A 115,022-nucleotide genomic window follows, 5' to 3' on the forward strand; every position below is an offset into this window, starting at 1 on the left:
TGTTGTACGCGCCGCGCACCTTGAACGAGAACACCGGCTGGTTGTCCTCGCGCTTCAGATAGACCGGATTGCGCAAACGCGCCGACAGTTGCGGCGCGCGTTCGAGTTCGGTCTCGCGGGCCACGTCGTAGACGCGCGCGGTGAGGGTTTTCTTCAGGTAGTCGTGACGAAGCGCGGCACTGTCAGCAGCTTCGGCGACCTGTTCGGATTCGTGTGAGGGCAAGGCAAGCTCCTGTGCGGCAAGGACTATCATCGAAAGTCGACCAGGAGGCGGGAGCCAAGCGGACATAAAAAACCCGCCTCGTGGGGCGGGTTATGTGTGACTGCTATCAGACGCGCGCTAACCCACCATTCGATGAATGATGCTAATAATCAGCGCAATACGGATGTCGAGGCAGTTCATGTGGCCAATCATCGTTGACTCATCTTGATTTGTCAATGCCGGCTCCGAGCCGGCGTATTTCATGGCCGCTGCGGTTTCGGCTGCGCACTGGGCAAGCCAGGACCCGGCGCGGCCGTTTCGGCCCGCGTGCTCAGTATGCGTTCGCGCCGGAACCGCTCGAACTGCGCCATCACCGAGTCGCGCGCCGAACCCCCGCGTTTTTAGGCGATTTTAGCTACGCACAGACCGCACGCGGCGCATCACGCACCGCATTCGATCACTCACGTACGCCGCTCTGGTTTTTGAACGCGCTCAGAATGCGTCTTTCGAGCGCGTTGTAATCGCCGCCGAAATGATGATCGCCCGTGGTCCGGATGACCGCGATGCCCGTCTTCGTCAGTGCCGGGCACAGCGTGTCTTTCTCGTCTGCGCCGTAAATACACTGCACGATCGCAGACGGCACGCGCGCGAGTTCAGGCCGCACCTTCAACGCCTTGTCGCTTGCGGGCATGCCCAGCCAACCGCCCACGCGGATCTGGAAATCGGCATCAGGCGCGAAGCCGAGCAGCGAAATCAGCGACACTTTCTCACGCAACGCCTCGGGCAAGCGGTTATACGCGAAGGGCATCACGTCTGCGCCGAACGAATAGCCGATGAGCGCTATATGTTGCGCATGCCAGCGCGTGCCGTAGGTTTGCATCACGCGCGCGAGGTCGCGGCTCGTTTGCGCAGGTGGCTTCTCGCTCCAGAAATAACGCAGGCTGTCCCAGCCGATCACGGAAACGCCGTCTTTCTGCAACGCCTGAGCGATGGTCTTGTCGAGATCGCGCCAGCCGCCGTCGCCGGAAATGACGATTGCCATCAAACCGTTCGGATGCGCGGCCGGCAACTCGATGAGCGGCAAATCGGAGAGGTCCTCGTCGTTGGACGACACAGTTTGCAGATGCGGCGTAATCAATGCGACGAGGCGCGCGCGGTCGGCGTTACCCGTCGACGCCTTTTCAACGAAGCCAGGAATCTTGTCGCGAATGATCGTCGCGTCAGGCGGGCACGGCTGAAAACGCGGATCGAGGGCGCGCTCCGCATCCACGGAAACAGCACCGGCAATCGTGTTCGACGGCGCCTGTTCGAGCACGTGCATCGCGAGCGTCGCGCCCTGTCCGATGCCGGCAACGATCGGCGCGAAATAATGGCTCGACTGCGATTGCCGTTCGAGCTGATGACTCAACGCTTCGGCATCGCCCACGAGTTGGTGGCAGGCTTCTTTCTTCGCGGCGAGACTCGCCGCATAGCGCGCGGTATCCACGCCGACGGTCAACCCGCCTGCCTTGGCGAGCGCGTCCGCGCTCTGCTGGTCGGCCGCACTCCAGCCGCTCGCCTGCGAGTAAAGCACGACGAATCCACGCATGGGACCGACGGGCTGCGTGACCGTGACGTTGCCGTAACGCCCGCCGGAAATCGTGGTCGTCGCCGCATTGGCGAGCGCGCCGCATGTCACTAGGCTCGCCACGACGGCGAGCCTGAAAAACGAATGCAAGGTCATGAACGCCGGCCTCCTGCCAGCAATGACAGGTCCGCGAGCGTGAAGACCACGCCCACCGAACCCGACGCCGCGAGATAGCGCGGCTCCCAATGCGGCTGGAACTTGCTCTTGAAAGCGCGCAGTCCGCGGAAGTTGTAAAAGCGGCCGCCGAAGCGCCACACGATGCCGGCAATCCGATGCCAGCGCGACGCGAGCGGCGTCGGCTGCATGCCCGAGAGCGGCGCGATGCCGAGACTCAGCGAGCGGAAACCGGCCTGTTTCAGATGCAGCGCCAGTTGCGTGAACAGATATTCCATCGCGTACGGCGACGCGCTTTCCACGTGACGCATCACGCCGACGGTCGCCTCGGTGTTCAGGTCGGTCGTCATGAACGTCACGAACGCGACCGGTTCGCCGTTCTGGCGCACCAGCATGACCGATTGCGCGGCGAGATATTCGTCGGTAAACGCGGCCACCGAGAAGCTCTTTTCGCGCGCGTCGCGGCTGTTGAGCCAGCCGTCGGAAATGCCACGCAGCGTTTCGAGCGACGCCAGTACATTCGCCTGGTCGATCACTTCGACCGTGAAGCCATCGCGCTCGCCGCGCTTCATCGCATACCGGAGGTGCGCGCGGTGCGAGCCCTTCAGATCGAAATCGTCAAGCACGACATGCGCTTCCTCGCCGAGCTTCATCAGCGAGAGGCCGGCGTCGAGATACAGCGGCAACGCGTTCGCGCGCACCTGATAGAACGCCGCGCGTCCGCCGTGCGCATGCGCGAGCGCGACGAACTTGCTGATGAGACCGGCCCACTCTTCGCGCGGGCCGACCGGATCGTGCAGCGCGGCCCACGTGCGGCCGTACTTCGCGTACATCAGAAAAGCCTCGCGCGACTCGGAGAAGAGAAAGCTCTTGTCGCCCATCAGCGCGAGACCGGCGTCGCTGCGCTCCTGCGCGCGCACGATGCGCGCCGCGTCGTGCAGATCTTCCGGCGCCGGCTTCACGAAGTGGCCGGGCGCGGGGCGCAGCAACTGCCAGAACGAGAACGTCGCGGCGAACAGACTCGCGGCCAGCGTTGCGCGCAGCGCACGCGGCGCGCGTTCGTCGAATGCGAATTGCCACCACAGGTCGCCGGTGTACGGCACGTCGCGGAAGGCAAAGAGCATCACCCACGTGGCGAGCATCAGCACCATCGCGACGGACACGAGCCAGCCGGCCGTGAAGCGCTCGGCAAACAGCGACGAATGACGGTTGAAACGCCGGCGCGTGGCAAGCAGCAGCACGATCAGCATGCACAGCACACCCGCCTCGACGAATGCCAGACCTTTGGTCAGCGACAGCGCGAGACTCAGCACGGCCAGCGCCAAGGTCATCCACCATGCGGCATCGAGACGCCGCAGCAGCCCGCGCGCGACGAACAATAACTGCACGCCGAGCACGCTGCACAGCATCTGCGAGCTTTCGAGCACCCACAGCGGCAGCACGTCACGCAAAACATGGAGACGGTGCCAGAACGCGGGCGTCGCGCTCGAAATCACCAGCATGCCGCCCACCACGAAGGTGACGAGGCTCAGAAAAAGCGGCGCGAGTTTGGACGCGGCCGCTGCGTGCCGCAACGGCAGGCGGCCTTTCAGTGCGCGCCCTTCGAAACCGGCGAGCAACGCAGCCGAGACGACCAGCGGCACGCCGAAGTAGATCGCGCGGTATGCGAGCAGCGCCGCGACCATCTGGTGCGTTTGCACGCTGCCGTTCAGCGTGAACACCATCGCCGCTTCGAACACGCCGACGCCGCCGGGCGTATGACCGATCATGCCGAGCAGCATGGCCGCGGCGTAGACGGTGATGAAAGTGACGAAGCTCACGTCTGCATGCGGCAGCAGCGCCCACAATGCGAGGCCGGCCGCGACCACGTCGAGAACCGCGAGGCCGACTTGTTCAGCCAGATCGCGGCGTGCGGGAATATCGAATGACAACCACTGCCAGCGCGTGCGAATGGGGCGCGTTTCGGCGCCGCATGCGGCGGTCAGGAGCCCCAGCGCCGCGAGCAGCAATGCGCCGACCCAACGGACGGTGGTGGGCGTGAGATGCAGCATCGGGGCCAGAGGACCGGCCACGCACACCATGCCGAGCGCCGTCATGAGGACCAGAGCGAGCGCCAGCGAGACACTGGTGAACACGGTCATGCGGCCGATCTGCGCGGGCGCGATGCTCGCCACACCGTACACACGAGCGCGCACCGCACCGCCCGTCAAGGCGCCGAAGCCGGTGGCGTTGCCGAGCGCGGAACCCGCGGTGGCGCCGATCCACAGCGCCGCGCGAGGCACGGCCGCGCCGAGGTAGCGCAGGCCGACTGCATCGCGGCCGACGAGCGCCACGTAGCTGAGCGCGGTGGCGGCGAGTGCGGCGGCCCACTCTCGCGCCGTCAGCCGACGCAATTCGTGCATCACCGAGCGGTAGTCGACGGCTTGCGACAGATGCTGGAGCACGACGAGCAGCAACCCGCAAATCACGAGCGCGAGCACGGGCGAGAGCAATCCCCTGGTGCCAGGCGTCCGCGATGCACGGACGAACATCGCGCCTAACCGGTCGAAATTATTCTTATATCGATGGAACATGGTCAATGCGGGCCTTGCGAGGAACTGTCGCGACGACGGGCCGTCTGCCGCGGGTCGCCAGTTCGGCGATTTACAAATGGATAACGGCAAACGGCTTAAAAGGTTGACAGTGGGGGCCCTTGCGCCGGGGTTTAACCTGGGCTGAGCGGCGGTGTGGGATGTGTTCGCGGCACGCCCGAACACTGCCGGGTGGTGTTGAACTGTAAGGGGGCTAAAGTTTAAACGTTAATCGTGCGCTGTGAAGGAGATTCGGCGTCTGCCTGATCGCAAAGTTCCGCGAAAGCCGCATTACGCCTGCATCAACGCGCGTCGGCGCGACTGCTGCGTGCGCCTGCGCCGTCGAACATGATTAAGCTTTCCCGGATATATGCCGTAATCGCAAGCAAGAGCCTGTGAGACGCGGCGTATTGGCCGCGGAAACCAGGCATTTGACCGGAGAAACGATGATGGCGGAACAGGATTGGATGATGGCGGGGTTATATCTGGTCGGACTGGTGTCGACCGCGCTCGTGATGAGCGCTCTGTCCGCGCGGGCGACGAAAATGCGACGAATGGTGTCGGGAGCGTCGGATCGCCAAGGCGAGTAAAGCTGAAAACGACGCGGCGGAGCCATCAAGCACAAGCGGCGCAAAATGCGCCGCTTGTTATTTTCACCTCGTTGCGCCGGGCGTTGCGTCTTGCTCGCGGCATCGGCATAAACCGGTGGCACTGCGTAATGCGCGTGCCGCGCCGAATGTCCGATGACTGCTGCGTCCGATTACTGCGGACGGCGATGCGCTTCAGCGATGACAGCGCAGTTTTGCAGATGCAGGTTCAGCGCGTGGAGCGCGAGGGCGCGCAGCTTGACGAGCCAGTTGCCGTGCGCTGCGACGGTGTTACGGGCGGAAGCGGTGTTAGAGGTGGTGTTCATGGTCGGACTCCTATATAGGGTTTATACCTAGGGAATAACCCGATTATAGTCTTCTCATTGCGCAGCGCAACAAGAAACAAACATGTTGCGCGAGAGTGACGTCCGACCGGTGGTGCTCGTGAGCGGTGGGCAGTCAAAAAAGGGCGGCATCTGCCGGCGAGCTATTAACAAACCGCACCGTACAGGTGCAATAATGGCCCCTTTACCTGCGACAGCCCGCCGCAGCCTCCATTCGATGACCGTCGTCCAGAAAGCCCTGATTGCGCCTCTGATCGTCGCGTGCGCGATGTTCATGGAGAGCGTCGACGCCAACGTGATCGTTACGGCTCTGCCGGCCATGGCGCGCGACTTCGGGCGCGATCCAGTGACGCTGAAAATCGCGGTGACGAGCTATGTACTCGGTCTCGGCGTATTCATTCCCGTGTGCGGGTGGTTCGCCGACCGCTTCGGCGCGCGCACCGTGTTTCGCACCGCAATCGGCATCTTCGTGGCCGGCTCGCTGCTGTGCGCGGCGTCGAATTCACTCGCCACGTTCACGCTTGCGCGCTTCGTGCAAGGCGTCGGCGGCGCGATGATGGTGCCGGTCGGGCGGATCATCATCTTTCGCGTGGTGCATAAAACCGACTTCATCCGCGCGATGAATTATCTGAGCGTGCCCGCGATGCTCGGCCCCGCGGCCGGCCCGCTGCTCGGCGGCTTCATCACGACCTATCTGCACTGGCGTCTGATTTTTTTCATCAATGTGCCGATCGGCATCCTCGGCATCTATCTGACGAACAAGCACATTGCGAACACACGGGAGCCGCATCCGGGGCCGCTCGACTGGATCGGCTTTTTCCTGTCGGCGGCGGGCGCGGTGCTGCTTCTGCTTGGGTTGTCGCTGATCGGCGGCGAACTGGTTTCCAATGGCTACGCCTTCGGCATGTGCGCGATCGGCGCCGTCCTGCTAGCTCTGTATGTCGCGTATGCGCAACGCGCGGGGCTGCCGCTGCTCGATCTGCGGTTTTTCAAAGTGCCGACGTTTCAGGCGAGCGTGCTCGGCGGATCGCTGTTTCGCATCGGCCTCGGCGCGCTGCCGTTCCTCTTGCCGCTGATGCTGCAGGAAGGACACGGCATGAGCGCATTTGAATCCGGCCTCATTACCTGCGCGTCCGCATTCGGCGGCATGTTCATGCGCACGGTGGCTTCGCGCGTGCTGCATCGCTATGGCTTCCGTTCGGTACTTGCGGTCAACGCCGCGCTGTCGGGCATTGCGATCACCGCGTGCGGACTGTTTTTTCCGGGCACGCCGACGTGGGTCATCTGGGTGGTCGTATTGCTTGGCGGCTTCTTCCCGGCGCTGCAATTCACGAGTCTTAACTCATTGACCTACGCGGAAATCGCGAGCCGTGACGTCGGGCGCGCAACGAGCCTCGGCAGTGTCGTACAGCAGATGTCGCTCGGCCTCGGCGTCACGGTGGGTGGGATAGTGCTGCAGATTTCGCGCTTGCTGCACGGTCATGCCAGCATCATGTGGTCGGATTTCTGGCCCGCCTTCCTGGTGGTGGGACTGTGCTCGTTCGCGTCGATTCCGGTCACGCTGCGCCTGCCGCATCGCGCCGGCGAGGAAATCTCGCGCGGCGGCCGCGGCTAGCGCCCTCGCCTTTTCACTGTTCCTTGCGGATCACGCTCACTTCGCCGTTGCGTTCGAGAATCGCCGCTGCCACGTTATCCAGCGAACGGGAGCCCATTGTTTGCCGCACGCTTTCGCGTACATCGGCCGGAGTCATCAGCGCGGCATTCATTTCGCGCTCGTTGAATGCGCCGTTGCTGTACACCTCGCGCTCGACGCCGCCCACCAACCTCTCGAGTGCATGCGAGCGCATGCAGGCCCACGCAAGGAGGCGGTGGCAAACGACAATCATCAGCGAGGCCAGCACCGTCGGGACAAACGGCGATGCACCGACAATCGCCCGACCCAAGGTCGCGCCCAAGAGAATCACCACGACTGAATCGAACGGCGAGCGTTTGCCGAACGAACGCCGGCCCGAAATTCGGATCAGCAGGAGCGTGATCACAAACACCACAACGGCGCGCGCACTCATCTGCAGCGGGTCGAGCTCTCTTCCTTGCCCGAACAGCAGATAGATCGCGTCCATCATTTTTTATCCTCCTTGCGGAAACCGGACGGCTTTTTTAGCGACGCCGCGATAGATGCCAGCGAGCAGCAAGCCCCGTGCCGCCGTCGGCATCGGCATTGCCGTGCTCCGTTGATGTCAGGCAAAGCGCAAGCGCTGACGGTGCCATTTATGCAACTTCTGCCTCAAGCTCGACATCTCGCGGGAGGTCACCGGCGCGGCCGCGCTGCTATGTCTGGCGGATAAACGTCAGCACGCGCGCCATTTCGCTATCGCTCAGCTTGTCCGCGAAAGGCTGCATCTTGCGCGGCTCGGGCCCGGCTTATGTATGCGGACTTTCGCCACCCTCCAACAGCAACCGCACGAGCGACGTACTGGATGGCGCAAGCACCGCGGGATTGCCCGCGACGCGCGGATACTTGTGCGGCTCGCCCGCGCCATCCATCTGATGACAACGCGCGCAATACGCCGCATAAATTCCCGCCACCGCGACGCGCGACTCCTCCGGTTGTGAGTGCGCGCACCGTCTGCTGCCCAGCGCGCGAGCTAGCGTTGAAATGGAGGCTCGGCGCGCGCGGCGCCAAGCTTTAAAGATACGCGGCGATCGCCACGAGGTCGGGGCACCGCTGATGTCTTGCCTGCCGTCTGCTTGCGCCGGTTTCCTTTTGAATCAGGGCTGGCGCAGCAAGACGCTCAGACCTCGCGTGGAACGATCGACACTCGCCGCGTCAAGGGGCGATCCGCAAAAAACGAAACTTTCGGACAGCTGAATATGAGCCACACATCTCGCGATTGCAGTTGGCCGAAAATCACACAGCTTCATATAAAAAAGACCCCCGGAGCGATCGCTTCCAGGTCTATCCGAACCATCGTCCACACCGTTACGCTGCCGCGCTGACCTTCTCCGCCAGTTTCGCGTCGTAACTGGAATGAATGTGCACGCGCTTCCTGTCGGGATAGGCGTATGAATACGCCTTGCGCAGCGCGAGCGATGCCTCGTGAAAACCGGACAGGATCAACTTCTGCTTGTTCGGATAGTTGGCGATATCCCCCACCGCGAAGATGCCGGGCCGCGAGCTCTCGTAGTTGGACGTATCCACATCGACGCGTCCGCCGTGAATGCTCAAGCCCCACTGTGCGATCGGGCCGAGATCGGCGACCAGTCCATACAACACGACGAGTTGTTCGGCTTGCAGTTGGGTTTCACCCTCGATATGTCGCAACGAGATGGATCTGAGCGCATCGCCCTCGGCATTGCCGTCCGCATTGCTTTCGACGACGAGCCCGGAAATCGCGCCGATAACGAAGTCCATCTCGCCAGCCTGGACCGCGCGCCGCATCAACTCGACGCTCGAATCCGCCGCGCTGAATCCGTTGCGCCGATGCACGAGCGTCACGCGCCGTGCGACCTTGCGCAACGCGAGCGCCCAGTCGAGCGCGGAATCGCCGCCGCCCGCGACCACCACGGTCTTGTCGGCGAAATCGGCAAGACGCGGCACGCTGTAGTGCACATGACGCGATTCGAGCGGCACGGCTTCGGCAAGCGGCAGCTTTTGCGGCACGAATGCGCCGTTGCCGGCGGCAAGCAGAATCGCGGCGACGTCGAATAGGAGGCCGCGATCGGTCCGCACGGTCCACCGCCCGTCGCCGCCCTGCTCCACCGATTCGACACGTTGCTCAAGATGAATGGGCACGTCGAACGGCTTGCATTGCGCGAGCAGACGATCGACCAGTTCACGCGCCGTACACGATGGAATCGCGGGAATGTCGTAGATCGGCTTGTCCGGATAGAGTTCGGTGCATTGGCCGCCGATCTTGCCGAGCGCATCGACGATCTGACACGACAGCCCGATCACGCCCGCCTCGAACGCAGCGAAGAGGCCAACGGGGCCCGCGCCGACGATCAGCACGTCGGAACGGATGGGTTGTGAAGCCGAATCGGCGGTGGCAGTCATCCGGTATCTCTGCGAATAGGTCGATAACCCACCATACCGAATCGTCAGCGGCGCGGCAACGATGCCATTACAGCGAACAAGGGCGCTCCGGCCTAGGCCCGCACGTCTACCGTTGCGTAAAATTGGTTACCCAAAAATCGCTATAAATGGACATTTTGCAACGCCAATGTGGCGACTAGTATTCACTCATCGCATCACCAGATGCGTTCAGCCAAAGCCAAGGAGTGAATCATGCAAGAACGTCTCGACTTCTACAAAGCCAGTCCCGCTGCGATCAAGGCCATGCTCGGCGTTGAAGAACGCATCGGCAAATCGGCTATCGAAAAATCGCTCGCCCATCTCGTCCGTCTGCGCGCGTCGCAGATCAACGGCTGTGCATTTTGCGTCGACATGCATACCACCGACGCCCGTAAAGGCGGCGAAACCGACCGGCGTCTCGCCACCGTGGTCACGTGGCGCGAAACGCCGTTCTTCACGGATCGCGAACGCGCCGCGCTCGAATGGACCGAAGCCGTGACCCTCGTGTCGCACGGCCACGTGCCGGACGCGGTATGGGAAATCGTGCGCCCTCATTTCAGCGACGAAGAACTGGTCGATCTCACACTGCTCATTTCAGCGATCAACGCCTGGAACCGCTTTGCGATTTCGTTCCGCAAGATGCCTGCGTAAGCACGGCGGTACAGCACAGCGCCGCACGGCACGGCGCAATCATGGAGCCGCAGCATCAAGCGGCTCACATGAAGTGGACTCGGCGATCAGGTAGCCGCATTGTTTCGCAGCCGCAGCCGCAGCCGCTGAGCACAGAGCGCTGAGCGAGGGCTGCGCACCTCCCCGCCACCACCGCGAAGCCGCACCCTTCCTTGCCCGCGAGCGCCGCTTCCCTACGCGTCAAAAACAAAATTCGCAGCAACGGCATCGGCGCGACACCGCCGTTTCTCGCGTGAATCCGCATGGCCTGAGCAACGGGCAGGCTTCCCCAGCGCGCGGGATGCCCATATCATGAAGCGTTTGCTGACAACACTTCATCCACCCAGGCGGCCGCGCGCCGACCGCTTGCCCTCCCATGACCCAGGATTCGTCGCAGACCGCGCTGCTCTGGATCGTCGCCGCCGGTTTCTTCATGCAGTCGCTCGACACCACGATCGTCAATACGGCGTTGCCGTCGATTGCGAACAGCCTGCAGGTCGCGCCGCTTGCCATGCAGCCCATCGTGGTCGCCTACACGTTGACGATGGCGATGCTCACACCCGCGTCCGGCTGGCTCGCGGACCGCTTCGGGACGCGGCGCGTCTATTTCGCGGCGATCCTCGTCTTCGTGCTCGGCTCCATCTGCTGCGCTAGCGCGCATACGCTCGGCCAACTCGTGACAGCGCGCGTGCTGCAAGGCGTGGGCGGCTCCATGCTGTTGCCGATCGGACGGCTTGCCGTGCTGCGCAGCGTCTCGGGCGAACAGTACGTGTCGGCGCTCGCATTCATTTCGGTCGCCGGTCAACTGGGCCCTATCGCCGGGCCGACGCTCGGCGGCTGGTTCGTTCAGGCGATCACGTGGCACTGGATCTTTCTGATCAATGTGCCGATTGGCGCGGCGGGTCTTTACGCGGTGCACCGTTTTCTGCCGCCGCATGGGGAGACGCAAGCGCCGCCGTTCGATTTCACCGGCTGCGGCTTGCTGTCGTTGTGCATGATCGCGTTTTCGCTAGCCGTCGACGCACCGGTGCCGACGCATCAGGCGGCATGGTCGGCGGCGTTGTTCGCGCTCGCGGCGGTCAGCGCGCTCGCTTATGTTCCGCACGCGAAGCGACGGCGTAACCCGCTCTTCAAGCTGTCGCTCTTCAGCGAGCCGAATTTCAGCGTGGGACTGATCGGCAATCTGGTGTGCCGCATTGGGTCGAGCGCCGTGCCGTTTCTGGTGCCGCTGCTACTGCAACTGGAACTTGGCTATACGCCGCTGCATTCGGGCTTGATGATGCTGCCCGCGGCGCTCGCGGGCACGGTTGCGAAACGCTGGATCGCGCCGCTCGTGCGACGCCACGGCTACGACCTGTTTTTGCTGGTCAATACGTTGATCGTCGGTTCGTCGATCGTCGCGTTTGCGTCCGTCTCGCGCGGCACGCCGCTTATCGTCGAAATCGCGATCCTCGCGGTATTCGGCGCAGCCAATTCGATGCAGTTCGCGGCGATGAACAGCGTCACGCTCAAGGGCCTGTCGCATGAAGACGCCGGCAGCGGCAACAGTCTCTTTTCGATGGTGCAAATGCTGGCGATCGGTCTTGGCGTCTCTATCGGCGGCGGGCTCGTGAAGCTGTTTGCCGCGCAATGGGGTTCGGCTATGCTCGGTTTCCGGCTGAGCTTCGTGTGCGTCGGCGCGATCACGCTGATGTCGGCGTGGGTGTTCCGTCATCTCGACACGACGCCCGGCGTGCGGGCGCCGGCGAGCCAGGGCGCGGGTCGTTGAAAGGAGCCACGCTATTCGCTAGCCCTGTCGCTCTGTCACCCTGTCACCTGGTGGCTCAGTCATGCGGCGCGCATGACCGGATCGCGCTCTGTTCTCGGTCGGGGTTCCGTCCGGCGTTTCGCGCTAGCATGTACGGCGTTCACGAATAACAAAGGACTCTCAGATGCCATTTGACGAGCGCATGCTGAACGGCATGGGCGTGTTGACAGCGATCGTCGATTGCGGAAGTTTCGCGGCGGCGGGCGAAGCGCTCGACATGTCGCAATCGGGCGTTAGCCGTTCGGTCGCGCGGCTCGAAGCGCGCCTCGGCATCCGGCTATTCGACCGTACCACGCGCTCGGTCGCGCTAACCGACGAAGGCCGGCGCTTCTACGAACAGATCGTACCGCTGTTGAGCGGCCTGGAAGAAGCGGCGTCTTCCGCCGCGCAGGGCGCGACGGCCGTTCGCGGGCGGCTGCGCGTGAACATGGACCCGTTCTTTTCGCGCCTCGTGCTTGGGCCGAGGCTCGGCGGTTTCATCGACAGACATCCTGAGCTGCAACTTGAGCTGATTACGCGCGACCAGTTGGGCGATATGGTCGGCGACGGTTTCGACGTCGCGATTCGCTTCGGCGAGCCGCCCGTGTCGTCGCTGATCGCGCGCAAGCTGCTCGACACGCGCATTCTGACCGTCGCCGCGCCGTCGTATCTGAAGAAGCATGGGCAGCCCGCGACTCCGGCCGAACTCGAGGACGGCAAGCATGCGTGCATCAAGTTTCGCGATCCGCTCACGGGTTATCCGTTCAGCTGGGAGTTTCATCGCGGCCGCAAGAAAATGGTCATCGCGCCGCAAGGCCGCTTGACCGTGAACGACGTCGGCACCTTGCACAGCGTGTGCGCGGCGGGCCAGGGCGTCGCGCAGATTCTCTCGCTCGGCGCCGAATCGTTGCTCGCGAGCGGCAAGCTCGTCGAGCTCTTTCCTGGCTGGGCCGACGAGGTATATCCGCTGTATGCGCTGTATCCGTCGCGGCATCATCCGCCGGCCAAAGTGCGCGCGTTTTTCGATTTCATCGTTTCGCTGACGGGCGCCCGTGAGCTCGAATGAAAGCGTGCAGGCCCAAGCTTTGCTCTACAAGCTAGGTGTTCACACCAGGAGAAAGCCATGGCCGACCCCAAGCAGCAGACCGACAAAAAGCCGGACGACATTGAACATCCGCAGCCGGCAGTGCATAGCGATAATGAAAAAAGCAAGCTGCCCAAGCGCGACGATGAAGGGCGCGACCAGTCTCCGGCCGACCGACCTGGCCAGAAACCAGGTGAAGGTGAGCCGTCAGTCGGTTGAAAATTAAACGCGAGTCTGGAAGCGGCTTTGCTGCATCTGAGCGGCAAAGCCGCATAAATTTTTCCCTTCCGCCGCCTTTCATACAGCAGACATTTTTTCCGTTTTTTTACCGAATATTTTTTCGGTGTGATGGACTATTTTTCTGCTTGCAGCGATGTATGCGACAAGCAAACCGGCTGCCGCCCCTCAACAGATAACAAAGGCGACGCCCATGTCCATCCCCGTACCCTTCCCTCAGTCCGCCAAAGTGTCGATCTGTCTGCCGACCTGCGACCGGCCTGAGTTGATCGTGGAGTGCATCGACTCGTGTCTGGCGCAGACATACGGCAATCTGGAAATCGTGGTCGGCGACGATTCGAGCGATACGCGCACCGAGCAATTGATCGCGTCGCGCTATCGAAACGAGCGACGCATCCGTTATGCGAGGAATCAGCCGCCGCTCGGCCAGGCGCGCAATGTCGCGAGCCTGTTCCAGCGCGCGCGCGGCGACAAGATTCTGCTGATTCACGACGACGACCTGCTCGCCACCGACGGCGTCGAAAAACTCGTTTCACTATGGAAGCTACATCCGCGTCTCGATGCGGCATTCGGCGCGCAGTACGAAGCAGACCATAGCGGCGCGATCGACGTCGACGCCAGCGCGCGGCTGAACACGGCGTTCCGCCGCACGAAGGATGCGGAAGGCTTGCAGGCGCTGCCAGGCAGGACCGGCCTCATCCAGATGTTTCCGAACAATGGCTGGATGGCCGACGCGCGGCTCGTCAAGCGCATCGGCTATAAGGAGCACTACGGCGTGTGCTGCGATTTCATATTCGGCGCTGAACTGTGCCTCGCCTCGCGCGAGGTGTTCTATCTGCACGAGTACGTCTCGGTGTATCGCAAGACTGCGACGTCGATATCGCACAGCACGCGCGGCACGGCGGCAGCGGCCACGCTCAGCGCGTATGCGTTCGTGAAGATGCTGAAGCTGCCGCCGCAGCTCGAGCCGTCACGCAAGCTCGCGTTGCGGCGGCTGGCGCCGATCGTCGTCTCGGTGCATGCGAAGAATCGTCAGGCGCGGCTGGGTCTCAAGATCGCGCTGGCTCATCTGTTCGCCTACCACTACGGGCTCAGCGCGCGGCTTTACTACCATCTGCTGATGCTTTCGCGTGCGGCCGTGAGCGCGCGGAAACAGACCGTGGCGCTTGCCGCCGCGGCTGCGGCGCCGGCTACATCGGCTGCATCGGCCGCGTCCGCTGCTTTGAGCGGCGAGCCGGGCGTGGTCGAGAAGGAGCTCGTCGCGGAAATGGCCGCCGACACGACCGAGCCAGGCTGATCGCCAACGCAGGGACAGCGTGCGCCCTCAGTGGGTTTTCTGCTAAGCATCCTCTGCTTAGCAAACGCGTATTTGTTGCTTTGCCGCGCGCACGCCGCTGATTACGATGCACCGGACACGTCATCAGCCCCGAGGTGATTCGCCATGTCCGACAGTGCCTGTTTCAAGCCGCGCGTGATCGAGCCGGTCGCCGTCAACCAGCCCGAAGGATTGGGGCTTGCGGTCGAGTTGTGGCTCGCCCACCCCGTCGACGGGATTACGGGGCGAGCCGTGCAGATTCACTTGCGCAGCGACGCGAAGATGGCGCAGGCCGAGGCGCTGCGAGATCTGCTGCATGTACTCGGCACGGAGATCGTCGTGGCCTGAGCCAGCGTGCGGCGCGCGCTAGAAACCGCGCGCAGGCTCGGCATGCTCAGGGTTCGTGGCGCAAATAGCCTTCTTTCGACGGATCGCGCATGCGCAGCGCGACAAGCCCGGCAATAGCGCAAAGCAAGGTCACGTACCAGTAGAACATCGACTCGTTGCCGACCGACTTGAGCCACAGCGCCACGTATTCCGCCGAGCCGCCGAAGATCGCATTGGCCACCGCGTACGAGAGACCCACGCCGAGCGCGCGCACTTCGGGCGGGAACATTTCCGCCTTGATCAGGCCGCTGATCGACGTGTAGAAGCTCACGATCGCGAGCGCCAGCACGACGAGGCCGAAGGCCGCATACGGGCTCGTTACGTCTTTCAGCGCATGCAGCAGCGGCACGGTGCCGATGGTCGCGAACAGGCCGAAGCACAGCATCGAGCGACGGCGGCCGATGCGGTCCGACAACGCGCCGAACACCGGCTGGATCACCATATAGACGAACAGCGCCGCGGTCATCACATTGCTCGCGGTCTTGGCGCTCATGCCGGCGGTGTTTACCAGGTACTTCTGCATATACGTGGTGAACGTATAGAAAATCAGCGAGCCGCCTGCGGTGAAGCCCAGCACCGTCAGGAACGCGACGCGGTGCTGCCACAAGCCGCGCAGTGTGCCCGCTTCCTGGCGCTGACGCGTCGCGGCGGTGGTGGTTTCGTCGAGCGATTTACGCAGATAGAGCGCGACCAACGCGGCCAGCGCGCCGATCACGAACGGCACGCGCCAGCCCCAGGCTTTGAGTTCCGCGGTGGAGAGCGTCTGTTGCAGCACGACCAGCACGAGCAGCGCGCACAACTGGCCGCCGATCAGCGTGACGTACTGGAACGACGCGAAGAAACCGCGCCGGCCCTTTAGTGCCACTTCACTCATATAGGTCGCACTGGTGCCGTACTCGCCGCCCACCGACAGGCCCTGGAACAGGCGTGCGACGAGCAGCAGCGCTGGCGCTAACGCGCCGATCTGTGCGTAGGTGGGCAACAGGGCGATCACCAGCGAGCCGCCGCACATCATGAACACCGACACCATCATCGCGGTGCGGCGGCCGTGCTTGTCGGCGAGACGGCCGAAGAACCAGCCGCCGATTGGCCGCATCAGAAAGCCCGCCGCGAACACGCCGGCCGTGTTGAGCAATTGCGTCGTGGTATTGCCGCTCGGAAAGAAGGCGGGCGCGAAGTACAGCGCGCAGAACGAATAGACATAGAAGTCGAACCACTCGACGAGATTGCCCGATGAGGCGCCGACGATTGCGAAGATGCGGCGCCGCGTGTCGTGGGCCGATGCCACGCTTTGATCAGTGAGGTCGGTCATGCTGTATCTTCCTTGTCTCTTGAACGGAGGCAGCGGTCGTGGCGCCGCCTTCAGAACGCGATTTTGCGCGTGCGCGGATTTTACAGAATCGCAAGGCAAAGATGGGGGTTTGTGGGCAATTGTTGGGATCGCCTTTGGATGAGCCGTGCTGCGTGCTTCGAGGCCCGTTATCCCTTAAATCCAAATATTAAGGTATAAGTTTGACGCCGAGATTCCTATACCTTAATATCGGATCACAGGGTATAAGGACCGTCTAGCCATGGCCAACTTCCACAACGACGCGCTGCAAACGCTGTATTCCTCCATCACCGAGCGCGCGAGCGCGCAGTCTCACATCCCGCTGCATTCTCCGGGCTCCGCTGCCCAGAAAACCGTTGACGGGAAAACGTACACCTACTGGCGGGTGTATCTGGCTTCGGGAAAGCACAAGGAGACCTCACTAGGTCGAGCGGGAGAACCCGCTACCGACGCTGCGCTCGAGGCGAGACTAGTCGAGAGCGCGGAGATGCGGGTGCTTGCCGCCGACGTCCAGGTTCTGCGTAAGGCGGGCTTTGCTGCTGCCGACAATTCTTCGGCGCTAACTCTCGCAACGCTCTTTAACGCTGGCATCTTCAGCCACGGCGGAGTGCTCGTCGGCTCCCACGCATTCGGTGCGCTCCTGAACAGCCTCGGCGTTCGCCTGCCTGCGAACTACAGGACCGAGGATATCGACATCGGCAGCACGGGGACGATTTCGGTGGCTATCCCGGAAGACCGCAGCTTTCTCGACATCCTGCGCGACAGCGGTATTCCCTTTCTCGAGGTGCCGGAACTGGATGCGCGAAAGCCGTCAACCTCGTTCAAGGCTCGAGGACAACCTCTCAAGGTGGACTTACTCGTGCCAGGTACCGAGGCGTATGAGACGAAGGCGTTGCCCCAGTTGCGCGCCCACGCAACCGGGCTTCCATACTTCAGGTATTTGGTATCCAACCCCACGCCGGGCTTTATTCTTGGCAAGGAGCACGTGGTGCCGGTGATGCTGCCCGACCCCGCGAGATTTGCTCTTCATAAGCTTATCGTCAGCACGCTTCGCGACCCGTCGCGCGCACTCAAGGCAGACAAGGACCGACGCCAGGCCGCGGTGTTGATTGACGCGCTCACAGAGAAGTTTCCCGACTGGTTGGCGACAGCCGCCAACGACCTGGAGAAGAACGCGCGTACCCGGCTTGCCACAGCGGCGGCCCACGCCTTGAACCTTGCCCCCGGCTTGTCGGAACGCGCCCGGGATTTTCTGGCTGATTTAGGCGCCCACGCGTAGCTTGGGTTTGTGCGGCCCTCTGCCGCGTCACCGTTATCTGAAAATCTTGCGGCAAAAAAAATCCCGCCGACGTAGATACGTGGCGGGATTCAGTCAGTCCGTCCCTTACCTCGCCGCAACCTCACGCCCTCACAGCGGGCGGCACATAGCGGCACTCATAGCGCTTCCTGACCGTGCCGTTTTCATCGACGCTTTCCAGATACACGTCGAACTGCCACAAGCGCGCCATATGCTTGAGGACTTCGTCGCTATCCGACGACAGATGCCGGTTGTCGCTCATGAAGTGCCGCAGCGTCAAGCTCCGGTCGCCGCGCGTATTCACCGACCACACCTGAATGTTCGGCTCGCGATGATGCATGTCGTACTGCCGCGACAATGCCTGACGCACATACTGATAGCCGCTATCGTCGTGAATCGCCGAGACTTCGAGTGCATCGCGCATGTCGTCGTCGAGCACCGAGAACAGACGCATTTCGCGGATCAGATGCGGCGACAGATACTGCGCGACGAAACTCTCGTCCTTGAAATTGCGCATCGCGTAGTGCATGGCGGGAAGCCACGGACTGCCGGCCAGTTCCGGGAACCACTTGCGGTCTTCGTCGGTAGGGTTTTCGCAGATGCGGCGAATGTCGCTCATCATCGAAAAGCCGAGCGCATACGGATTGATGCCGCTGTAGTACGGCTTCGTGACAGGCGGCTGGTAGACCACATTGCTGTGCGAATGGAGAAACTCCATCATGAAGCCGTCTTCCAGCTTGCCCTGGTTGTACATTGTGTTGAGCAACGTGTAGTGCCAGAACGTCGCCCAGCCCTCGTTCATGACCTGGGTCTGCCGCTGCGGGTAGAAATACTGCCCCACCTTTCGCACGATGCGGATCACCTCGCGCTCCCACGGTTCGAGCAGAGGCGCATTTTTCTCCGCGAAATACAGCAGATTTTCCTGCGGCTCGGGCGGATAGCGTTCCTCGATTTCCTCCGGCAACGGCGTATGGCGCGTGGGCAGCGTGCGCCACAATTCGTTGACCTGCGATTGCAGATACGCCTCGCGTTCACGGCGCGCCGCAAATTCCCTTTCGAGCGACAGTTTCTGCGGACGCTTATAGCGGTCCACGCCGTAGTTCATCAGCGCATGGCACGAATCGAGCAATTCTTCGACGCGGTCGAGCCCGAAGCGCTCTTCGCACTCCGCGATGTAATTCTTCGCGTAAACGAGGTAATCGATGATGGCATGCGCGTCCGTCCACAGCCTGAACAGATAGTTGCCCTTAAAGAACGAGTTGTGCCCGTACGCCGCATGAGCGATGACGAGCGCCTGCATCGTCATCGTGTTCTCTTCCATCAGATACGCGATGCAGGGGTTGGAATTGATGACGATCTCGTACGCGAGCCCCATCTGCCCGCGACGGTAGCTTTTTTCGGTAGAGAGAAAGTGCTTGCCGAACGACCAGTGGCGGTAATTCACCGGCATGCCGACGGACGCGTACGCGTCCATCATCTGTTCAGCGCTGATGAGTTCGAGCTGGATCGGATACACGTCGAGTTCATACTGCTCTGCAACACGGGCAATATGCGAGTCGTACTCCTCGATCAACTCGAAGGTCCAGTCGGACGGGCACGGCAGAGGCCGTCTATCGGCTACGTTCATACGGACTTCCCTTTGCCCCTCAGTGGGCGTTCCGGTGTGTCCCCGTGCTTCAGCGTTGTCGACTGCTCCGGCTGCGGCGGGTCGAACTTCGTCCGCCGCTGCCTCGGCATGCCCCGACTGACGCTGCGGCACGCCTTTCCCACGCTCCGGCTGATAGCCGCGCGCTTCGTTGTGCAAGTGCCTGGTCGTCATGACGACGCCACCTGCTTTTCAAACAACTCGCGAAACACCGGATAGATGTCAGCCGCGGTTTCGACCTTTTTCATCGCCATATGCGGCTGGCTCAAGGCCAGCTGCGCGTATTCGAGCCACAGGTTCTGCTCTTCGGGCGTCACCTGAATATACGCAAAATAGCGCACCTTCTCCAGGATGTCATCCGAGAGTATCTTGCGGCACTTCGGCGAGTCGTCGGTCCAGTTGTCGCCATCGGACGCCTGCGCGCCGTAAATGTTCCATTCAGTCGGCGAATAACGCTCGTCCATGACCTTCTGCATCAGCTCGAGCGCGCTCGATACTACTGTGCCGCCGCTTTCGGTCGAATGGAAAAACGTGTCTTCGTCGACCTCTTCGGCGCGCGTGTGATGGCGGATGAAGACCACCTCGATCTTTTCGTAATTGCGCTTGAGGAACAGATACAGCAGGATGAAAAAGCGCTTCGCAAGATCCTTGCGCTGCTCGTCCATCGAACCCGACACATCCATCAGACAGAACATGACGGCCTGGCTGGAAGGCGTGGGCTGCTTCACGCGGTTCACGTAGCGCAGATCGAACGGATCGATAAACGGAATGCGCCAGATGCGCCCGCGCAAATGGTGGATTTCCTCTTCGAGCAGCTTGATCTCTTCGCGACGGTCGTCGGGGTCGGCTTTCATGACCTCGAGTTGCCGCTCCATCTCATGCAACTGATTGACGAGCGGTGCGCCGAGCGCGATGCGGCGGCCAAGCGCGCTGCGCAACGAACGGACCACGTCGATATTATTCGGCGTGCCTTCGGCAGCCCAACCTGCGCGGATGCTTTTCCACGTGGGCACAGCCATCAGGTGAGTTTTGACGAGCCGCGGCAGTTCCAGGTCGTCGAAGAAATACTGCATGAACTCTTCGCGGCTCAGCTCGAACACAAAGTCGTCCTGACCCTCGCCTTCGTTGCTGGCCTGGCTGCCGCCGCCTCCGCCGCCACCGCCTTGGGGGCGCTGGATCTTGTCGCCGCGAATGTAATCCGAGTTGCCCGGATGCACCATTTCGCGCCGGCCGCCCGGCCCGTGCCGGAACGACGGCTCCGCGATGTCCTTACGCGGAATGGTGATGCTCTGCGTGTTCTGAATGTCTTTGATGCTGCGGTCGCGCACCGCTTCCGAAACGGCGCGACGAATATAGTTCTTAACGCGACGCAAAAAACGTTCGCGATTTGCAATGCTTTTGTTCTTGCCTGCTAACCTGCGGTCGATGATTTGATGAAGCACGCCTCGTCTCCCTTGTCGACTCGTCGCGAGACGTACGCTGCCTGGTCCGATGCTATGTCCATGCAGCTTGCGCCTCGCAAGGTGCCCGCGCGGTCGGACCGCGCGGGCGGTACGCAATGCGGATCATGACGACTTGCGCACGCGCAGATACCAGTCACACAGCAAGCGCACCTGCTTCGGCGTATAGCCCTTCGCCACCATCCGGTTGACGAAGTCTTCGTGCTTGCGTTGCTCTTCCGCCGAGCCTTTGGCGTTGAACGAAATGACCGGCAGCAATTCCTCCGTATTCGAGAACATTTTCTTTTCGATCACGACGCGCAGCTTTTCGTAGCTGATCCACGCAGGATTCTTCCCTGCATTGGCAGCACGCGCACGCAACACGAAGTTCACGATCTCGTTGCGGAAGTCCTTGGGGTTGCTGATGCCCGCCGGCTTCTCGATCTTCTCCAGTTCCGCGTTCAATGCCGCGCGGTCGAAGCTCTCGCCGGTGTCGTGATCGCGGAACTCCTGATCCTGAATCCAGAAGTCCGCATACGTCACATAGCGATCGAAAATGTTCTGCCCATATTCGGAGTACGACTCCAGATAAGCCGTCTGAATCTCCTTGCCGATGAATTCCGCGTAGCGCGAGGCGAGCACGTCTTTAATGAACGACAGATACTTCTGCTCGGTTTCCGGCGGGAACTGCTCGCGCTCAATCTGCTGTTCGAGCACATACATCAGGTGCACCGGGTTGGCCGCGACCTCGGTCGAATCGAAGTTGAACACGCGCGACAGGATCTTGAACGCGAAGCGGGTCGACACGCCGGTCATCCCTTCATCCACGCCCGCGAAGTCGCGGTACTCCTGATACGACTTCGCCTTCGGATCGGTGTCCTTCAGATTCTCGCCGTCGTAGACCTGCATCTTCGAAAACAGGCTCGAATTTTCGGGTTCCTGCAAGCGCGTGAGCACCGACATCTGAGCCATCATTTTCAGCGTGCCGGGCGCGCATACCGCACTTGCCAGCGATGAATTGCGCAACAGCTTCTCGTAGATCTTGATCTCTTCCGAATAGCGCAGGCAATACGGCACCTTCACCACGAAGATCCGGTCGAGCAATGCTTCGTTGTTGCGGTTGTTGCGGAATGCCTTCCACTCCGACTCGTTCGAGTGCGCGAGAATCACGCCGTCGAAAGGAATCGCGCCGAAGCCTTCCGTGCCCTTGAAGTTGCCTTCCTGGGTCGCGGTCAGCAGCGGGTGCAGCACCTTGATTGGCGCCTTGAACATTTCGACGAATTCGAGCAGGCCCTGATTCGCAAGACACAAACCACCAGAATAGCTGTAGGCGTCCGCATCGTCTTGCGCGTACTGTTCGAGCTTGCGAATGTCGACCTTACCGACGAGCGAGGAGATGTCCTGATTGTTCTCGTCGCCAGGCTCGGTCTTGGCGATGCCGATCTGCCGCAAGATGGACGGATAGCGCCGCACCACGCGGAATTTACGGATGTCGCCGTTGTACTCGTGCAGGCGTTTGACCGCCCACGGGCTCAGAATACTTTTGAGGTAGCGGCGTGGTATCCCGTATTGCTCTTCGAGGATCGGACCGTCCTCGTCATAGTCGAACAAACCGAGCGGCGATTCGTTCACAGGCGAACCCTTGATCGCATAGAACGGCACACGCTCCATGAGCTGCTTCAGACGTTCCGCGATCGACGATTTACCGCCGCCGACCGGGCCCAACAGATACAGAATCTGCTTCTTCTCTTCGAGCCCCTGGGCCGAGTGCCGGAAGTAGGCAACCACTTGTTCGATCACCTCTTCCATTCCGTAGAACTCACGGAATGCGGGGTATACCTTGATGACCTTGTTCGCGAAGATGCGCGACAGACGCGGATCGTTGCGGGTGTCGATCTGTTCCGGTTCTCCGATTGCCGTCAACATGCGTTCGCCAGCCGTGGCGTACGCGGCGGGATTGTCTTTGCAGAGCGCGAGGTACTCCTCGAGCGAGAGTTCATCCTCTCGAGTTTTCTCGAAGCGGGTCGCGAAACTGCTGTAGATATCCATGCTACCTCCTCGCCGAAGTCTAGACCGATGTCGTGCGCGGCGCGCTATTCGGAAACGACATCGCTCGAATTCATCCTAAACCCTTTTAAATTTTTTTTCACGAACTACGTTGCGAAAATCGCGCCGTGTAGGCCTCCCGACATTCATCACTTGGAAAGCCCCTTTCGACGACCTACAATCTTGCGCGTCGAGCGATCTCGCGGCTTACACTCACTGCTTACATCCACGCGTTGCCTGCACATGCACACTGCGTACCTTCAAGCCAGGACGTCACACAGATTCGCACTGCGTCCGCGCTTTTTCTTCGCTTTCCCTTCTTTGTTTTCCCTTCTTCGCTTTCCCTTCTTCACTTTCCCTCTTAACGCTTCGACCTGCGTTTGGTCTACATGCCGCGATGTCTGTTACATGTCGATCGATCACACACGCACGCATGGTCCTCCGACATACCCTCATGCGGTTCGTCCGTGCACATGGGGTTTTGTTCCGCATCGCTTTGCACCGATTCATCTATCGCCCGACGCATGGTTGCCTCAGCTCTCGCAGCTATCGTAGGTATCGCACCCCTAACTGGATAACGGCGCGGCGCTCCGTCTGTTCAATAGGGTATACGGCTAAGCAGCCATCACAGAGACGTCAAATGTAAAACGGCCGCCCTCAGGCAGCCGTCGACTATTTCGTTTGTAATGCGCCGTTACAAGCACAGCAGAAGTGAAATCAAACCCGGTGTCACATGACATAGTGTCACGTGTTCAGGTCAGTTCGATCTCCACTTCTCCCAGTCCGTCGATGTGGCCACGCACGATGCCCGCTTTACCCACATTGTGCGCACCGACGTAAGAGCCGGTGGTCAGTGTCCATTCGGGTTCGATGGTGATGCCCATGGCGGCGCAATGGTTGACGAACCACACCAGCAACTCGCGCGGGTCGCCCGCCGGATTGCCGGTGGCGGCAGGCACGAGCGACTCGCCGTCGAAACTCAATTCCAGCTCCGGGGACACGAAGTCGAAGCCGCGCGCGAGCCCGGCATACGCCACCGGATGACCCGTCACCAACGCGCCGTTGTTCTGCGCATCGGCGAGTTGCGCAAGCGGCGCGACATTGGGCCATTCGGCGAATCGGCTATCCACGATTTCAATGGCGGGCAGCACAACGCCGACCAGGGCGAGCACCTCGTCGCGTGCATAGGCGTGGCCGCGCGGCTCGATGGCCTCGGTGAAACGGAACGCGATTTCCAGTTCGACGAGCACGCGAAAGAAGCCTGCATGCTCGACGCGCGCCGGCGAAGGCCGCACCAGCGCGGCGGGAATGGGCGCGCCCGAGGCTGCGCCGCCAGGCGCCTTGGCGCCGATCTTCCAGGCGCCTGTCGAGTCGCCGAGCCCCGCGATGACCGCCTGCTGGATCGCGTATGCAGTGGCGGCATCGGGCGGCATATGTTCGGGCGCGAGCCCGTCGATCGGCCGATGCTGCAGGCGTGCTTCGACGAGGCGATGCGCGAGGTCGTGTGGCGTCATGTCGGTCCTTTGTGGCTGGCGCATTGAACGGTGAATTGCAGCGCGATGGTTAGCGGCGGCCCGGCGTAGCAGCGGTCAAACGCGGCGCAGTGCCCTTGGGAGCCGGCGGTATGTCCGCGATGCGGTCACGAATTACCGTGGCCGCCCGTCAATGTACCGGATCGCGAGGCTCGCCAGGGCGCCGGCGACTTGGCAAACGCGACTTAATGCGCACGCCATAAAAAAGACCGCGGCTGCGTATGCAAGCGCGGTCTTCCCAGGCGAGCGGGTCAGCCGCCAAAGCATTCGTTCACAAGCCGGGCCATCGGGAACGGTTGTTGCAGCGACGATTCTGCCGCTTACACGGCCAATGTCCGGTCAGAACGTTTCCCAGTCCTGATCGCTGCCGGCGCTGGCGACCACCGTAGCTTTGGCCGACGCTTTCGGCGCCATCGCTGCTTTGGGCGTGACGGGCGCTGCCGGCACCGCCGCGGCAGCCGGCGCCCTGGCAGCCGTCACGCGCGATGCTGGGGCCGCAACACCACGCGGTGCGGCGCGAGACGCGGCCCGCGCGGGAACCTGGCGGGCCGGCGTCGGCACATGCTTGCGCAGCGTGCCGTCAGCGGCCTTGAAGCCTTCGTCGAGCTGGAACACGGCGACCGCGCTACGCAGCTTGCCGGCCTGGTCTTCGAGCGAAGACGCCGCCGCCGCCGCTTCCTCGACCAGCGCGGCGTTCTGCTGCGTGACTTCGTCCATCTGATTGACGGCGCGCGCCACCTGGTCGATACCGCTACTCTGCTCTTCCGAAGCCGCCGCGATCTCGCCCATGATGTCGGTCACGCGCTGCACGGCGCCGATGATTTCGTTCATCGTGCGGCCCGCTTCGTCCACGAGCGCGGAGCCCGACTGCACGCGGTCCACGGACGTGTCGATCAGCTCCTTGATCTCCTTGGCCGCCGCCGACGAGCGTTGCGCGAGGCTGCGCACTTCGCCCGCGACGACCGCGAAACCGCGCCCGTCTTCGCCGGCCCGCGCCGCTTCCACGGCCGCGTTCAGGGCCAGGATGTTGGTCTGGAACGCAATTCCTTCGATGATCGAAATGATGTCGGCGATCTTGGCCGAGCTCTGGTTAATCTCGCCCATCGTGCCGACGACCTGGCCCACCACCGCGCTGCCCTTGTTGGCGATTTCCGACGCATTCGCCGCGAGCGCGCTCGCCTGACGGGCGTTGTCCGCGTTCTGTTTCACCGTGCCGGTCAACTCATCCATGCTCGACGCCGTTTCCTGCAACGCAGACGCCTGCTCCTCGGTTCTCGACGACAGGTCGATGTTGCCGGCCGCGATCTGGCGCGTGGCCGTCGCAATGGACTCGCTGCCGTTGCGCACTGTATGCACCGTTTCGGTGAGGCTGCGCTGCATCTTCGCGATGCCTTCCAGCACCTGCCCCATTTCATCGCGCGAGGTGACGACGACCTGACGGCGCAGATCGCCCGCGGCAATCGCATCGAAATGACCGAGCGCCTCCGCGATCGGCCGTGCGATCGCCCGGCTCAGCGTGAGGTAAGACAACGCCGCCGCGAGAACACCAACGAACAATGCGCCCGCGGTCACCATGCGGACCGTCTGGAAGGAGGATTGGGCGGACTCGTAGCCCTGTCTGGCCGACTCGAACTGCAGATGGCGCAGCGTGTCGTCCGCGCTGGCGAGTTCGTTGTAGGCGGCCTGCAGCCGCTTCGCGACGTCGATCACCTTGCTCTGGTCGTTCGCGGCGATCACGGCCGCAAATGCGTCCGCCTGCTGACGCAGCGCATCGCGCTTGCTGACGACGTCGCCTGCGAGTCGGTCTTCCTCGGCGTCGCGCGGCAGGTCCATGTACTTCTTCCACCACATGTCGGAGGTCGCGCGCATAGTGCGCGCGCGTTCCAGTGTCGGTGCGGACTCCGGAGTGCCCATCATGAAGGCCGCGCGGTCGAGCGCGAGACGCTCACGCGCCGCGTACAACTCGGCGTTGCCAATGTTGACGGCGCTTGGCATCGAGTCGGTGTACGTCTGCTGGTAGGCGTCGTTCGAACGGCCCATGCCGAACAAACCGAATGCGCCGATGGCGACGAGCAGCGCGGCGAGAAACGCCATCGTGAGGCCAATCCGCGCCTTGATGGAAATGCCTTTGTTCAACATGCCTGTTCCTGTGCTTGACGGATGAGAGCTTCGCTTTTGAAGCGGTGCCCCGTTAGCTTCGTTTACGGCATGCAAAGGGCATACTTGAAATATTTATAAGTATGGAGAAAGCTGTTGGCGGGCAGATAGCAATAATTACAAAAATTACGGCGCATGACTGAGCGATCTGTCGCGATCGGGGACGCCGTAAGCGCAAAGGGCTGGAATGGAATGGAATGGAATGCGCGCATTGGGATGCGCCGACGCGCTGGGAAGCGGCGTCGCGTGCGACGCCGTCTGTGCGCCGAACTCAGGCTTCCAGTTCGGCGCGCGTTGGAATCGAGGGCTGCGCGCCGGCGCGCGTGACCGACAACGCGGCGGCGCTCTGCGCAAAGCGGATCGCCGCATCGACGCTCGCGCCCTGCGCGAGTTGCGCTGCGAAACCGCCGATGAACGTATCGCCGGCCGCGGTCGTATCGACGGCCTTGACCTGCGGCGCGTCATACAGCGCGGGCGCCGCACCTTCGAGCGTGGCCTGCACGCCGCGCGGACCGAGCGTCACCAGCACGTTGCGCGCACCAGCTGCTTGCAGCACAGCGGCGGCCGTGGCCGCTTCCTCGGGCGAGCCGACCGGCAAGCCGGTCAACGTCGCGGCTTCGAGTTCGTTCGGAATCAGATAGTCGATGAGCGGCAGCCACTCGGCGGGCAGCGGGCCGGTGGCGGGCGCCGGATTCAGAATCACCGTTTTGCCGAGGCGCCGCGCGGCGCCAAGCGCCGCATGCACCGTGTCCGGCGGCGTTTCGAGCTGGCAGATCACGATGTCGGCGGCGGCGAGAACTGCTTCATGACGCGCAATGGTCTCGGGCGTGACTTCACCGTTGCTGCCTGCCACGATCACAATCGCGTTCTGGCTCGCATCATCCACGATGATCAACGCGACGCCCGTGGCCTGCACGCCGGTTTCCACGGACGCGCAGTCGATGCCTTCGGCCTCGAGCCCGGCGCGCAACTGCGCGCCGTTCGCGTCCGCGCCGACGCAGCCGAGCATCGACACCTGCGCGCCGAGCCGGGCCGCGGCCACCGCCTGATTGCCGCCTTTGCCTCCGGCGACCTGCGCGAACGTGCGGCCGGCCAGCGTTTCGCCGGGATGCGGCAGACGCGGCGCGCGCGCCACCAGATCCATGTTCAGACTGCCGACCACCGCCACGCGTGAGCGCGTTTCCTTGCTTGCCACTCGTTTCTCCCGTAGTGCTACATGTCACACTTGTTGGTACACCGTTCAGTCGAGTTCGAGCGCAGCGCCCCCGCTCACGCCGCCAGATTGCGTTTTCCCGCGCCGGCCCAGGTCGCGGTGGATTCGCGCACGATCAGCCGGGGCGAGATCACCCGCCGGCGGCCGGGGGGCCGCGCGCTCGCCGACGACTTGCCGGCGATGCGCTCGATCAGCGTCTGCGCGGCCATGTCGCCGAGCGCGCGAACCGACTGCCCGACCGTCGACAGCGCCGGATAGGTGAAGCGTCCCAGTTCGATGTCGTCGAAACCGATGATCGAGCAGTCGCGCGGCACGCTGATATTGCGCTCCGCGGCGGCGCGCAACGCGCCGATGCCCATCATGTCGTTGCAGGCAAAAATCGCCGACGGCTTGACCGTGTCGAACAGTTGCCCGGCGGCGCGATGCCCGCCCGTCCCGGAAAAATCGCTTTCGACGATCGCATCCGGCGGAATCTCGATGCCGCGCTCGGACATTGCGCGAATAAAGCCGTGCACCCGCATTGCGCTGACCGCCGTCTCGACGGGCCCGCTGATGCAGCCGATCCGCACATGCCCCAGTTCGAGCAGATGACGCGTGGCGAGATACGCGCCCTTCTCGTGATCGATCTGCACCAGATCCGCGTTCACGCCTTCGATATTGCGATCGACAATCACAAGCGGCTCGCGCGCATCGGCGAGCGTCTGCGCGAGCACGGCGTCGTCGCCGGCGGACGCGACGATCAGTCCGTCGATCCGCTTTTCCTGCAGCACGCGCAGATAGTTGCGCTGCTTTGCGGGGTCGTCGTCGGAATTGCAAAAGAACACGCAGTAGCCGTTGCGCGCGCAACCGTCCTCGATGCCGCGTGCGAGTTCCGCGAAGTACGGGTTGGTGCTGTTCGGCACCACGAGTCCGATGGTCGCGGTGGCACGTGCCTTCAGCGAACGGGCCACCGCCGAGGGCACATAGTGAAGCTGGCGAATGGCGTGCTCGACCTTCGCGCGCACATCAGCCGACACCGGCCGCGAGTTGTTCACCACGTGCGAAACCGTGGTGAAGGACACGCCTGCCACGGCCGCTACATCCTTGATCGTCGCCATAACCTGTTGCTCTCCCGCCTGTTTTTCCGCCGGTCATGCTGTGTGCCGACCGTGGACATCCTCATCGAAGACAGACCGCACCCATGAATCCTTACGCTTTACCGCAAACCACGCTTTAACCGCCTTACACGCGCTAATCTGACGGCGTCTCAGGCACGCTTGCGGCGGCTGCGATACGTATCCAGCACCACGGCCACCACGATCACCGCGCCGGTGATCATGCGCTTGGTCGGCTCGTTCGCGCCGATCTGCGCGAGCCCGGCCGCCAGCACCGAAATGATCAACACCCCGAAAAAAGTACTGATGACCGAACCGCGCCCGCCCATCAGACTCGTGCCGCCGATCACCACCGCCGCAATCACCTGCAGCTCGACGCCGACGCCTGCGTTCGGGTCGGCCGCCTCCAGACGCGAAATCTGGAATAGCGACGCGAGGCCCGCGAGCGCGCCCATCAGCGCGAAGACGATCACCTTGTATGGCCGCGGATTGACGCCCGCGAGCCGCACGGCTTCCTCGTTGGTGCCGATGCCGACCAGATAGCGGCCGAACACCGTGCGCGTCAACACGAGTTGCGCGATCACCATCACCGCCACGGCGATCAGGAAAGCCGGCGAAATGCCGACCGCGATGGGGTTCGACAGAAAATCGAATGCGTCGCCGATATAAGCGGTGCGCGAATTCGTCATCTGATACGCAAGGCCGCGCGCCGCTTCCAACACGCCTAGCGACACGATGAACGACGGAATCCGCCAGCCGACCGTGACCGAGCCGGTGATCGTGCCGGTTAGCGCCGCCGCCGCGACGCCGAGCAGGGCCGACGGCAACGGGCCCCAACCCCACTTGAGCGCCGCCACGCTGACCACCGACGCCCCGAGCGCGAGCACCGAGCCGACCGACAGATCGATCCCGGCGATGATCAGCACAAACGTCATACCGACCGACATCACCACCAGGTCGGGAATCTGATTGGCGATTGTGCTGAACGTGTCGTACGTCAGAAAATGTGAACTCAGCAGCGAGAACAGCACGATCATGCCCAGCAGCGCGCCGGCGAGTCCCAAGTAGTTCGAAAATCCAAGCCGTGTGCCGGCCGGTTTGCCGCTCGCGAGCGGCGCCGACGGATCGGGCGGCGGCGTCATCGCCGCTCCGCCCTGCTTCGCGCCCGAGCCTTCGCGCAACGATTGATCGGTCATGACAGACTCCCTGATTCATTCGTGTCGAGGGTGTGCAACAGCGCGTCGCGGCTGCGGTAGCCGGCGAAAGCGGCGGCCAGCAACGCGTCCTGCGACCACGTGTTCCGTTCGAACAAACCCGTCAGGCTTCCCGCGGACATCACGCCGATCCGGTCGCAGATCAGCATCAGTTCACGCAGGTCGCTCGACACCACGACGAGCGCGCGCCCTTCACGAGCCAGCGCACCCATCAAGCCATAAATATCGAACTTCGCGCCAACGTCGATGCCGCGCGTAGGTTCGTCGAATAACAACACGCGGCAATCGCGCGCAAGCCAGCGGCCGATCACGACCTTCTGCTGGTTGCCGCCCGACAGCTCGCCGACAATCTGCGCGGGCCCGGAGCTGCGAATCCGCATCGCGTCGATCTGCTTCTTCGCCAGTGCGTTCTCGCGCCTCGCATCGACGATGCCGTGCCGCGCCACACTGCCGATATCGCCGAGCGACACGTTGGCCGCGATCGGCTGCGGCAGCAGCAGGCCTTCGCCTTTACGGTCTTCGGTGATCAGCGCGATGCCCGCGCGCACCGCATCCGATGGCGAATCGATCCGCACCGGCGTAGGCGGCGCGCCGGGCGTGGCAGCCAGCGCCACCGTGCCGCCGTCTTTCGTGTCGGCGCCGTAAATCAGCCGCATCAACTCAGTGCGGCCCGCACCTATCAGGCCGCTGATGCCGAAAATCTCGCCCGCGCGCACTTCGAACGACACGTCGCGCACGACCTTGCCGCGCGCAAGCCGCTCCACTTTCAGCAGCGGCGCGCCGATATTGCGCACGCCGAGATCGATCTGCTCGCCGAGTTCACGGCCCACCATCCACGTGACGATCTGGTCGCTCGTGAGGTTGGCCATTGCGTCGGCGTGCACGAGGCGGCCGTCGCGCAGCACCGCAATCTGCTCGGCCACTCGCGCCAGTTCTTCCAGCCGATGCGAGATGTAGACGAGCGCGACGCCGCGCGCCTTCAGGCGGTCGATCTGCTCGAACAGTAGATCGACTTCGCGCGCGGTCAGCATCGCGGTCGGCTCGTCGAGGATCAGCACGCGGCAATCGTCGATCAGATTGCGCGCGATCTCCACCATCTGCTGATGGCCGATGCCGAGTTCGCCCACGAGCGTATCGGGATCGATCGCGTCGAGCCCGACTTGCGCCATCGCGTGTCGCGCGTCCTCGCGCAGCTTGCGCCGGTCGATCCAGCCGAAGCTGAGCGCGCCCACGCGCGGCAAGCGGTTAAGAAACAGGTTTTCGGCCACCGACAACGTGGGCAGCAGGTTCAGTTCCTGCATCACCATGCGCACGCCGAACGCCTCGGCTTCGGTGCGGCTCGCCGGCGCATAAGGCTGGCCGGCGAGCCGCATGGTGCCGGCGGTCGGCTCGACGAGCCCGCCGATAATCTTGGACAGCGTGCTCTTGCCGGCGCCGTTTTCGCCGGTGAGCGCCAATACTTCGCCCGCGCGCAGCGACAATGACACGTCGGCGAGCACGGGTTCGGCGTAGGTCTTGCCGATGCCGCTAACGGACAGAACGGCAGGCAAGGCGTCGTGGTCGGTTGAATCCATCGCGATCCTGTTTCGCGGCACCAGCGCGGCCTCGCTTGAGCGAATCGTACGAGCCCTTGCCGGTCGCCGCGTGGTCAATGCCGGCCCAATGCGCGGAGTGCGCAGGCCACGGCCGCGCAGCCCCCGCCGCGCAGCCACCGTCATGACGCTTACCTGGAATTAACGGCGGCCCGGCAGGTTTCTTGAGCGATTATTGAGCGTTCATTGAATAGTAGGCGCCGGTTCGCGCTTTTTGCGCCGGCGCTGCATTTGCGTTGGCATTTGCGCTTGCGGCGACGCCGGCGCGAACCCGCGCGCCGGACCAGCCGGCGACGGTCCGAGCGACGCTTACTTCGTCACCAGGTCGCACGGCGTTTCCACCACGCCCGACAACTGCGACTGCTTCTTGTGCTCGCTCAGGGCTTTCAACGCAGTGTCGATGCCGAACACGGCCTGCTTGGCGGCGTACTGGTCGGCAGTGGCGAGCACGCGGCCGTCCTTCAACATCGGCTTGATCGCGTTGATGTTGTCGTAACCGACCACCATCACCTTGCCCTGCTTGCCGGCCGCGCGCACCGCCGAAACCGCACCGATCGCCATGTTGTCATTGCCCGCGAGCAACGCCTTCAGGTTCGGGTACTCGTTGAGCATGGCCGAGGCCACCGCGTTGCCCTTGTCGATTTCCCATTCGCCCGACTGCACCGAGACGACCTTCGCGCCGACGGCCTGCATGGCGTCCTTGAAGCCCGCGGTGCGTTGCTGCGCGTTCGTCGTGGTCGATACGCCCTCGAGAATCCCGACCTCGTCGCCCGCCTTCAGCTTCTTCGCGAGGTAATCGCCGACCTTCTGCGCGCCCTTGCGGTTATCCGGCCCGACGAACGGCACGTTCAGGTCCTTCGACTTGAGCACGTCCGGGTCGAGCCGGTTGTCGATATTCACGACGATGATGCCCGCGTCCACCGCCTTCTTGACGACCGGCACGAGCGCCTTCGAATCAGCCGGAGCCAGCACGATGGCGTCGACCTTCGAGACGATCATCTGTTCGACGATGCGAATCTGGTTCGCCGTATCGGTCTCGTCCTTGATGCCGTTCGTGATCAGATCGAACTGCGACGGGTTGTGCTTCTGATAGTCCTTCGCGCCGGTTTCCATCGTGAGGAAAAACTCGTTGGCGAGCGACTTCATCACCAGCGCGACCTTTGGCTTATGGGCGGGCGCGGTTTGAGCGTAGGCGGCGGAAAACGGCAAGGCGGCGCTAGCGGTGGCGAGGATTGCGGCCGTCACGATGTGGCGGCGAATGCGATTGCTCATGCATATCTCCAAAGTTTGTCGGGCTCAGGTCGAGCCGTATTTTTAGTTACGCGCAAACGTTTGCGGGACTCATTCTCGGCGTAGTTCAACCAATTTGTCAACGATCCGCGGTGTTGCAGTGCACCGGCGCGCACAAAGTGCGGCCGTGCCGCGCGCTGAATGCGGCCGGTCGGCAGATCGCCCCGAAAACAACACCGGGCGGTCGCGTCGGTTGCAACGTATGGCAACGGGTCCTCGCTGGGTCTATGCGTAGCGGATTCGCCGCTGGCCGCAATCTCAGTGGCCAGCGGGCCGCCTATGCTGAGCTTTTATCGCACCGCGCGCAACCGTGACCAGGCGGGGAATGTGGACCGGCGATCAGAGCCAGCCGGCCTTGCGGAAGCGCCAGTAGAGTACGAGATCGACGCTCAGCATGATGGCGAGGCACAGCGGATAGCCGTAGCGGAAATGCAGTTCCGGAATGTTCTGAAAATTCATCCCATAGATGCCGGCGATCATCGTCGGCACCGCGAACAGTGCCGCGAACGAGCCCAGGCGTTTTGTCACTTCGTTTTCAGCCAGCGAGATCATGCCGAGGTTCACCTGCACTGCGGTGACGACCATTTCGCGTCGGCCGTCGATGATGCGTACGATCCGCTCCAGGTGATCGTAAACATCCCGAAAGTAAGCTTGCATGCCTTCGCAGACACTCGGAATACGGCCGCCCGTAAGCTTGCTGATCGCCTCCTGCAACGGTGCTATGTGGTGCTGAAGAATCACAAGGCGCCGCTTTAACGAGTACAAATCCTGGATGATCGCGCGCGACGCGGCGGAATTGTTGCGCTCGAAAATGCGGTCTTCGATGGCTTCGATTTCCGTGTTCATCGCTTCGATGATCGGGAAATAGCGATCGACGATGTCGTCCGCGAGCGCGTACAGCACGAACGCCGCGCCAGCCTTCAGCAACTGCGGCTCGCGCTCGCAGCGCGCCCGCACGTTCTGAAAACCGGCGCGCGTGCCGCGCCGCACCGACAGTACATAGTTCGCTCCGACGAATACGTCCACTTCGCCGATCATCAACTCGCAGTCCTCGTCCATTTCGACCGTGTGCATCACGGCGAAGAGCGACTCGCCGTATTCCTCGATCTTCGGACGCTGATGGCCGTTCTGTGCGTCTTCGATCGCAAGGTCGTGGAGGCCGAACTCGTGCTTCATCACCGCGAGTTCGCCGGGCCCCGGGTCTTTCAGCGCGACCCACACGAAGCACTCGGGGCGCGCCACGTAGTCGCTGATGCTATCGATGTCGATATCTGCCAGCTTCCGGCCGTCCTGATAGGCGGCGCAATTGATCAGCATGTTGATTACCCTGAAAGCGGAATAGAACGGGCCGCATCGCGATGCGTATGCGACGCCTGGTCTGCATGAATGGATATGCGATAGCCGCCATGTTAAGGGCTGGCGGCGGGTCTCATGTATCCATTTGTTAAACGCCCGCGTATGCCGGCGTATCGGCGTGCGGGTTCTCCCTTTGGCCGGATGCTTTTCATGATGCCCGGCGATGGTTTGTCATCCTCATTGCGAGGCTTTCATGCCGCCCTTGCGTGCCACCGCGTTCTTCTTCATCATCGTCGCAAGGAGCGACACCAAGGAGACTGTCATGCGGTATTTCAGCTGGATTCCCCGCATTGGCGCGGCGTTGGGCTTTGGCATCGTCAACGCGATGTGGCTCGACCCCAACGGCAAGTTCGCGCGCGACCCGCAACGCGCGGCGGCCCAAGTTGAGGATGCGTCTTCGTGAACCGTCTGGTTTTTATTTGCGGTCACGCGGGCACCGGCAAGACGACGCTCGCAAAGAAACTGATCGGCCCGCTGATGAAAGCGGCGGCCGCGCCCTTCTGCCTGCTCGACAAGGACACGCTCTACGGCGGCTACAGCGCCGCTGCAATGGGCATGCTGACAGGCGATCCAAACGACCGCGACAGCCCGCTCTTTTTGCAACATCTGCGCGAGCCGGAGTATCGCGGCCTGCTCGACACCGCGCGCGACAACCTCCAACTCGGCGTCAGCGCGCTGGTGGTCGGGCCGCTCTCGCGTGAAGTCCGCGAGCGACGATTGTTCGATCGCACGTGGCTCGGTATCGGCGAGGACGTTACCCTGCGGGTGGTGTGGGTTCATGTGTCGGAAGAGACCGCGCATCAGCGGATCGTGGCGCGCGCCAATCCGAACGACGCCTACAAACTTGCCCATTGGGACGAGTACCGGCAACGACGCTTCCTGCCGAGTGGCGACCTGTGCGACGATTTGCTGATGTTCGACAACACGGCGCCGACTGCGGCGGATCATGACGCACTGCTAGCGCGCATTGTCGGCGAGCCGCGGGCGGCCTCCGCGATGTTGGCACCGCTGCCTGTCTAGCGGCGACGCCTCAAGGACCAACCAGGCAAACTGAACCAACGAAGAAACGCCCCGCATGCGGGGCGTTTTCGCTTCCATCAACCAGGCTTGTCAGACCGTCGCCACGTTCTGCAGCGACTCCAGCGTCTGCCCTTCATACAACTGGCCGAAGCGGTTGCCGAGGAAATCGCGCAGCGACACCTGCTCCTGACGCACGAAGCCGCGTTGCGGCAGCTTCTGCTCGCGGAACAGATCCAGCACCGCGCACATCGCGCCCGCCGTCGTGATCTGGATCGCGCTCATCGGCACGCCGCAGACTGTCTTCGCGAAGATCTTGCGGGTGAACACTTCCTGCACCAGTTGACCGTCGCGCATGCCGCTCACGGTGATGAACACGAGCACCACATCCTGCGCGGTCGAAGGGACCGAACGGCGCATGATGCTCTTCAGCGTGTCGCGGTCGCTCGAAAGACGCAGGTCTTCGAGCAGGAACTGCATCAGATTGCGGTGCCCCGGATAGCGCACCGACTTGTAATCGAGCGATTCGACGCGGCCCGACAACGTTTCGCATAGCGTGCCCAAGCCGCCGGATGTGTTGAAGGCTTCGTATTCGATACCGTCGAGCGAAAAATGTTCGAGGCCTTCGAGCGGCTGCACCCACTGCGTGCGGCTGTCGCGGATCGCTTCGCAAGGCTGGCAGTATTCGTTGATGAGGCCCTCGACGCTCCACGTCAGGTTGTACTTCAGCGCATTGGTCGGGAACTCGGGCAGCGCGCCCACGCGCATTTTGACGTCGCGGATTTCGGTGAAGCGGTTCGCCAGCTCGTGCGCGGCAATGCCGATGAAACCGGGTGCAAGACCGCACTGCGGCATGAACGCGTGATCGGCGTCGTCGGCGATTGCGCGGATCGCATGAGTGGCGCGCACGTCCTCGGTCAGGTCGAAGTAATGCACGCCCGCACCCTTGGCGGCGGCCGCCACGTTCACCGCCAGGTAATACGGCAGCGCGTTGACGAGCGCGTCAAAGCCTTGCACCGCGGCGCGCAGCGCGGCGGCATCGGCGGAATCCACACGGCGGGTCGAGATGCCCTGCGCCGCGAGCTTGTCGAGCGCGTGCTGATCGCGGTCAAACGCAACGACGTCGTAGTCGCCGGTTTCGCGCAGCATATGAGCGATGGTGTGACCGATCAAACCTGCACCAACGATGGCTACTTTCATGTTCTTCTCCTCGACCAGAGTCGGCGCTTGAGCTGTCGACTGGAGTTCGCGCTTTAGCGAGCTACTCCAGTCCCATGCAAAGCACTTGCTCCGGTCTTATTCTGTCTGCTGTCTCAAGTTGAATTGCGCCGCGATGAAGCGCGGCGCCCGGCGGGCTGAACCCTTGAGTCACAGTGTAGAGAGAAGCCAAAACAGTTCATACGCGCAAAATGCTGCGCAATGACGACGGGTTTCGACATATCGACGAACGCTATGAACAAAACGTCGAAAACGCGTTCATAACGGCGTCAACGCCGGCCGCCTTTCACACCATGCCGCGGTCGATCTTGCGCGCGAGAATGATCGAGGTCGTGGTCCGCTCCACGCCTTCCATTCCGCCGATCTGATCGAGCAGATCGTTCAGACGATCCGGCGAATCCGCGCGCAGCCACGCCACGTAATCGAACTCGCCGCTCACCGCGCACAGCAGTTGAACCTCGGGCATCTTGCCGAGGCGCTTCTGCACGGCCGGCCCATGCTTCGGCGCGATGATGATGCCGACATACGCATAGATGCTGGAATCGAGCACGTCCTGGCCGAGCCGCACGCTGTAGCCCGCTATCACGTTGCTGCGCTCCAGCCGCGCGATTCTCGCGATCACGGTGGTGCGCGCCACGTCGAGCTGGCGCGCGAGATTAGCGACACTTTCGCGGGCGTTCGCCTGAAGCAGCGCCACGAGGTTGCGGTCGAGGTCGTCGAGTTGGTCGAGGCGCGGAGGTCTCATCGAAGGAGAAAAAGTGGTCGCAATGGAGCGGATTATCGCGCGTCTTCAGTGTCCGGCGGCGGCGCTCATGTGCCCAAGCGCTCTATCACGAAGTCAATGAAGCTGGTGAGCTTGGGCGTGGCGCGCCGGTCGCGCGGATAGACGAGATGAACCGGCGCGCCTTCAGGCAGATGCTCTTCCAGCACCGACACCAGTTCTCCATTCGCAATCTCGCGGGCGAGCAGCGCTTCCGGTTGCAGCACCAAACCGAAACCATGCAATGCGGCCACCTTTAACGCCTGACCGTTGTTCGCGCGAAAACGCCCCGCGCGCAACGGGTTGTCAGCGGCGCTTTCGCCGCCCAGACGCCAAGTGCCCTCGCGGCCCCAATGTAGAAAGCCGAGGCATTCGTGATGCGCGAGATCCGCGGGCGTGCGCGGAATGCCCGCCCGCGCGAGGTATGCCGGCGACGCGCAAGCACGCATGCGGTAGGGCTTCAACGGCCGCGCGACGAAACTCGAATCCGGCAGATGGCCGATGCGAACCGCGGCATCAAAGCCCTCTTCCACGAGATCGGTCACGCGGTTCGAGAGATCGAGTTCGAGCGTGACGTCGGGCCATGCGGTGAGATAGTCGGTCATCGCCGGCGAGAACACTTCCACGCCGTAGGTCAGCGGCACCGTCACCTTCAGCACGCCGCGCGGCGCGGCGGCCATTGCCTCGGCGAGCGACTCGGCGTCCTTCACGTCGGCGAGAATGCGCCTGCACTGCTCGTAATATTGTCGGCCGATCTCGGTCAGGCTTTGACGGCGCGTGGTGCGAGTGAGGAGCCGTGTGCCGAGCCGCGTTTCCAGCGAACGGATGTGCTTGCCGACCATTGCCGACGAAATCTCGAAGCGTTCGGCCGCCGCCGTCAGGCTGCCCGCCTCCACTACGGCCACGAAAATCTCCATGCTGACGAATTTATCCACCCGCTATTTCCTGTTCGTTTCGGTTGTAAGCGTTTGTCGCACAAGAGCCGCATTGTAGAGATATCGTGATACTAATAGCGCCAATGCCGAGGCTGGGCGGCATGCAGCGGGGCGCTACCGCACGTTCCTGCGCTGCGCAAGCGGGCCGCTCGCCGCACGCCTTGTCCAACTCTCCCAATTCGAACAGACATCAGGAGTTTCGATGAAAAAAGCACTGGTTATGCTGGCCTCCGCAGTGGCGATGAGCGGCGCATTTGCACAAGCTTCCGCACCGGCTGCGGCGCCTTCGAGCGCAGCGGCTTCCGCACCCGTTGCCAAGGAAGGCCATGAGCGCAATGTCGAAGACCGCATCGCCTATCTGCATTCGCAACTCAAGATCACCTCGGCGCAGGAGCCGCAGTGGAAAGCCTTCGCCGACGTGATGCGCGGCAACGGTCAGACGATGGGCGAGTTGTTCCAGCAACGCCGCGCCGCCGCGAACGTATCCGCACTCGAGGACATGAAGCAGTACGCCACCATCGCACAGGCGCATGCGGACGGCATGAAGAAGCTGGTCGACGCGTTCGATCCGCTCTATAACAGCTTCTCACCCGAGCAGAAAAAGCTCGCCGATACGACGTTCCATCAGCCGGGCGGCGTCGATGGCCGGCATCGTCATCATGGCAAGGGCAAGAGCGGCAAGCCGGCGCCCGCAAGCGACGCGACGGTCAAGCCGTAAGGTGTCGACTGCGAGGTCGACTGCGGGCTCAACCGTGAGCTCGACTTCAAGGTTGACTGCAAGATCGACCGCGCGCGGTGCGGTTTTCCGCGCCGCGCATCACAAAAGAAGCGCGCCGTAAGATGCGTCTGGCATGATGCAGGTCCGCGATCGAAGACGCCAAGTCCCGACGACGCCGTGAACCACCCACCTGCCCGCTTCATGAACGACCTCAAAAACCTCGACCTGAGCCAGGACGCCGCCGCCCGCCGCGTCATCAAAGACGAAACGGTCCACGTCGAATTCGCCGCCATGCAAGGCGAACTGATGAGCCTGGAAGGCCCGAACCGCTATCTGCCAGGCGACGCGCTGATCACTGGATCGACAGGCGACCGCTGGGTCGTTTCGCGCGAACGCTTCGACGCCAAATACATTCCCGCCGACGCCGCCCTCACGCATGGCGAGGCCGGCGCTTATCGCAATCGCCCCGCTGTCGTCCTCGCGAAACAGATGAACGAAGCGTTCTCACTGGCTCGTTCGGCGAACGGCGGCGACCTGCTGCGCGGCGCCGCCGGCGACTGGATCATGCAGTACGCGCCCGGCGATTATGGAGTCGTGCAGGCCGCGCGCTTTGCGAAGGTCTACCGTCTCGCGGACTGAACGCCGTCACGCAAACTCGTCGCCGAGGTCCACCGTGACCTCACGCGGCACCGCTTCGCCGTTCGCGTACTGTTCCTCGAGCGAGCCGATGCTCGCTTCCACATACGCGCGCAGCACCGCGAAGCTGCGGCCACGCGACCGCGCGGGCAACGCCCGATAGCGAGCGAGCGCCGTGGGCGCAATCTCCACCGTCATCAAGATGCGCCGTGCGGCCGCGCCGAAGCGCATCGCTACCCAGTGAATCGTCAGCGTCGGCGTGCCGTCTTCGGCCGCTCGCTGGATGAACTGCGTCTGCTCGGGAAAGAGATCGCTGATAACGCGCGCGAATTCCTCGAACTCGGGATTCGCGCAGTCGTATTGGTAAGCTTCCATGGATACGCCGAAAGATAGGCCAAAGGGTTTGCAACAGCGGTGGCAGACCGCCGAGTCATCAACAACAGCGAATGCGCTAGCGACGCAACCGCGTCATGCGGTCGGCGCCGGAACGGACGGACGCCTGAACGCTTTGAACAGCAGCCCGATGACGACAACCGCTCCCAGCGCATAGACAGCGTCGACGGCCGCGAGCGGCACGAGCTGCGCCTGGAACAACGCGGCGGGCACGTCCACCAGCGCATGCAACCCGATGGCGAGCGGCAGGATGCCGCGCCAGCCGGCCCGCAAACCGCGCCACATCAGCACCGACAAACCGATCTGGAACACGAGCGCCGCCACGCGTTCGAGCGCGAAAATGCCGGCCGTCTGCGGCGTCAGATTGGCGAGTATCAGATGGATGCGCATCACCGATTCGCTCGGCAGATTGCTCAGATAGCCGTCGAGCTGACCGCGGTTTTCGAACACCGCGAACAGAATCCACTGGACCTGCACGAGCACGCCGACGAGCCACGCTTCAGCGCCGCCATGGCCGAGGCCGTAAGTGAGCGCAGTGCCGTCATCGGTACGCGGCGCGTGTGACGTTGAAGCCGCCGTCGTCGCCGTCGCGGCCTTTGCTGCGTTTGCCGCCGCGCGTTTGATCAGCAGACGCATGCCGATGAAGCGCCCCACTTCCTCGCAGATGCCCGCCGCCATCGCACCATACACGACGAAGGCGAGCGGATTGGAGAGGAAGGTGGCCGTCGCCTCGTTCCGATGCAGCACGTAGTCGTTCAGCGCGCGCTCGATCACCATTGCGAACAGCGCGAACACGGCGATGCCGACGATCGCGTCGCGCGGCTTCAGCGCAAGCGGCCGGCGCAGGCGGCGGTAGATGAGAAACGGCAAAGCGGCGACCAGCAGCGTCGCGAGGGCGAGGCTAGACAGGGTAAGCGGTGCAACAACCATGAGTTTCCTTGCGATGACCGGCGCGCACCCGCTGCGCGCCGCAGCCCGAATGATCGCAGATCGGCGCTAGGTCGGCTCGAAAGCAGCGTGCAGTCGCTCTGCAAATCAGCGGGAGGTCGACGCGCGGACGATCAATTCGCCCGGCAGCAGACAGTCGCGCGCGGTGGTCTGAACGCCTTCGATGCGCTCATACAGGAACTCGACCGCGCGGTAGCCGATCTCGTAGGTGGGCTGGCGGATCGTCGTGATGCCGGTCAGTTCGGCCCACTCGGGATCGTCGAAGGAAAGCAGCGCGACGCGTGCCTGCCAGTCGGCGCCGTAACGTGCTTTGAGATGTAACGCGAGACGCAGCGCGACAGGCGCGTTCGCCGCGAACACGGCGACGCGCGCGGCGTTGCCAACGGTACCTGCATGGCTGTTGGCGGCATCGATCGCGCGGTCAAGCTCAGCGAGGCTGCGCTCTGTCTGCAACGGATCGGCGAGATTCAGCACGAGGGTATGGCCTTGTGCATCCTTTACACCCGCAGCAGGCTGCGTACTCATCACCTCGCGGAACGCCGCCTCGCGCAACCGCCGCGAACTGACCTGCTCGAACGGCTGCACGACGAACCAGATCTCGCGAAAGCCGCCATCGAGCAGATGCCGCGTGCCGAGCTCGGCCGCCGCCCGGTTGTCGAGCCCGACGATATCGGCGACGAGCCCCTCGACCGAACGGTCGACCAGCACCGCGGGAATCCCGCCGCTGCCCACCGGCCGCAGCGTTTCCTCGCGCACACCGAGCGCGTTCACAATCACGCCTTCCACGCGATACGTGGTGAGCAGTTGCAGATAGCGCCGCTCCATTTCGACTTCGTTGGCCGCGTGGCAGATCAGCGGCATCAGACCCAGCGCGTGGCACGCGGCTTCGACACCTTGCAGCACTTCCACGCTATAGGGATTGGTGAGGTCGGCGAGCAGCATGCCGATCAGCCGGTTGCGGCCACGCTTCAGACCGCGCGCCATCTGGTTGGGCTGATAGTCGAGCCGTTGGATAGCGGCCTCGATCCGCGCGCGCAACTCCGGCGACAACGCGCTCGTCTCGCCATTCAGATAGCGCGAAATACTAGTCTTGCCGGTGCCGGCTTCGCGCGCGACGTCGGTGATCGTCGCGCGGCGCGGCGTGGTTTGGGATGTCGAAGTCGTACTCATCGGTTTTGCATTGCACGCTTCATCACAACGCTCCTCACCGTACCAGCACTTCACGATTGACGACGTTGGTCGCAAGCGTGCCCTCGAGCGCGGCGATCAGGTTTTCCGCGGCGTTGCGCGCCATCGCATGACGCGTCTCGTGCGTCGCCGAACCGATGTGCGGCAACGCGACGACGTTCGCCATCTTCAGAAATGGCGAGTCCGCGGGCAGTGGTTCCGTTTCGAACACGTCGAGAGCCGCGCCGTGGATCGTGCCGTTTTGCAGCGCTTCGATGAGCGCCTGTTCGTCGACGGTCGCGCCGCGCGATGCATTGATCAGGATCGCGCTTTTCTTCATCGACCTGAGTTCCGCCGCGCCGATCATGTGTTTCGTCTCCGACGTGAGCGGCACTTGCAGACAAACGAAGTCGGCATTGGCGAGCAGTTCCGGCAACTCGACGCGGCGCGCGCCGTAAGCCTCTTCGGCCTCGCGGTTCGCGCTGCGGTTCGTATAGAGCACCTTCATGTTGAAGCCGAGCGCCGCACGCCGCGCGACCGCGCCGCCAATGCGCCCCAAGCCGACGATGCCGAGCGTCTTGCCCTGCACGTCCACGCCGAATTGCGCAGTCCCGATGCTGTGTTGCCACTGCCCCGCCTTCACCCAATCGGCGAGTTCGACGACCCGGCGCGCGGACGCGAGGATCAGCGCGAACACGGTGTCGGCGGTGGATTCCGTCAACACGTCGGGCGTGTGCGCGAGCACGATGCCGCGCCGCGTGAGATCGGCGACGTCGAACTGGTCGAAGCCGACGGAGATGGTCGAGAGCGCCTTGAGCCGCGTCGCGCCTTCGAGCATGGACGGCGTGATCCTGACGCTAGAACCGATGCCGCCATCCGCGTCGCGCAATGCGGCGACGAACGTATCGTGCTGCGTGGGATCCACTTGCACAACTTGCACGTGCTGTTGCAGATACGACAGCACATCTGCAGGCAGCGGCTTCCAGGCGACGATTTTCTTCATCGGCTTATTTTCCTTGCAACGGTGTAGCGAGTTTGTGCCGTGGCTGTGCCGCCTGCTGTTGCGGTTTGACGATCAGCGTCAAGATCACGGCGGCGATCAGCGCCACGCTCATGAACGCATACGATGCCGCGGGCGTTCCAGTCGCGCCGTTCAGATAGCCAACCACATACGAGCCGACGAACGAACCGAGCGCGCCCATGCTGTTGATCAACGCCATCGCTCCGCCGGCGACGTTCTTCGGCAGCAGTTCCGGCACGATCGCGAAGAACGGGCCATACGGCGCGTACATCGCGGCGCCTGCAATCACGAGCAGCGCATACGAGAGCCAGAAATGCGTGGAGCCGAGCGCATACGACGCCGCGAACGCAAGCGCTCCGATCAGCAGGAACGGCCAGACGAACACTTTGCGGCGGTTGAGTTTATCCGATGCCCATGACGCCGCAAGCATCGCGATGGTCGCGGCGAGGTACGGCAGCGCCGACAGCCAGCCGGTTTCGACCATGCCGAACGTCGAACCGTTCTTCAGGATCGACGGCAGCCACAGCACGAAACCATAGACGCCGATGCTCCAGCAGAAATACTGCGCGCACAGCCTGATCACAGCCGACGAGCGGAACGCCTCGCTGTAATTGCGCACCGGCTTGATCGCGGCCTGTTCGACGCGCAGCGTTTCGGCAAGATCGTCCTTCTGCTGCTGGGTGAGCCATGAAACCTGCTGCGGCTTGTCCCGCACGATGAACCACCAGCACACGGCCCACAGAATCGCGGGAACGCCTTCGGCGATGAACATGTTGCGCCAGCCGAACGAATGCACGAGATAGCCGGACACGACCGACATCCACAGCACCGTGACCGGATTGCCGAGAATGAGAAACGTGTTGGCACGCGAACGCTCGCTCTTCGTGAACCAGTTGCTGATGAAGATCAGCATGGCGGGCATCACCGCCGCTTCGACCACGCCGAGCACGAAGCGGATCACCATGAGCGACGGAATATTGCTGACCAGGCCGGTCAGCGCTGCGCAACCGCCCCACAGAACCAGGCTCCAGAAGACGAGCTTCTTGACGCTGCGGCGTTCGGCGTAGATGGCGCCCGGAATCTGGAAGAAGAAATAGCCGAGGAAGAACAGCGCGCCGATCAGCGACGAGAGTCCTTTGCTGATGCCGAGATCCTGGTTGATGCCGGCCGCCGCCGCGAAACCGTAGTTGGCGCGGTCGAGATAAGCGAGGCTGTAGGTGATGAATACGATCGGCATGATCGTCCACCAACGGCGAATCGCAAGCGATGAAGTCATGGGGTGTCTCCTTTACGGCTTCCCGAAACAATGATGAACGGAGGTTTGCGGCGCGTTTCAGGCGCTCTTGCTGTTATCGATGCGACCTGGCTTCCCGGCTCTGATGCGAGCAGTCGTGGTTGGCCAGGCCGCGTGAGCGGATATGTGCGCACCCACACGGGCACGCACAGGCACGCACAGGCACGCACAGGCACACACGGATACGCGCGGATTCACGCAGGTCCGCGTCCGGTACGCGCGACTCAGGCCGCGTGTGCGATGCGGGGTAAGTCGCCGCGTTCGAGCGCGTCGAGTTCGGCGCGGCTCGGCAGCCCTTCCGAATCGCCGATCACCTGAATCGCCAGCGCGCCGATGCGGTTGCCGCGCGCCACCGCTTGCGGCAGCGTCTTTCCTTCGAGCAACGCGCTGACCACGCCGACGGCGAATCCATCGCCCGCGCCCACTGTGTCGACGACCTTCGCGACCGGCTGGCCGGCGATCACGGCGGCCTCGCCGGCGGTGCGGAAGTACGCGCCTTGTGCGCCGAGCTTGACGATCACGCCACGCGCGCCCCGCTCCAGATAGAACTTCGCGATGTCGTCGGGCTGCGTGTAGCCGGTCAGAATCTCACCCTCGCCGATGCCGGGCAGCACCCAGTCGGCGAGCGCGGCCAATGCGTTCAGACCTTCGACCATCGCGGCGCGCGACGGCCACAGCGTCGGGCGCAGGTTCGGATCGAACGAGATGGTTCTTCCGGCTGCGCGCATCTCACGTGCCAGATGGAAGGCGAGCTCACGCGAGCTTGCCGAGATAGCAGGGGCCACGCCCGTCAGATGCAGATGACGCGCCGGCAGCACATAATCCGCCAAGTAATCGGCAACCGACAGATGACTCGCCGCTGAGCCTCGGCGGAAATACTCGACTGCCGGATCGCTGCCGTCGTCGTTCTTCGACTTCAACTGGAAACCGGTCGGATAGCGCTCGTCGGTGCTCACGCAGCGCTGGTCGATGCCCTCTTTCGTCAGCGTGTCGCGCACGTACTGGCCGAACGAATCGTTACCGACGCGGCTCATCCAGCCAACTTTGAAGCCGAGCCGGGCAAGGCCGATCGCCACATTCAGGTCGGCGCCCGCAATGCGTTTCGTGAACTGGCCGACGCTGGCGAGCGCGCCGGTTTCAGCGGCCACGAACATGGCCATCGCTTCGCCGTAGGTGATGACGTCGAGTGCTGCGTCTAAGTTAGTCATGCTTTGCTCCTGCGTGTGCGTCGTGGCTTGCCGGTGTTTTGTCTTGCGGTTTGGTGGTTTGGGCATGGGCGGTTTTGGCTTGCCAGCTAGCATGTGCGGGTTTGCGCTTGCGTGGTTTGCGCTCCGCAGTCGCCAGCGCCGGTTCGTATTTGCCGCATTTGCAGCTTTCTGGCTTCCGCCCGATTCGCTCGCGCCCGCGCACTATGTTTGCAACTTCTCTCTCGGGTCCCGCGCGTCGCTACGCGGCGGCCAGCCATGCGACGCGGTGCGCCGCGTCCTCGTCGATACGCGCCGTATCGAGCGGAAATTCGATGCCGCGCGGCACATGGCGCGGCAGTTTGTCCAGCACGGCGGCGAAGCGCGGATCGTCGGTGGCCGGCGCGGCCGCGAAGCGCCGCGCGCCCTCGCCGACCGCGACCTTGCAATGCACATACTCGACATGCGCCGCCAACGCCGCGGCGGCGTCGAGCGGCGCCACGCCGCACCATGCCCAGTTGCCGATATCGAAGGTCATGCCGAGCACGTTCGCGCAGCCTTCGCGCTTTAACGCATCGAACAGGCCGACGAATTGCGCCAGTGAACCCCCGCGCGCCAGTTGCCCGTTTTCGACGACGAGCCGTACGCTCGCGCCCCGCATGTGCGTGGCAATCGCCTCGCCGTACGCATGATGAGCAAACGCGCCGAGCTGCAGCTTTACGAAGCGCGCGCCGAGCGCCGTCGCCTGGTCGAGCGCGAGGCTCAGCGCTGCGGCGTCGAGTTGGCCGTCTGCCGCGTACAGTGACGCCGGCGTCGAATACACGGACCACAAACCCAGTTCCGCGATCTGCTTGCCCAGTGCCCGAAGGCGCTGCAAGGCGGCGTCAGCTTCATAGCCGAATAACTCGCGACGCACCTCGAAACCGGCCGCCCCGGCCCGCCGGCTGGCTTCCGCCCACTTCCGATGGCCCGCCGTGCGCACCGGGTCGGCGCCAAAAGCGCTCGCGACAATCGCTACTTCCACTGTGTTCGTCATATCGTCACCAGCCGATTTTTCGAGCGCCTAGGCGCTTGGAACCGGTTCCAAACGTACATTTCAAAAAAGCGCCGAAGCGCTTGCGATGCCCGAATAGTGCGCCGAGGCCCGCGCCGCGCACCATAGTGGAAATCCCCAGGCGAGCGCGGCGACGGGACTAGGGCCGCTCGGTTCGCTGTTTCCCGCTGCGGTTTACGAGGCCAAGGCTCACGCGCCGTCCGCGAGACAAAGCGCAAGAAATTGCTGAACCACGCGGGACGGCGCGCTGGCGTGCGGCACGACAATCGACAGCCGCCGCGTGAGCGGCTCAGGACTCAGCGAAAACACGCATAGCGCGCCGGTCTCGTGGCGCATGGACATAGCGGAGACGAAGCCGATGCCCATGCCCGCCCGCACCGCTTCCTTCACGCCTTCGACGCCCGCGATTTCCAGTGCGACGCGCATCGGCACGCCCGCCCGTGCGAACGCACGCTCGACGACCTGCCGCACGCCCGAACCGGCTTCGCGCACGATCAGCGGCTGCGCGCCGAGCGCTGCAAGGTCCATCGCCGTGCCCTCAGCCGACTGCGCCAACGGATGCAAACGCGGCATGATCGCCACGATCTCGTCCTCGCGCCACGCGTGCACAGCCGTATCCGGCGGCAGATCCGCACCCACCGGACCTTCGATCAACGCGATGTCGACCGAGCCCAGCGCGCCGATGATATCGGTCGTGTTGCCGTCGGCGGTATGGAGCGTCACCTCCGGATACCGCCGGTGAAAGTCCGCGATCAGGTATGGCAGCAGGTAGCTGGCGGGCGTCGTGGTCGCACCGATCCGCAAGGTGCCGTGTTCCAGGCCGCGCAACGCGTCGCGATACGCATGCGCCTGCCGCCAGGTGTCGCGCAGCCGCGTGGCATAGCTCGCGAGCTGTTCGCCGGCTGGCGTTAGACGCACGCCGCGGCCGTCTCGTTGATAGAGCGGCTCGCCGAATTCGTCCTGCAATTGACGCAACTGGCCGGACACCGCCGGTTGCGACAGATGCAAGGCCAGTGCCGCGCGGCTAATGTTCCGATGCTCCGCAACGGCGGCAAAAGTTATAAGCTGATCGGGGGTCATCGCAGTTAAATATCAGAATCGCTGATACTTTTCATTCTAAATCACGATTTTTCATATCGATATATCTAATTTAGGATTAGCCCATCGAATCCCGTCAGTCACAAAGGCTGAACCATGACCACCGCTCGCCTCACCGCTGTCACGTCCGAAGCATCATTCACTCGCGGCCAACTCAACGGCATTCTTTTCGTCGGCCTCTTTGCCGCTGCCGTGACGCGTATCGCCGAAATCCCGGCCATTGCGGGGCTAGGTCTGAGTCCGCTGATCGTGGGCATCGTGGCCGGCGCGATCTACGGCAACGCGTTGCGCGACGGCATGCCGGCTAGCTGGGCCGCCGGCGTGAATTTTTCGGCGCGCAAACTGCTGCGCATCGCGGTCGCGTTCTTCGGGCTGCGCGTAAGCCTTCAGGAAATCGCCCAGGTCGGCTTGCCCGGGCTCGCGGAATCGGTGTTGATCGTCGTGAGCACGCTGCTGATCGGCACGTGGGCCGGCATCAAAATCATGAAGCTCGACCGCGACACCGCGCTCCTGACGGCCGCGGGCAGCGCGATCTGCGGCGCGGCCGCCGTGCTCGCCTTCGAGTCCACGCTGCAATCGAAGCCGCATAAGAGCGCAATGGCCGTGGGCAGCGTGGTGCTGTTCGGCACGCTCTCCATGTTCCTTTATCCGGTTCTGTTCAAGGCCGGCTGGCTGCATCTCGACACGGTCGGCGCGGGGCTGTTCTTCGGCGGCACGATTCACGAAGTGGCGCAGGTGGTCGGCGCGGCCAGCAACGTGAGCCCGGAAGCAACGCACATCGCCACCATCGTCAAAATGACTCGCGTGATGCTGCTGGTGCCGGTGCTGCTCGCGGTGGGCGTGTGGGTGAATCGCGCCAACCGGGCGAAGAGCCGCGACGCAAGGACGGCAGATTCGCAGCAAGGCGCTTCCATTCATCAGGACCATCAGGGCAAGCTCGCAATTCCCTGGTTCGCGCTCGGCTTCCTCGCCTTCGTCGTGATCAACTCGCTGCATGTGCTGCCGCATGCCGCGACCACCACGCTGAACACGCTCGACACTTTCGCGCTGACCATGGCCATGACCGCTCTCGGCATCGAAACGCGCATTTCGCAGATTCGTCAGGCGGGCCCTCGGGCGCTGACTACCGGCCTGATTCTGTATGTGTGGCTCATTGCCGGCGGACTGGGTATCACATGGACCGTCCAGCGCCTGTTCAGCTGAACCGCCCTCGCCTTGAATCCACCCCGCCGCGCGCGGGGTTTTGCGCATTCGGGGAAACTATCCGGCGCGCTCGCGCGGCATACTGGCTGCTCGCACGACGCGTGCGACGCAGCGTTCATGCAACCGGAATGAGGACCAATCGATGAGCCTGGAACTTTACTACTGGGACGGCCTGCAAGGCCGTGGCGAATTTGTGCGGCTGGCGCTGGAAGAAGCCGGCGCGGACTATGTGGAAGTGGCGCGCGGCGAGCCGTCGGAGGGCCTCGGCACCGGCGCGATGATGGCGGTGATGAAGAGCAAGGACGAACCGTATCCGCCGTTCGCGCCGCCGTTTCTGAAAGACGGCGATCTGGTGATCGCGCAGACCGCCAACATCCTGTTCTATCTCGGGCCGCGCCTGAACCTCGCGCCGTCCGTGGAAAGCCTGCGCTACGTCGCCAACGGCCTGCAACTGACCATCGCCGACGTGGTGACCGAGGCGCACGACACGCATCATCCGCTCGCCAGCAATCTGTATTACGAAGACCAGAAAGACGCCGCGAAGGCGCGCGCGCATGATTTCATCGACAACCGGATTCCAAAGTTCATGAAGTACTTCGAGCGTGTGCTGAAGCAGAATCCCGCCGGCGACACATTTATGGTGGGCGACGCGCTCACCTACGTCGACCTCTCCATGTTCCAGTTGATCGACGGACTGCTGTACGCTTTCCCGCGCGCGCTCAAACGCTTCGGCGAGCACTATCCGCGACTCGCCGCTTTGCACGAGGCGGTGATGGAGCGGCCGAAGATCGCCGCCTATCTGCAGTCGGAACGCCGCATCGAACATAACGAGGCGTGTATCTTCCGGCACTATCCGGAACTCGACAAGGCGGCGGCTTGATCCGCGCTGCCATTCCCCGTTCACGACCCGCCACGCGCCCGCTTGATCCAGCGGGCGCGCTGCTGTTATCGTGCGCGCTTTTCAACCCATCTTCACGCCCCGTACCGCCGACGTGCTTTCCTTCCTGCTGAAGCTGCGCACCCGCGCCCAAGACCTTTTCCGTCTCTCCGACGCTCATACGATGCTGGTCTGGTCGGTGGTGGTGGGCGTCGCGGGCGCCTTCGCGACCATCGCCTTTCGCCACGGTATCGAGGCGTTGCAACTGGCGGTGGTCGGCAAGTCCGGCAGCTTCGTTGAAATGGCGCGCAGCTTGCCGTGGACGGTGCGCATCTGGCTGCCCGCGGCCGGCGGCCTGATAGCGGGCTTCTTTCTGCTGATCGCCCAGCGTCACGCCGACAAATGCAATCACATCGACTACATGGAAGCGGTCGCCATCGGCGATGGCGTCGTGCCCGTGAAGCTGAGCCTGTGGCGCAGCGTGTCGTCGCTGTTCACAATTTCCAGCGGCGGTTCCATCGGCCGTGAAGGTCCGATGGTGCAGCTTGCTGCGCTGGCCGCCTCGCTGATCGGACGCTGGGTGCACTTCGATCCGCCGCGGCTGCGCCTGCTCGTCGCATGCGGCGCGGCGGCGGGTATCACGTCGGCGTACAACGCGCCGATCGCGGGCGCGTTTTTCGTCACCGAGATCGTGCTCGGCTCCATCGCGATGGAAAGCTTTGGGCCAGTGGTAGTTGCGGCCGTCGTAGCTAACATCACGATGCGCGAATTCGCAGGCTACAAGCCGCCGTACGAAATGCCGGTGTTCCCGCCGGTAGCAGGCGTCGAGGTGCTGTTGTTCGTCGCACTCGGCCTGCTGTGCGGCGCGGCGGCGCCCCAGTTTCTGCGGCTGCTCGACGGCTCGAAGGCGCTGTTTCGCAAGCTGCCTGTGCCGCTGCCCGCGCGGCTCGCGCTCGGGGGGCTCGTGGTCGGCATTCTGTCGGTGTGGACGCCCGAGGTGTGGGGCAACGGCTACAGCGTCGTCAATTCCGTGCTGCATTCGCCGTGGACGTGGGGCGCGCTCGTCGTCGTGCTGGTGTTCAAGCTGATCGCCACGGCGGCCACCGCCGGCTCCGGTGCGGTGGGCGGCGTATTCACGCCGACGCTTTTTGTCGGCGCGGTGGTCGGCTCGCTGTTCGGCCAGGGCATGCATGCGCTGTGGCCGCACGGCACCTCGGCGCCGTTCGCGTATGCGATGGTCGGCATGGGCGCGTTTCTCGCGGGCGCCACCCAGGCGCCGTTGATGGCGATTCTGATGATCTTCGAAATGACGCTCAGCTACCAGGTCGTGCTGCCGCTGATGCTCTCGTGCGTCGTCGCGTACTTCGTGTCGCGCGCGATCGCCAAGACATCCATGTATGAAATCACACTGCGCCGCAATCAGGAAGAACTGGAGCGCACGCGCCTGCGCGCAACGCAGATGCGCGAGCTGATCCGTCCAGCTCAAACGGTGGTGCCGCCCAACGCGACCGTGCATGACATGACGCGCGTGTTCCTCGAATATCCGGTGAAGTATCTGTACGTGGCCAACGAATCCGGCGCGTTTCTCGGCGTTGTGGCACTCAAGGACATCACATCGGACCTGCTCGACAAACGGGATACCTCGACGCGAACCGCGGCAGACTATCTGCAGCCTCATTTCGACGTGCTGACGCCAGACATGCCGCTTGGCGTCGCTCTGCAGCACTTCATGGCGTTCCAGGGCGAACGCCTGCCGGTTGTCGACAGCGCCGCGCATCCGCGGCTCGCGGGCGTGGTCTATAAAACGTCGTTGCTCGACGCTTATTTCCGCATGAATCCGACGCGCTGAGCGCAGCGCGGCGGGAGTCTCGACGCGGGTGTCGCGCCCGTGCAAAGGTCGGCAAACTCTCTACAATGGAAAAACGCTGGGGCTGCATTGCCGACAGCGCGGGTTACGCCAGGACGGGCGCGCCGAGATGCCCGCCATTCGATCGGAGCGAAGATGAGCGAACCGTCCCTCGACGCCGTGCGACGCGACCAGGCGGGCTGGATTTTTCTGCATATCGAAGGCGAGCCGTACGACCGCGGCGAACAGCACGGCCAGTTGCTCGCCACAGAAATCCAGAATGCAATCCACACCGCCCGCTATCTCGCGAAGTGGGACACCGGCGAAGATTTCGACACGTTCGTCGACGCCGCGGTCGCCCAGTTCGCCAACAAACTCGACACCGAATTCGCCGACGAAATCCAGGGCATCGCCGACGGCGCGAAGCTGCCGTTCGCCGAAGTGCTGGCATGGAACGGCTACATGGATCTGCTGCAAAGCTGGTGGCCCACGCACGCGGCACAACAGAAGCCGAGCCTCGGACTCAAGCCGTGGCGAGGCCGGCGCGGCCACCATTGCAGTGCGTTCATCGCGACCGGCAATGCGACCCGCGACGGCCGCATCGTGATGGCGCACAACTCGTGGGACCGCTACGCCGCCGGCGACGCGTTCAACGTCGTGTTCGACATCGTGCCGGACCAGGGTAACCGCATTTTGATGCAAGGCCTGCCGGGCTGCATTTCCAGCCTCACCGATTTCTGGGTCACGGCCGCCGGGCTGATGGTGACCGAAACCACCATTTCGAACTTCGTCGGCTACAACGCCGCGGGCGCGCCCGAGTTCTACCGCTCACGACGCGCGTCGCAGTACGCGAACAGCATCGGCGAATGGTGCGAGATGTTCGCCATCGCGAACAACGGGGGCTACGCGAACAGTTGGCTACTGGGCGACACGAAAACCGGCGAGATCGCGCGCTACGAACTGGGGCTGCACTATTCCGGCTTCGAAAGCACGAAGAACGGTTTTTATAGCGGCTACAACACGGCGACCGATCTGAAGATCCGTAATCAGGAATGCATCGGCGAAGGCGAAGACTATACGGACGTGCGCAAGAACGGCGCGCGGCGCCTGCGCTTCATGCAACTCGAGGAGATGCATCGCGGCAAGATCGACGTGGAGCTTGCGAAGGCGATGATCGCCGATCATCACGACGTCTATCTCGATCGCAACGACAACCCGTGTTCGCGCACGATCTGCGGGCATCTGGAACTGGACGACGCGCGCTTCGGCGGCTCCGATCACGGGCCGTTCAATCCGTGGGGCGCGAACGACGGCAAGGTGGTCGACAGCGCAATGGCGCGCGAGATGGCGTTCACCGCGCGCTGGGGTCATCCGTGCGGACGGCCGTTCGACGCTCAGGCGTTCATGAAACGGCATCCGCAATGGAACTGGCTGAACGGCTATATGCGCGACCGGCCGTCATGGCCGTGGACGCGCTTTGAGGCGCTCCGCTAGCGATCGCTGGGCAAAAGTCCGTCCTTGAAACCCGCGGCCGCGTGCAGGGGAACGCGTGGCGCGGATGCGATCAGACTGCCATTCCCGCGCCATCATCGGCGATCTACAATGAGGGATCGCCGATGCACGTGCGTTGCCGCAATCGCTGCGTCCCCGCATCGCGAAAGCACGCGGCTTTGCACCCACGCCGCGCGCAGCTTGCGCTTTCCTTTCGACGCGGGGACGGCACAGCACTTGCTCATTTGTCAGCGCCGCATGAGCTTAGGAGGTCGGGCATGAAAACCTCGACACTGTTGACCATGGTGACGCTGTCCGCTTCGTGCTTTGCCGCGCCGGTCCACACCGCGCAGGACGGCACGCCCGCCAGCGACCTTGCCGAACGCGCCAACGCGGCGCCAGTCGCCCCCGCGGCGCCTGACGTGGCGGTCACGGACGATAATCGTCCGCAGCAATGGCAGCACATCGTCTTGCCCAAGTCGCGACATTTGGGACGGGGTTTCGCGCCGCGCAACGAGCGCCTGCAGACTTGAATGCGGGGCTTGTTGCGGGGTTTTTTCGAATGACCATGAGTGGCCGTGGACGACCGCGTGTCGCCTTCGGGGCGGCGGTCCCGGCGGTATGTTAACGGCCTTTGCACTGGCCTTGAGCAGCGGCAACGATCCATCCAACGTACAACAGGAGCGCTTGCATGACCGCATCGTCAATTCCCGGGGAATCCATCGATCTACAGATTTCCGACGTGCTCAGCGAAGTCCATTTCCCCGCCAACAAGGACGCCCTCGTCGACGCCGCGCGCGAAGCCGGCGCGAGCAACGAGGTGCTGTCGATGCTCGACGGCCTGCCTGAACAGGACTATGTCGACGTCGCGTCGGTCACGTGTCTGATCGGCGGCAATTATGGGCCGGGCCTGAGCGCGTGAGCGGGCAGACGGATGCGCCGCGGTCTTTGATTGCTTCGGTGGAAAGGCGCGGCGCGGACTGGATCTATCGCTCGCCGCAATCGGACGCTGCGGGTGGCGCTTGTGAAACGAGTGGCGCGGGCGGCATCGAGCGGATCGAAGCGTTTTTCCACGGCGCCGGCTACGCGATGCACCGCCACGATACCTATGCAATTGGCCGGACGCTGGCGGGCGTGCAGAGCTTTCGCTATCGCGGCAGCGTGCGCAGCAGTTTGCCGGGCGGCACGATCGTGCTGCATCCCGATGAGCCGCACGACGGCCAGGCCGGCACCGGCGAAGGCTTCCGTTACCGCATGATTTATATCGACCCGGCGCTGTTCCAGCAGGCGCTCGGCGGCAAGCCTTTGCCCTACGTGAAGAACGGCTTGTCGGACGATCCGCGTCTGTTCGCGGCCAGCGAAAGCCTGCTGCGCACTATGGATCGCGCGATGGATCCGCTCGAACGGGACGACGGGCTCTACGATCTCGCCATCGCGCTCGACGCGGTAGCGGGCACTGCGCCCACGCGCCGTCCGGTGGACTACGCCGCCGCGCGGCGGGCCCGCGAATACCTGCTGGCCTCGCTCGATCGCGCGGTCACGCTCGACGAACTCGCGGTCGCCGCCGGCCGCGACCGCTGGAGTCTGTCACGCGATTTTCGCGCGCTGTTTGGTACCAGCCCGCACCGCTATCTGACGATGCGACGCCTCGATCTCGTGCGGCAACTGGCGGTGGCCGGCATGCCGCTCGCCGACGCCTCCGCCGCGAGCGGCTTTTCCGACCAGAGCCATATGACGCGGCACTTCAAACGCGCGTGGGGTGTGGCGCCGGCGCAGTGGCTCAAGATGCTCGGGACTTCGTCGCAAAGCGGCCGCTGAGCGCCAGAGGTAAGCCCGAAAGGTAAGCGCCAACGCGCAGCACCCCGCGCGCTCACAAACGTTCAAGACCTGCCGGCGCGTCGCGCGGTACGCTCTTTCCTGAGACGGCAACCACTTTCAGGAGGAGCACGCATGTCGAATAACCAGCCCACCCCACAGACCTACCGCGCCATCAATTTCGCCGAAAAACTGGCGCTCTTCGACGACCAGTGGCAACCGCGCGTCATCGCGGAGATGAACGACTACCAGTTCAAGATCGTGCGCATCGAAGGTGATTTCGTGTGGCACGAGCACGCGGATACCGACGAAACCTTCATCGTGCTCGACGGCCAGTTGCGCATCGACATGCGCGACGGCTTCGTGATGCTGTCGGCGGGCGAAATGTTCGTCGTGCCAAAGGGCACGGAGCACAAGCCGTTCGCCGAACGCGAGGTCAAGCTGCTGCTGATCGAACCGCGCGGCGTCAAAAATACCGGTGAAGAAACCAGTGAGCGCACGGCCGCCAACGACGTCTGGATCTAGCCGCAAACCGCAAACCGCCAGCCGCCAGCCCGCCGCCGGGAGCCGTTATGCGGGCAACGGCGTCGGCGCAGCCGCTCGCGGCGGCGCGCGCCGGGCCACGGAACCGGCAGCGGGACACGCCGGTTTCGCGAATCGTGAATCGCGCGCCGGCGCAGTGGCGTCCGGCTGAAAATGCTCGACCAGGTGATCGACAAAAGTTCGCACCTTCGCGGGCAAGTGAAGGCGGCTCGGATAGGCAATCGTGATCTCGATCTCCGGCAGCCGGTAATCGTCGAGCAATGGCACGAGCCGCCCCGCCGCCAGATCGCGGCCGATCAGATAGCTCGGCAGGATCGCGACGCCCATGCCGAGCAGCGCGAACTGCCGCAGCATTTCGCTATTGTTTGCGGCGATGGCATTGGCCGGCCGCACGCGGACCAGCCCATCTGGCCCGCTGAACACGCGCTCTTCGCCGCCCTGCTCCGGCGGCCGGCTCAGGCACGGATGATCCAGCAGATGTTCCGGCCGCGTCGGCGTGCCATGCTGCACCAGATAAGCCGGCGTCGCGCAGACGGTCAACTGGCAGGTGGTGAGCCGCCGCGTGACAATGCTCGCGCTGCGTGCCGGACGCCCGACCAGAATGCCGACGTCGAAACCATCGTCGACGAGATCGGCCTGCCGGTCGGCGAGCGTCAGGTCGGGCACCACATCGGGATAGCGCGCCGCGTACGCCTGCACCGCCGGCGCGAGGCTTTGCAACCCGAACACCACCGGCGCGACGATCCGCAGCGTACCGACTGGCTCGTGATGGCGCGCCACCACCATCTGCTCGACGCCTTCTAGGTCGTCGAGAATGTGGCGCACGCGTTCCAGATAGGTCGCGCCCGATTCGGTCAGCGAAAGACGGCGCGTGGTGCGGTTCAGCAAACGGGTGCCGAGACGCGCCTCAAGATCCGCCACGTGGCGCGTGACCACAGCGGTAGAAAGATCCAGCGCGCCCGCCGCGCCGACGAAACTGCCGAAGTCCGCCACTTTGACGAAAACGCGCATCGACTGCAATTGATTCATGGGACGACTCCTGCCTCGCGACTGTCTCGATGTGCCGGGCCGGCGCAGCGCTGCCGCCTGAAGCACCCGTGCGGCAAGGCGCGCGGGGATTTGCCCAACGAATCGATTGTATCGATCGGACCTGTCCCAACCCTGACCTGCTCATGACAATCGCGTCAGTTTTGCCGACGCCACGCAACACTGTTTCAAGCGTTATTGCGATTTGTGGTAGGTATAAACCCTTAGCTGCTGGTAAGATAGCGCCCGAACCGAATTCATCGCTGACTGCCATGCCACATCGTTTCCAACTTTTCGAAAGAATCGCGTTTTCGCTGGTCTGCTGGTCCGCGGCGGCCTGCTCGGCTTTCATCGCTTATGAGCGATGCCCTGACATCAAGGTGGTGCTGCATGCGAGCGCGCAAGTCTTGCGCTACAGCGGCGAGTATTCGCTTGTCTGCGCTAGCCCGGTCGCCGATAGTTGCACGCAACTGGCGACGAACTGATCCAGCGCTTTCGCCGAAAGCGCGGGCGCACCTGAATCGCCCCACCTCACGTGACGCGAAGTGATCCGCCTCGCAGCATGCTCATCTCGTGGCCGTCACGCCTCTCGCACCCCACGCATCAGGTACTGCGCCCGAACACCACGCGCGAGAAAAATCCGGCAAGCACTGCTTCTGCCATTTCGCTCGGCACATTCTGCGGATCGACGGTGTAGAAGAACTGCACGCCGTCGCACAAACCCATCAAGCCCATTGCCAGCACCTCGGGCGGCAATGGCAACGGCATGCCCACCAGCGCCGAAAACTCGCGGACGCAGGCAGCGAGCTGTTCAAGCTTCTCGTGCAGGAATGCGTTAAAGCGCAGCCGGAAGCGGCCGTCGCGCGCGGCCAATAGCTTCGCCTCCACCCACAGCAAAAAGCATTTATTCTCGCGGTGCAGATTGCTGTAATAGTGCATCACGCGCTGTTCCATCTCCTCACGCGTGGCCGCGCTTTCGAAGATAGCCCGCAAGCCTGCCTGCATGGTTTCGTGGTCGCGCCGCAGCAGCTCGAGAAACAACTCGTTCTTGCTGCGGAAGTTCGAATAGAACGCCCCGCGCGTATAGCCCGCCGCCCCGGCGATGTCTTCGACACTCGCCGCGACAAAGCCCTTTTTCATAAAAATTGCTTGCGCAGCATCGAGCAGACGCTGGCGCGTCTGGTCCTTGCTCTGCTCGCGTGTCAGTCGTTGCCGTTTCATGGGCGCCAGTCTAGCACCGAAAAGAATTCAAATTCACACTAACATTCAAATACAGGTGTGTATTAGAATGCGCTTCGTCATTGGAAATCAGACGCGTATGCCAATTGCATGATTCGGCCTGCGCTCTTGGCCGGTAGGCCGCTGTGGCTTGCTGTATTCGTTCGCTGTCTTCCGCTGGGGTAATTGTGAAGCGTCCCGATTTTGCCGCATCGTCAACGATGCACCAGCCGTTCCATCGCCTTGCACGGCCCGGGCATCTGCGCGGCGCCGCCTTCGCGCTCGCTCTCGCGGGCGTCTTCGCGTTGAATGCGTGTTCGAAGAAGGAGGTCACGGCGCCCGAGCCGCGTCCGGTCGTGGCCGTCGCGGTCCATGCGGACGGCAACACGGCGCCGGTCACGTCACTGCCCGCTGAAGTGCAGGCGCGCTATTCGACGCCGCTGTCATTCCGCGTCGGTGGCAAGATCGTCGAACGGCGCGTGCGTCTTGGCGACGTGGTGAAGAATGGGCAAATCGTGGCCCGGCTCGACCCCGCTGACGCGCAGAAGAACGCGGCCAGCGCGCAGGCCCAGCTAGCCGCCGCACAGCACAGCTACACGTACGCGAAACAGCAGCTCGACCGCGATCAGGCGCAGGCCAAAGAGAATCTGATCGCGCCCGCGCAGTTGGAGCAGACCACCAATGCGTATGCCTCCGCCGCTGCGCAACGCGATCAGGCCGCCCAGCAGGCGGCGTTGTCGAAAGATCAGTTGCAATACACCACGCTCGTAGCCGACCACGCCGGGGTGATTACCGCCGAGCAGGCCGACACGGGCCAGAACGTGTCGGCAGGCCAGGCCGTCTACAGCCTCGCGTGGAGCGGCGAGGTCGATGTAGTGTGCGACGTGCCGGAAAGCGCGCTCGCCGGGCTTTCGGTAGGACAGACGGCGAACGTCACGCTCGGCGCGCTGCCGGGCCGCAAGTTCACCGCGCGCGTGCGCGAACTGTCGCCCGCCGCCGACCCGCAAAGCCGCACCTATCGCGCGAAACTCACGCTCGACAATCCCGGCCCCGACGTGCGCCTCGGCATGACCGCGGACGTCGCGCTGTCGTCGCCCTCATCGTCGCCCTCATCGTCGCCGTCGTCGGCGGGCGGCGCCGAAGGTCAGCACGGCTTCTTCGTGCTGGCTGCCACCGCGCTGTTCCACGACGGCACGCAGCCCGCCGTGTGGGTCGTGGGTGCGGCGGAGAAGGCCTCGGGCGTCGGCACGCTGGAACTGCGCCGCGTTACCGTGACGCGCTACAACGAACGCACGATCGTCATCAGCCAAGGCCTGAAGGACGGCGAACGCGTCATGCTGCAAGGCGTGCACACCGTGAGCGCCGGCGAAAAGGTCCGCGCGATTGCGCCACTGCATCCCGAGGACTTCGCTTCATGAGCACCACGCCCGAAGAGGGACGCTTCAACCTGTCCGCGTGGGCGTTGCGCCATCAGGCGCTGGTCGTCTTCCTGATCGCGCTCTCCACCGCGTTCGGCATCCTGGCGTACACACGGCTCGCGCAATCCGAAGATCCACCGTTCACGTTCCGCGTGATGGTGATCCGCACGTTCTGGCCGGGCGCCACCGCGCGGCAGGTGCAGGAACAGGTTACGGACCGCATCGGCCGCAAATTGCAGGAGACGCCCGCTATCGATTTCGTGCGCAGCTACTCGCGCCCCGGCGAGTCGCTAATGTTCTTCTCGATGAAGGACTCCGCGCCGGTCAAGGACGTGCCCGAAACCTGGTATCAGGTGCGCAAGAAAGTCGGCGATATCGCGGCGACCTTGCCGCAAGGCGTTCAAGGCCCGTTCTTCAACGACGAATTCGGCGACGTCTACACCAACATCTACACGCTCGAAGGCGACGGCTTTTCGCCCGCGCAACTGCACGACTATGCGGACCAGTTGCGCACCGTGCTGCTGCGCGTGCCCGGCGTTGCCAAGGTAGATTATTTCGGCGATCCGGATCAGCACATCTATATCGAGATCACCAACACGCAACTCACGCGACTCGGCATCTCGCCGCAGCAGCTCGGCCAGGCGATCAACTCGCAGAACGCGGTATCGCAAGCCGGCACACTGACCACCACGGACGACCGCGTGTTCGTGCGTCCGACGGGCCAGTTCAAGGACGTCGCCGCGCTGGCCGACACGCTGATCCGCATCAACGGCCGGTCGTTCCGTCTCGGCGACATCGCCACCATCAAGCGCGGCTATGACGATCCTGTCGTCACGCAAATGCGCAGGGGCGGCAAGGCGGTGCTCGGCATCGGCGTGACGATGCAGCCAGGCGGCGACGTCATCCGTCTCGGCAAGGCGCTCGACGCGGAAACCGTCCGCTTGCGCAAGGCTCTGCCGGCGGGCTTGCAACTCACCGCAGTGTCGAGCATGCCGCATGCGGTCGAGCAGTCCGTCGACGACTTCCTCGAAGCCGTGGCCGAAGCCGTCGCTATTGTCCTGGTGGTGAGCCTCGTCTCGCTCGGCGTGCGCACCGGCATGGTGGTCGTGATCTCGATCCCCGTAGTTCTCGCCGTCACCGCGCTGTGCATGTACCTGTTCGACATCGGACTGCACAAGGTATCGCTCGGCACGCTGGTGCTCGCACTCGGCTTGCTGGTCGACGACGCGATCATCGCCGTCGAAATGATGGCGGTGAAGCTCGAACAAGGCTGGAGCCGCACGCGTGCCGCGGCGTTTGCATACACCAGTACGGCGTTTCCGATGCTGACGGGCACGCTCGTCACGGTCTCCGGTTTCCTGCCGATTGCGTTGGCCAAGTCGAGCACGGGCGAATACACGCGCTCGATCTTCGAAGTCTCGGCGATCGCGTTGATTGCGTCGTGGCTTGCGGCCGTCGTGCTGATTCCGCTGCTCGGCTATCATCTGCTGCCCGAGCGCAAGCGCCAGGCGCACGAGGCCGACGACCACGAGCACGACATTTACGACACGCGCTTCTACACGCGTCTGCGTGGCTGGATCGGTTGGTGTATCGAGCGGCGCTTTGTCGTGCTGGCGATCACGGTCGTGCTGTTTGTGGTCGCAATGGCGGGTTTCACGCTCGTGCCGCAACAGTTCTTCCCGAGTTCCGACCGGCCGGAGCTACTGGTGGACGTGCGGCTGCCCGAGGGCGCGTCGTTCGACGCCACGTTGCGCGAAGCACAGCGGCTCGAAAAAGCGCTCGTGGGCCGGCCCGAAATCGATCAGACGGTGGATTTCGTCGGCACGGGTGCGCCGCGTTTCTATCTGCCGCTCGATCAACAATTGACGCAGCCGAATTTTGCGCAATTCGTGATCACCGCGAAGTCCGTGAAAGACCGCGAGAAACTCGCGCAGTGGCTCGAACCCGAGTTGCGCAACAACTTCCCCGCGATCCGCACGCGCCTGTCGCGCCTCGAAAACGGGCCGCCGGTCGGTTATCCGGTGCAGTTCCGCGTGAGCGGCGACGACATCGCGACCGTGCGCTCGATTGCCGAACGCGTCGCCGCGACGCTGCGCGCGGACCGCGGCACGCGCAACGTGCAATTCGATTGGGACGAACCCGCCGAGCGTTCGGTGCGCTTCGAAGTCGACCAGAAGAAAGCTCGCGAACTGGGCGTGAGCTCCGACGACATTTCCGGCTTCCTCGCGATGACGCTCTCCGGCTATACGGTCACCCAGTATCGCGAGCGCGACAAGCTGATCAGCGTCGATTTGCGCGCGCCGAAAGCGGAGCGCGTGGACCCGGCGAAACTCATCACGCTGGCCATACCCACGCCGAACGGCGCGGTGCCGCTCGGCACGCTCGGCCATCTGCGCAACGATCTCGAATACGGCGTGATCTGGGAACGCGATCGCCAGCCGACCATCACCGTGCAGTCGGACGTTGCGCCGGGCGCGCAAGGCATCGACGTCACGCATGCTGTCGACAAGGCGCTGAGCCAGATCCGCGCCACCCTGCCCGTCGGTTACCGGATCCAGATCGGCGGTTCGGTCGAGGAAAGCGGCAAGGGCCAGACGTCGATCAATGCGCAGATGCCGATCATGGTCATCGCCGTGTTGACACTCCTGATGATTCAGTTGCAGAGTTTCGCGCGCGTGCTGATGGTAGTGCTCACCGCACCGCTCGGGCTGATCGGCGTCGTCTTTACGCTGCTGCTGTTTGGCCAGCCGTTCGGCTTCGTCGCAATGCTCGGCGTGATTGCGATGTTTGGCATCATCATGCGCAACTCGGTGATTCTGGTCGATCAGATCGAGCAGGACATTGCCGCCGGGCAAAAGCGTTTCGACGCGATTGTCGGCGCCACCGTGCGGCGTTTCCGGCCGATCACGCTGACCGCCGCGGCCGCCGTCCTCGCGCTGATTCCGCTGTTGCGCTCAAATTTTTTCGGGCCGATGGCGACCGCGCTAATGGGCGGCATCACGAGCGCGACCGTTCTCACCTTGTTCTATCTGCCGGCGCTCTATGCCATGTCGTTCAGGGTGCGCAACGATGAACGCGAGCCGCAAACGCCGTCCGCGTCCGGCGCGACGCACACGGGAAATTGAGCATGACCCACTTCGCACATTCCCGCCTGTTCCAATGCTTCGGCGTTCTGTCGACGTCACGGCTGTCGTTGAGCGCGGCGCTCGCCGGTTCGGCGTTCGCGCTTGCCGCCTGTTCGTTCGGACCGAACGGCGAGCCGCCGGCGATGCCGCAGCCTGTCCATTACGGCGCCGGTGCGCAACCCGCAGAAACGGTGCCTGCGCAAGGCGTTAGGCAGCAGTTCGTGGTCGGCGCAAAACCGGTGCCCGAATGGTGGAAGCTGTATCGATCGGAGGCGCTCAATGCGCTCGTCGACGAAGGTCTACGCAATAGTCCGACGCTCGCCGCCACCGAGAAGAGTCTCGCCGCGGCGCGCGAGCAACTGCGCGCCCAGATCGGCAGTTCGCTGCTGCCGACCATCGACGCGGGCGGCCAGGCGACGCGCAATCGCGCGCTCGCGATTCCGGAGTTCGGCTCCAACACCTTTCTCTACAACATCTTTGTCGGCCAGTTGCAGGCGCACTACACGATCGACCTGTTCGGTGCCGCGCGTCTCGCCGACACCGCGCTGGCCGCGCGCGTGAACGTGCAGGCATATCAGCTGGACGCCGCGCGCCGCGCGCTCGCCGCCAACATCGTAAGCGCGGCGATCACGAGCGCGGCGTTGCGCGCGCAGATCGACACGACCGAAAGGCTCGTGACGCTCGCCAACGATCAGGCGCGCGACACGCAACGGCGCTACGTGCTCGGCGCCGTCTCGCACGCCGATCAGTTGAGCGCGCAACAAAGCGCGGCGAGCTTGTCGGCGAGTCTGCCGGGGCTCCGGCAGCAATGGCTGACGACGCGTCATGCGCTGGCCGTGCTGCTCGGCCGCACGCCAGATGCCGCGCCGGACGATCTCGAACTCGCGCGTTTGCATCTGCCCGAGCAGGTGCCCGTCGTCGTGCCGAGCGAACTGCTGCGCGCGCGGCCCGACATCCAGGCCGCCGACGCCGCGTTGAAAGCCGCGGCAGCCGAGGTTGGCGTCGCGACCGCGCAGATGTACCCGAGCCTTTCGCTGAGTGCGTCGATGGGACAAGGCGGCTTTAGCTGGCCGGCCGCGCTCTCCGGCGCGGGCGCCATCTGGAGCATCGGCGCATCACTGTCGCAGCCGCTGTTTCACGGCGGCGCGCTGGTGGCGCAGCGCCGGGCGGCCATGGACACCTACGACGCAGCGGTTTCGCAATACAAGCAAACCGTGCTGGCCGCGTTCCAGAACGTCGCGGACACGCTTGCCGCGATCGGGCACGATGCGCAGGCGCTGGACGCGGCGAATACGGCCGCGCGCGCGGCGCAGGGTATTTTCGATGAAAGCTCGGGGCGCTACCGGCTCGGGGCCGTGCCTGTCTCGTCGACGCGCACGAGCGAACAGCAATGGCGCAATGCGCAGCTCGATGAGATTCGCTACATGAGCGCGCGTCTGACCGATACGGCGGCGCTGTTTCAGGCGATGGGGAATCCGCCGGTTGAGGCGGGGGAATCTCGGGCAAGTTCGCGGGCATCTGAAGTCAAACCAGGTAATCCGAATTGACGCCCGCACTTATCCCCAGTTGATGTTGAAGAGGCTGTTGAAAACTTTCTGACAAGCGGGCTAACCCGTTGAGCGGGCTGGAGTTATCACGAGCGGTGCTGAATGAAGCAGGATGCGGAGATAGTTGGCGTTTTACAGCCGATACGTCGCACGGCCGGCATCGACGTTATCCCCAGTTTTTGTTGACAGCCTTGTTGATAACCTCGGGACCACGCGTTCAAGTGCTTGAAGCGGCTCGGTTTATCAGACGCGGCGCCAGTGGATGCAAGTGCACGCTGTAGCGCGCGAGACAGCATCAGATGCATGTTCGGCGGCGGCTTATCCACAGTTTGTGTTGACAGCCTTGTTGATAACATCAGGACACAACCGCCAAGTCCTTGAGCGCAAGAACAATTCTTCACGCGATGCATTTGCCGCCGCTGCACCTGCTACCGCAGCACGGCGGCGGACGCGATATGCGTCAATAAACCCCCGCCTCCCCTTCGGGCCGGTTCTTGAAGCGCTTGTGCACCCAATAATATTGATCAGGAATCCGTCGCACCTGCGTCTCGAGAAATTCGGTGATCCGTCGCGCGTCCACCGTGACATCGTCCGACGGAAAATTGGCCAGCGGCTCGAAAATGCTCAGTTTATAGCCGCGATAGCCCGGCAGAACCTCGGTCACAAACGGCACGACCCGCGCATTGGCCGCGCGCGCCATTCGCGAGACGGAAGTGAGCGTGCAAGCCGGCACACCGAAAAACGGTACGAACACCGAATCTCGCAGGCCGAAGTCCATGTCGGCCGCCAGCATCACCGGTGTGCCGTCGCGCAACGCGCGCAACGCGCGCCGCACGCTGTCGCTGCGTGGAATCATCTCAGTGCCGAAGCGGCCACGCTGACGCTTGGCCATCGCGTCGAGCAGCAGGTTCGACATCGGCGTGTAAAGCGACGCGACCGGATGCCGCGTCGAATACATCATGCAGCCCGCCTCGATACCGACAAAGTGAAAGCCGACGAAGATGGTCGGTTGCGCCTGAACGTCGGCGAGATCGATTGCGCTCTCCACTTCGACGAGCCGTGCCAGCGCCTGCGCATTGCCGAACCATTGCGGCCCGCGCTCCACGTAACTGCGGATCACATGGCAGAAATGCGCGCGCGCCAGTCGTTCGCGCGCTTCCTCGCTCATGTCCGGAAAACATAATTTGAGGTTGGTGTGCACCACACGCCGGCGTGCGCTCGGAATCCGGTACAGCAACGCGCCGATGCCTGTGCCGATCCGCGCAACGAGGCCATACGGCAAAAAAGCGAAGGCGCGCAGTAGACCCGTCATCAGGAAGATGAGAATTCGACTTTTCAATGCGGGGACCCGGTGAATACTGAATGGCGAACACGCGGAGCGTTGCGGCTTCACAGCCGCCAACACCCGACGTGGCATGTGCGCACTTCCGAGCGGGTCTCGGACTGCGCCTTTATGAATAGTGACGCCTTGCTCGCCGCAAGACGCAGTGATGCCTGAGATGGAAACAGTAAAGAATCCGACGTCCCGAAGGGCCCCGATCAAGCATCGCAGGCGTGATTAAAACACACTGCGGATGCCCGACCCGGAATCTGTAGGACGGCCGGCCGCGGACCGCGGCCAAAGCGGCGCCGCGCCGCGCTTTGGCGTCCCCTGGGCGCCCGGCCTGCCGGCCTCGAACCAGATTGCTCAATCAAGGCTTGTTCGACTCGAACAAATCCATGATTTGCTTCTTCTCATTCGACGACACGCTCGGCGGCGGCACCGCTGGCGGCGTCATGCCCGCGGGCCCCACGCCGCCGAGCGCATCGCTCACGCCCGCCGTCGGGTTGGCGGAATCGAGACCGACGCTCGCTACAAAGCCATTGCCCGGCGTCATGTCCGTATAGAAAAGTTCGCCGTCGACCGAGGTCACGCCGTCGGGCTGCGCCGGTTCGCTTTGCGGCACGCCGCGCAGCGCGCGCTGCATGTACTCGACCCAGATCGGTAACGCGAGCTGCGCGCCGAATTCGCGGCTGCCGAGGCTCTTCGGCTGGTCGTAACCCATCCATGCGACCGCCACGAGCGATTGCTGATAGCCGGCGAACCAGCCGTCCTTCGCGTCGTTGGTGGTACCCGTCTTGCCCTGCAAGTCCGAGCGATGCAGCGCGTTGGTGCCCGCGCCCGTACCGGCCGTCGCCACCGAATGCAGCAGGCTGTTCATGATGTATGCGTTGCGCGGCTCAAGCGTGCGCGGCGCATCGCGGCCAGCGGTGAGCGGCTGCGCTTTCGACAGCGGCTCGCCGCGCGCATTCGTCACTTCGCTGATCAGATACGGGTTGATGCGATAGCCGCCGTTGGCAAATACCGAATACGCGCCCGCCGATTGCAACGGTGTGACGAGCCCCGCGCCGAGCGCCATGGGCAGATACGGCGGGGTCTTATCGGCGTCGAAACCAAAGCGCTGCGTGACGAAATCCTGCGCGTACTTCGTGCCGATGAACGACAGAATGCGGATGGACACCAGGTTCTTCGACTTCTGCAACGCGAGACGCATCGGCATCGGACCATCGGGCTGGTCGTCGTCCTTCGGCTCCCACGCGTCGCCGCCGGGCGTACTCGACGGGAAGTACAGCGGCGCGTCGTTGATTATGGTGGCCGGCCCGAGCCCCTTGTCGAGCGCCGCCGAATAGATGAACGGCTTGAAGCTCGAACCCGGCTGACGCCATGCCTGCGTGATGTGATTGAACTTGTTCTTGTTGAAGTCGAAGCCGCCGACCAGTGAGCGAATTGCGCCGTCCTGCGGCGTGAGCGACACGAGCGCACCTTCCACTTGCGGAAGCTGCGTGATCTGCCAGTTGCCTTTGTCGTCGCTCATCAGGCGCACGATCGAACCCGGCTTGATCTTCGTCGCGGCTGCGCCGCGCGCGCTCAATGCACTGGCTGCAAAGCGCAAGCCCTCGCCGCCGATCGTCACCTGCGTGCCGTCGACCAGTTGCGCCTTCACCTGCTTCGGACTCGCGTCTGTGACGACCGCGGCGATGATCTCGCCGTTGTCCGGATGATCGGTGAGCGCGTCGTCGATAGTCTGATCGCGGTCGTCGCCCGGCGCGGGCAGTTGCACGAAACCTTCCGGCCCGCGATAACCGTGGCGCCGCTCATAGTCCATCACGCCCTTGCGCACCGCGCGGTAAGCGGCGTCCTGGTCCGCCGAATCAATCGTCGTGGTGACGTTCAGGCCGCGCGTATAGGTCTCGTCCTTGTACTGCGCGTACATCATCTGGCGAACCATTTCGGCAATGTACTCCGCGTGCACGCTATATTCGTTGCCCGGATTACGCGTGCGAATCTCTTCCTTCACGGCCTGGTCGTACTGCTCCTGGCTGATGTACCGCAGCTCCAGCATGCGCCTCAGAATGTATTCCTGACGGATCTTCGCGCGCTTCGGATTCACCACCGGGTTGTAAGCGGACGGCGCTTTCGGCAAGCCCGCGAGCATCGCGGCCTGGGCCAGCGTAATGTCTTTCAGATCCTTGCCGAAGTACACGCGCGCCGCGGCAGCGAAGCCATAAGCGCGCTCTCCCAGATAGATCTGGTTCATATACAGCTCGAGAATCTGATCCTTCGTCAATGCGCGCTCGATCTTGTAAGCGAGCATCATTTCGTAGATCTTGCGCGTGTAAGTTTTTTCGCTGGACAGGAAGAAGTTGCGCGCGACCTGCATCGTGATCGTGCTCGCGCCCTGCGATGCGCCGCCATGCGCGATGTCCGCAAAGCCAGCACGCAGAATGCCGAGGAAATCGACGCCGCCGTGCTCGTAGAAGCGATAGTCTTCGATCGCGAGCACCGCTTTCTTCATCTGGTCGGGAATATCCTGGAAGCGCACGAGACTGCGCCGTTCCTCGCCGAATTCGCCGATCAGCACGTGGTCGGCCGTATAGACGCGCAACGGCACTTTCGGACGATAGTCGGTCAGCGCATCGAGCGAAGGCAGTTGCGGCCCCATCACGACAAGCGCATAGCCGACAATCAGCGCGCCCACCACGGCGACGATCGCAGCGAGGCTGGCGAACCAGATGGCGATGGTCGCGCCGATCGAGCGGCGGCCGGTCTCGGCGTCGCGCGAGGCGGCGTTGCGTCCTTGAGTGCGGTGGTAGGAGTCCCGGTCTTGACCGGCCGGAGAATGCGAAGAATGCGGTCGTTTGATGATTGGCATGACTGGAATAGTGGACGCGTAACTCAACGCCTTGTTCTCGCGCGTCAGGCGCGCATGAATCGTGATCGAGCGTAGTCTGAGGCGCAAACCGCCGCGCGACCCGCTGCCCCCGGCCAGATCGCACGGCGCACCCAGGACAATGTCCGGCGCAACGTAACAGCGCATTTTAAAGAAATCAAGCGGCGGCCAACGCAGTTTTTTTGTAAGAATTCCCTTCGCGACAAGGCCCGGCGGTGAGTCGTGGGTAGATTCGGCAGTTGCACGAGGCGCTTGCGCACGCTTCTAAAGTTATCAACAGAAAATGTTGAAAGGCCTGTGGACAAGCCGACAGAAAGCGCGACAACTCGTTGATGTCACGGCATTTTCACGACACGCCCGTTCCGCATCGGCGCAACTCGTCATATGATGGATTCGGCGCACGCCGATGCGCGCCGCGAAGCTCTACACCAACAAGTATGCGAGCCGATCATGACAAAGCCCAGCGAACGCATCGTCGTATTCGTCACGCCCGCGCAGAAACGCGCGATTGCCGCCACCGCCGACGAGTTGCGCATCAGCGTCAGCGAACTGATGAGGCGCGCCGTGTTGAGCTTCGACGCGACCAGCGAGCGGGTGAAAGCGGCGAGCATCGTCGACCGGCTCAACGCGCCACGCGCGCCCGATGCACTCGACGCGGCGCTGCAGCGCGTCGCGCGCGACACGAGGCATGCGCGAGAGGCGCTGCCCAGGGCCTTGCAAACGCGCGCGGACAGTCAGGCGGGTTCGCTCGCGCATTCCGTCGCGGGTGCGAGCGCGGCCCGCAGTGCGCAACACGAGTCGACGCAAACTACACAATCGACACAATCGGCGCCCCCACCGCAGGCAGATAGCGTGCCGCCCGCGCGCTCCCGCACCGAACCTGCGCCGTTGCTGCCGGCCGATGTGCTGGCGGCACTCACCTCCGAAGTCGACGAAGACGCCGTGGCAACCGCCCAAGCGGTTGCGCGCATGGCAGCGGCTAGAGCTGCCGCGAGAGACAGCGAGATGCCCACTCCGGTGAGCACTCAGATGCATGTGAAGAGCGTGCTGAAGCGTCCGCGTCTTGACAGCAGGCATGATGACGACGATCCGCAAGGCGACCTCGGCGCCGAAGGCGGCCGCTTTGCGTAGCGGTAGCAAAGCACAATGAATATGCAACGCCGCTCCCACGGGTTGCGCGCGGCTGTACCCATCTCGGCTCGCGCCGGCGCTCAGGCAAAGCTCCCGGCCATTCATCCACGCGACACGCGCCGCGCGCACACTGAGCGGCTCGCGCATCGGGCCCTTTAAGCCCGTTTTAAGAGAGCCCGTGGTGTAATATCCGCGAGCCGCTGAAGAGTCCGTCGCGCATGTTTGTCATTGAAGCTTACCGGACCCGTTCAATGCATTACGCGATGCATACGCAAACGAACCGGACTATTTGCGCTCGCGCTATTGCAATCGGCGCGCGCGCCCCGACCTCCGGTGCGAACGCTGCGCAGCTTCTCGCGCGGCGGCGTAAAGTGACAGTGGCAAGCAGTTGACTGCGCGGGAAATATTCAGCGCCGACACCATTCTTTGGAGGTTTTCATGTCGCTTTTTGACAGCATTTCGCGCACGCTTAAAGGTCTCCTGAACGACGCAGCGGATTCCGTGCAAGACCCGTCGCGCGATTCGCGGCAGATCGTGCGTGAGCTCGACGAGAGCATCGGCCGCGCCGAGAACTCGCTGATCGAGATTCAGGCGCAAGTGGCCACGCAGCAAAGCAAGCGCGATGTTGCCGCCGACAAGGCGAAGAAGTACGAAGACGGCGCGAAGCGCGCGCTGCAGTCGGGCGACGAGGCACTCGCGCGTGAAGCGCTCGGCGCGCAGGCCACCGCCGAAGCCGAACGCGATGCGCTGACGAAGGAGCTCGCCACGCTCGAGCCGTCTGTCGCGCAACTGAAGAGCCAGATCGAAGACATGCGCACCCGTCGCAACGATCTGAACGCGCGCTCGAACATTTTGCAGGCCAAGCAGCAAATCGCCGAGGCGAAAGACGTCGCGGCAACGGCACTGGGCGGCATCGGCGGCAAGAATCTGTCCGAGGATTTTCAGAAGCTCGAAGACAAGGTGGCGCTGTCGAATGCGCGTTCGGATGCCCGTCTGAATTCGGCGGATGTCAAAAGCGGCAAGGCGCTCGACGACAAGCTCGCCGATCTGAATCGCGGCCCGTCGGTGGAAGACCGTCTGGAAGCGTTGAAGAAGCAGCTCAACACGCCGGCCCAGTAATTGCGTGAGCTGTGCATGGCGGCCGGCTGCTGTGTGAAAGTACCGCCGGCCGCTGGATTGCCGGCCACCCGAGCGCCGGCCGCCGGATTGCTGGCCGCCGGTCGCCGCAATCGACTGAAGGAGACGGGCGCATTGCGCCCGGTCCGCAAATGAAAAAACTTATTGCAAGCGCATTCGTCTCGCTGATGTTCGTATCGGCGGCGGCGTTTGCCCTGCCCACGGTTCAGCAGATCGAATCCGCGATGTCGCAAGGCAACTGGCAGCAGGCCGACGCCGGCTTGTCCGAAGTGCTGCAGGCGCATCCGAACAACGCACGCGCGCATTATCTGTACAGCCAGGTGCTAGACCGCGAAGGCCGTTATGGCGATGCGCTCGCCCAACTCCAGCAGGCGAAGACGCTCGACCCGCAAATCCGCTTCACCGACCCGACACGTTTCGCGCAAACCGAGGCGCGCATCCGTCGCGATGCCGAACGCACCGGCAACCAGGGCGGCAAGACGGCGAGCCGCGCGGCGAATCCTTTCGTACAGCAAAACGCGCCGGCCGTGCAGCAACAGCCGGCGACGGCGCCCCAAGTGCCTGAGCGCCATGGTCCGGGCATCGGCATGTGGGTCGGCATCCTGATCCTCGTCGGCGTAATCGCGCTCGTGCTGCGCTGGACCTTGCGCCGTGCCCGCACGCAAGACGATACGCGCGCCGACGACGACCGTCGCGTGCAGCTCAAGCGCGCAACGGAACTGCTCAACACGGTGCGCTCGCTCAAGCTGGACGTGAAGCTCTCGACCGCGTCGGGCCATGAAGCGCTGGAAAAGGAAGTCGAAGCGACGGAAGAGCAGTTGCGCAATCTCGTCGAAACGCTGTCGAACAGCAAGAACCCCGTGCCGCCCTATCAGCTCGATGAGCTCGACCAGCGCATCGCCAGCCTGCGGGCGCGCGCCGACGGCCGGCCCGACCCGAGTGCGGCAGCGGCGACGAGCGAGCAGTCGCCGTATGCGCGCGAAGCCGAGCGTTTCGGCAATCCGCCGCAAGGCCCTTATCCGTCGCAGCCGCCCTATCAACAGCAGGGTCCGTATCAGCAGCAACCGCCCGTCATCGTGCAACAAGGCGGGGGTTTCGGCGGCGGCATGGGCGGTCTGCTGACCGGCGTATTGCTTGGTGAAGCGCTGAACTCGGGACGTGAACGCGTAGTGGAACGCGATGTGATCGTCGATGATGAAACGCGCCGGCGCGGCAACGACGGCGACAATGGTGGCGGTCTGGATTTCGGCCAAGGCTCGAACGACTGGAACGATAACAGCGGCGGCGGCATCGACATGGGCAGCAACGATGATTCCGGCGGCTGGACCGATACCTGATCGGCTGCTGAGTGATCGAGCGCCCCGCTCCAGCTCGCGGCATGCATAGGAAAACAGGCTCCTTCACATGGAGCCTGTTTTTTGCCTACACGCTCAACGAATCACGCGCGCTTCGACTTCGATTTGCGCGCCCTCTCCTCTTCGTGCTGCGCGAGCAGCACCGATCCTGCAAAAAGCCTCACGATGAAGCGCTCCGCATACGCCACCAGCGCATCGCGGCGCGCTGAGTCCGCATCGATGTAGTCGGCCGAAAGGTGAAACAGTTGCAGCACGATTTGCGTGCACACCTCGTCGACGACATCGCGGGTGAGTGTCGGCATCAGGTCGAGTTGCACGACGTCGTCCGCCATTTCCGCCGACACCGCGTGAAGCGTCGCACGCACGGCTTCGCGCAACGCCGGCGACATGCCGTGATATTCGGCTAACGCGCTCAGAAAGGCCTCGCGGTTTTCCAGTACAAACGTAAAGAACGCCATGCACGCGCGCCGCGGCACACTGTGCGGCTCGTCCTGCGCGGCGAGCCAGCGCTCGCGCCGCAGCATCGGCCGCAAGCGCCGGCTTATCGATTCGACGGCCTCGCGCGCGAGATCGTCGAGCGTGTCGAAATGACGGTAGAAGGTGTTCGGATTGAGTCCCGCCTCGCGCGCCAGTTCACGCAAACCGAGGCTCGCGAAACCCCGTCCATCCGCAGTCAGACGCAAAGCGGCTTCGATCAGTTTGCGCTTGCCCGCCGGCAATTCGTGTACGGCTGCAGTGTCGCAGTGGACGTCCAACGCCGCTTCGGAAACGGATTTCATGCCCTTGATGATTGGCTTTGAATCACCGCGCGGGACGCGCGTTTAATAGGTGTACTCTAAACGATCTTGACGCAAAGTGTACAGTTGTCTACCCTGCGCGTTACGTTCGAGCAGCTACCCGTTAGCGCATTCGCTGCATGCCGCGAGCGCGTGCACGGCCCGAACTTCCCCTTGCTGGAGACCGCCGTGACGCCCGCTTCATCCGACGCCCCTACACGACCTGCCGCGCCGCGCATTGCCATTGTGGGCAGCGGCTTTTCCGGCATCGGCATGGCTGTTCGCCTGCAAAAAATGGGCATCACGTCGTTCACGATCTATGAAGCCGCCGCCGATATCGGCGGTACGTGGCGCGACAATACTTATCCGGGCGTCGAATGCGATGTGCCCTCCCATCTGTATTCGTTTTCGTTCGAGCCGAACCCGAGGTGGTCGCGCGCGTTCAGCGGCCAGACCGAAATCTTCGCCTACCTGAAGCATTGCGCGCGCAAGTACGGCGTGGACCGTCACGTGCGTTGCAATGCACGTGTGGCGGCCGTGCGTTTCGATGAAGCTCGTCACGTGTGGGACGTCGAACTCGATGTCGACGGCATGCGTGAAAACATTGAAGCGGACGTGGTGATCGCCGCGAGCGGTCTTCTGTCGCGCCCCGCGATGCCGCGAATCGACGGACTCGAACGTTTCGAAGGCAAGCTGTTTCATTCAGCGCGCTGGGACCACACTTATCCGCTCGATGGCAAACGCGTCGCCGTTATCGGCACCGGGGCAAGCGCGATCCAGTTCTTGCCGCAAATCCAGTCGCGCGTCGCGCAACTCGACCTATTCCAGCGCACGGCGCCATGGGTCATGCCAAAGCCCGACAAACCGGTCGGCCCACGCGCGCGCTGGCTGTTCGAGCATCTGCCGTTCACGCAGCGCTTCGTGCGCAGCGCGATCTACTGGCAACTCGAATCGCGCGCCATCGGATTCGTGGTCAATCCCAAACTGATGAAGCGGCCGATGAAGTTCGCCCTCGGCTATCTCGAACGGCGCGTCAAGGACCCGGCGCTGCGCGCCAGACTCACACCGAATTACCGCTTCGGTTGCAAACGCGTACTGCTGTCGAGCAATTACTATCGCGCGCTGGTTGAACCGAACGTGAACGTAATCACGACGGGCATCCGCGAAATCGTCGCGGACGGCATCGTCACGCAAGACGGCGCGCATCATCGCGTGGATGCGATCATTTGCGGCACGGGCTTCCAGGTCAACGACGTCGCCGCGCCGCTCGACGTGACCGGTCTCGGCGGCGCCGATCTCGGCGCGCTATGGCTGCGTGACGGTCCCGAAGCGTATCTCGGCACGAGCATCGCCGAGTTTCCCAACTTCTTCATGATCGCCGGTCCGAACACCGCGCTCGGCCACAACTCGATGATCTACATGATCGAGTCGCAAGTGCAATACATCGCCGATTGCCTGCGTGTACTACGCCAGCGCAACGCACGCACGATGAACCTGCGGCCCGAGGTGCAGCGCGACTACAACGCGCGCTTGCAACAGGACATGCAGCGCTCGGTGTGGGCAAGCGGCTGCCATAGCTGGTATCAGACGCGAAGCGGCAAGATCACTGTGCTGTGGCCCGGCTTCACGTTCAGCTTCCGCAAGCGGACTCGCCGCGTGCGGCCGCGGGATTATCGCTTCGTGCCTTGATACGCGCGGCGGATGAGGTCCGGTTGCAAGTCCGATTCAAATAATAAAGGAGACGGAAAACATGGCAAGCATCGAACCTGGGACGTCGAGATCGTTAGCATCCACATCGGCAACCGCGCTGCCGCCCCGCTCGCTCGCCGCGCGACTCGGCATCACCAGTGTGCCGCGCGACGAATTGCGGCGACGCTACACGCAAAGCGGCTCGAAGTTCGTCACGATCATGGGCGCGGACGTGCATTACGTCGACGAAGGCAGCGGCGACATCATCGTGATGATTCATGGTTTTGCGTCTTCGCTGCACACATGGAATCGTGTCGCGGATGAACTGAAGCACGGGCGTCGAGTAATTCGCCTCGATCTGCCGCCGTTCGGCGTGACGGGACCGCTGCGCTCGAGCACCGGCGCCATTGAAACGATGAACCTGCCGACTTACCGGCGTTTCATCGACACATTCCTGCAGGCGCTCGGCATCACGCGCGCGACATTCATCGGCAATTCGCTCGGCGGGCTGATTTCGTGGGACTACGCGGTGCGCCATCGCGAGGCCGTCGAGCGGTTGGTGCTTATCGACTCCGCAGGTTTCCCGATGAAACTGCCGATTTACATCGCGCTTTTCAATAGCGCGCTGGTGCGCTTGAGTTCGCCCTGGTGGCTGCCCGAGGCGATCATCAAAAGCGCGGTGCGCAACGTGTACGGCGATCCTCGCAAGATCGACGCCGCAACGTTGCGGCGCTACGTCGAGTTCTTCCACGGCGAGGGCACCCGCGCGGCGATCGGCAAAATGGTGCCGACGCTCGACTTTACTGAACTCGATACCCACGTGCTGACGACGCTAGCCGTGCCGACGCTCGTGTTATGGGGCGCGAAGGATCGCTGGATTCCGACCGCGCACGCGGCCGAGTTCGCCCAGCGCATTCCGGGCGCCAAGTCGGTAATGTACGCGGGGATTGGGCATGTTCCCATGGAAGAAGCGCCCGAGCGCGTGATGGCCGATCTGCGCGCGTTTCTGCGCACGGGTGCAGCGGGTGTTACGAGTTCTGCTGGCTTTTAATCGACGGAAAGGCGCGCGCCACGCGCCGGTTTGGAACGGTGTCGCACTGGGCCGGCCTAGCCGCCGCCTCCCAGAAAACGCAGCAGGCCCCAGAGAAACTTGCAGAGCATGACGGTCAGCTCCCACAGATGATAGAGCTGTTGCCAGCCCGAAACGCGCGCGAAGGAATCGATCATCGTTACCGTTGAAATGGAATCGCCGCCGTCGCGATTGCGGGTGCGACGGCGCTAAACCGCACATCATAACGACTGCGGGATACCCCGTATCAAGTCGGCCGAAAGCCTGCCGTAAACGCATCGAGAAGACGCTGTGTTCACGCCGGATGACCGCGCCGACCGCCAGCGCCGTTCGCGTCATCAAGGAGACGTCTATGTCGCGCTTCAGCTTTCGCCGGCCGGGCCGCTCGCAAACGGTCGTCGGCGACATTGCCGCGCAGGCCGGCAAACTGGGTATTGAAATCTGCGACGTATCGGGACACGTCGATGAAGTCGCCGCGCGCGTGCAGCATCAGGCGCAGGTGTGCCGCGCATTGCGCGAATCCGCGGCGCAGACGCTCGCGGGCAATCATCGAATCGCCACGGCCGCCCGCGGAATGCGCGACGTGTCGGCGCAAGCGGCGACCGGCGTGCAGGAATCGCAGGAGACGCTCGAGGCGTCGCTCGCCGACATCCACGGGTTAGTCGAGGGCGTGACGGTAATCGAAAGCCAGATCGGCGCGTTACGCAGCGCGCTCGCGCACGTCAGCCGCGTTTCGGAGGAAATCTCGCTGATCGCGCGGCAGACGCATCTGCTCGCGCTGAACGCGGCGATCGAAGCGGCGCGCGCAGGCGAATCGGGCAAGAGTTTCGCGGTGGTGGCGGCCGAGGTGAAGAATCTGTCGGCGAAGACCGCGCAGGCGACAGGGCAGATCGAGACGACGCTCGCTCAACTCACGCGGCAGACCGAGCAGTTGATCAGCGAGGGTTCGATGAACACCGCGCGGGCGCACCGGGTGCGCGAGGGCACGCGCAAGATCGGCGACGTCGTTCATGCCACAGGCGACGCGATCGCGCATCTGAACAACGAGGCGCAGCAGATCGCGGCGTTGACCGGCGAGATCGAAACGCAGTGCGACGGACTGGAGTCGCAGGTGCTGGAAATGGCGAGCGGCGTCGAGGATTCGAGCGAAAATTTCGTGCATGCGAAGGATCGTCTAGGCAATCTGCTCGGCGTGTCCGAGACCTTGATCGAATTGACGGCGGCGGCGGGCGTGGAAACCGCGGACACGCGCTTTATCGACGCCGTACAGAACGCCGCGGCGGCGGTGAGCAAGATATTCGAAGCGGCTGTCGCGCGCGGTGAGATTTCGCTCGACGATCTTTTCGACCAGCACTATGTGCCGGTGCCGGGGACCCATCCGCAGCAGTTCACGACGCGTTTTACTGCGTTCACAGATCGGGTTTTGCCGGCGATTCAGGAGCCGTTACTCGACCTCGATCCGCGAGTGGCGTTTTGTGCCGCGATCGATGTGCGCGGTTATCTGCCGACTCACAATCTGCAGTTTTCTTTGCCGCAACGCGACGACGTGGTGTGGAACATGGCGAATTGTCGGAACCGGCGCATTTTCAATGACCGGACCGGGCTCGCGGCGGGGTCGCATATAAAGAAGTTTTTGCTGCAGACATATCGGCGGGATATGGGCGCTGGGGAGTTTGTTTTGATGAAGGATGCGTCGGCGCCGGTTTTTGTTCGCGGTCGGCATTGGGGTGGGGTTAGGGTTGGATATCGGGTTTAGGGGTGGTCTGGGCTTTTTTTGGTTTTTTTGGGCTCTCTTTTTCTTGAATTCGTGATTCCGAAAAAGGAAAACAGAAAAACCCTAAACCACCACTCCCGCCCTCCTCCTTTCCGCCCGCTGCATAAAATAATTAACCGCCACAACCCCGACGGTCACCACAGCAATAAACAAAGTCGCCAACGCATTCATCTCCGGATTCAACCCCAACCGCACCCGCGAGAAAACCACCAGCGGCAATGTCGTCGACCCGGGTCCGGACAAAAACGCCGACAAAACCAGGTCGTCGATAGACAAGGTGAACGACAACAACCATCCCGACACAAGCGCCTGCGAAATCAACGGCAACGTGATAGAGAAAAACACTCGAAGCGGCGTCGCCCCGAGGTCCAGTGCTGCTTCCTCCAGCGAAGGATTCAACTCCTTCACACGCGACTGCACAATAATCGCCACATACGAAATGCACAGCATCACGTGTCCGATCCAGATCGTGAAAATGCCGCGCCCCGCCGGCCATCCCAGCCACTTCGCCATTTCGATGAATAGCAACAGCAGCGAAATTCCCTGAATCACCTCTGGAATCACCAGCGGCGCGTTAATCATGCCGGTATAAAGCGTAAAGCCGCGAAAACGCCCCATGCGCGCGAGCACGAAACCCGCCCATGTACCGATAATCACCGACGCAAACGCCGTCAGCACCGCCACCCTCAGCGATAACCACGCTGCCGCTATCAGCTCCTCGTCGTGCAGCAGCGCCTCATACCAACGCGTCGAAAAACGCGTCCATACCGTCACGAGTTGCGATTCGTTGAACGAATATACGATCAGACTCACGATCGGCACATACAGAAACAGAAAGCCGATTCCCAACGCAACAAACTGCAAAATCCGGTTCGGCTTCATCAGCGTCTTTCCTCCATCGCCTTCGCCTGCGCGTGCTGGAAAAAAGCCATCGGCACCAATAACAGCAACACCATTGCACACGTCACGGCGGAAGCCATCGGCCAATCGGCATTATCGAAGAACTCATTCCACATCACGCGGCCAATCATTAGCGTATTCGCGCCACCCAGCAGTTCCGGAATCACGTACTCGCCCACTGCCGGAATGAATACGAGCAGACAACCGGCGATAATGCCGTTCTTCGAAAGCGGCAACGTGATCTGCCAGAACGCTTTCCACGGCTTCGCGCCGAGGTCGTACGCGGCTTCGAGCAGAGTCATGTCCATCTTCACGAGATGCGCGTACAACGGCATCACGAGAAACGGCAAATACGAATACACCATGCCGATATAAACGGCGGTATTCGTGTGATACAACTCGATCGGCGAATGAATCAGACCGATCGACATCAGGAAGTTATTCAGCAAGCCGTTGTTCTTTAAAATGCCGATCCAGGCATACACGCGAATCAGAAACGAAGTCCAGAACGGCAGCATCACCGCCATCATCAGCAGATTGCGTCGTGCCGGATTTGAACGCGCGATGTAATACGCCATCGGATAACCGATCAGCAAGCACAGCAGCGTCGAAATCGCGGCGACCACCACCGAATTCACGTACGTCGCGAAATAGAGGCTGTCCGTGACGAGAAACGCGTAATGCGACAGATCCAGCTTGAGATTGACCGCGCCGTCCGCGAAACTCATCAACTCGGTGTACGGCGGAATGCCGAGCTGCAAATCGGCAAAGCTGATCTTGACGACCAGCAGAAACGGCACGAGAAAAAATAGCAGCAGCCAGATGAACGGACCGGCCACCACCGCGCTGCGGCCAGTCAGATTAAAGCGCCGCACGGGCCAGTTGGCGAACGAGTTGAACTGGCGCTTCATGACGTCAGCACCACACCGGCCGACGCGCTCCAGCGCACATACACTTCGTCGCCCCAAGTCGGCGGATCAATCTCGGTCAGCGCGAGGCTCGTCACATTGGCGATCACCGTTTTGCCGCCGTCGAGCTTCACGTGATACAGCGAATAGCCGCCCATGTATGCGATATTCGTGACGACGCCCTTGCCCCAGTTGTACGCGCCTTCCGGCGGCTTACGGGTGAGCGCGATGCGCTCGGGCCGCACCGAAATCGTCACCGGCATGCCGAGCGGCCCCGTAATGCCATGGCTCACATAAAGGCGGCAGGTGAGATCGGGCGTTTCGATGAAGACATGATCGGGCTCGTCCTCGACGGTATGGCCCTCGAACAGATTGGTCGAGCCGATGAACTCAGCCGAGAAGCGGCTATTCGGATACTCGTAGACTTCATGCGGCGTGCCGAGCTGCACGATCTCGCCTTCGCTCATCACCGCAAGGCGGCTCGCCATCGTCATCGCTTCTTCCTGATCGTGCGTGACCATGATGCAGGTCACGCCGACCTTGTCGAGAATGTTGACGAGCTCGATCTGCGTGCGCTGGCGAATCTGCTTGTCGAGCGCGGACATCGGTTCGTCGAGCAACAACAGCTTCGGTCGCTTCACGAGCGAGCGCGCGAGCGCCACACGTTGCTGCTGACCGCCTGAAAGCTGATGCGGCTTGCGCTTCGCGAAGCGGCCCATCTGCACGAGTTCGAGCGCGGTTTGCACGCGCTCTTTCAATTCGGCCTTGGGCACGCCTTCCTGCTTCAGACCGAACGCGACGTTCGACTCGACCGTCATGTGCGGAAAGAGCGCATAAGACTGGAACATCATGTTGACCGGCCGGCGATACGGCGGCAACTGCGCGAGGTCTTCGCCGTCGATCAGAATCTTGCCCGAGCTCACGCTCTCCAGCCCGGCCAGCATGCGCAGCAACGTCGACTTGCCGCAGCCCGAACTGCCGAGCAGTGCGAACAGTTCGCCCTTCTTCACCGACAGATTGACCTCTTTGACCGCTACCGTCTCGCCGAACTTTTTCACGACGTCGACGATCTGCACGAAATTGTCGGTTGCGTCGTTCATCGCGGCATTCATCGCGGCGTTGCCGCCGGCGGACGGCACGGCCGCCCGGTCCAGCGCCCCCGACTGCTCACTACTCATCACAATGCTTTACTCCGGCGTTTGACGAACAAAGCCCCCGGTGAACACCGAGGGCTTCTTGATGATGCTTACCCGTTCACGCTAGCGACGGGTCAGCGGCCGGACTTGAATTCAGTCCAGAGCCGCGTTTGCAGCCGCTGGATTTCCGGCGGCAGCGGCTTGAGCAGGAACAGCGTCTTGATGACGTGAGGCGGCGGATACACGGCCGGATCGTTCGCGACGTCCTTGTCGACGTACTTGCGCGCTTCGAGGTTCGCGCTCGGATAGTAGACGGCGTTGGTGATCGCGGCGTGCACTTGCGGCGTTTCGATGTAGTTGATCCACTCGAGCGCGGCTTCCTTGTTCTTCGCGTCCTTCGGAATCGCCATCACGTCGAACCACACGGGCGCGCCGCCCTTCGGGATGTAGTACTCGATCTTGTACGGCTTCTTCGCCTCGACCGCGCGATGCTTCGCGATCACGACGTCGCCCGACCAGCCATACGCGAAGCACACGTCGCCGCCGACCAGGTCGTTGATATAGCCCGACGAGTTGAACTGCGTGATGTACGGACGGATCTTCTTGAGCATGGCGAGCGCGGCGCGGTAGTCGGCCGGGTTCGTGCTCATCGGATCCTTGCCGATGTAATGCAGCGCGGCGGCGAACATCTGATCCGGCGCGTCGAGCACAGACACGCCGCAGGCTTTCAGCTTCGAGATGTTTTCCGGTTTGAAGAGGACGTCCCAGTTATCGAGCGGCACGTTCTTGCCGAGGATCTGCTGCGCCTTCGTGACGTTGTAGCCGAGGCCGGTCGTACCGTATGCCCAGGGCACCGTGAACTTGTTGCCCGGATCGGCGCCGGCAACGAGCGCCATCAGCGACGGATCGAGGTATTTGAGGTTCGGCAGTTTCGATTTATCGAGCGGCGAGAAGATGCCCGCGGCGATCTGCTTGCCGGCGTAGTTGCTGGTCGGCACAACGATGTCGTAACCGGAATTGCCGGTCAGAAGCTTGGCTTGCAGCGTGTCGTCGCTGTCGTAGTTGTCGTACTTGACCTGAACGCCGCTCTGCTTGGTGAAGTTCGGAATGGTGTCCTTGGCGATGTAATCGGACCAGTTATACACGTTGAGCTGCGTATCCTTCGCTGCAACCGTCAACCACGGCGCCGCGCACAAGACCAGCGCAGCCACTTGCCCAACTACCCGTCTTTTCATCCCGTTCTCCGATCTGACCGGTCCGAGCCGGCCGTCCTCACGCATGCCGCGATGCAGTGCTCGCGGCTCCCCTGAAAAACCCGAAAACTACCATCAATTATTGCGCGGGCCAAAAAAAATGCCGCGTTGTCGCGCAAACGGTACAGCGTAAGCCGCGCCGCCGGAAAATTGGGCGCAATTTTAGCCGGTTATCGGCGCGTGTCTAGCCGAAAAAAAACCGGCTGCTGCGGCGCTGTCGCATTGCCGCTGTGACGACCCTCCCGGTTGGCACCGAGAGTGTCTGCCCTCGACGGTTTAAACGGCTCACGCAACGCCGTCGGGGCCGACGCCGCGCACAAACGGGATGCCGTTCGACGGTGCACAATAGCTGACAATGGGCTAGGGACGCGGCGGGGTCCGGTGGCCGCTTACGGGCTTCGGCGGAATTCTGCGCGGTCCGTCAGCGCGGCCCACAAGCGTTGTCCGCCAGCGCACTTCGTCACCGCCCCGCCGCGACGCATAGTCAGGCGCGGCACAAGCCCGGCGGGCACGGGCCTTGCGAAATCAGGCAGTCTTCGACCTCAGGCATCCATGAACACGAATCCGTTCGCGCTGCGCCCCAACCGCCGTCGACGTCTGCCGGAAAAAGGACCCGCGCACTGGTTTTCGTTCGTCGGCGCCGGCGCGCTCATCGCGGTGGGTTATATCGATCCCGGCAACTGGGCGACCGCGCTCGGTGCGGGCGCCGGCTATGGCTACCGGCTGCTCGGCATGGTGGTGCTGTCGAGCCTGATGGCGATGCTGCTGCAATGGCTGTCGTCGCGGCTCGGCGTCGTGACCGGGCGTGACCTCGCGCAAGTCTGTCGCGACCGTTCCGGCCCGCGCCGCACTGTCTTTCTGTGGCTTACCAGCGAGGTCGCGATCATCGCCTGCGACGTCGCGGAGGTGGTCGGCAGCGCCGTCGCGTTACAATTGCTACTTGGCGTGTCGCTGACCGTCGGCGTGCTGATGTCCGCGGTGTGTACGTTCGCGCTGCTCGCGCTCCAGCAGAAAGGCGGCCGCAAGCTCGAAGCGGTGATCGCGTCGCTGATTGGTTTCGTCGGACTGTGCTTCGTCATCGAACTGGCGCTCGCGCGGCCCGACTGGCGTGCGGCGCTGGCGGGCACCGCGCCGAGCGTCGAACTGTTGCGCAACGCGGGCATGGTGTGGCTGGCCGCGGGGATCGTCGGCGCGACGGTGATGCCGCACAACCTCTATCTGCACTCGTCGCTCGTCAAGCACCACGCGCCCGAGAGCAGCGACGCTCAGATCAGGGCCGCGTTGCATGTCGTCAATCTCGACACGTTCGGCTCGCTCCTGTTCGCCTTCGTGATCAATGCGGCGCTGCTGATCGTCGCGGCCGCCGTGTTCCACGCAAGCGGCCATCGCGATGTCACCGATCTCGCCGACGCCCATCGTCTGATTGCGCCGCTGCTCGGCACGCACTGGGCCGGCATTCTGTTCGCGGCGGCGCTGCTCGCCTGCGGTCTCAGCGCGACCGTCACGGGCACGCTGGCCGGCCAGGCGGTGATGGAGGGCTTCCTGCAACTGCACCTGCCGCGCTGGAAGCGTGCGCTGCTCACGCGCGCACTGGCGATCGGGCCGGCGCTGGTGGCCGTCACGATGTTCGGTCAGGAAGGCTCGAATCAACTGCTGGTCGCGAGCCAGGTGGTGCTGAGCCTGCAATTGCCGCTCGCGGTGGTGCCGTTGATCCGTTATGCATCGGATGCACGATTGATGCGCGACTGGCGCGTGCGCGGGGCGCCGCTGGTGCTGGCGTGGCTGTCGGCGGCGTTCATCATCATGCTCAACGGCGCGCTGCTGTGGCAGGTGGCGTTTGGCAATTGAGGGCGTTGGCTTGCGGCCTTCACGCGAAATCCGCGCCGCCGCTGAAGTCAAGTTGTAAAGAATCTTTTAGTATTTCATGCTGACGGCGCCGCTGATTGCCGTGCCGCCGCGCGATGCTGCTATGAATTCCGATGGCCGCCTGCCGTCTGATGGCGGCCATTCTTTTGCCGCCTTCGAGCCTCGCTCTCCGGCGACGGCGAAAACCATGCGCCGTACGTGCCGTCATTCGACTCGCGCCGCGCCGTTTGGCTCGCAGCCCTCGCTCCTGGACGACAGCCCATGCGCTTCAAGGCTTCATTCGACCGCCCCGCCTGCCTCCTGTTCACGACGATCCGCCGCGCTCACGGCTATCCGAGCCGCAAGCGACTGACGTGGACTCTTGCCGTCTTCGCCACCATGAGCATTTTTTCCGGCGAGGCGGCTGCCACGGTCGCCATGCTGCAGCCCGCGCGCATTGCGGCAGTCAACGAGCCGCTGCAAATCACGCTGCTCTATTCCGCGGACGACACCCGGCCCCTCACCGTCACCGTGCCCCCGACCCTGCGCGTGAATCTGACCGGCGACGAACAATCTCCGCAGCCGCTCGAACTGGCACGCGAAGCAGGCGTGCCCGACACGCTGCGTCTGCGGCCGGGCCAGTTCCGCAAGGTGCGCTTTTCGGCACCCTGGCCGGAGTCGGCACGCGGCGAGATGCGTATCGACCCAGTCGGCTTCGATGCTTCGCCGGCGCTCGTCGTGATCAATCGCGGGCCCGGGCAGGATGCGATCGCGCAGGCCGAACGCAGCGAAAGCCAGGCCAGCACGCCCGCGCAAGCCGCGGCAACCGCGGCTGCGCTCGACGGCCCCACGGGCGACGCGATCTCGCCGCCAGGCGACTCGCTGTCGACGACCGGGCGTGGCGTATTCGCGCACGTCTCCTACTACGACCCGATGTATATCGGCGTCGGGCACAACGGAGACACGAACGCGCGGCTACAACTGAGCTTCAAGTATCGCCTTCGCATTCCGGACGACCTGCGCTCGAGAGCCTTCGTCGACAACCTGTATTTCGCGTACACGCAGACGTCGATCTGGGATCTGTCCGCCGACTCGCGGCCGTTCCGCGACACGACCTACTCGCCGCAGTTCTTCTACTATGTGCCGGACACGGGCTGGCGCAGTCCATTCTTCACGCGGATGGGTTTTGCCGCCGGCTTCGCGCATGAATCGAATGGCAAGGGAGGAACGGATTCGCGCAGCATCAACATGCCGTTCATCCGGCCGACGTGGGAATTCGGCGATCTGACGGCTAACCATCTGACGGTGTCGCCAAAAATCTATTACTACTTCGGCACAAAGAGTAACCGTGACATTGCCGACTACCGCGGTTACGTGGATCTGCTCGTCAAATACGGGAGCCCGGATGGCTGGCAACTGGCCACCACGCTGCGCAAAGGCACCAAGCACTGGTACGGCAGCGTCGATACGCAATTCACGTATCCGCTGCGCAAGGTGCTCGGCAGCGCGTGGGGCGGCTATCTGTGGATCGGCTATTTCAACGGCTACGGCGAGGATCTGCTCGACTACAACAACCGCCAACACTGGATGGCGCGAATCGGCTATAGCATCGCGCGGTGAACCTTCCTGCAACGGGCGGTGCGCACGGCCCGCTGCACTACCCGCTGCACTACTTGCTGCCCGACTCGCTGCGCCGCTCGCCTCGACGCGACTCACACCCTGTATCGGTTAACATAGCGGAACTCCGCTTCCCTGCCGCAAGGTTTCCAATGGCTTCAAATCTCCATGCTCTTCCCGACAGCCCGTGCATTGGCGTCTGTTCGACACTCTTCGACGAGATCTGCAAAGGCTGCGGCCGCACGGCCGGCGAAGTGTCCAACTGGGTTTTTCTGAGCGACGAGGAAAAGCGGGCCGTGTGGGTGCGCATCGAGCAGGAAGGCACGGCCATGCGCTTCAAGAACGACAGGCTTTGAGGCTTCCGCCGGATATTCGATCGCAATGCCGCAGCGAACCCGCTCACGCGCCTAGAAGCGCATACCGACACCCAGCCCCACCACCACTGGATCGATGCTCACGCGCCCGAGCGCCTCGCCACGGAGCGACGCGTCCGTGTGCATCCAGATCTTCTTGATGTCCGCGTTGACGAACAGGGATTTTGTCACCTGCACGTCGACGCCCGCCTGCAATGCCGGACCGAAGCTGTGATTGGTGATCGACACCGGCTGCCCGCCCGCGTGCAAACCATTGTCGTAGAACAGCGTGTAGTTCAGACCCGCGCCGACATACGGACGCACGCGCCCCGCGTGATTGAAGTGATATTGCAGCAGCAAAGTAGGCGGCAACACGTTCACGCCACCCAGAGCGCCGATACTCGACGTGAGCTGATGACGCGACGTGCCGAGAATCAGTTCGACGCCAAGATAATCGCGGATCATGTAGGTCAGATCCAGCTCCGGCACGATCGCGTTATTGACGCTGACGTTCAGAGCCGACATCGTTCCCGACGTATCGACGTTCGGCACGATGCTGATTGCGCGCAGACGCACCAGCACATCGCCGGCGTGAATGCCGGTCATTGCGTCGTCGCTGGCGGCATGCGCTTGCGGAGCGAGCGCGACCGCGCATAGCAGCCCCGATGCAATGGCGGCGGTCCTGATTCTGTTCCTGAGCGAGAGTTTCATTTGCTTCCCCGATTGTTAGTGACGTGCGGGATTGTCGAAGCTCTCGCCGCGCGACAAGTTGACTCGCATCAACCGAGGGAGAAAGCCCAGCGCCCTGCGACAGCGGGTCGCGTCGCACCGGTCAGCAGCAGTTCGATCAGGTCGTGCACGCTGCGAATGGCCGTGCCGAACGGCAATGCTTCCTTGCCGCGAAAAAAGAGGCCATTGGCCACGTCGCCGCGCAATGCGGCGGCAAGCCGTGTGTCGATGCAGAAATGACCGAACTTCTCGACGCCGTCGCGCCAGCCGCAGACGCTCAGGCATTCCAGAGCGGTCGGGCACGCATGTTTGAGCGCGCCGACTTTTTCGCGGATTTTGCTTTCATGTCGCAGATAGCGTGTCAGCCATGGCGTTTTCACGGCTCGCGCGGGCAACCCCGTCACGCTGACGAATTCGACAATGTCTTCCGGCGTGGCCTCGGCCAACACGCGTTTGAAGTTCGGATGCGCGTCGCCCTCTTCGGTGACCGCAAACGGCGTACCGAGCTGAACGCCGCTTGCGCCCGCGTTCAGCAGCGCCCGCACGGCCTCGTGACTGTTGATGCCGCCCGCGAGAATCAACGGCACCTCTTTGCGGTCGAGCCCGAGCGAGGCGAATACCGCATCGAGTTCCTCGAGAACGCGGATGAAGCCGAAGCGCTGGTCGTTCATATCGGCGATATTCGTAACGCCCAGATGTCCGCCCGCATGCGCCGGATGCTCGATCACGACAGCGTCGGGCAAGCGGCCTTTCTTCATCCACTTCTTCAGCACCAGCGCAACGCCGCGGCTGTCCGACAGGATCGGAATCAGCGCAATGTCGTGGCCCTGCGTCATGTCCGGCAAGTCGAGCGGCAGGCCCGCGCCCATCACGATTGCGTCGGCGCCGCTTTCGCAGGCCACGCGCACGTAGTCCGCCTGTGCGCTGACGGCCTTCATCACATTGACGGCGATCATGCCGCGGCCTTCGCTGAGCGCCTTCGCCGAGTGAATTTCGCGCGCAAGCGCAGTGAGATTGGCCTGTTCGAGCGTGGCGCGGTCCGGCGACTGGCGACAGCGTTCAACGAGGTCCTGATGATGATGACGCAAGTCGATGCTGGCGATGGTGCCAAGCGCCCCCTCGCGCGCGACGCTCCCGGCGAGCCGGTGCGCCGAGATACCGACGCCCATGCCGCCTTGCACGATCGGCAGTAGCGAGCGGCCGCGGATGACTAGCGGGGAAAAGGAGTGAGACTTAAGCATGGCTGATCCGACGGACGATTATCGAACCGCTGATAATCGTCCGTCGGGCGCAGCCGGGGTTGTTTCAGGTCAACGAGCGTGCGAATGGCACGGCGGCACTGGCGCTTCATTGATGCCGGTCACCCGAATCAAACTTTGAATTGCATGGACTTGAGTTCGAGATACTCGTCCAGCCCGTAAACGCCGTTTTCGCGCCCAAAGCCTGATTGCTTGAAGCCGCCGAACGGCGCGGCCATGTTCCATGTGCCGCCGTTGATGTCCACCTGGCCCGTGCGGATGCGCCGCGCGACGGCGGCCGCATGCTCATCGCTGCCGGCCCACACCGCACCACCGAGGCCATACGGTGAATCGTTGGCAATCCGAATGGCTTCTTCTTCATCCTCGTAGGTGAGAATCGACAGAACCGGGCCGAAGATTTCCTCTTGCGCGATGGTCGCTTTCGGATGCACGCGGCCGAACACGGTCGGTTTGACAAAGAAGCCCTTCGAGACGCCGTCAGGCAGCCCCGCGCCGCCGGTTACGAGTTCCGCGCCCTCCTCGATCCCCTTAGCGATGTACTGCTGCACGCGCGCCTGCTGCGCCGCCGACGCCAATGGCCCGAGACGCGTCTTCTCATTACGCGGATCGCCCGGTGTGTAGCTCTCCGCCGCCTGTTTTGCGAGCGCTCGCGCTTCGTCGTAGCGTGCTTCGGGCACCAGCATGCGCGTGTGCGCCGAGCAGGTTTGTCCCGAGTTGAGGAAGCACGCGCCGACGGTGCCTTTTACAGCGGCGGTGAAATCGGCGTCGTCGAGAATGACAGAGGCCGACTTGCCGCCGAGTTCGAGCGCCACGCGCTTGACGGTCGCCGACGCCAGTTCGGACACGCGCTTGCCGGCGCGCGTGGAGCCGGTGAACGACACCATATCCACCGATGGATGACTCGCGAGAATTTCTCCGACCACCGGTCCATAACCGCTGACGAGATTGAATACACCCGCAGGCAGCCCGGCTTCGTGAATCGCCTCGGCGAGCACGAACGCATTCAGCGGCGCGATCTCGGACGGCTTTAACACCACCGTGCAACCGGCAGCGAGCGCCGCCGCGACCTTTAGCGTGATTTGATTGAGTGGATAGTTCCAGGGCGTGATGGCCGCAACCACGCCGACCGGCTCACGCACGACGAGCGAATTGCCGACGCGCTCCTCGTATTTGAAGCTGCTTGCGAGCTTCGCATACGCGTCCCAGTTGTACACGGGACTGCCGACCTGGATCGCCCGCGCGAGCTTCAGCGGCATGCCGACTTCGCCTGCGATCAGCGTGGCCAGTTCCTCTGTGCGCGCTTTCAGGTTTGCCGCGATTCTTTCCAGATACTCGCCGCGCTGTATGGCCGGCGTCGCGGCCCAGGCGTCGAAGGCGACGCGTGCGGAGGCGATCGCGGTTTCGGCATCGGCTTCGACACCTTCGGGGATGCGCCCCATGACTTCCTCGGTGCCCGAGTCGATCACGTCGATCGTGCCGGTGCCGCAGGGCGCAATCCATTTGCCGTCGATGTAGAGTTTGTCGTAGATCTTCATGATGGTCGGCCCCTGTCGCCAGACGTTGATTGTCCTATTCTAACCAGCGCCGAGGCAACGGTTGGTTCGGGAGCTTCGCGCCATGAAAAAAGCCCGCTTCGAAGAAGCGGGCTTTGCGTTTGCAGCGGATGGATACTCGCTGACTCAATGCGGCCGGCGAACTTTATTGCACGCCCTGGCTCGTCAAAAAGTCCTCGTAATTCCCACCGAAGTCGTTCAGCGTGCCGTCCGTCTTCACTTCGATAATCCGGTTGGCCAGGCCGCTGACAAACTCACGGTCGTGCGAAACGAAGATCAGCGTGCCTTCGAACTTGTCGAGCGCGATTTGCAGCGACTCGATCGATTCCATGTCCATGTGGTTGGTCGGCTCGTCCATCAGTAGCACGTTGTGGCGGCCGAGCATCAGCTTGCCCCAGATCATGCGGCCCTTCTCGCCGCCCGACAGCACCTTGACCGACTTGCGGATGTCGTCCGCATTGAAAAGCAGCCGGCCGAGCGTGCCCCGCACCATCTGCTCGTCGTCGCCTTCCTTGCGGTAGGCGTCGATCCAGTCCATTAGCGTGACGTCGTTCGGAAACTCTTCGTACGTGTCCTGCGGCATGTAGCCGACGTTCGCGTTCTCGGCCCACTTCACCGTACCGTGATCGAGTTGCAGATTGCCGAGCAGCGAGCGCAGCAGCGTGGTCTTGCCCGCGCCGTTCTCGCCGATGATCGCAATGCGCTCGCCCGGCTGCACACTGATGCTGAAATTATTGAAAATGGTGCGCTCGTATTTCTTCGAGATGCTGTCCGCGACCACCGCAATGTTATGCAGCTTCTTCTCGTACTCGAAGCGGATAAATGGATTCTGCCGCGACGACGGTTTGAATTCCTCGATCTTGATCTTGTCGATCATCTTCAGACGGCTGGTGGCCTGACGCGCCTTCGACTTGTTCGCAGAGAAGCGGCGCACGAAGTCCTGCAGGTCGGCGACGCGTTCCTTCGCCTTCGCGTTGGCGTTCTGCTGACGCTCGCGCGCCTGCGTGCTGGCCAGCATGTAGTCGTCGTAATTGCCCGGATAGACCTTCAGCGTGCCGAAGTCCATGTCGGCCATGTGCGTACAGACCTGGTTCAGGAAGTGGCGGTCGTGCGAGATGATGATCATCGTCGAGTTGTACTGGTTGAGCACGTCTTCCAGCCAACGGATAGAGTTGATGTCCAGGTTGTTGGTCGGCTCGTCCAGCAGCAGCACGTCCGGCTTCGAGAACAGCGCCTGCGCGAGCAGCACCCGCAGCTTCCAGCCAGGTGCCACATTGCTCATCGGGCCGTTGTGATCCTCGATCGCAATGCCGATGCCGAGCAGCAGTTCGCCCGCGCGCGCTTCGGCCGTGTAGCCGTCATATTCGGCGAACTTGGCTTCGAGTTCGGCGGCGTGCATGTAGTCGTCGTCGGTCGCGTCGGGGTTCGCGTAAATCGCGTCGCGCTCGGTCATGGCGGCCCACATTTCGGCGTGGCCCATCATCACGACGTCGAGCACGCGCACGTCTTCGTACGCGAACTGGTCCTGGCGCAGCTTACCGAGGCGCACGTTCGGCTCGAGCATGACGTTGCCTGAGCTCGGTTCCAGGTCGCCACCCAGAATTTTCATGAAGGTGGATTTGCCGCAGCCGTTTGCACCGATCAGACCATAGCGGTTCCCTCCCCCGAATTTGACCGAGATATTCTCGAAGAGGGGCTTTGGCCCGAATTGCATGGTGATGTTGGCAGTAGACAGCACGGCGCGTCCCTTTGAATGTGATATCGGCGAAAAACCCAATATTTTAGCAGGTTATCGCGAATCCAGCCCGCGCGCGCGGGGTACTACTGGCGGGCGGCGCCGTGCGGCGTCGGCCAATGTCGATGAATGCCCACAGGCCGGCCTCGCCGAGCCCCCATTGCCGCCGGGCCGCAACGATGGCTGGACCGTCAATTCTCTTCCGGAAGCCCGGCATATCGGGCATGCGCCGTGCGACATCACCCGTTCATGCGACGAACGATTTATCTGTCCGCGTTACCTATACTTTCTGAACGCCAACGAAGATCAAAGGAGAGACTTCATGTCAGACCACGTCTACAAGCAGATCGAACTGACCGGCTCATCGACGAAATCGATCGATGACGCCATCAGCACCGCGATCGCGAAAGCATCGAAGACGCTGCGCAACTTGCACTGGTTCGAAGTGACGGAAACCCGGGGCCAGATCGAAAACGACAAGGTCGCCTTCTGGCAGGTGACGATCAAGGTCGGGCTGCGCATCGACGATTGATGCGGCCGACGACGCCCGAGCGCCGCGGTACAGTGCGCGACTGGAACGAAAAGAGCTGCGTCCATAGCGGACGCAGCTCTTCGGCTTTCTATGCGGCGACGCTGAACACCACCACCTGCCGCAACGCAACGCAACGCAACGCAACGCAACGCAACAACGTTACTTCGGCAACGACCCGTCCACGCCCTCGACGTACCAGTTCAGACGTTGCAATTCGGGATCGGTCAGCGTCTTGCCGGCCGGCACCTTCACCGCGCCGGATTGATCCTTGATCGGACCGGCAAACACGTCCCACTTGCCGCCCGCCAGTTCGTCGCGCTTTGCGGCCACCTTCTTCTGCGCGTCAGCCGGAATCACCGACGTGTTCAGGTCTTCCAGGTTGACGGCCTTCTGCGGAATGCCCCACCACACCGGATCGTTCTTCCACTTGCCGTCGAGCACCTGCTGGATCGCCGCGTTGTAGTAGACGCCCCAATGCGCGACCACCGACCCGAGATGCGCGCTGGGACCGAACTTCTTCATGTCGGAATCCCAGCCGAACGCATGCACATGTTTCTCCGATGCGGTCGCGAGCGTCGCGCTGGAATCGGTGTTCTGCAACAGCACGTCGGCGCCCTGGCCGATCAGCGTTTCGGCGGCCTGCTTTTCCTTGCCCGGATCGAACCAGCTATTGATCCAGATGACCTTCGTATGCACCTTCGGATTCACCGAGCGCGCGCCGAGCGTGTACGCGTTGATGTTGCGAACCACTTCGGGAATCGGCACCGAAGCCACGAAGCCAAGCGTGTTCGTCTTCGTCACGTAGCCTGCGGCGACACCGGCCAGATATGCGCCCTGGTACATGCGCACGTCATAGGTGCCGAAGTTCGGCGCTTTCTTGTAGCCGGTTGCGTGCAGGAACACCGTGTCCGGGAAATCCTTCGCGACCTTCAGCTCGAAGTCCTGATAGCCGAAGCTCGAACCGATGATGACCTTGTTGCCCTTGTTCGCCAGATCGCGGAATACACGCTCCGAGTCGGCTGATTCCGGCACGTTCTCGATGCGCGTGATCTTGATCTTGTTGCCGAACTTTGCTTCGGCTTCCTTCGAGCCCTGGTCGTGCGCGAAGGTCCAGCCGGCATCCCCCGGATTGCCGAGATAGACGAACGCGACGCCCGGCGCATCCGCCGCCTGTGCGGACTGCGCGGCGAGCGCGAGCGACGCCGCGCCCCATGCGAAAGCGGTCAGCAGATTTCTTCTCTTCATGTTTTCTCCTGTCGTGTTTATCGGATCATTGAAACGTGTGGCCGCTCATGTGCCCCTCAGCCCGCCGAGAAAAACGGCTTGCCAAGCGATGCCGGCGCGTTCAGGCGAATCGTGTTCGGGTTGCGCGAGATCAGCACCAGCACGACGACCGTGGCGAAGTACGGCAGCATCGCGAGGAATTGCGTCGGCATGGGCACGCCGATCGCCTGCGCGTAGAACTGCAGACCCGTCACAGCGCCGAACAGCAGCGCGCCGATCAACAGGCGCCCCGGGCGCCACGTCGCGAATACGACGAGCGCGAGTGCGATCCAGCCGCGGCCCGACGTGAGCTGTTCCTGCCACAAGTGCAGATTGACGATCGAGTAGTAGCCGCCGGCAAGCCCCGCCATGCCGCCGCCGAACGCGACCGCACCATAGCGCACGCCGACCACCGGAAAACCGACCGAATGCGCGACCTGCGGCGATTCACCGACCGAACGCAGCACAAGCCCAGCGCGCGTGCGATACAGAAACCAGCCGATCGCGGCGAACATCAGGAACGCGAGGTAATCGAGCGGCGTGAGGCTGAAGAGCGCGGGCCCGAGCACGGGAATCTTCGAGAGACCGGGAATGGTCCACGTGTCGATGGTCGCGCGTACCGCTGCCGACGTGTACGGCTTGCCGACATACGCGGAGAGGCCGATGCCGAAGATCGTCAGCGAGAGCCCCGTAGCGACCTGGTTGGCGAGCATGGTGAGCGTGAGAAACGCGAACAGCAGCGACATCGCGAGACCCGCGCCGATCGCAGCGACCACGCCGAGCCACGGGTTGCCGGTGATCGCAGTGACCGCATAGCCGGTCACGGCGCCCATCAGCATCATGCCCTCCACGCCGAGATTGAGAACGCCCGACTTTTCGGCGACGAGTTCGCCCGCGCCCGCGAACATAAGCGGAATCGCTGCGGTGACGGCGCTCGACGTGAGCGCGCTGGCTTGTTGAATATCCATAAAATGCGGCAGCTAAGCGGTAGACGGGTCAGTGGGCTTGCGCGGCAACGGAGCGCCGGCGCACACGGTAATTCACGAACAGATCGGCACCCAGCAGGCAGAACAGCAGCAGTCCCTGAAACACGCCGGAGAGCGCCTGCGGCAACTGCATCGAGGTCTGCACCGCTTCGCCGCCGAGATAGAGCAGCGCCATCAGCAGACTCGCGAGCACGATGCCGACCGGATGCAACCGCCCGACGAACACGACGATGATCGCGGTAAAGCCGTAACCCGGCGACCACGTCGCCTGCAACTGGCCGATCGGACCGGCGATCTCGCCCATGCCCGCGAGACCCGCGAGGCCGCCGCTGATAAGCAGCGACATCCAGATGGTTTTCTTGTCGGAGAAACCCGCGTAGCGCGCGGCGAGCGGAGCGAGACCGCCGACGTTCATCCGATAACCGGCAAAGCTCTTGCGCATGAAAAGCCACACGAGCGGAATTGCGATCAGCGTAACGAAAACCGATGCATTCAGACGCGTGCCGCGCAGCCACTTCCAGTGCCAGTCGCCGTAAAACGTCGGATAGAGCGCGTCGCCGCTGAACATTTCTGAGAGCGGAAAATTCATGCCCTGCGGATCGCGCCACGGGCCGCTCACAAGGTAGATCAGCAGTTGCGTCGCCACATACGTGAGCATCAGGCTTACGAGAATCTCGTTGGTGTTGAAACGGCTTTTCAGCAGCGCTGGAATCGCCGCCCACAACATGCCGCCGATCACACCGGCGATCATCATCAGCGGCAGGATCCACCAGCCGGTGGCCTGGTCGAGATAGATCGCGACACCGCTCGCGGCAATGCCGCCGAGCAGCATCTGCCCTTCCGCGCCGATGTTCCACACATTCGCGCGATAGCCGATCGCGAGACCAAGGCCGATCAGGCACAACGGCGAAGCCTTGAGCAACAGCTCGGACCAGCCGTTCACGCTCGAAAGCGGTTCGATGAAAAACGCGTGCATGGCCTGCAGCGGATCGCGACCAACGAGGCCGAAAATCACGAAGCCGATTGCGAGTGTAAGCAACGCGGCGATCAGCGGCACGGCGATCTGCATGGTGCGCGAGGGCGTCGTGCGCGCTTCGAGTCGATACGGAAAAATCATGGGTAGCGTGTGATTTATCGGATTCTAATTTAAGACGCGGATATTGACGCAGCCAGCGGCTCAGACATGCGCCGGCTGTTCCGCAGACGGCGCCGTGCCTTCTCGCCCGCCGAACAGGCCCGCCATCCAGCGGCCGATTTCCTCGGCGTTGGTCGCGCCCGTCGCGCGCACCGGCGAGAGCCTGCCGCCCGCCAGCACCGCGATGCGGTCGCAGATGTCGAACAGCTCTTCCAGTTCCTCCGAGATGACGAGGATGGCGACACCGCTTGCCGACAGATCGAGCAGTTGCTGGCGAATGAACGCGGCCGCGCCGACGTCGACGCCCCATGTGGGTTGCGCGACCACCAGCACCTTGGGCGCCTGAAGAATCTCGCGGCCCATGATGTACTTCTGCAGATTGCCGCCCGACAGACTTTGCGCTAGCGCTTCGGAGCCGCCGCAACGCACGTCGAAGGCTTCGATACAGCGCCGGGCAAACGCACGCATCGTGCCTGAATTGATCCAGCCCGAACTGACCATCTTCTGCCGATGCGCGGTAAGCAGCGCGTTTTCGGACAGCGTCATGGCCGGCACCGCTCCGCGGCCGAGCCGCTCTTCCGGCACGAAGCCGAAGCCGAGCGCACGCCGGCCACCCGCGCCGAGACGCCCCGCGGGCTTGCCGCAGATGGTGACGGCGTCCGCGCGCAGACCCCGCTTCTCTCCTGACAGCGCCGACAGCAATTCCGCCTGACCGTTGCCCGAGACGCCCGCAATGCCGAAGATCTCGCCCGCATGCACGGCGAACGACACGTTATCGAGCGACGTGCCGAACGGGTCGTCGCTCGCCACGGACAACGCCTTCACGTCGAGCAGCACCGCACCCGGATTATGTTCGCGACGCGTGTAGTCGGGCAGCGAATGGCCGACCATCAACTGGGCGAGCGACGCATGCGTTTCTTCTTTCGGCTTTACGTGGCCGGTTACGCGGCCGCCGCGCATCACCGTCGCGGTGTCGCACAGTTCCTGGATTTCATCGAGTTTGTGGCTGATGTAGAGAATGCTGCAGCCTTCGGCGGCAAGACGGCGCAATGTCGCGAACAGCTTGCGCACCGCTTGCGGCGTGAGCACGGATGTGGGTTCGTCCATGATCAGCAAGCGCGGGTTCTGCAGCAGGCAGCGCACGATCTCGACGCGCTGCCGCTCGCCCACGGTCAGGCTATGCACGTGACGTTGCGGGTCGATATCGAGGCCGTAGTCGGCGGAGACTTCGCGGATACGTTTCGCGAGCGCTTTCAGATCGAAGGGTTCGTCGAGTGCAAGCGCGATGTTTTCGCCGACCGTGAGCGTCTCGAACAGCGAAAAGTGCTGAAACACCATGCCGATGCCGAGCTTGCGCGCCGCCGCGGGGCTCGCGATGTCGACCGCCTCGCCTTCCCAGTGGATCTCGCCGGCATCGGGCCGCACCGCGCCGTAGATGACTTTCATCAGCGTGCTTTTGCCGGCGCCGTTTTCGCCGAGCACAGCATGGATCTCACCCGGCGCGACGATCAGCGTGACGTCGTCGTTGGCACGCACGGCCGGATATTGTTTGGTGATGCCTTTGAGCATCAGCCGGGGCGCCGCCTGTTCCGGCCTCGTTGCCGGCTGCGCGGCGGCGCCGTCGCTATAAGAAGAGTCGCTCATGTGATTCCGTAGTGCGTCAGTGACTGCCGGTTGCCGTGCGTTCGTCCGCCTCGCCGGCGGCCGATCCGTCACCACAACCGGATGACAATACCTAATTCGACCCGCTCAGTCGAGCCGACAAAATTCGCCGAAACCCGCGCCACAGCAAGCTCTGCGGGTATGTCTCCCTTGACGCCGTTTTTCGTTCATATTAAAACGCATATACCCACACACCCATTCGATCAGCCAGCACATATATTTCGGAGAAGTCATGAGTCAGCAACGCGAGGCGATCGATACCTATCTTTTACGCGTCTTGCATACCCTGTTGATGGAACGCAGCGTCACGCGCGCGGCCGTCAAACTGAATCAATCGCAACCCGCGATCAGCGCCGCGCTGCGCCGTTTGCGCGACATCACCGGCGACCCGCTGCTGGTGCGCGGCAAATCGGGCATGGTGCCCACCGAATACGGCCTGCGCCTGCTCGAACCAGTGCAGAACGCGCTGCGCGAAATCGAGCGCATCAAGTTCCAGCAACACAACTTCGATCCTGCCACTTCCATCCGCTGCTACCGGATCGGCTGTCCGGACTACCTGAACGTGCTGTTCGTGCCGACGGTGGTCGAACGTTTTCGCCAGGCTGCGCCGAACGCGACGCTCGAATTCCATTCGCTCGGTCCCGCGTTCGACTATGAACTCGCGCTCGAGGACGGCAAGCTCGACATCGTCGTGGGCAACTGGCCGGAGCCGCCTGAGCAGTTGCATCTGTCGAATCTGTTCGTCGACCAGATTGTCTGCCTGATGAACAACGCACATCCGTTCGCCAAACGCGGCGGGCTCACGCTCGATCAGTACCTGAATGCCCCGCATCTCGCGCCGACTCCGTACTCGGTCGGCCAGCGCGGCGCGATCGACGTGCATCTCGCGCGCGAGCGGTTGAAGCGCCACGTGGTCGTTACGTTGCCGTACTTCAATCTCGCGCCGTATGTGCTGATCAAATCCGACCTGATCTTCACGACGACGCGCCTCTTCGCCGATTACTACGCCAAGTTCCTGCCGCTCACCGTGGTGCCCGCGCCGCTCGACTTTCCGCCGATGCAGTACTACCAGCTATGGCACGAGCGCGTGCATTACTCCGACGAAGTGCGCTGGCTGCGCAGCCTCGTCGCCGAAGCGACCAGGACGCTGATCGACAAGCCTTGAGGTGATGCTGCTGCGAGCGCCTGATGCGCTCGGTTGCTGCAAGCCCTTGGAGCCCTATTGCCGCAAGGCCTCAGGCGCCGTTGCTGCGAGCCTTCAGGCGCCCTTGCTGCAAGCCTTCACGCGCTATCGCCGCAAGGGTTTTGCCGCGCGGGCTTGCTCCAACTGTCGCCGCGAGCTGTGGCTAAGATTGCCGGCGGCTTTTACGCTGCTTTTGCGCCGCTTTTCTCAATCTCGCACGCCCGCCGCCAACCTCGCCCTCAACCTTCAGCCTGCTCGCCCGTTTTCTTACTGCGCGGCTTCATAAAGCGTGTTCGCCAGCCGGTTATGCCGCTCGATGACCGGCCCGATCTCCAGCGTCGCCAACTGTCCGTCCTTCACCACCATTTTGCCGCCGATCACACTATGACTCACCTGCGGCGGCGCGCAGAACACCAGCGCCGCGACCGGGTCATGCAACGCGCCCGCAAAGAGCGGCTGACGCAGATCGAACGCAACGAAATCCGCCGCCATACCTGGCGCGAGCGCGCCGATGTCATCGCGATTAAGCACCTTCGCGCCGCCGAGCGTGGCGATCTCCAGGGCCTCGCGCGCGGTCATTGCGTCCGGGCCGAACCCGACGCGCTGCAACAGCAACGCCTGGCGTACTTCTGCAACCATCTGCGCGCCATCGTTGGACGCGGAACCGTCCACGCCCAAACCGACCGGCACACCCGCGAGCCGCATCTTCCTGACCGGCGCGATGCCCGACGCGAGCCGCATGTTCGAGCACGGACAATGCGCAACCCCGGTTCCCGTACGCGCGAACAGTTCGATGCCGGCGTCGTCCAGCTGCACGCAGTGCGCATGCCAGACATCGCGCCCGACCCAGCCGAGGTCTTCCGCGTACTGCGCGGGCGTCATGCCGAACTTCTCGCGGGTATACACGATGTCGTTCGTGTTCTCGGCAAGATGCGTATGCAGCGACACGCCGTACTGCCGCGCCATCACCGCCGACTCGCGCATCAGATCGCGGCTCACCGAAAACGGCGAGCATGGCGCGACGACCATGCGCAGCATCGCGTAACGCCCTTCGTCGTGATACGTCTCGATCAGGCGCTGGGTGTCCTTCAGAATGTCCGCTTCACGTTCGACCACCGAATCGGGCGGCAAGCCGCCGTCTTTCTGTCCCACGCTCATGCTGCCGCGCGCCGCATGAAAACGCATACCGATGCGCCGCGCCGCAGCGATGCTGTCATCGAGCCGGCTGCCGTTCGGATAGATATACAAGTGATCGCTCGACGTCGTGCAACCGGAGAGCAACAGCTCGGCCATTGCGGTCAACGTGGAGACTTCCATCATCTCCGGCGTGAGGTTCGCCCACACCTTATAGAGGCTCGTGAGCCAGCCGAACAGCTCGGCGTTCTGCGCCGCAGGAATTGCGCGCGTCAGGCTCTGATACATGTGGTGATGCGTGTTCACGAGGCCGGGAATCACCAGATGCCCGCGCATGTCCAGCACTTCGTCTGCTGTTTGCGGCAAGTCCGCTGTCGGTCCTACCGCGACGATGCGGTTGTCCTCGATATAGAGACCGCCGTCGCGCAGTTCGCGCCGTGCGCCGTCCATTGTGACCAGCACGTCCGCGTGTTTCACCAGCATTGTTCTGGTCGGCTTGCCGGGCTTGTGTGGCATGTGCGCCGCCTGTTCCATCGTCATCCGTTTCTCCGCCTGATTGCTTCCGTGCAAAGTCGTCCGAACGCGATGTGACGGCGCATGAGCCGCGCCGCCGCGTCCCGTCGAACGCCGTTGGCCCGGTTACCCAGCGTGTTGCGCCGTCTTCGGGACGTGTGCCGCGCTGAAGCCCGCTGCATTCACTCGGGGCTTGTCGTTGCTGCGGCGCACAGGCGTAACCTTCGGCGGCCAAAATAACGCTGACAACTCACGCCGTTGCGATAACCATCCTCAGGCTGCCGATATAGTGGGCCATTTTTGACGCCGGTACGATCCAACGGGAATGCGATGCGCTGCGACGATTGCGCGACTCCATTCGCCGCGCGTTGCAGCAGACTGTCCGTCATGCGCCAGCTATTATCTTTCCTATCTCGCGCGCGCAGGACGGAACAACCTTTTTACAATGGCTGCCACGGCGCTCGCTTCAATTCGCCGACGGGTATGTAGCCACTGACGTGGAGCCTCGATCCGCCGCAAACGTATCTGGATCGGGCTGCCGCCGAAACCTCGCAAACACACAAGGAAATTGCGAATGGGAAAGCTCACTACCCATGTGCTCGACACCGCGAACGGCCGTCCCGGCGCGGGCATCAAGGTCGAACTCTTCGCGCTCTCGGGCGATACGCGCCGCGCGCTGAAAACCACCATCACCAATGAAGACGGCCGCTGCGACGAACCGCTGCTGCAAGGCGACGCGCTAGTCGCGGGCGAGTACGAGCTCGTGTTTGCCGCAGGGGATTACTTCGCGTCGATCGGCACGAAGGTGCCGGAGCCGCGTTTCGTCGATCGTGTTGTGTTGCGCTTCGGCGTGGCCGATGCCGGCGCGCATTATCACGTGCCGCTGCTCGTGTCGCCGTGGTCGTACAGCACGTATCGCGGCAGCTGACAGGTACTTGCCGAATCCGCGCGGCTTTCTGAAGACATCAACAACAAACGACGTCGTGCGAACTGAACGCACCGCGTCTTTCACCCGCAGTTCGCGTGGTGACGTCCCGCCTGTGCACGATCCGTCAGCCGGATATGTGACGCGCCGAACGTCGCCGCGCGAACAACGAATCAGAAGTGGAGGAGTTTCATGGAAGGCTTTATCACCGACTGGTTGAATCTCGCGATTCGCTGGTTCCACGTCGTCGCCGCGATTGCATGGATCGGCGAGTCGTTCTATTTCGTCGCGCTCGACAACAGCCTGAAACCGCCGCATGACCCGAACCAGCGTAAGCGCGGCGTGTTCGGCGAACTGTGGCACGTGCACGGAGGCGGCTTCTACAACATGCAGAAGTACACCGTGGCGCCGCCGGAAATGCCGGACGATCTGCACTGGTCGAAGTGGCCGTCTTACACCACGTGGCTGTCTGGCTTCGGCCTTTTCACGGTGTTGTATCTGTTTTCGCCGTCCACGTATCTGATCGACAAGAACGTGCTCGATATGGGCCCAGTGGTTGCCGTCGCGTCGGCGCTCGGTTTCCTTGCTGCAGGGTGGATTGTGTACGACTCGCTGTGCCGTCTTCTCGGCAACAAGGACAGGGTGCTCGGCATCTGCGTGGGCGTGTACGTGCTGATCGCGGCATGGCTTGCGTGCCATATCTTCGCGGGGCGCGCGGCGTATCTGATCATGGGCGCGATGCTCGCCACGATCATGTCGGCCAACGTGTTCTTCGTGATCATCCCGGGCCAGCGCAAGATGGTCGACGCGATGCTCAAGGGCGACACGCCGAACCCTATCTACGGCAAGCGCGGCAAGCAACGCTCGGTGCACAACACGTATTTCACATTGCCGGTCGTGTTCGCGATGCTGTCGAACCACTACGCGATGACCTACACGCATCCGTACAACTGGGCCGTGCTGCTCGTCATCATGCTGGCCGGTGCGCTGATCCGCCAGTTCTTCGTGATGCGTCACCGTGGCCAGGTGCTGTGGTATCTGCCGCTAGCCGGTATCGCGCTGATGTTCGGCGCCCTCTTCTGGACCATGCCGAAGCCGATGGTGCCGCAAGCGCAAGCGGCCAACGCGCCGACGGTGAAGGTGGCCGACATCGCGCCGGTGCTGCAACAACGGTGCGTGGCATGCCACTCCGCACATCCGACGATGATGGGCAGCGCCCCGGCCGGCGTGCTGCTCGACACGCCGGATGAAATCTCGCAGAACGCACAACGGATCTATCAGCAAGCGGTGACGCTGAAGGCGATGCCGCTCGGCAACGTCACGCATATGACCGACGACGAGCGGATGAAAATCGCCGCCTGGTTCCAGGGTGGCGCGGCGAAGTAGTCTGGCATTGGCCTTTGTCGGGTCCAGTCTGATTGAGCGTCACAAAGCGGGCTTTTCGCGGAAGCGGAAAGCCCGCTTTTTATTCGCTGCTCTTTATCTCTTGCTGGTTGCCGCTTGCCGGGATCACGGCCGCGTGGATAACAAGCTCGCCGGCAATGCTGAGCGTGGGTCCGTGGGTCCGCGGTTCTCGTAGTCCAGCCGGAAAGCGTCATGAATCGCAGGTTTGCGCTCATCCCCGCGCACAGCGGGGACCAGATGTGGACAAGCGCTACACCGTGATGAGCAAGCCCGCACGCGCGTTAACAGGCTCCGGCTTCACATGCTCGCTGAAGGGCCGCGATGCAGAGCTTCTGCGACCCAGGGGTCGAACGATATCGGCATGTTAGCTATCATCGGCTGGCCGATTGGAACGGCGCGGGGGCAACTTGCGTTGAGCGCAGCCACGCAAGCGCGCATAGTCAGAAGCAAAGAGCCCACGGCATCCCTGCCGTGGGCTCCTGAGCATCAGCGAATAGCAACGCCGAAGCAAAAACCTTAGACTGTGACCGCGCTCAATGCATCTTCAGTCAGCCAGAGCGGCTCCGCCAGATCCTGCTCGTTGAGGTTAAGGCCCTCGCCGCCGCGATCCACGACGATAAAGTCGCTCACCTCGCCCAATGCGATCAGCGGATGGTGCCACACGCCCTTCGCATAGTTCACGCCCTGCCAGCCGCTCGTGACGAACGCACGGATCTTCGATTCATCCAACTCGCCCGCCGGCGCGACCACCACCAGATACGGCTTGTCGTTCAACGGCACGAAGGCCTGGCTGCCGAGCGGATGACGTTCGAGCATCTTCACCTCGAACGGCAGCGTGCGCGGCTGTCCGCGAAACAGGTTCACCAGCGTGCGGCCGTTCTGATCGGTCACGTCCACTTTCGCGAGATCGTGATACCGGATCGTGGTGCCGAGGTTGATCGGAACCTGCTTCGCGCCTTCGAGTTCGATCACGTCGCCGAACGCGGCGAACGCTTCCTTCGTCAACGGTTCGATTGGAAGCGTCTTCATCATGCGAGCGTGCCCCACAGACGCAGACGCGACACGCCGCCGTCCGGAATGATGTTAAAGCGCACGTGCGTGACCGGACCGAGCGCGGCGATTTCGCTTTCGAAGTAATGCTGCTTGTCCATTTGCAGCTTCTGCTCGCCCAACAGCACTGGCCAGAACATGGCCTGCGTGACCAGCGAACTGTCGGTGCCGCCCGTCACGTACGCGGCCTGAATCGAGCAGCGGTCGGGATAGTTACCCTTGAAGTGCGCCGTATCCACTTCGATTTTCGTGATCACGCCCGGTTGTGCGAGCGCGACGATCGCCCAGTCGTTGCCCGGTTCGCGACGGCGCCGTGTTTCCCAGCCGTCGCCCATGTTGACGCCACGGCCCGGCATCAGAATGGTCGATGCCGCGCCGAAGTGCTGATTGTTCGCGGCGACAAGATATGCACCGTTTTCCATCGCGGCCAGATCGAACTGCTCAGTGCGGCTCGCGCCCGCCCAGTCGACTTGGGGCTGACCATACACGCGCAGACGGGCAATGCCACCGTCTGGGTAGATGTTCACGCGCAGGTGCGTATAGGCGTTTTCGTCGCCGACTTCATGATAGTGATGGCTATTGCCCTGCAACGTAGTCGACGGAACGATTTCGGTCCATTGCGTCGACTGGCTCGGCACGCCGTCAATCACGCGCGCCGCTTCCACTGACGCCGCCGGCGGGAAGTTACCCGTAAAGTGGCTCGTATCCAGGTCCAGCCCCTTGATCACGCCCGGGCGCGCCAGCTTGACGATGCACCAGTCGTAGCCCGTCGCACGTTTGCGGCGGGTCTCCCAGCCGTCCATCCACTTGCCATGTTCGTCGTACTTGCCCGGAATGAAGACGGCCGGCTCCGGGTTCAGCATGCGCTCCTTCGGGGCGAAGAAGTCGTCGCTGGCCTCGAGCGCCTGCGCGCCCAGGCGCGGGTCCGCCAGGTTCACGTAGCGGCGCGTGAATTCGGGTGCGTTGGGGTCGAGAGTCGGGAGTGCCATCTTTGTCTTCCTAAATGTTTGTTAGTGCGAGAAAACGTTTCCGGTGCGAAGCCGCGGCGCGAAGCCGGGTGTGGGTCACACTTCGATCACGCGTCGATCAGATCGTCGAGCCGGAAACATGCGATACGGTAGATCTGGTCGAGGCTCGCGCGCAGTTCGTCGGCGCGGCTGTTGTTCACGCGCGCCTCGAAGTTCGCGATGATGCCGTGACGGTCGTAGCCGCGCACCGCGAGAATGAACGGAAAACCGAACTTCTCGCGATACGCGCTGTTCAGCGCAACGAGCTTGTCGAACTCTTCCTGCGTGCATTGCGCGAGACCGGCGCCGCTCTGCTCGCGTGTCGATTCAGCCGTGAGTTCGCCGCGCACCGCTGCCTTGCCGGCCAACTCGGGGTGCGCATTGATTAATGCGAGTTGCTTCTCTTCGCCCGCCGTCTCCACGACGTTCGACATCTTTCGATGCAACGCTTCGATGCTGGCAAACGGTCGCTCACACGCAGCGATTTCGGCGACCCACGGCGAGTGCTCGAAGATGCCCGACAGCGCCGCGACGAACGCATCGGTCGAAATGGTGTTGAGTTGGTCCAGTGTGTATTGCATCGCCTTCATGCCGCCGCCTCGCGGTTCTTTTGCTGGTAAGGATGATGTTCGCGCCAGTGCCGCGCGATGTCGATGCGCCGCGTCACCCACACGCGATCATGCTGTTCGATATGGTCGAGGAAACGCTGTAGCGCGCGAAAGCGCCCGGGGCGTCCGAGCAGGCGGCAATGCATGCCGATCGACAGCATCTTCGGCGCTTCGTCGCCTTCTTCGTAAAGCACGTCGAAGGCGTCGCGCAGATAGGTGAAAAAGTGATCCGCCGTGTTGAAGCCTTGCGGGCTTGCGAAGCGCATGTCGTTGGTGTCGAGCGTGTACGGCACGATCAGTTGCGGCACGCTTGAGCCGCCCGTCACTTCGACGTCCATCCAGAACGGCAGGTCGTCGCCGTAGTAATCGGAGTCGTACAGAAAGCCGCCATATTCGGCGACCAGCCGATGCGTGTTCGGACTGTCGCGACCGGTGTACCAGCCAAGCGGCCGCTCGCCCGTGACGCGTTCGATCGCCTCCATGCCGAGCCGCATATGCTCGGCTTCCTTTTCCGGCGACATGTCCTGATAGTGAATCCAGCGATAGCCATGACACGCGATCTCATGACCGAGTTCGACGAACGCGCGCGCCAGTTCGGGATACCGTTCGATCGCCATGCCGACGCCAAACACCGTGAGCGGCAGCCCGCGTTTTTCGAATTCGCGCAGAATGCGCCACACGCCCGCACGGGAGCCGTATTCGTAGATCGACTCCATGCTCATATGACGCGCCGGATATGCCGCCGCACCGACAATCTCCGACAAGAACTGCTCCGAGCCAGGGTCGCCGTGCAGCACGCAATTCTCACCACCCTCTTCGTAGTTGAGGACGAATTGCACCGCGACGCGCGCTTGCCCCGGCCAGTTCGCCTGCACTGGGTGGCGGCCGTAGCCGATCAGATCGCGTGGATAGTTGGGGTCGAGTGGCATGATTTGACGAATGCGTGTTGACGATACGTTGTGGCTCGCAAGGCGCGCTGCGAAAGCCGCTGAAGACCGTGCCTGACGTGACAGCGGCGGGAGCCGCGCCAGCATCCGAAAACACATCGGGCAGCCCGCGCCGAGTTGGACCAGTGTAGCGAAAACGCCCGGGTGCGCCCATACACCCGGGCAGATAGTGCGTGTCAGACTGAATGTATGTGCGGCTCGGATTCGCTGGTGTTTACCCGCAGCGAATCGGCGAGGCGCGCGGCGGCGCCGGGTTCGGATCAGTGGCAGGCGGACTGAACGATTCAAGGGCGCCGTCGTAGTGCTTGGGAAGCGGCCGCGCATAGTCACCGCGCTTGGCTGTCGAGAGACGCAGCGAGATCAGCGCCTCGGTCCACTTAACGGCCGCCGTTACGCCTTCGATCACCGGCGCGCCGAGCGCGTCCTCGATCTCCGCGCACAGCTCGGCCATGCCGGCGCAGCCGAGCACGATCGCGTCGGAACCGTCTTCGGCAAGCGCGCGGCGGCATTCATCGAGGATGATGCGACGCGCCGCCGAGCCGGGCTTGTCGAGATCGAGCACAGCGACGTCGGTCGCGCGAACGTTACGGCAAAAACGCCGCATGCCGTAGCGCTCGGCGAGGTGCCACGCCATCCCACAAGTGCGCGCGAGCGTCGTGACCACCGAGAAACCGGGCGCCAGCACGCTCGCCGCGTGCATCGCCGCCTCCGCGATGCCGACCACCGGCCCGCGCGCGAGTTCACGTGCCGCGTACAGACCGGGGTCGCCGAAACAGGCGATCACGTAGCCGTCGCAGCCCTCGCGCTCGCCGGCCATCACTTCGGCGAGCAAGCCCGGCGTCGCGAGCGCTTCGTCGTAATAGCCTTCTATGGATGGCGGCCCCATCGTCGGACTGACCGCGATCACCTCCGTGCCCGGCGCGGCCACTTCGCGCGCGCAGCGGCCCATTGCATCGGTCATGCGTTGGGTCGTGTTCGGATTGATAAGTTTGATGCGCATATCGACTCCAATGTTGGCCAGAGTTCGCGCTTTAGCCGTCGACCCGAGTTCGCGCTTTAGCGCGTTACTCAGGTCCCATGCAAAAGCACTTACTCCGGCCTCTTGCAAAGCACTTACTTTAGCGCGCGAGCATGCGATAAAACAGCGCCCCAAGGCCCGCGCCAATAAACCACGAGAAATTCGCCATGCCGTCGAGCGAAGGCACCATCACGCACAGCACGGCGATGACAGCGGCCGGCAACAGCGCGGCAACCGCCCGATAGTTGACGCCGTTGCGATACCAGTACGAACCCGTGGGCGCGACGCTATACAAATCGTCGAGCACGATCTTCTGGCGCTTCACGAGGTAGTAATCGACGATCAGAACTCCGTACAAAGGCCCGATGAAGCTGCCGAGCACGTCCAGCGTGTAATGGATCACGGCCGGGTTGTTGAAGAGATTCCACGGCGTGATGAAAATCGACGCGACCGCCGCGAGCATGCCGCCCGCGCGCCAGCTAATGAGCCGCGGCGCGACGTTGGAGAAGTCGAAGGCCGGCGACACGAAGTTCGCCACAATGTTGATGCCGATGGTCGCAATCGTGAAGGTCAGCGCACCGAGAATCACCGCGGTCGGATAGTCGATGCGGCCCACGGTTTCGACAGGGTCCGTGATCAGTTCGCCGAATACCGGCAGCGTGGCTGCGGTCGTGATCACCGTCACCAGCGAGAAAGCGAGGAAGTTGACCGGCAGTCCCCAGAAGTTGCCGCTCTGCACGCTCCGAAAGCTCTTGCCGTAGCGGGAGAAGTCGCCGAAATTCAGCATCGGTCCCGAGAAGTACGACACCACCAGCGAGGTCGCGGTGATCATCACCGGCAAGACCTGCATGCCGTGATACTTGACGCCACCCAGGTTAATGCCGATGTTGCGCCACCCCGCGCGATACACCATGTAGCCCGCGAGAATGAACATCACCACATAAACCGCAGGACCCGCGAAGTCGATGAACTTCTTGATCGTCTCCATGCCGTGCCAGAACACCAGTGCCTGCAACACCCACAGCAGCATGAAACCGGACCAGCCGAGCGTCGACAGCCCCATGAAGCCGTGGTGATGAACGTCCGCATACGGCAGCAACTGCGGGACGAACTTCAGCACGACGATCACCAGCGCGCTCGAAGCAAGGTACGTCTGAATGCCGTACCACGCGACCGCAATCAGCCCGCGAATCACCGCCGGAATGTTGGCGCCGAGCACGCCGAAGGTCGCACGGCACGCCACCGGGTACGGCACGCCGTTCGCCTGACTCGGCTTCGCAATCATGTTGCACAGCACGTTGACGATCGCGATGCCGACCAGCAGCGCGATCAGCACTTGCCAGCTCGTCAGCCCGAGCGCGAACAGACTGCCCGCGAACACATAACCGCCGACGCTGTGCACGTCCGACATCCAGAACGCGAAGATGTTGTAGGCGCCCCAGGTCTGGTGACGCAACGGCGCGAGGTCCTCGTTGTATAACCGCTCGCTATAGCCGGCCGGCAGCGATGGATCGCCGGACGCGCCGCCGTCTGCGTAAGGGGGGATTGCGGAACTGCCGGGCGCTGCACTGAACTGAGCCATGATTCCTCCTTGGGATGGGACCGTCGATTGCGAATCGAAGGGCATTGCATTGGCCATGCCAGTTGCGGCTCAGTGGCGCCCTCTCGCGCCTCTTACCCTCTCGCCCCTCTGCACGTTCGGGCGAAAGAGGCTCGTGCCGCCGCTATGGCCATGCCGCGGTTGTCTCCGTACTGAAGTACTTGTGGTTGTCGCATTGCAGGCCTTCCGCGGATGCCGGCAATGCGTTACTGCTTTAGAGGTCCATCGCAAAGCGACGGACGTGCGTGCCCAAGCTGGCAGCGCCCGCGCAGGGCCGCCTTGCAACGCTCGATTAATCCGGTTCAGTTCAGTGCGGCGCGCACCAGCAACGGGCGCACGCCGGCCGCTTGCCTCAGCTTGGCGCGGACTTGTCTTTGGATGACTCTTTGGATAACTCTTTCTCGGCGCCGTTAAGCGCGCCGAATACTTCATGCAGATCGGCTGCGCCACGCGCGGGCCGCTCCAGCATCTTCAACTCGACGCTTTGCAGATGGCGCGACATCAACGCCGCCGCCTCTTTTGCATCGCCGGCGTCGAGCGCGGCGAGAATCGCTTCGTGGTCCTCGAACGAACAGGGGCTGCGTCCGAGTGACTCGTACAGCGCCGAAATCAGCGTGGAGCGCGCCACCAGTCCGTTCAGACAGTCGCACAGCACCGTGTTGCCCGTAAGCTGCGCCAGTTCCGTGTGGAACTCGCCGGACAGACGAATCCACGACGAAAAGTCGCGCGTCTCAAACGCTTTGCGCTCACGGCCGATCATGCTGCCGATGCTTTTCAGGCGCCGCATGCCGTGTCCGCCGCAAATCTTTTCGACCACGGCCAGTTCGATGATGCGGCGCATTTCGAACACCTCATGCACTTCCTGGAGCGAAGGACTCGCGACAAACGCGCCGCGGTTCGGCTCGAGATCGACGAGATGGTCGGTCGCCAGTTGCGCCAACGCTTGCCGGATCGGACCACGCTTCACGCCGAACACTTCGCATAACTGCGCTTCGGTCAGCTTGGCGCCCGGCGCCAGCCGATGCTCGAGGATCGCGGCGCGGATGCGCTCGGCGATCGCTTCGGGCTTCGAACTATTTGCGGTTGTGGATTCGGCGTCGGACATGGTGTGTCTCTGGGTATGTTGGCCATAATAGGATGGACATAAAGATTGTCAACAATTTTTATAATTGTTATCGACAATCCTGGCGGGAGTATTTAGCGGCGGATGCCGCATGTGGGCCAGAAGCCTTGTGCAGCCGAGGGCAGAGCCTGACCAGATACGGCGGTCACCATTTGTGACGGACCGTTTTTGTCGACAAAACGGGCAAGCTCGCGCCGCGCCTACGACTTGCCTGCGCGTCGCAAATGCTGACCGTTAGTTGCCTAAACGCACCGATAAAAAGCGGGCAAACGCCCGCTTGCCTGCCCGATCATTCAGCGCAAGCACGGATAGTTCGATAACGTCAGCTTGAACCCGTTGGCGTCGGAGACGAGGTGCGCGTCCGCGCCGACCGGCAGCGTCACCATGTCCGGCACGTGGCCAAACTGCAAGCCGGTGACGATCGGAATGCCGATCACGGACCTGACATGCTCGACCATCGCGTGCAGGTCGTAGCCATTGTCGTAGTCGTAGGGCTTGGCCCCGGAAAAGTCGCCGAGCACGAGCGCCTGTTGCTGCGCGAGAATGCCCGACAAATGCAGTTGATACAGCATTCGCTCGATGCGAAACGGCTGCTCATTGACGTCCTCGACGAATAGGATGCCCCCCTCCACGGGCGGCATATAGGGCGTGCCGATCAGCGACGTGAGCACCGCCAGATTGCCGCCCCACAACATGCCGGAGACGTCCACCGCATGCGCTTGCGGCACTTTTCGCGCGATCGTCATGGTCGGCTTCGTCAGCGCCGACCAGAAATGCTGCATCGTGAATTCGCTGACATGTTCGGCGCCGAAGTCGCTCATCAACATTGGGCCGCCGAACGTTTTAAGGTCCGCGCGCGCGAGCAGCGCAAGCTGGATCGCCGTGAAATCGCTGTGGCCGACCAGCGCCACCGGTTGGCCCGTCAGCCGACGTTGCAGCCCGTCGTAATCCAGCCCGTGAAGAATGCGTACAGCGCCGTACCCGCCGCGCACGGTCAGCACAATGTCCGGCAAGGGACGCGACGCATCCGCGAGCCGGTTCAGGTCCGCCGCGCGCTCGCCGTCGGTGCCGCCGAAGCGCTGATAACGGCGCTGCGTCGCCTCCACCCCTTCCACGCGATGTCCTTGCGCGCGCAGGCGCTGCAACGCGCGATGCAGCACCTCGGTGTCATTCGGATAACCGGACGGCGCAATCAGATCGAAAGTACGGTGGGTCGTCATGGGGCAAAACCTGCTTGGTATTGTTTGGAGGTTTGGAGCGGTTTCGGGGAGCGGTTTCGGGGAGCGGTTTCGGGGAGCGGTTTCGGGGAGCGGTTTCTGCGAAGGCTGTAGTTTTCAGACCGGCTCGGCCGGGTCTGTTTCGCCGCCGACGGCCACGCGAGCCGCTGCTCGCGCCTCGCGGCTCGCGCGCCGCCGCTCGGCAAAAAAAGACTTCAGTGCGGCGCCGCATTCGCTTTCAAGCACGCCGCCGGTTACGACCGTGTGATGATTCAACTGCGGGTTCGCGAAAGCGTCGACGACGCTGCCGCAAGCGCCCGTTTTCGGATCGCGTGCGCCGAACACGACCCGGGCGATGCGCGCGTGCATGATCGCGCCAGCGCACATCAGACACGGTTCGAGCGTCACATACAGTTCGCAGCCGGGCAGGCGGTAATTCCGGGCGATATTCGCAGCGGCGCGCAACGCGACCATTTCCGCGTGGGCCGAAGGATCGTGTGCGCCGATCGGGTGGTTGAAACCTTTCGCGATCACTTCGTCGCCGCGCACGAGCACCGCGCCCACGGGCACTTCGCCGGCTGCGCGCGCTTCTTCGGCGGCGACCTGCGCAAGCGCCATGAACCGGCGGTCGCGCTCAGAGACGGCCGATTCAGAGATGGCTGGCTCAGAGATGGCTGGCTCAGAGATGGCTGGCTCAGACGCGGCTGACTCCAGGACGGCTGGCTCAGACATGGTTGGCTCTGACATTGCTGGGCCCAACTGGGCCGGAACGGACAAGGCGGGCTCTGCTGACACAGCCGGCTCTGACACAGCGGAATGCCGGAGCCGCTCTCCGGGCGCCGAGGCGCAATCCCGCGCGGCGGAGGCAGCGCCCGGATCGCCTACCGCTGAACCGCCGACGATAGCGCCAGCACAACTCGTTGTGGTAACAGGCTGGTCCAAGGCTTTTCCGGCCTCGATCGGGTCCGCGTCACGCGCGCCGCTGCGGATGACAGGCTCGCTCACCACGTTCCTGCGCCGGAAGTATCCACGCTGAAGCTTTCCCCGCCGGACGCATTCTCGTTACCGGCACGCTCCGACAGCCGCTCGGCAATCCGACGGCAATACTCGCGCGGCAGCATCAAAGGGCCCCCGCGCAGCGATTCAAGCGCCATATCGAGCGCCAGCATACGAGCCTGGAGACGGCAACGGGCGGCGCTATCGCTCACGGCATTCAACTCGGCTTGCAGGTCGCGCAACGCGCGTAGCTGCTCGACAGCGGGCGGCACGAAGCCCGCATTTTTCAGGATCCGGTTGGCGACGCGCACTTCTTCCGGGACTAGTGCATCGTCGTCCAGGCTGAGCGGCGCACCCGCGCCCGGCAAATCGTCGAACTCACCGCGCGCGGCTGCGGCGGCAATACGCTGTTCGACTAACGCATCAAGCAATCTCATCTGCAATCCACTACGTTGCGGCCCAAGCATTCTATCAGGGTGCGCACGCGGGCTCGCCGTCCGTCTATCGCCCGATCTGCCCCGTCCGTTCTCTCACCGGCTTTGCGGATTTCGCGTGTCGGGGGACGCAAAGGCGTCCCCATGTCCGCATTACTTTCCGCCTGCGGCGTTTTATGCGATGGTGCCGGAGCAAGCGGCGGCTTCGCCGGCTGTTGCGCGGCCGGCATGCGGCTCCGGGCGCCTACGCGCGCTGGGCCTTGCGGCTTCACGGCATGTGAACCGGCGCACTCATGCCGCTAGAGCCCGACACCTTCTAGCGGCCAGCGCGCCAGCACAATGTGCCGGGTACGCCCCAGCAAACTGTGTATTAACGCAAAGCCGCGCACGTTCCAGCAGATCGGCTCGACCGGGCGCGCGGCAGCCCAAGGCAAGCCATAAGCCAACGTGACATGCGGCTCGTAAGCCATTGCTGCCGAAGCCGCACGCGTTTCAAGACCACAGTCCTTCAACGCGTGTCCCAGCGCGTCGTGAAGCGCATGCAGACCGACGACGCCTTCGCTCCCCGTCAACACCGATGGCCCCGGCCGTGGTTTCGAAGCAAAGCTGACCACCGTATCGAATTCCACGGTAAATGGTGCCATGCAGATCGCCCCGGCCGCTCGCATCGCCGCGTCGACGCAAGCCGGCGGCAGCCCGCCCGCAAAAATACCGAGGTGGTGCAGCGTGACGTGCAAACGACTCGCCGAGAGCGGCTTGCTGCGGGCACGTGTCTCCCCACAAAGCCGTTGCGCGAGGTTCGAAATGTTCGTCGCCGTATTGGCGTCCGGAAAGACGGCGAAAAACAGACCGTCTGTTGGCGTGGGCGGCGCCTCGAGCCCGGGTAGCCACAGTTGTTCAGGCATCTTGCTCCTGCGTGCTTAAAGCCGGCATCTACACGAACGCTCCTTCAGGTTGAACTGGCGGGCGGCCAAGGGCCCTCCCCGAACCACTCCGCCGCCCCCACCAGAAACGCTTTCGCTCGCGTCCCACCTATGTACAGTACTGTACATTCATACAGTATCAGCAGCAACGTGGAATTGCATGAAAAGGTGCAAATATTGGCGGACGCAACAATTTCAGCTGAAACCGCGGCTTTTAGACTGCCAGACTGCCTGGCGGCGCCGCCGTGCGTCACAATCCAGCAACGCGCTGCTGAACAAGCAACCAGCTGAAGCGCAACAGCGCCGATCCTCAGAGGCAAGCCGTTCCCCGCCGCGCGCGCCGTGCCGTGCCGTGCCGTGCCGCGCCGCGCAACGCGCAACACGCAACGCCTGAAAACGAACAGGAATATTTCAATGAAAGACGACGTTGCGCGCATCTCGCTGTCGACCGCGTTCTGGTACTGGCTGCGGCTGGGGTTTATCAGCTTCGGCGGTCCTGCAGGGCAGATCGCGCTCATGCATCAGGACCTCGTCGAGAGAAAGCGCTGGATTTCGGAAAAGCGCTTTCTGCATGCGTTGAACTATTGCATGGTTCTGCCGGGACCCGAGGCGCAGCAACTGGCTACGTACATCGGCTGGCTCATGCATCGCACGTGGGGTGGCGTGATCGCGGGTGGGTTGTTTGTGCTGCCTTCGCTGTTTATTCTGATTGGCCTCTCGTGGATCTACCTCGTGTTCGGCAGCGTCCCCGCCGTGGCCGGTGCGCTGTATGGAATCAAGCCGGCGGTCACCGCGATCGTCGTGTTCGCGGCGTATCGCATCGGCTCGCGGGCGCTCAAGAACGGGTGGCTGTGGTCTATCGCCGCGGCGGCGCTCATTGCAATCTTCGCCATCAATGTGCCGTTCCCGTTGATCGTTCTCGTCGCGGGACTCATCGGTCATGTTGGCGGGAAATATGCGCCGGGTGTCTTCGTGATCGGCGGGAAGCACAATGCGGCGGCAGCGCTTCACGGCCCCGCGCTCATCGACGACGACACACCCACCCCTCGTCATGCGCTCTTTACCTGGAAGCGTTTCCTGATCGTCCTCGCGACCTTCGTGGCCGTATGGTTGGCGCTCATCGGCACCCTGACCGCCGTTTATGGATGGAACGGCGCGCTCACGCAAATGGCCTGGTTTTTCACGAAGGCGGCGCTGCTGACGTTCGGCGGTGCTTACGCCGTATTGCCTTACGTCTACCAGGGCGCGGTGGAACATCAGCACTGGCTGACAGGGCTTCAGATGATCGACGGCCTCGCTCTCGGTGAAACCACACCGGGCCCGCTCATCATGGTGGTGGCCTTCGTCGGCTTTGTCGGCGGATGGACCAAGGCGATTTTCGGTCCGGATGCGCTACTGCTGTCCGCGGTTGCCGCATCGACGGTCGTGACGTTCTTCACTTTCCTGCCGTCGTTCATGTTCATTTTGCTGGGCGGGCCGTTCATCGAGACCACGCATGGCAATCTGAAATTCACCGCACCGCTGACCGCGATTACCGCCGCAGTGGTGGGCGTCATCGTGAATCTCGCGGTCTTTTTCGCGTTGCACGTTCTCTGGCCGCACGGCCGGCATGCGAGCTTCGACTGGCCGTCACTCGTTATCGGGATCGCGGCCGCAATTGCATTGTTTCGCTTCAAGGTCGGCGTGATACCGGTCGTGCTCGTCTGCGGCGCGGCCGGCCTTGCGATTCGCCTGCTTATCTGATTAGCGCCTTGCGACGCGCGCCGCCGTCCAGGACAGCTTAGGTATTGGCGACCAGTAATTCTTCGGCGTTATTCGGTGGACACAAGCCATCGGTCCTGTCCGGGAAGTAGCGACGCGTGAGATCGGCCGCCGAAACATGCCGGGCTTCCGTGAAGCCGGCGTCGCGGGCAAGCGCCAGTATCTCCGGCGGCGTGAAGAAGCTGAGGAAAGGCGTACCGCTCGCACGCGCGCCCTTCTCCGCCATCTCTAGTCCGGGACGCACCTCCGGGTCCGCCATGTCAAGCGGCAGCAGGAAGGTCATGGCAAGCGTCGATCCTCGCGCGAATGCCGCGACCTGGCGCAGAGTGGCCGCGTTGGCATCGCGGGTGAGATACATGCTGACCCCCGTCGAGACCACGATTGCCGGCTTGCTGTCGTCGAAACCCTCCGCCACGAGGCGGTCCTGCCATGCTTCGCCCGCCTCGAAATCGGCCGGCACGAAGTGCAGCCATTGCGGAATGCCGAAGCCCAGTTCTATCAGCCGCTGACGCTTCCATGCCTGCGGACCTGGCTGGTCGATCTCGAAAACGGTGAGACGGGATGCAATCTCCGGCCTGCGCTGCGCGAAGCTGTCGAGGCCCGCGCCAAGAATCACATATTGAGTGATCCCCCAGCCGGTCTGTTCGACGACCAGGTCCTCGATGAAGCGCGCGCGAGCCACGATCGACGCGCGAAACGGACGCGTGAACTGCGGGTCCATGTCGCCGCGCTCGCGCCAATCGTCGCCGGGGGCCAACAGCTTGAGACCGATTGCGTCTTCAAGAACATGCGGCGGGGCGTCTGTCTCCAGATGCAGCGCGCGCCATAAAGCGACGCGCGCTGCAGTGCTGTCGGGTGCCAGGTGTCGCTTATCGTTCATGACTGTCGATCCTCCTTGTTCGTCCTGGCGCGAGGCCGGCCTCTGAACACGGCGTCACGAGACACAGGAAACAGTTGTTCGTTCGCTGCGTTCGCACATTGAAACGTAGCAACGAAAAGAATATTACCGGCTCAAACCCGGCAACGGGCCGGCTCGTGCGAGATCGGCTATAAGCCGCTGAACCCGGCGGCGTGCTCCATGCGATCATCCTATGAGCCAAACCAGTAACGGAGATCGCGATGGGGGAGGATGGTGGTGATAAGGCGCGCAAAGGTGGGCGAAAGGACTAGCGCGGGCTTCCCCATCCTGCAGACCCAGTCCTGCCGACATCGAACAAGTCGATCAAAGTTGCTTGCAGTAGAACGTCGTCGCGCAAAATTCGCCGTCGGGCATCAGTGCGTAGTTCGGCACCGTGCCCACGCGCTCCCAGCCGGCACGCGCATAAAGCCGCTCGGCGTCGCCGCCTGTCACGGTATCGAGCACGAGAACAGACTTCTTTTCTTCCCGCGCGACGCGTTCGACTTCAGCCATCAACCGTTG

Annotated in this window: 101 protein-coding genes (1 of these 101 running past the window's edge); 39 read left to right on the plus strand and 62 right to left on the minus strand. The window is 63.0% G+C overall.

Translation table 11 applies throughout. From position 1 onward, the window contains the following. The 3 genes from C0Z16_RS16750 to mprF all read right to left on the minus strand — a co-directional run. Positions 1–253, minus strand: a 253-nt coding sequence (locus C0Z16_RS16750; protein ID WP_407070677.1) for a pyridoxal-phosphate dependent enzyme, incomplete at its 3' end; no start/stop codon positions are given. A 406-nt stretch (positions 254–659) separates the two neighbouring features. Then, positions 660–1,925, minus strand: coding sequence for a virulence factor family protein (locus C0Z16_RS16755; protein WP_102633249.1), 1,266 nt, complete (start codon positions 1,923–1,925; stop codon positions 660–662). After that, positions 1,922–4,474, minus strand: coding sequence for a bifunctional lysylphosphatidylglycerol flippase/synthetase MprF (mprF, locus tag C0Z16_RS16760; RefSeq protein ID WP_244201264.1), 2,553 nt, complete (start codon positions 4,472–4,474; stop codon positions 1,922–1,924). The genes C0Z16_RS16755 and mprF overlap by 4 nt, the downstream gene beginning before the upstream one ends. A 485-nt stretch (positions 4,475–4,959) precedes the next feature. On the opposite strand from mprF, the gene C0Z16_RS38175 reads away from it, so the two are divergent. Further along, on the plus strand, positions 4,960–5,103 hold the full coding sequence (locus C0Z16_RS38175) for a hypothetical protein (protein ID WP_167403530.1): 144 nt from the start codon (positions 4,960–4,962) through the stop codon (positions 5,101–5,103). A 170-nt stretch (positions 5,104–5,273) separates the two neighbouring features. On the opposite strand, the gene C0Z16_RS38180 is transcribed toward C0Z16_RS38175, so the two are convergent. Then, positions 5,274–5,426, minus strand: a complete 153-nt coding sequence (locus C0Z16_RS38180) for a hypothetical protein (protein WP_167403531.1) — start codon at positions 5,424–5,426, stop codon at positions 5,274–5,276. Positions 5,427–5,661: 235 nt separating this feature from the next. On the opposite strand from C0Z16_RS38180, the gene C0Z16_RS16765 reads away from it, so the two are divergent. Then, the gene (locus tag C0Z16_RS16765) at positions 5,662–7,059 is read left to right on the plus strand and encodes an MFS transporter (RefSeq protein ID WP_102633251.1); all 1,398 of its coding nucleotides are present in this window, start codon (positions 5,662–5,664) and stop codon (positions 7,057–7,059) included. Between the two features lie 13 nt (positions 7,060–7,072). Here C0Z16_RS16765 and C0Z16_RS16770 read toward each other — a convergent pair whose 3' ends face one another. The 3 genes from C0Z16_RS16770 to C0Z16_RS16780 form a co-directional block, all read right to left on the minus strand. Then, positions 7,073–7,567, minus strand: coding sequence for a DUF421 domain-containing protein (locus tag C0Z16_RS16770; RefSeq protein ID WP_102633252.1), 495 nt, complete (start codon positions 7,565–7,567; stop codon positions 7,073–7,075). 298 nt (positions 7,568–7,865) lie between these two features. After that, the gene (locus C0Z16_RS39565; RefSeq protein WP_407070678.1) at positions 7,866–7,988 is read right to left on the minus strand and encodes a hypothetical protein; all 123 of its coding nucleotides are present in this window, start codon (positions 7,986–7,988) and stop codon (positions 7,866–7,868) included. 436 nt (positions 7,989–8,424) lie between these two features. Then, positions 8,425–9,498, minus strand: a complete 1,074-nt coding sequence (locus C0Z16_RS16780; RefSeq protein ID WP_102633253.1) for an NAD(P)/FAD-dependent oxidoreductase — start codon at positions 9,496–9,498, stop codon at positions 8,425–8,427. A gap of 231 nt (positions 9,499–9,729) precedes the next feature. Here C0Z16_RS16780 and C0Z16_RS16785 point away from each other — a divergent pair, with 231 nt between their 5' ends. The 6 genes from C0Z16_RS16785 to C0Z16_RS16810 all read left to right on the plus strand — a co-directional run bounded on the left by C0Z16_RS16785 (position 9,730) and on the right by C0Z16_RS16810 (position 14,955). Continuing rightward, complete coding sequence (locus C0Z16_RS16785; protein WP_102633254.1) at positions 9,730–10,167, plus strand: carboxymuconolactone decarboxylase family protein; 438 nt, start codon at positions 9,730–9,732, stop codon at positions 10,165–10,167. 394 nt (positions 10,168–10,561) lie between these two features. Continuing rightward, positions 10,562–11,953 carry a DHA2 family efflux MFS transporter permease subunit gene (locus C0Z16_RS16790; RefSeq protein ID WP_102633255.1) on the plus strand — a complete coding sequence of 464 codons (1,392 nt, stop codon included), beginning with the start codon at positions 10,562–10,564 and terminating at the stop codon, positions 11,951–11,953. A gap of 163 nt (positions 11,954–12,116) precedes the next feature. After that, positions 12,117–13,037: a LysR family transcriptional regulator gene (locus tag C0Z16_RS16795; RefSeq protein ID WP_102633256.1), complete on the plus strand. Its 921-nt coding sequence runs from the start codon at positions 12,117–12,119 to the stop codon at positions 13,035–13,037. Between the two features lie 57 nt (positions 13,038–13,094). Next, positions 13,095–13,274 (plus strand): hypothetical protein, encoded by a 180-nt coding sequence (locus C0Z16_RS16800; RefSeq protein WP_102633257.1) that lies wholly within the window; start codon positions 13,095–13,097, stop codon positions 13,272–13,274. A gap of 211 nt (positions 13,275–13,485) precedes the next feature. Beyond that, positions 13,486–14,589 carry a glycosyltransferase family 2 protein gene (locus C0Z16_RS16805; protein WP_102633258.1) on the plus strand — a complete coding sequence of 368 codons (1,104 nt, stop codon included), beginning with the start codon at positions 13,486–13,488 and terminating at the stop codon, positions 14,587–14,589. Positions 14,590–14,733: 144 nt separating this feature from the next. After that, a complete protein-coding gene (locus C0Z16_RS16810) occupies positions 14,734–14,955 on the plus strand; it encodes a hypothetical protein (protein ID WP_102633259.1) in 222 nt (73 codons plus the stop codon). 46 nt (positions 14,956–15,001) lie between these two features. On the opposite strand, the gene C0Z16_RS16815 is transcribed toward C0Z16_RS16810, so the two are convergent. Continuing rightward, on the minus strand, positions 15,002–16,306 hold the full coding sequence (locus tag C0Z16_RS16815; protein ID WP_102633260.1) for an MFS family transporter: 1,305 nt from the start codon (positions 16,304–16,306) through the stop codon (positions 15,002–15,004). Between the two features lie 259 nt (positions 16,307–16,565). On the opposite strand from C0Z16_RS16815, the gene C0Z16_RS16820 reads away from it, so the two are divergent. Further along, complete coding sequence (locus C0Z16_RS16820) at positions 16,566–17,603, plus strand: GSU2403 family nucleotidyltransferase fold protein (RefSeq protein ID WP_102633261.1); 1,038 nt, start codon at positions 16,566–16,568, stop codon at positions 17,601–17,603. Between the two features lie 121 nt (positions 17,604–17,724). Here C0Z16_RS16820 and C0Z16_RS16825 read toward each other — a convergent pair whose 3' ends face one another. From C0Z16_RS16825 to corA, 11 genes are all read right to left on the minus strand, one after another. Then, a complete protein-coding gene (locus tag C0Z16_RS16825) occupies positions 17,725–19,440 on the minus strand; it encodes a SpoVR family protein (protein ID WP_102633262.1) in 1,716 nt (571 codons plus the stop codon). Further along, positions 19,437–20,708 carry a YeaH/YhbH family protein gene (locus tag C0Z16_RS16830; RefSeq protein ID WP_102633263.1) on the minus strand — a complete coding sequence of 424 codons (1,272 nt, stop codon included), beginning with the start codon at positions 20,706–20,708 and terminating at the stop codon, positions 19,437–19,439. The genes C0Z16_RS16825 and C0Z16_RS16830 overlap by 4 nt, the downstream gene beginning before the upstream one ends. Positions 20,709–20,831: 123 nt before the next feature. Beyond that, a complete protein-coding gene (locus C0Z16_RS16835; protein ID WP_102633264.1) occupies positions 20,832–22,754 on the minus strand; it encodes a PrkA family serine protein kinase in 1,923 nt (640 codons plus the stop codon). A 749-nt stretch (positions 22,755–23,503) separates the two neighbouring features. Then, positions 23,504–24,265 carry a 2-keto-4-pentenoate hydratase gene (locus C0Z16_RS16845; protein WP_102633266.1) on the minus strand — a complete coding sequence of 254 codons (762 nt, stop codon included), beginning with the start codon at positions 24,263–24,265 and terminating at the stop codon, positions 23,504–23,506. A 357-nt stretch (positions 24,266–24,622) separates the two neighbouring features. Beyond that, positions 24,623–26,422, minus strand: coding sequence for a methyl-accepting chemotaxis protein (locus C0Z16_RS16850; protein WP_102633267.1), 1,800 nt, complete (start codon positions 26,420–26,422; stop codon positions 24,623–24,625). A 289-nt stretch (positions 26,423–26,711) separates the two neighbouring features. After that, on the minus strand, positions 26,712–27,635 hold the full coding sequence (gene rbsK / locus C0Z16_RS16855) for a ribokinase (RefSeq protein WP_102633268.1): 924 nt from the start codon (positions 27,633–27,635) through the stop codon (positions 26,712–26,714). Between the two features lie 74 nt (positions 27,636–27,709). Beyond that, positions 27,710–28,750, minus strand: a complete 1,041-nt coding sequence (locus C0Z16_RS16860; protein ID WP_102633269.1) for a LacI family DNA-binding transcriptional regulator — start codon at positions 28,748–28,750, stop codon at positions 27,710–27,712. Positions 28,751–28,899: 149 nt separating this feature from the next. Next, the gene (locus C0Z16_RS16865; RefSeq protein WP_102633270.1) at positions 28,900–29,943 is read right to left on the minus strand and encodes an ABC transporter permease; all 1,044 of its coding nucleotides are present in this window, start codon (positions 29,941–29,943) and stop codon (positions 28,900–28,902) included. Then, positions 29,940–31,535 (minus strand): sugar ABC transporter ATP-binding protein, encoded by a 1,596-nt coding sequence (locus C0Z16_RS16870; RefSeq protein WP_102633271.1) that lies wholly within the window; start codon positions 31,533–31,535, stop codon positions 29,940–29,942. The genes C0Z16_RS16865 and C0Z16_RS16870 overlap by 4 nt, the downstream gene beginning before the upstream one ends. Positions 31,536–31,862: 327 nt before the next feature. Then, positions 31,863–32,825, minus strand: a complete 963-nt coding sequence (locus tag C0Z16_RS16875; RefSeq protein WP_102633272.1) for a sugar ABC transporter substrate-binding protein — start codon at positions 32,823–32,825, stop codon at positions 31,863–31,865. A gap of 357 nt (positions 32,826–33,182) precedes the next feature. Beyond that, a complete protein-coding gene (gene corA, locus C0Z16_RS16880) occupies positions 33,183–34,160 on the minus strand; it encodes a magnesium/cobalt transporter CorA (protein WP_102633273.1) in 978 nt (325 codons plus the stop codon). A gap of 301 nt (positions 34,161–34,461) precedes the next feature. Here corA and C0Z16_RS16885 point away from each other — a divergent pair, with 301 nt between their 5' ends. Together C0Z16_RS16885 and C0Z16_RS16890 are read left to right on the plus strand one after the other, a co-directional pair. Then, positions 34,462–34,602: a CydX/CbdX family cytochrome bd oxidase small subunit gene (locus C0Z16_RS16885; protein ID WP_102633415.1), complete on the plus strand. Its 141-nt coding sequence runs from the start codon at positions 34,462–34,464 to the stop codon at positions 34,600–34,602. Beyond that, positions 34,599–35,219 (plus strand): AAA family ATPase, encoded by a 621-nt coding sequence (locus tag C0Z16_RS16890; protein ID WP_102633274.1) that lies wholly within the window; start codon positions 34,599–34,601, stop codon positions 35,217–35,219. The genes C0Z16_RS16885 and C0Z16_RS16890 overlap by 4 nt, the downstream gene beginning before the upstream one ends. A gap of 90 nt (positions 35,220–35,309) precedes the next feature. On the opposite strand, the gene C0Z16_RS16895 is transcribed toward C0Z16_RS16890, so the two are convergent. The 3 genes from C0Z16_RS16895 to C0Z16_RS16905 form a co-directional block, all read right to left on the minus strand. Continuing rightward, positions 35,310–36,416, minus strand: coding sequence for a saccharopine dehydrogenase family protein (locus C0Z16_RS16895; RefSeq protein ID WP_102633275.1), 1,107 nt, complete (start codon positions 36,414–36,416; stop codon positions 35,310–35,312). Positions 36,417–36,720: 304 nt separating this feature from the next. After that, a complete protein-coding gene (locus tag C0Z16_RS16900) occupies positions 36,721–37,179 on the minus strand; it encodes an Lrp/AsnC family transcriptional regulator (RefSeq protein ID WP_013588181.1) in 459 nt (152 codons plus the stop codon). A 65-nt stretch (positions 37,180–37,244) separates the two neighbouring features. Then, positions 37,245–38,129, minus strand: coding sequence for a LysR family transcriptional regulator (locus C0Z16_RS16905; protein WP_102633276.1), 885 nt, complete (start codon positions 38,127–38,129; stop codon positions 37,245–37,247). A 202-nt stretch (positions 38,130–38,331) separates the two neighbouring features. Between C0Z16_RS16905 and C0Z16_RS16910 the strand changes: the two genes are divergently transcribed. Next, complete coding sequence (locus tag C0Z16_RS16910; protein ID WP_102633277.1) at positions 38,332–38,847, plus strand: Spy/CpxP family protein refolding chaperone; 516 nt, start codon at positions 38,332–38,334, stop codon at positions 38,845–38,847. Positions 38,848–39,048: 201 nt separating this feature from the next. After that, positions 39,049–39,486: a PGDYG domain-containing protein gene (locus tag C0Z16_RS16915; RefSeq protein WP_102633278.1), complete on the plus strand. Its 438-nt coding sequence runs from the start codon at positions 39,049–39,051 to the stop codon at positions 39,484–39,486. A gap of 6 nt (positions 39,487–39,492) precedes the next feature. On the opposite strand, the gene C0Z16_RS16920 is transcribed toward C0Z16_RS16915, so the two are convergent. The 8 genes from C0Z16_RS16920 to C0Z16_RS16955 form a co-directional block, all read right to left on the minus strand. Then, on the minus strand, positions 39,493–39,858 hold the full coding sequence (locus tag C0Z16_RS16920; protein WP_102633279.1) for a DUF3022 domain-containing protein: 366 nt from the start codon (positions 39,856–39,858) through the stop codon (positions 39,493–39,495). 93 nt (positions 39,859–39,951) lie between these two features. Further along, on the minus strand, positions 39,952–40,806 hold the full coding sequence (locus tag C0Z16_RS16925; RefSeq protein ID WP_102633280.1) for a YhfC family intramembrane metalloprotease: 855 nt from the start codon (positions 40,804–40,806) through the stop codon (positions 39,952–39,954). A 105-nt stretch (positions 40,807–40,911) separates the two neighbouring features. Continuing rightward, a complete protein-coding gene (locus tag C0Z16_RS16930; protein WP_102633281.1) occupies positions 40,912–41,994 on the minus strand; it encodes a LacI family DNA-binding transcriptional regulator in 1,083 nt (360 codons plus the stop codon). Between the two features lie 34 nt (positions 41,995–42,028). Beyond that, the gene (locus tag C0Z16_RS16935) at positions 42,029–42,994 is read right to left on the minus strand and encodes a 2-hydroxyacid dehydrogenase (protein ID WP_102633282.1); all 966 of its coding nucleotides are present in this window, start codon (positions 42,992–42,994) and stop codon (positions 42,029–42,031) included. Between the two features lie 4 nt (positions 42,995–42,998). Further along, the gene (locus tag C0Z16_RS16940; protein ID WP_102633283.1) at positions 42,999–44,288 is read right to left on the minus strand and encodes an MFS transporter; all 1,290 of its coding nucleotides are present in this window, start codon (positions 44,286–44,288) and stop codon (positions 42,999–43,001) included. A gap of 242 nt (positions 44,289–44,530) precedes the next feature. Beyond that, positions 44,531–45,514: a sugar kinase gene (locus tag C0Z16_RS16945; protein WP_102633284.1), complete on the minus strand. Its 984-nt coding sequence runs from the start codon at positions 45,512–45,514 to the stop codon at positions 44,531–44,533. A 238-nt stretch (positions 45,515–45,752) separates the two neighbouring features. Next, positions 45,753–46,526 carry a TIM barrel protein gene (locus C0Z16_RS16950; protein ID WP_102633285.1) on the minus strand — a complete coding sequence of 258 codons (774 nt, stop codon included), beginning with the start codon at positions 46,524–46,526 and terminating at the stop codon, positions 45,753–45,755. 207 nt (positions 46,527–46,733) lie between these two features. Beyond that, on the minus strand, positions 46,734–47,624 hold the full coding sequence (locus C0Z16_RS16955; protein ID WP_102633286.1) for a LysR family transcriptional regulator: 891 nt from the start codon (positions 47,622–47,624) through the stop codon (positions 46,734–46,736). 114 nt (positions 47,625–47,738) lie between these two features. Here C0Z16_RS16955 and C0Z16_RS16960 point away from each other — a divergent pair, with 114 nt between their 5' ends. The 8 genes from C0Z16_RS16960 to C0Z16_RS16995 all read left to right on the plus strand — a co-directional run bounded on the left by C0Z16_RS16960 (position 47,739) and on the right by C0Z16_RS16995 (position 55,399). Next, the gene (locus tag C0Z16_RS16960) at positions 47,739–48,845 is read left to right on the plus strand and encodes a YeiH family protein (protein WP_102633287.1); all 1,107 of its coding nucleotides are present in this window, start codon (positions 47,739–47,741) and stop codon (positions 48,843–48,845) included. Positions 48,846–48,987: 142 nt separating this feature from the next. Next, positions 48,988–49,725: a glutathione S-transferase gene (locus C0Z16_RS16965; protein WP_102633288.1), complete on the plus strand. Its 738-nt coding sequence runs from the start codon at positions 48,988–48,990 to the stop codon at positions 49,723–49,725. Positions 49,726–49,837: 112 nt separating this feature from the next. Continuing rightward, positions 49,838–51,571 (plus strand): ClcB-like voltage-gated chloride channel protein, encoded by a 1,734-nt coding sequence (locus C0Z16_RS16970; RefSeq protein WP_102633416.1) that lies wholly within the window; start codon positions 49,838–49,840, stop codon positions 51,569–51,571. A 153-nt stretch (positions 51,572–51,724) separates the two neighbouring features. Beyond that, on the plus strand, positions 51,725–53,062 hold the full coding sequence (locus C0Z16_RS16975; protein ID WP_102633289.1) for a C45 family autoproteolytic acyltransferase/hydolase: 1,338 nt from the start codon (positions 51,725–51,727) through the stop codon (positions 53,060–53,062). A gap of 275 nt (positions 53,063–53,337) precedes the next feature. After that, entirely contained in the window at positions 53,338–53,592 is a 255-nt protein-coding gene (locus C0Z16_RS16980) for a hypothetical protein (RefSeq protein ID WP_102633290.1), read from the plus strand. Positions 53,593–53,750: 158 nt separating this feature from the next. Next, complete coding sequence (locus tag C0Z16_RS16985) at positions 53,751–53,981, plus strand: DUF2795 domain-containing protein (protein ID WP_102633291.1); 231 nt, start codon at positions 53,751–53,753, stop codon at positions 53,979–53,981. Beyond that, complete coding sequence (locus C0Z16_RS16990; RefSeq protein ID WP_102633292.1) at positions 53,978–54,877, plus strand: AraC family transcriptional regulator; 900 nt, start codon at positions 53,978–53,980, stop codon at positions 54,875–54,877. Before C0Z16_RS16985 ends, C0Z16_RS16990 begins: the two co-directional genes overlap by 4 nt. A 132-nt stretch (positions 54,878–55,009) precedes the next feature. Continuing rightward, a complete protein-coding gene (locus tag C0Z16_RS16995) occupies positions 55,010–55,399 on the plus strand; it encodes a cupin domain-containing protein (RefSeq protein WP_102633293.1) in 390 nt (129 codons plus the stop codon). A 45-nt stretch (positions 55,400–55,444) separates the two neighbouring features. Here C0Z16_RS16995 and C0Z16_RS17000 read toward each other — a convergent pair whose 3' ends face one another. Beyond that, complete coding sequence (locus C0Z16_RS17000) at positions 55,445–56,446, minus strand: LysR family transcriptional regulator (RefSeq protein ID WP_102633294.1); 1,002 nt, start codon at positions 56,444–56,446, stop codon at positions 55,445–55,447. A 269-nt stretch (positions 56,447–56,715) separates the two neighbouring features. Here C0Z16_RS17000 and C0Z16_RS17005 point away from each other — a divergent pair, with 269 nt between their 5' ends. Beyond that, complete coding sequence (locus C0Z16_RS17005; RefSeq protein ID WP_102633295.1) at positions 56,716–56,928, plus strand: hypothetical protein; 213 nt, start codon at positions 56,716–56,718, stop codon at positions 56,926–56,928. A gap of 118 nt (positions 56,929–57,046) precedes the next feature. Here the strand turns inward: C0Z16_RS17005 and C0Z16_RS17010 are convergent, their stop codons facing one another. Then, positions 57,047–57,664 carry a TetR/AcrR family transcriptional regulator gene (locus tag C0Z16_RS17010; RefSeq protein WP_102633296.1) on the minus strand — a complete coding sequence of 206 codons (618 nt, stop codon included), beginning with the start codon at positions 57,662–57,664 and terminating at the stop codon, positions 57,047–57,049. Positions 57,665–57,882: 218 nt separating this feature from the next. On the opposite strand from C0Z16_RS17010, the gene C0Z16_RS17015 reads away from it, so the two are divergent. The 3 genes from C0Z16_RS17015 to C0Z16_RS17025 are packed head-to-tail and all read left to right on the plus strand — an operon-like array spanning position 57,883 to position 63,751. Beyond that, positions 57,883–59,079: an efflux RND transporter periplasmic adaptor subunit gene (locus tag C0Z16_RS17015; protein ID WP_102633297.1), complete on the plus strand. Its 1,197-nt coding sequence runs from the start codon at positions 57,883–57,885 to the stop codon at positions 59,077–59,079. After that, a complete protein-coding gene (locus tag C0Z16_RS17020; RefSeq protein WP_102633298.1) occupies positions 59,076–62,204 on the plus strand; it encodes an efflux RND transporter permease subunit in 3,129 nt (1,042 codons plus the stop codon). The genes C0Z16_RS17015 and C0Z16_RS17020 overlap by 4 nt, the downstream gene beginning before the upstream one ends. A gap of 2 nt (positions 62,205–62,206) precedes the next feature. Then, positions 62,207–63,751, plus strand: a complete 1,545-nt coding sequence (locus C0Z16_RS17025) for an efflux transporter outer membrane subunit (protein ID WP_102633299.1) — start codon at positions 62,207–62,209, stop codon at positions 63,749–63,751. Between the two features lie 460 nt (positions 63,752–64,211). On the opposite strand, the gene C0Z16_RS17030 is transcribed toward C0Z16_RS17025, so the two are convergent. Both C0Z16_RS17030 and C0Z16_RS17035 read right to left on the minus strand, forming a co-directional pair. Next, positions 64,212–65,090 carry a lipid A biosynthesis lauroyl acyltransferase gene (locus tag C0Z16_RS17030; RefSeq protein WP_102633417.1) on the minus strand — a complete coding sequence of 293 codons (879 nt, stop codon included), beginning with the start codon at positions 65,088–65,090 and terminating at the stop codon, positions 64,212–64,214. A gap of 352 nt (positions 65,091–65,442) precedes the next feature. After that, the gene (locus tag C0Z16_RS17035) at positions 65,443–67,944 is read right to left on the minus strand and encodes a penicillin-binding protein 1A (RefSeq protein WP_102633418.1); all 2,502 of its coding nucleotides are present in this window, start codon (positions 67,942–67,944) and stop codon (positions 65,443–65,445) included. A gap of 468 nt (positions 67,945–68,412) precedes the next feature. Here C0Z16_RS17035 and C0Z16_RS17040 point away from each other — a divergent pair, with 468 nt between their 5' ends. The 3 genes from C0Z16_RS17040 to C0Z16_RS17050 all read left to right on the plus strand — a co-directional run bounded on the left by C0Z16_RS17040 (position 68,413) and on the right by C0Z16_RS17050 (position 71,567). Continuing rightward, positions 68,413–69,093 (plus strand): hypothetical protein, encoded by a 681-nt coding sequence (locus tag C0Z16_RS17040; RefSeq protein ID WP_102633419.1) that lies wholly within the window; start codon positions 68,413–68,415, stop codon positions 69,091–69,093. A gap of 438 nt (positions 69,094–69,531) precedes the next feature. Further along, positions 69,532–70,212: a PspA/IM30 family protein gene (locus C0Z16_RS17045; protein WP_102633300.1), complete on the plus strand. Its 681-nt coding sequence runs from the start codon at positions 69,532–69,534 to the stop codon at positions 70,210–70,212. A gap of 149 nt (positions 70,213–70,361) precedes the next feature. Continuing rightward, positions 70,362–71,567, plus strand: coding sequence for a tetratricopeptide repeat protein (locus tag C0Z16_RS17050; RefSeq protein ID WP_102633420.1), 1,206 nt, complete (start codon positions 70,362–70,364; stop codon positions 71,565–71,567). A 101-nt stretch (positions 71,568–71,668) separates the two neighbouring features. On the opposite strand, the gene C0Z16_RS17055 is transcribed toward C0Z16_RS17050, so the two are convergent. Then, a complete protein-coding gene (locus C0Z16_RS17055) occupies positions 71,669–72,364 on the minus strand; it encodes a TetR family transcriptional regulator (protein ID WP_102633301.1) in 696 nt (231 codons plus the stop codon). Positions 72,365–72,550: 186 nt separating this feature from the next. On the opposite strand from C0Z16_RS17055, the gene C0Z16_RS17060 reads away from it, so the two are divergent. The 3 genes from C0Z16_RS17060 (at position 72,551) to C0Z16_RS17070 (ending at position 76,875) form a co-directional block, all read left to right on the plus strand. Further along, positions 72,551–74,050, plus strand: a complete 1,500-nt coding sequence (locus C0Z16_RS17060; protein WP_102633302.1) for a flavin-containing monooxygenase — start codon at positions 72,551–72,553, stop codon at positions 74,048–74,050. A gap of 61 nt (positions 74,051–74,111) precedes the next feature. Beyond that, positions 74,112–75,101: an alpha/beta fold hydrolase gene (locus tag C0Z16_RS17065; protein ID WP_102633303.1), complete on the plus strand. Its 990-nt coding sequence runs from the start codon at positions 74,112–74,114 to the stop codon at positions 75,099–75,101. A gap of 370 nt (positions 75,102–75,471) precedes the next feature. Further along, the gene (locus C0Z16_RS17070) at positions 75,472–76,875 is read left to right on the plus strand and encodes a methyl-accepting chemotaxis protein (protein WP_102633421.1); all 1,404 of its coding nucleotides are present in this window, start codon (positions 75,472–75,474) and stop codon (positions 76,873–76,875) included. 81 nt (positions 76,876–76,956) lie between these two features. Here the strand turns inward: C0Z16_RS17070 and C0Z16_RS17075 are convergent, their stop codons facing one another. The 4 genes from C0Z16_RS17075 to C0Z16_RS17090 all read right to left on the minus strand — a co-directional run bounded on the left by C0Z16_RS17075 (position 76,957) and on the right by C0Z16_RS17090 (position 81,072). Further along, on the minus strand, positions 76,957–77,775 hold the full coding sequence (locus C0Z16_RS17075; RefSeq protein ID WP_102633304.1) for an ABC transporter permease subunit: 819 nt from the start codon (positions 77,773–77,775) through the stop codon (positions 76,957–76,959). After that, positions 77,775–78,704 (minus strand): ABC transporter permease subunit, encoded by a 930-nt coding sequence (locus C0Z16_RS17080; RefSeq protein ID WP_102633305.1) that lies wholly within the window; start codon positions 78,702–78,704, stop codon positions 77,775–77,777. The genes C0Z16_RS17075 and C0Z16_RS17080 overlap by 1 nt, the downstream gene beginning before the upstream one ends. After that, on the minus strand, positions 78,701–79,813 hold the full coding sequence (locus C0Z16_RS17085; protein WP_102633422.1) for an ABC transporter ATP-binding protein: 1,113 nt from the start codon (positions 79,811–79,813) through the stop codon (positions 78,701–78,703). Before C0Z16_RS17085 ends, C0Z16_RS17080 begins: the two co-directional genes overlap by 4 nt. Before the next feature lie 158 nt (positions 79,814–79,971). After that, complete coding sequence (locus tag C0Z16_RS17090; RefSeq protein ID WP_102633306.1) at positions 79,972–81,072, minus strand: polyamine ABC transporter substrate-binding protein; 1,101 nt, start codon at positions 81,070–81,072, stop codon at positions 79,972–79,974. A gap of 570 nt (positions 81,073–81,642) precedes the next feature. Here C0Z16_RS17090 and C0Z16_RS17095 point away from each other — a divergent pair. Next, the gene (locus C0Z16_RS17095) at positions 81,643–82,938 is read left to right on the plus strand and encodes an Nramp family divalent metal transporter (RefSeq protein WP_102633307.1); all 1,296 of its coding nucleotides are present in this window, start codon (positions 81,643–81,645) and stop codon (positions 82,936–82,938) included. Between the two features lie 19 nt (positions 82,939–82,957). Here the strand turns inward: C0Z16_RS17095 and C0Z16_RS37765 are convergent, their stop codons facing one another. Then, positions 82,958–83,098 (minus strand): hypothetical protein, encoded by a 141-nt coding sequence (locus tag C0Z16_RS37765; protein WP_158244494.1) that lies wholly within the window; start codon positions 83,096–83,098, stop codon positions 82,958–82,960. A gap of 119 nt (positions 83,099–83,217) precedes the next feature. Here C0Z16_RS37765 and C0Z16_RS17100 point away from each other — a divergent pair, with 119 nt between their 5' ends. Then, on the plus strand, positions 83,218–84,555 hold the full coding sequence (locus tag C0Z16_RS17100) for a phospholipase A (RefSeq protein ID WP_102633308.1): 1,338 nt from the start codon (positions 83,218–83,220) through the stop codon (positions 84,553–84,555). 149 nt (positions 84,556–84,704) lie between these two features. Further along, positions 84,705–84,908 (plus strand): DUF1289 domain-containing protein, encoded by a 204-nt coding sequence (locus C0Z16_RS17105; RefSeq protein ID WP_102633309.1) that lies wholly within the window; start codon positions 84,705–84,707, stop codon positions 84,906–84,908. Between the two features lie 51 nt (positions 84,909–84,959). Here C0Z16_RS17105 and C0Z16_RS17110 read toward each other — a convergent pair whose 3' ends face one another. The 4 genes from C0Z16_RS17110 to C0Z16_RS17125 all read right to left on the minus strand — a co-directional run bounded on the left by C0Z16_RS17110 (position 84,960) and on the right by C0Z16_RS17125 (position 90,184). After that, positions 84,960–85,616 (minus strand): OmpW/AlkL family protein, encoded by a 657-nt coding sequence (locus tag C0Z16_RS17110; RefSeq protein ID WP_102633310.1) that lies wholly within the window; start codon positions 85,614–85,616, stop codon positions 84,960–84,962. 68 nt (positions 85,617–85,684) lie between these two features. Next, on the minus strand, positions 85,685–86,875 hold the full coding sequence (locus C0Z16_RS17115) for an NAD(P)H-dependent flavin oxidoreductase (RefSeq protein ID WP_102633311.1): 1,191 nt from the start codon (positions 86,873–86,875) through the stop codon (positions 85,685–85,687). Positions 86,876–87,003: 128 nt separating this feature from the next. Then, positions 87,004–88,428, minus strand: coding sequence for an aldehyde dehydrogenase family protein (locus C0Z16_RS17120; protein ID WP_102633312.1), 1,425 nt, complete (start codon positions 88,426–88,428; stop codon positions 87,004–87,006). Between the two features lie 163 nt (positions 88,429–88,591). Continuing rightward, positions 88,592–90,184 (minus strand): ABC-F family ATPase, encoded by a 1,593-nt coding sequence (locus C0Z16_RS17125; protein WP_102633423.1) that lies wholly within the window; start codon positions 90,182–90,184, stop codon positions 88,592–88,594. A gap of 319 nt (positions 90,185–90,503) precedes the next feature. Between C0Z16_RS17125 and C0Z16_RS17130 the strand changes: the two genes are divergently transcribed. Next, entirely contained in the window at positions 90,504–90,713 is a 210-nt protein-coding gene (locus C0Z16_RS17130; RefSeq protein WP_027777217.1) for a dodecin, read from the plus strand. 159 nt (positions 90,714–90,872) lie between these two features. Here the strand turns inward: C0Z16_RS17130 and C0Z16_RS17135 are convergent, their stop codons facing one another. From C0Z16_RS17135 to C0Z16_RS17150, 4 genes are read right to left on the minus strand one after another with little or no spacing between them, the layout of a single operon-like run. Beyond that, positions 90,873–91,958 (minus strand): BMP family ABC transporter substrate-binding protein, encoded by a 1,086-nt coding sequence (locus C0Z16_RS17135; RefSeq protein WP_102633313.1) that lies wholly within the window; start codon positions 91,956–91,958, stop codon positions 90,873–90,875. A 56-nt stretch (positions 91,959–92,014) separates the two neighbouring features. Next, entirely contained in the window at positions 92,015–92,944 is a 930-nt protein-coding gene (locus tag C0Z16_RS17140) for an ABC transporter permease (RefSeq protein WP_102633314.1), read from the minus strand. Positions 92,945–92,972: 28 nt separating this feature from the next. Then, entirely contained in the window at positions 92,973–94,079 is a 1,107-nt protein-coding gene (locus tag C0Z16_RS17145) for an ABC transporter permease (RefSeq protein ID WP_102633315.1), read from the minus strand. Between the two features lie 60 nt (positions 94,080–94,139). Next, entirely contained in the window at positions 94,140–95,741 is a 1,602-nt protein-coding gene (locus C0Z16_RS17150; RefSeq protein ID WP_102633316.1) for an ABC transporter ATP-binding protein, read from the minus strand. A gap of 250 nt (positions 95,742–95,991) precedes the next feature. Here C0Z16_RS17150 and C0Z16_RS17155 point away from each other — a divergent pair, with 250 nt between their 5' ends. After that, positions 95,992–96,924, plus strand: coding sequence for a LysR substrate-binding domain-containing protein (locus C0Z16_RS17155; RefSeq protein ID WP_102633317.1), 933 nt, complete (start codon positions 95,992–95,994; stop codon positions 96,922–96,924). 285 nt (positions 96,925–97,209) lie between these two features. On the opposite strand, the gene C0Z16_RS17160 is transcribed toward C0Z16_RS17155, so the two are convergent. Next, positions 97,210–98,616, minus strand: a complete 1,407-nt coding sequence (locus C0Z16_RS17160; protein ID WP_102633318.1) for an 8-oxoguanine deaminase — start codon at positions 98,614–98,616, stop codon at positions 97,210–97,212. A 547-nt stretch (positions 98,617–99,163) separates the two neighbouring features. Between C0Z16_RS17160 and uraH the strand changes: the two genes are divergently transcribed. Both uraH and C0Z16_RS17175 read left to right on the plus strand, forming a co-directional pair. Further along, on the plus strand, positions 99,164–99,517 hold the full coding sequence (uraH, locus tag C0Z16_RS17170) for a hydroxyisourate hydrolase (RefSeq protein WP_102633319.1): 354 nt from the start codon (positions 99,164–99,166) through the stop codon (positions 99,515–99,517). 189 nt (positions 99,518–99,706) lie between these two features. Beyond that, a complete protein-coding gene (locus C0Z16_RS17175) occupies positions 99,707–100,900 on the plus strand; it encodes a urate hydroxylase PuuD (RefSeq protein ID WP_102633320.1) in 1,194 nt (397 codons plus the stop codon). Positions 100,901–101,434: 534 nt separating this feature from the next. Here the strand turns inward: C0Z16_RS17175 and C0Z16_RS17180 are convergent. The 11 genes from C0Z16_RS17180 to C0Z16_RS17230 all read right to left on the minus strand — a co-directional run bounded on the left by C0Z16_RS17180 (position 101,435) and on the right by C0Z16_RS17230 (position 111,823). Further along, positions 101,435–101,947, minus strand: coding sequence for an ureidoglycolate lyase (locus tag C0Z16_RS17180; protein ID WP_102633424.1), 513 nt, complete (start codon positions 101,945–101,947; stop codon positions 101,435–101,437). Continuing rightward, on the minus strand, positions 101,947–102,957 hold the full coding sequence (gene alc, locus C0Z16_RS17185; RefSeq protein WP_102633321.1) for an allantoicase: 1,011 nt from the start codon (positions 102,955–102,957) through the stop codon (positions 101,947–101,949). The genes C0Z16_RS17180 and alc overlap by 1 nt, the downstream gene beginning before the upstream one ends. An 86-nt stretch (positions 102,958–103,043) precedes the next feature. Then, positions 103,044–103,565: a 2-oxo-4-hydroxy-4-carboxy-5-ureidoimidazoline decarboxylase gene (gene uraD, locus C0Z16_RS17190; RefSeq protein ID WP_102633322.1), complete on the minus strand. Its 522-nt coding sequence runs from the start codon at positions 103,563–103,565 to the stop codon at positions 103,044–103,046. Then, positions 103,562–104,512 (minus strand): allantoinase PuuE, encoded by a 951-nt coding sequence (puuE, locus tag C0Z16_RS17195; RefSeq protein ID WP_102633425.1) that lies wholly within the window; start codon positions 104,510–104,512, stop codon positions 103,562–103,564. Before puuE ends, uraD begins: the two co-directional genes overlap by 4 nt. 232 nt (positions 104,513–104,744) lie before the next feature. Continuing rightward, on the minus strand, positions 104,745–105,530 hold the full coding sequence (locus C0Z16_RS17200; RefSeq protein ID WP_102633323.1) for an aspartate/glutamate racemase family protein: 786 nt from the start codon (positions 105,528–105,530) through the stop codon (positions 104,745–104,747). Between the two features lie 118 nt (positions 105,531–105,648). Then, complete coding sequence (locus C0Z16_RS17205) at positions 105,649–107,130, minus strand: NCS1 family nucleobase:cation symporter-1 (protein ID WP_102633324.1); 1,482 nt, start codon at positions 107,128–107,130, stop codon at positions 105,649–105,651. Positions 107,131–107,500: 370 nt separating this feature from the next. Beyond that, complete coding sequence (locus tag C0Z16_RS17210) at positions 107,501–108,253, minus strand: GntR family transcriptional regulator (RefSeq protein WP_102633325.1); 753 nt, start codon at positions 108,251–108,253, stop codon at positions 107,501–107,503. 311 nt (positions 108,254–108,564) lie between these two features. Continuing rightward, complete coding sequence (gene ldcA / locus C0Z16_RS17215; RefSeq protein ID WP_102633326.1) at positions 108,565–109,491, minus strand: muramoyltetrapeptide carboxypeptidase; 927 nt, start codon at positions 109,489–109,491, stop codon at positions 108,565–108,567. A 114-nt stretch (positions 109,492–109,605) separates the two neighbouring features. Continuing rightward, entirely contained in the window at positions 109,606–110,220 is a 615-nt protein-coding gene (tadA, locus tag C0Z16_RS17220) for a tRNA adenosine(34) deaminase TadA (protein WP_102633327.1), read from the minus strand. A 269-nt stretch (positions 110,221–110,489) separates the two neighbouring features. Then, positions 110,490–110,921 (minus strand): DnaJ family domain-containing protein, encoded by a 432-nt coding sequence (locus C0Z16_RS17225; protein ID WP_102633328.1) that lies wholly within the window; start codon positions 110,919–110,921, stop codon positions 110,490–110,492. Positions 110,922–111,217: 296 nt separating this feature from the next. Then, on the minus strand, positions 111,218–111,823 hold the full coding sequence (locus C0Z16_RS17230) for a 2'-5' RNA ligase family protein (protein WP_102633329.1): 606 nt from the start codon (positions 111,821–111,823) through the stop codon (positions 111,218–111,220). 432 nt (positions 111,824–112,255) lie between these two features. Here C0Z16_RS17230 and chrA point away from each other — a divergent pair, with 432 nt between their 5' ends. After that, positions 112,256–113,584, plus strand: coding sequence for a chromate efflux transporter (chrA, locus tag C0Z16_RS17235; RefSeq protein ID WP_102633330.1), 1,329 nt, complete (start codon positions 112,256–112,258; stop codon positions 113,582–113,584). A 37-nt stretch (positions 113,585–113,621) separates the two neighbouring features. On the opposite strand, the gene C0Z16_RS17240 is transcribed toward chrA, so the two are convergent. Together C0Z16_RS17240 and C0Z16_RS17245 are read right to left on the minus strand one after the other, a co-directional pair. After that, positions 113,622–114,482: a class I SAM-dependent methyltransferase gene (locus tag C0Z16_RS17240; protein ID WP_102633331.1), complete on the minus strand. Its 861-nt coding sequence runs from the start codon at positions 114,480–114,482 to the stop codon at positions 113,622–113,624. Positions 114,483–114,824: 342 nt separating this feature from the next. Further along, positions 114,825–115,022 carry the end of a GNAT family N-acetyltransferase gene (locus C0Z16_RS17245; RefSeq protein WP_102633332.1) on the minus strand. Its footprint extends 330 nt past the window's final position, so the window shows 198 of its 528 coding nt (coding positions 331–528); the start codon falls outside the window, past its right edge; it ends in the stop codon at positions 114,825–114,827.

The sequence above is a fragment of the Paraburkholderia rhynchosiae genome (assembly GCF_002879865.1).
Lineage (GTDB): Bacteria > Pseudomonadota > Gammaproteobacteria > Burkholderiales > Burkholderiaceae > Paraburkholderia > Paraburkholderia rhynchosiae.

Excerpts from the sequence above, each read along its gene's own strand:
- C0Z16_RS16755 (WP_102633249.1), bottom strand. The coding sequence starts at position 1,925 with ATGACCTTGCATTCGTTTTTCAGGCTCGCCGTCGTGGCGAGCCTAGTG.
- mprF (WP_244201264.1), bottom strand. The coding sequence starts at position 4,474 with ATGTTCGTCCGTGCATCGCGGACGCCTGGCACCAGGGGATTGCTCTCG.
- C0Z16_RS38175 (WP_167403530.1), top strand. The coding sequence starts at position 4,960 with ATGATGGCGGAACAGGATTGGATGATGGCGGGGTTATATCTGGTCGGA.
- C0Z16_RS38180 (WP_167403531.1), bottom strand. The coding sequence starts at position 5,426 with ATGAACACCACCTCTAACACCGCTTCCGCCCGTAACACCGTCGCAGCG.
- C0Z16_RS16765 (WP_102633251.1), top strand. The coding sequence starts at position 5,662 with ATGACCGTCGTCCAGAAAGCCCTGATTGCGCCTCTGATCGTCGCGTGC.
- C0Z16_RS16770 (WP_102633252.1), bottom strand. The coding sequence starts at position 7,567 with ATGATGGACGCGATCTATCTGCTGTTCGGGCAAGGAAGAGAGCTCGAC.
- C0Z16_RS39565 (WP_407070678.1), bottom strand. The coding sequence starts at position 7,988 with ATGGATGGCGCGGGCGAGCCGCACAAGTATCCGCGCGTCGCGGGCAAT.
- C0Z16_RS16780 (WP_102633253.1), bottom strand. The coding sequence starts at position 9,498 with ATGACTGCCACCGCCGATTCGGCTTCACAACCCATCCGTTCCGACGTG.
- C0Z16_RS16785 (WP_102633254.1), top strand. The coding sequence starts at position 9,730 with ATGCAAGAACGTCTCGACTTCTACAAAGCCAGTCCCGCTGCGATCAAG.
- C0Z16_RS16790 (WP_102633255.1), top strand. The coding sequence starts at position 10,562 with ATGACCCAGGATTCGTCGCAGACCGCGCTGCTCTGGATCGTCGCCGCC.
- C0Z16_RS16795 (WP_102633256.1), top strand. The coding sequence starts at position 12,117 with ATGCCATTTGACGAGCGCATGCTGAACGGCATGGGCGTGTTGACAGCG.
- C0Z16_RS16800 (WP_102633257.1), top strand. The coding sequence starts at position 13,095 with ATGGCCGACCCCAAGCAGCAGACCGACAAAAAGCCGGACGACATTGAA.
- C0Z16_RS16805 (WP_102633258.1), top strand. The coding sequence starts at position 13,486 with ATGTCCATCCCCGTACCCTTCCCTCAGTCCGCCAAAGTGTCGATCTGT.
- C0Z16_RS16810 (WP_102633259.1), top strand. The coding sequence starts at position 14,734 with ATGTCCGACAGTGCCTGTTTCAAGCCGCGCGTGATCGAGCCGGTCGCC.
- C0Z16_RS16815 (WP_102633260.1), bottom strand. The coding sequence starts at position 16,306 with ATGACCGACCTCACTGATCAAAGCGTGGCATCGGCCCACGACACGCGG.
- C0Z16_RS16820 (WP_102633261.1), top strand. The coding sequence starts at position 16,566 with ATGGCCAACTTCCACAACGACGCGCTGCAAACGCTGTATTCCTCCATC.
- C0Z16_RS16825 (WP_102633262.1), bottom strand. The coding sequence starts at position 19,440 with ATGACGACCAGGCACTTGCACAACGAAGCGCGCGGCTATCAGCCGGAG.
- C0Z16_RS16835 (WP_102633264.1), bottom strand. The coding sequence starts at position 22,754 with ATGGATATCTACAGCAGTTTCGCGACCCGCTTCGAGAAAACTCGAGAG.
- C0Z16_RS16845 (WP_102633266.1), bottom strand. The coding sequence starts at position 24,265 with ATGACGCCACACGACCTCGCGCATCGCCTCGTCGAAGCACGCCTGCAG.
- C0Z16_RS16850 (WP_102633267.1), bottom strand. The coding sequence starts at position 26,422 with ATGTTGAACAAAGGCATTTCCATCAAGGCGCGGATTGGCCTCACGATG.
- C0Z16_RS16860 (WP_102633269.1), bottom strand. The coding sequence starts at position 28,750 with ATGGCGACGATCAAGGATGTAGCGGCCGTGGCAGGCGTGTCCTTCACC.
- C0Z16_RS16865 (WP_102633270.1), bottom strand. The coding sequence starts at position 29,943 with ATGACCGATCAATCGTTGCGCGAAGGCTCGGGCGCGAAGCAGGGCGGA.
- C0Z16_RS16870 (WP_102633271.1), bottom strand. The coding sequence starts at position 31,535 with ATGGATTCAACCGACCACGACGCCTTGCCTGCCGTTCTGTCCGTTAGC.
- C0Z16_RS16875 (WP_102633272.1), bottom strand. The coding sequence starts at position 32,825 with ATGAGCAATCGCATTCGCCGCCACATCGTGACGGCCGCAATCCTCGCC.
- corA (WP_102633273.1), bottom strand. The coding sequence starts at position 34,160 with ATGCTGATCAATTGCGCCGCCTATCAGGACGGCCGGAAGCTGGCAGAT.
- C0Z16_RS16885 (WP_102633415.1), top strand. The coding sequence starts at position 34,462 with ATGCGGTATTTCAGCTGGATTCCCCGCATTGGCGCGGCGTTGGGCTTT.
- C0Z16_RS16895 (WP_102633275.1), bottom strand. The coding sequence starts at position 36,416 with ATGAAAGTAGCCATCGTTGGTGCAGGTTTGATCGGTCACACCATCGCT.
- C0Z16_RS16900 (WP_013588181.1), bottom strand. The coding sequence starts at position 37,179 with ATGAGACCTCCGCGCCTCGACCAACTCGACGACCTCGACCGCAACCTC.
- C0Z16_RS16910 (WP_102633277.1), top strand. The coding sequence starts at position 38,332 with ATGAAAAAAGCACTGGTTATGCTGGCCTCCGCAGTGGCGATGAGCGGC.
- C0Z16_RS16915 (WP_102633278.1), top strand. The coding sequence starts at position 39,049 with ATGAACGACCTCAAAAACCTCGACCTGAGCCAGGACGCCGCCGCCCGC.
- C0Z16_RS16920 (WP_102633279.1), bottom strand. The coding sequence starts at position 39,858 with ATGGAAGCTTACCAATACGACTGCGCGAATCCCGAGTTCGAGGAATTC.
- C0Z16_RS16925 (WP_102633280.1), bottom strand. The coding sequence starts at position 40,806 with ATGGTTGTTGCACCGCTTACCCTGTCTAGCCTCGCCCTCGCGACGCTG.
- C0Z16_RS16930 (WP_102633281.1), bottom strand. The coding sequence starts at position 41,994 with ATGAGTACGACTTCGACATCCCAAACCACGCCGCGCCGCGCGACGATC.
- C0Z16_RS16935 (WP_102633282.1), bottom strand. The coding sequence starts at position 42,994 with ATGAAGAAAATCGTCGCCTGGAAGCCGCTGCCTGCAGATGTGCTGTCG.
- C0Z16_RS16940 (WP_102633283.1), bottom strand. The coding sequence starts at position 44,288 with ATGACTTCATCGCTTGCGATTCGCCGTTGGTGGACGATCATGCCGATC.
- C0Z16_RS16945 (WP_102633284.1), bottom strand. The coding sequence starts at position 45,514 with ATGACTAACTTAGACGCAGCACTCGACGTCATCACCTACGGCGAAGCG.
- C0Z16_RS16950 (WP_102633285.1), bottom strand. The coding sequence starts at position 46,526 with ATGACGAACACAGTGGAAGTAGCGATTGTCGCGAGCGCTTTTGGCGCC.
- C0Z16_RS16955 (WP_102633286.1), bottom strand. The coding sequence starts at position 47,624 with ATGACCCCCGATCAGCTTATAACTTTTGCCGCCGTTGCGGAGCATCGG.
- C0Z16_RS16960 (WP_102633287.1), top strand. The coding sequence starts at position 47,739 with ATGACCACCGCTCGCCTCACCGCTGTCACGTCCGAAGCATCATTCACT.
- C0Z16_RS16965 (WP_102633288.1), top strand. The coding sequence starts at position 48,988 with ATGAGCCTGGAACTTTACTACTGGGACGGCCTGCAAGGCCGTGGCGAA.
- C0Z16_RS16975 (WP_102633289.1), top strand. The coding sequence starts at position 51,725 with ATGAGCGAACCGTCCCTCGACGCCGTGCGACGCGACCAGGCGGGCTGG.
- C0Z16_RS16980 (WP_102633290.1), top strand. The coding sequence starts at position 53,338 with ATGAAAACCTCGACACTGTTGACCATGGTGACGCTGTCCGCTTCGTGC.
- C0Z16_RS16985 (WP_102633291.1), top strand. The coding sequence starts at position 53,751 with ATGACCGCATCGTCAATTCCCGGGGAATCCATCGATCTACAGATTTCC.
- C0Z16_RS16995 (WP_102633293.1), top strand. The coding sequence starts at position 55,010 with ATGTCGAATAACCAGCCCACCCCACAGACCTACCGCGCCATCAATTTC.
- C0Z16_RS17000 (WP_102633294.1), bottom strand. The coding sequence starts at position 56,446 with ATGAATCAATTGCAGTCGATGCGCGTTTTCGTCAAAGTGGCGGACTTC.
- C0Z16_RS17005 (WP_102633295.1), top strand. The coding sequence starts at position 56,716 with ATGCCACATCGTTTCCAACTTTTCGAAAGAATCGCGTTTTCGCTGGTC.
- C0Z16_RS17010 (WP_102633296.1), bottom strand. The coding sequence starts at position 57,664 with ATGAAACGGCAACGACTGACACGCGAGCAGAGCAAGGACCAGACGCGC.
- C0Z16_RS17015 (WP_102633297.1), top strand. The coding sequence starts at position 57,883 with ATGCACCAGCCGTTCCATCGCCTTGCACGGCCCGGGCATCTGCGCGGC.
- C0Z16_RS17020 (WP_102633298.1), top strand. The coding sequence starts at position 59,076 with ATGAGCACCACGCCCGAAGAGGGACGCTTCAACCTGTCCGCGTGGGCG.
- C0Z16_RS17025 (WP_102633299.1), top strand. The coding sequence starts at position 62,207 with ATGACCCACTTCGCACATTCCCGCCTGTTCCAATGCTTCGGCGTTCTG.
- C0Z16_RS17035 (WP_102633418.1), bottom strand. The coding sequence starts at position 67,944 with ATGCCAATCATCAAACGACCGCATTCTTCGCATTCTCCGGCCGGTCAA.
- C0Z16_RS17040 (WP_102633419.1), top strand. The coding sequence starts at position 68,413 with ATGACAAAGCCCAGCGAACGCATCGTCGTATTCGTCACGCCCGCGCAG.
- C0Z16_RS17045 (WP_102633300.1), top strand. The coding sequence starts at position 69,532 with ATGTCGCTTTTTGACAGCATTTCGCGCACGCTTAAAGGTCTCCTGAAC.
- C0Z16_RS17050 (WP_102633420.1), top strand. The coding sequence starts at position 70,362 with ATGAAAAAACTTATTGCAAGCGCATTCGTCTCGCTGATGTTCGTATCG.
- C0Z16_RS17055 (WP_102633301.1), bottom strand. The coding sequence starts at position 72,364 with ATGAAATCCGTTTCCGAAGCGGCGTTGGACGTCCACTGCGACACTGCA.
- C0Z16_RS17065 (WP_102633303.1), top strand. The coding sequence starts at position 74,112 with ATGGCAAGCATCGAACCTGGGACGTCGAGATCGTTAGCATCCACATCG.
- C0Z16_RS17070 (WP_102633421.1), top strand. The coding sequence starts at position 75,472 with ATGTCGCGCTTCAGCTTTCGCCGGCCGGGCCGCTCGCAAACGGTCGTC.
- C0Z16_RS17075 (WP_102633304.1), bottom strand. The coding sequence starts at position 77,775 with ATGAAGCCGAACCGGATTTTGCAGTTTGTTGCGTTGGGAATCGGCTTT.
- C0Z16_RS17080 (WP_102633305.1), bottom strand. The coding sequence starts at position 78,704 with ATGAAGCGCCAGTTCAACTCGTTCGCCAACTGGCCCGTGCGGCGCTTT.
- C0Z16_RS17085 (WP_102633422.1), bottom strand. The coding sequence starts at position 79,813 with ATGAATGCCGCGATGAACGACGCAACCGACAATTTCGTGCAGATCGTC.
- C0Z16_RS17090 (WP_102633306.1), bottom strand. The coding sequence starts at position 81,072 with ATGAAAAGACGGGTAGTTGGGCAAGTGGCTGCGCTGGTCTTGTGCGCG.
- C0Z16_RS17095 (WP_102633307.1), top strand. The coding sequence starts at position 81,643 with ATGAACACGAATCCGTTCGCGCTGCGCCCCAACCGCCGTCGACGTCTG.
- C0Z16_RS37765 (WP_158244494.1), bottom strand. The coding sequence starts at position 83,098 with ATGGCCGCCATCAGACGGCAGGCGGCCATCGGAATTCATAGCAGCATC.
- C0Z16_RS17100 (WP_102633308.1), top strand. The coding sequence starts at position 83,218 with ATGCGCTTCAAGGCTTCATTCGACCGCCCCGCCTGCCTCCTGTTCACG.
- C0Z16_RS17105 (WP_102633309.1), top strand. The coding sequence starts at position 84,705 with ATGGCTTCAAATCTCCATGCTCTTCCCGACAGCCCGTGCATTGGCGTC.
- C0Z16_RS17110 (WP_102633310.1), bottom strand. The coding sequence starts at position 85,616 with ATGAAACTCTCGCTCAGGAACAGAATCAGGACCGCCGCCATTGCATCG.
- C0Z16_RS17115 (WP_102633311.1), bottom strand. The coding sequence starts at position 86,875 with ATGCTTAAGTCTCACTCCTTTTCCCCGCTAGTCATCCGCGGCCGCTCG.
- C0Z16_RS17120 (WP_102633312.1), bottom strand. The coding sequence starts at position 88,428 with ATGAAGATCTACGACAAACTCTACATCGACGGCAAATGGATTGCGCCC.
- C0Z16_RS17130 (WP_027777217.1), top strand. The coding sequence starts at position 90,504 with ATGTCAGACCACGTCTACAAGCAGATCGAACTGACCGGCTCATCGACG.
- C0Z16_RS17135 (WP_102633313.1), bottom strand. The coding sequence starts at position 91,958 with ATGAAGAGAAGAAATCTGCTGACCGCTTTCGCATGGGGCGCGGCGTCG.
- C0Z16_RS17140 (WP_102633314.1), bottom strand. The coding sequence starts at position 92,944 with ATGGATATTCAACAAGCCAGCGCGCTCACGTCGAGCGCCGTCACCGCA.
- C0Z16_RS17145 (WP_102633315.1), bottom strand. The coding sequence starts at position 94,079 with ATGATTTTTCCGTATCGACTCGAAGCGCGCACGACGCCCTCGCGCACC.
- C0Z16_RS17150 (WP_102633316.1), bottom strand. The coding sequence starts at position 95,741 with ATGAGCGACTCTTCTTATAGCGACGGCGCCGCCGCGCAGCCGGCAACG.
- C0Z16_RS17155 (WP_102633317.1), top strand. The coding sequence starts at position 95,992 with ATGAGTCAGCAACGCGAGGCGATCGATACCTATCTTTTACGCGTCTTG.
- C0Z16_RS17160 (WP_102633318.1), bottom strand. The coding sequence starts at position 98,616 with ATGACGATGGAACAGGCGGCGCACATGCCACACAAGCCCGGCAAGCCG.
- uraH (WP_102633319.1), top strand. The coding sequence starts at position 99,164 with ATGGGAAAGCTCACTACCCATGTGCTCGACACCGCGAACGGCCGTCCC.
- C0Z16_RS17175 (WP_102633320.1), top strand. The coding sequence starts at position 99,707 with ATGGAAGGCTTTATCACCGACTGGTTGAATCTCGCGATTCGCTGGTTC.
- C0Z16_RS17180 (WP_102633424.1), bottom strand. The coding sequence starts at position 101,947 with ATGAAGACGCTTCCAATCGAACCGTTGACGAAGGAAGCGTTCGCCGCG.
- alc (WP_102633321.1), bottom strand. The coding sequence starts at position 102,957 with ATGGCACTCCCGACTCTCGACCCCAACGCACCCGAATTCACGCGCCGC.
- uraD (WP_102633322.1), bottom strand. The coding sequence starts at position 103,565 with ATGAAGGCGATGCAATACACACTGGACCAACTCAACACCATTTCGACC.
- puuE (WP_102633425.1), bottom strand. The coding sequence starts at position 104,512 with ATGCCACTCGACCCCAACTATCCACGCGATCTGATCGGCTACGGCCGC.
- C0Z16_RS17200 (WP_102633323.1), bottom strand. The coding sequence starts at position 105,530 with ATGCGCATCAAACTTATCAATCCGAACACGACCCAACGCATGACCGAT.
- C0Z16_RS17205 (WP_102633324.1), bottom strand. The coding sequence starts at position 107,130 with ATGGCTCAGTTCAGTGCAGCGCCCGGCAGTTCCGCAATCCCCCCTTAC.
- C0Z16_RS17210 (WP_102633325.1), bottom strand. The coding sequence starts at position 108,253 with ATGTCCGACGCCGAATCCACAACCGCAAATAGTTCGAAGCCCGAAGCG.
- ldcA (WP_102633326.1), bottom strand. The coding sequence starts at position 109,491 with ATGACGACCCACCGTACTTTCGATCTGATTGCGCCGTCCGGTTATCCG.
- tadA (WP_102633327.1), bottom strand. The coding sequence starts at position 110,220 with ATGTCTGAGCCAGCCGTCCTGGAGTCAGCCGCGTCTGAGCCAGCCATC.
- C0Z16_RS17225 (WP_102633328.1), bottom strand. The coding sequence starts at position 110,921 with ATGAGATTGCTTGATGCGTTAGTCGAACAGCGTATTGCCGCCGCAGCC.
- C0Z16_RS17230 (WP_102633329.1), bottom strand. The coding sequence starts at position 111,823 with ATGCCTGAACAACTGTGGCTACCCGGGCTCGAGGCGCCGCCCACGCCA.
- chrA (WP_102633330.1), top strand. The coding sequence starts at position 112,256 with ATGAAAGACGACGTTGCGCGCATCTCGCTGTCGACCGCGTTCTGGTAC.
- C0Z16_RS17240 (WP_102633331.1), bottom strand. The coding sequence starts at position 114,482 with ATGAACGATAAGCGACACCTGGCACCCGACAGCACTGCAGCGCGCGTC.